This window comes from Rhizobium sp. USDA 3886, from assembly GCF_056279785.1.
On the sequence record NZ_JBWCDC010000001.1, the window covers coordinates 1,950,738 to 2,062,177 of the forward strand.

General features: G+C 62.3%; 103 protein-coding genes, 2 tRNA genes and 2 pseudogenes (2 of these 107 cut by a window edge). 44 read left to right on the forward strand and 63 right to left on the reverse strand.

From position 1 onward, the window contains the following. Nucleotides 1-183, reverse strand: partial view of a Ni(II)/Co(II)-sensing transcriptional repressor DmeR gene (dmeR, locus tag ACZ9BX_RS10165; RefSeq protein WP_039844305.1) — the 5' portion only. The gene continues 90 nt to the left of window position 1, outside the view; the window shows 183 of its 273 coding nt (coding positions 1-183); its start codon is at nt 181-183; its stop codon lies beyond the left edge, outside the window. A 204-nt stretch (nt 184-387) separates the two neighbouring features. Here dmeR and ACZ9BX_RS10170 point away from each other — a divergent pair, with 204 nt between their 5' ends. Next, nucleotides 388-963, forward strand: coding sequence for a GNAT family N-acetyltransferase (locus ACZ9BX_RS10170; RefSeq protein ID WP_198521640.1), 576 nt, complete (start codon nt 388-390; stop codon nt 961-963). A gap of 33 nt (nt 964-996) precedes the next feature. Next, nucleotides 997-1,575 (forward strand): type 1 glutamine amidotransferase family protein, encoded by a 579-nt coding sequence (locus ACZ9BX_RS10175; protein ID WP_476217589.1) that lies wholly within the window; start codon nt 997-999, stop codon nt 1,573-1,575. A gap of 3 nt (nt 1,576-1,578) precedes the next feature. On the opposite strand, the gene ACZ9BX_RS10180 is transcribed toward ACZ9BX_RS10175, so the two are convergent. The 5 genes from ACZ9BX_RS10180 to ACZ9BX_RS10200 all read right to left on the reverse strand — a co-directional run bounded on the left by ACZ9BX_RS10180 (nt 1,579) and on the right by ACZ9BX_RS10200 (nt 4,648). Continuing rightward, nucleotides 1,579-1,920 carry a type II toxin-antitoxin system HicB family antitoxin gene (locus ACZ9BX_RS10180; protein WP_476217591.1) on the reverse strand — a complete coding sequence of 114 codons (342 nt, stop codon included), beginning with the start codon at nt 1,918-1,920 and terminating at the stop codon, nt 1,579-1,581. After that, entirely contained in the window at nt 1,917-2,198 is a 282-nt protein-coding gene (locus ACZ9BX_RS10185; RefSeq protein ID WP_476217593.1) for a type II toxin-antitoxin system HicA family toxin, read from the reverse strand. Before ACZ9BX_RS10185 ends, ACZ9BX_RS10180 begins: the two co-directional genes overlap by 4 nt. A 12-nt stretch (nt 2,199-2,210) precedes the next feature. Beyond that, on the reverse strand, nt 2,211-3,125 hold the full coding sequence (locus ACZ9BX_RS10190; protein WP_476217595.1) for a c-type cytochrome: 915 nt from the start codon (nt 3,123-3,125) through the stop codon (nt 2,211-2,213). A gap of 103 nt (nt 3,126-3,228) precedes the next feature. Further along, on the reverse strand, nt 3,229-3,672 hold the full coding sequence (locus tag ACZ9BX_RS10195; protein ID WP_476217597.1) for a c-type cytochrome: 444 nt from the start codon (nt 3,670-3,672) through the stop codon (nt 3,229-3,231). Between the two features lie 337 nt (nt 3,673-4,009). Continuing rightward, a complete protein-coding gene (locus ACZ9BX_RS10200) occupies nt 4,010-4,648 on the reverse strand; it encodes a LysE family translocator (protein WP_476217599.1) in 639 nt (212 codons plus the stop codon). Between the two features lie 131 nt (nt 4,649-4,779). Between ACZ9BX_RS10200 and ACZ9BX_RS10205 the strand changes: the two genes are divergently transcribed. Next, a complete protein-coding gene (locus ACZ9BX_RS10205) occupies nt 4,780-5,481 on the forward strand; it encodes a helix-turn-helix transcriptional regulator (protein WP_476217601.1) in 702 nt (233 codons plus the stop codon). Nucleotides 5,482-5,509: 28 nt separating this feature from the next. Here ACZ9BX_RS10205 and ACZ9BX_RS10210 read toward each other — a convergent pair whose 3' ends face one another. From ACZ9BX_RS10210 to ACZ9BX_RS10220, 3 genes are all read right to left on the reverse strand, one after another. Next, complete coding sequence (locus tag ACZ9BX_RS10210) at nt 5,510-6,001, reverse strand: anthrone oxygenase family protein (RefSeq protein WP_476217603.1); 492 nt, start codon at nt 5,999-6,001, stop codon at nt 5,510-5,512. A 77-nt stretch (nt 6,002-6,078) separates the two neighbouring features. After that, complete coding sequence (locus ACZ9BX_RS10215) at nt 6,079-6,924, reverse strand: metallophosphoesterase (protein WP_476217605.1); 846 nt, start codon at nt 6,922-6,924, stop codon at nt 6,079-6,081. Between the two features lie 182 nt (nt 6,925-7,106). Continuing rightward, nucleotides 7,107-7,709: a superoxide dismutase gene (locus ACZ9BX_RS10220; RefSeq protein WP_476217607.1), complete on the reverse strand. Its 603-nt coding sequence runs from the start codon at nt 7,707-7,709 to the stop codon at nt 7,107-7,109. Nucleotides 7,710-7,922: 213 nt separating this feature from the next. On the opposite strand from ACZ9BX_RS10220, the gene ACZ9BX_RS10225 reads away from it, so the two are divergent. From ACZ9BX_RS10225 to ACZ9BX_RS10235, 3 genes are all read left to right on the forward strand, one after another. Further along, nucleotides 7,923-8,252 (forward strand): hypothetical protein, encoded by a 330-nt coding sequence (locus ACZ9BX_RS10225; RefSeq protein ID WP_087002655.1) that lies wholly within the window; start codon nt 7,923-7,925, stop codon nt 8,250-8,252. A 115-nt stretch (nt 8,253-8,367) separates the two neighbouring features. Then, nucleotides 8,368-9,669, forward strand: a complete 1,302-nt coding sequence (locus tag ACZ9BX_RS10230; protein ID WP_476217610.1) for a hypothetical protein — start codon at nt 8,368-8,370, stop codon at nt 9,667-9,669. Further along, the gene (locus ACZ9BX_RS10235; protein WP_476217612.1) at nt 9,666-10,469 is read left to right on the forward strand and encodes a COG3904 family protein; all 804 of its coding nucleotides are present in this window, start codon (nt 9,666-9,668) and stop codon (nt 10,467-10,469) included. The genes ACZ9BX_RS10230 and ACZ9BX_RS10235 overlap by 4 nt, the downstream gene beginning before the upstream one ends. Before the next feature lie 62 nt (nt 10,470-10,531). Here ACZ9BX_RS10235 and ACZ9BX_RS10240 read toward each other — a convergent pair whose 3' ends face one another. Continuing rightward, the gene (locus tag ACZ9BX_RS10240) at nt 10,532-10,858 is read right to left on the reverse strand and encodes a GCG_CRPN prefix-to-repeats domain-containing protein (RefSeq protein WP_087002610.1); all 327 of its coding nucleotides are present in this window, start codon (nt 10,856-10,858) and stop codon (nt 10,532-10,534) included. Between the two features lie 88 nt (nt 10,859-10,946). Beyond that, entirely contained in the window at nt 10,947-11,096 is a 150-nt protein-coding gene (locus tag ACZ9BX_RS10245; RefSeq protein WP_165928111.1) for a hypothetical protein, read from the reverse strand. Between the two features lie 543 nt (nt 11,097-11,639). Between ACZ9BX_RS10245 and ACZ9BX_RS10250 the strand changes: the two genes are divergently transcribed. Next, nucleotides 11,640-12,371, forward strand: a complete 732-nt coding sequence (locus tag ACZ9BX_RS10250) for a sulfite exporter TauE/SafE family protein (protein ID WP_476217615.1) — start codon at nt 11,640-11,642, stop codon at nt 12,369-12,371. A 165-nt stretch (nt 12,372-12,536) separates the two neighbouring features. On the opposite strand, the gene ACZ9BX_RS10255 is transcribed toward ACZ9BX_RS10250, so the two are convergent. Further along, nucleotides 12,537-12,869 (reverse strand): nuclear transport factor 2 family protein, encoded by a 333-nt coding sequence (locus tag ACZ9BX_RS10255; RefSeq protein WP_476217617.1) that lies wholly within the window; start codon nt 12,867-12,869, stop codon nt 12,537-12,539. 170 nt (nt 12,870-13,039) lie between these two features. Here ACZ9BX_RS10255 and ACZ9BX_RS10260 point away from each other — a divergent pair, with 170 nt between their 5' ends. Beyond that, a complete protein-coding gene (locus tag ACZ9BX_RS10260) occupies nt 13,040-14,269 on the forward strand; it encodes a multidrug efflux MFS transporter (RefSeq protein ID WP_476217619.1) in 1,230 nt (409 codons plus the stop codon). Nucleotides 14,270-14,366: 97 nt separating this feature from the next. Here ACZ9BX_RS10260 and ACZ9BX_RS10265 read toward each other — a convergent pair whose 3' ends face one another. Further along, nucleotides 14,367-16,463, reverse strand: a complete 2,097-nt coding sequence (locus tag ACZ9BX_RS10265; protein ID WP_476217621.1) for a catalase — start codon at nt 16,461-16,463, stop codon at nt 14,367-14,369. A gap of 154 nt (nt 16,464-16,617) precedes the next feature. On the opposite strand from ACZ9BX_RS10265, the gene ACZ9BX_RS10270 reads away from it, so the two are divergent. Then, entirely contained in the window at nt 16,618-17,196 is a 579-nt protein-coding gene (locus tag ACZ9BX_RS10270; protein ID WP_476219966.1) for a hypothetical protein, read from the forward strand. 33 nt (nt 17,197-17,229) lie between these two features. Here the strand turns inward: ACZ9BX_RS10270 and ACZ9BX_RS10275 are convergent, their stop codons facing one another. Continuing rightward, a complete protein-coding gene (locus ACZ9BX_RS10275) occupies nt 17,230-18,117 on the reverse strand; it encodes a branched-chain amino acid aminotransferase (protein ID WP_476217623.1) in 888 nt (295 codons plus the stop codon). Nucleotides 18,118-18,369: 252 nt separating this feature from the next. On the opposite strand from ACZ9BX_RS10275, the gene ACZ9BX_RS10280 reads away from it, so the two are divergent. The 3 genes from ACZ9BX_RS10280 to ACZ9BX_RS10290 are packed head-to-tail and all read left to right on the forward strand — an operon-like array spanning nt 18,370 to nt 20,543. After that, entirely contained in the window at nt 18,370-19,410 is a 1,041-nt protein-coding gene (locus tag ACZ9BX_RS10280) for a zinc-dependent alcohol dehydrogenase family protein (RefSeq protein ID WP_476217625.1), read from the forward strand. 12 nt (nt 19,411-19,422) lie between these two features. Further along, nucleotides 19,423-20,154 (forward strand): metallophosphoesterase, encoded by a 732-nt coding sequence (locus ACZ9BX_RS10285; RefSeq protein ID WP_476217627.1) that lies wholly within the window; start codon nt 19,423-19,425, stop codon nt 20,152-20,154. A gap of 5 nt (nt 20,155-20,159) precedes the next feature. Next, nucleotides 20,160-20,543: a type II toxin-antitoxin system VapC family toxin gene (locus ACZ9BX_RS10290; RefSeq protein WP_476217629.1), complete on the forward strand. Its 384-nt coding sequence runs from the start codon at nt 20,160-20,162 to the stop codon at nt 20,541-20,543. Here ACZ9BX_RS10290 and ACZ9BX_RS10295 read toward each other — a convergent pair. Continuing rightward, nucleotides 20,540-21,424, reverse strand: coding sequence for a LysR family transcriptional regulator (locus tag ACZ9BX_RS10295; protein ID WP_476217631.1), 885 nt, complete (start codon nt 21,422-21,424; stop codon nt 20,540-20,542). The genes ACZ9BX_RS10290 and ACZ9BX_RS10295 overlap by 4 nt on opposite strands. Nucleotides 21,425-21,501: 77 nt before the next feature. Here ACZ9BX_RS10295 and ACZ9BX_RS10300 point away from each other — a divergent pair, with 77 nt between their 5' ends. After that, nucleotides 21,502-22,125 (forward strand): cysteine hydrolase family protein, encoded by a 624-nt coding sequence (locus ACZ9BX_RS10300; RefSeq protein ID WP_476217633.1) that lies wholly within the window; start codon nt 21,502-21,504, stop codon nt 22,123-22,125. Nucleotides 22,126-22,142: 17 nt separating this feature from the next. Here ACZ9BX_RS10300 and ACZ9BX_RS10305 read toward each other — a convergent pair whose 3' ends face one another. Then, on the reverse strand, nt 22,143-22,808 hold the full coding sequence (locus ACZ9BX_RS10305; RefSeq protein ID WP_476217635.1) for a hypothetical protein: 666 nt from the start codon (nt 22,806-22,808) through the stop codon (nt 22,143-22,145). A gap of 144 nt (nt 22,809-22,952) precedes the next feature. Between ACZ9BX_RS10305 and tam the strand changes: the two genes are divergently transcribed. Beyond that, nucleotides 22,953-23,723, forward strand: a complete 771-nt coding sequence (tam, locus tag ACZ9BX_RS10310; RefSeq protein ID WP_476217637.1) for a trans-aconitate 2-methyltransferase — start codon at nt 22,953-22,955, stop codon at nt 23,721-23,723. Nucleotides 23,724-24,079: 356 nt separating this feature from the next. Further along, nucleotides 24,080-25,591: a glucose-6-phosphate dehydrogenase gene (gene zwf / locus ACZ9BX_RS10315; protein WP_476217639.1), complete on the forward strand. Its 1,512-nt coding sequence runs from the start codon at nt 24,080-24,082 to the stop codon at nt 25,589-25,591. Nucleotides 25,592-25,804: 213 nt separating this feature from the next. Here zwf and ACZ9BX_RS10320 read toward each other — a convergent pair whose 3' ends face one another. Further along, entirely contained in the window at nt 25,805-26,194 is a 390-nt protein-coding gene (locus ACZ9BX_RS10320) for a hypothetical protein (RefSeq protein ID WP_027507607.1), read from the reverse strand. A gap of 233 nt (nt 26,195-26,427) precedes the next feature. Here ACZ9BX_RS10320 and ACZ9BX_RS10325 point away from each other — a divergent pair, with 233 nt between their 5' ends. Continuing rightward, entirely contained in the window at nt 26,428-27,996 is a 1,569-nt protein-coding gene (locus ACZ9BX_RS10325; protein ID WP_476217642.1) for a helicase HerA-like C-terminal domain-containing protein, read from the forward strand. 207 nt (nt 27,997-28,203) lie between these two features. Here ACZ9BX_RS10325 and ACZ9BX_RS10330 read toward each other — a convergent pair whose 3' ends face one another. Then, nucleotides 28,204-28,506 carry an alkylphosphonate utilization protein gene (locus ACZ9BX_RS10330; RefSeq protein ID WP_476217643.1) on the reverse strand — a complete coding sequence of 101 codons (303 nt, stop codon included), beginning with the start codon at nt 28,504-28,506 and terminating at the stop codon, nt 28,204-28,206. 442 nt (nt 28,507-28,948) lie between these two features. Here ACZ9BX_RS10330 and ACZ9BX_RS10335 point away from each other — a divergent pair, with 442 nt between their 5' ends. Then, on the forward strand, nt 28,949-30,472 hold the full coding sequence (locus ACZ9BX_RS10335; RefSeq protein WP_476217645.1) for an ABC-F family ATP-binding cassette domain-containing protein: 1,524 nt from the start codon (nt 28,949-28,951) through the stop codon (nt 30,470-30,472). Nucleotides 30,473-30,697: 225 nt separating this feature from the next. Here ACZ9BX_RS10335 and ACZ9BX_RS10340 read toward each other — a convergent pair whose 3' ends face one another. Continuing rightward, nucleotides 30,698-31,858: an ABC transporter substrate-binding protein gene (locus tag ACZ9BX_RS10340; RefSeq protein ID WP_476217647.1), complete on the reverse strand. Its 1,161-nt coding sequence runs from the start codon at nt 31,856-31,858 to the stop codon at nt 30,698-30,700. A 398-nt stretch (nt 31,859-32,256) separates the two neighbouring features. Here ACZ9BX_RS10340 and ACZ9BX_RS10345 point away from each other — a divergent pair, with 398 nt between their 5' ends. Then, nucleotides 32,257-33,120, forward strand: a complete 864-nt coding sequence (locus ACZ9BX_RS10345) for a transglutaminase-like cysteine peptidase (RefSeq protein WP_476217649.1) — start codon at nt 32,257-32,259, stop codon at nt 33,118-33,120. A 68-nt stretch (nt 33,121-33,188) separates the two neighbouring features. Here ACZ9BX_RS10345 and ACZ9BX_RS10350 read toward each other — a convergent pair whose 3' ends face one another. Genes ACZ9BX_RS10350 through ACZ9BX_RS10365 form a run of 4 tightly spaced genes read right to left on the reverse strand, consistent with a single transcriptional unit; the run spans nt 33,189 to nt 38,675 of the window. Continuing rightward, entirely contained in the window at nt 33,189-33,848 is a 660-nt protein-coding gene (locus ACZ9BX_RS10350) for a ribbon-helix-helix domain-containing protein (protein WP_132559772.1), read from the reverse strand. A gap of 1 nt (nt 33,849) precedes the next feature. Beyond that, nucleotides 33,850-35,142, reverse strand: a complete 1,293-nt coding sequence (locus ACZ9BX_RS10355; RefSeq protein WP_476217652.1) for an HlyD family type I secretion periplasmic adaptor subunit — start codon at nt 35,140-35,142, stop codon at nt 33,850-33,852. Continuing rightward, nucleotides 35,139-37,295, reverse strand: coding sequence for a type I secretion system permease/ATPase (locus ACZ9BX_RS10360; RefSeq protein ID WP_476217654.1), 2,157 nt, complete (start codon nt 37,293-37,295; stop codon nt 35,139-35,141). The genes ACZ9BX_RS10355 and ACZ9BX_RS10360 overlap by 4 nt, the downstream gene beginning before the upstream one ends. Before the next feature lie 18 nt (nt 37,296-37,313). Further along, nucleotides 37,314-38,675: a TolC family outer membrane protein gene (locus ACZ9BX_RS10365; RefSeq protein ID WP_476219968.1), complete on the reverse strand. Its 1,362-nt coding sequence runs from the start codon at nt 38,673-38,675 to the stop codon at nt 37,314-37,316. Between the two features lie 304 nt (nt 38,676-38,979). On the opposite strand from ACZ9BX_RS10365, the gene ACZ9BX_RS10370 reads away from it, so the two are divergent. Beyond that, nucleotides 38,980-39,759: a GGDEF domain-containing protein gene (locus tag ACZ9BX_RS10370; RefSeq protein WP_476217656.1), complete on the forward strand. Its 780-nt coding sequence runs from the start codon at nt 38,980-38,982 to the stop codon at nt 39,757-39,759. A gap of 73 nt (nt 39,760-39,832) precedes the next feature. Here the strand turns inward: ACZ9BX_RS10370 and ACZ9BX_RS10375 are convergent, their stop codons facing one another. The 4 genes from ACZ9BX_RS10375 to ACZ9BX_RS10390 form a co-directional block, all read right to left on the reverse strand. Beyond that, entirely contained in the window at nt 39,833-52,651 is a 12,819-nt protein-coding gene (locus ACZ9BX_RS10375; RefSeq protein WP_476217658.1) for a T1SS-143 repeat domain-containing protein, read from the reverse strand. 279 nt (nt 52,652-52,930) lie between these two features. Continuing rightward, nucleotides 52,931-53,713, reverse strand: coding sequence for a VOC family protein (locus tag ACZ9BX_RS10380; protein WP_476217660.1), 783 nt, complete (start codon nt 53,711-53,713; stop codon nt 52,931-52,933). A gap of 45 nt (nt 53,714-53,758) precedes the next feature. Further along, entirely contained in the window at nt 53,759-54,229 is a 471-nt protein-coding gene (locus ACZ9BX_RS10385; RefSeq protein ID WP_037140636.1) for a DUF1579 domain-containing protein, read from the reverse strand. Between the two features lie 29 nt (nt 54,230-54,258). Next, nucleotides 54,259-54,984 (reverse strand): DUF899 domain-containing protein, encoded by a 726-nt coding sequence (locus ACZ9BX_RS10390; RefSeq protein WP_476217662.1) that lies wholly within the window; start codon nt 54,982-54,984, stop codon nt 54,259-54,261. A gap of 90 nt (nt 54,985-55,074) precedes the next feature. Here ACZ9BX_RS10390 and ACZ9BX_RS10395 point away from each other — a divergent pair, with 90 nt between their 5' ends. Continuing rightward, nucleotides 55,075-55,521, forward strand: a complete 447-nt coding sequence (locus ACZ9BX_RS10395) for a MarR family winged helix-turn-helix transcriptional regulator (RefSeq protein ID WP_027507622.1) — start codon at nt 55,075-55,077, stop codon at nt 55,519-55,521. Here the strand turns inward: ACZ9BX_RS10395 and ACZ9BX_RS10400 are convergent, their stop codons facing one another. The 3 genes from ACZ9BX_RS10400 to ACZ9BX_RS10410 form a co-directional block, all read right to left on the reverse strand. Then, nucleotides 55,522-56,274, reverse strand: a complete 753-nt coding sequence (locus ACZ9BX_RS10400; protein ID WP_476217664.1) for an RES family NAD+ phosphorylase — start codon at nt 56,272-56,274, stop codon at nt 55,522-55,524. Beyond that, on the reverse strand, nt 56,234-56,617 hold the full coding sequence (locus tag ACZ9BX_RS10405; protein ID WP_476217666.1) for an antitoxin Xre/MbcA/ParS toxin-binding domain-containing protein: 384 nt from the start codon (nt 56,615-56,617) through the stop codon (nt 56,234-56,236). The genes ACZ9BX_RS10400 and ACZ9BX_RS10405 overlap by 41 nt, the downstream gene beginning before the upstream one ends. A gap of 228 nt (nt 56,618-56,845) precedes the next feature. Beyond that, on the reverse strand, nt 56,846-57,268 hold the full coding sequence (locus ACZ9BX_RS10410; protein ID WP_027507625.1) for an organic hydroperoxide resistance protein: 423 nt from the start codon (nt 57,266-57,268) through the stop codon (nt 56,846-56,848). 123 nt (nt 57,269-57,391) lie between these two features. On the opposite strand from ACZ9BX_RS10410, the gene ACZ9BX_RS10415 reads away from it, so the two are divergent. After that, nucleotides 57,392-57,859 (forward strand): MarR family winged helix-turn-helix transcriptional regulator, encoded by a 468-nt coding sequence (locus ACZ9BX_RS10415; protein WP_476217668.1) that lies wholly within the window; start codon nt 57,392-57,394, stop codon nt 57,857-57,859. Nucleotides 57,860-57,902: 43 nt separating this feature from the next. On the opposite strand, the gene ACZ9BX_RS10420 is transcribed toward ACZ9BX_RS10415, so the two are convergent. After that, nucleotides 57,903-59,303 carry an MFS transporter gene (locus ACZ9BX_RS10420; protein WP_476217670.1) on the reverse strand — a complete coding sequence of 467 codons (1,401 nt, stop codon included), beginning with the start codon at nt 59,301-59,303 and terminating at the stop codon, nt 57,903-57,905. Nucleotides 59,304-59,420: 117 nt separating this feature from the next. Between ACZ9BX_RS10420 and ACZ9BX_RS10425 the strand changes: the two genes are divergently transcribed. Next, nucleotides 59,421-60,386, forward strand: a complete 966-nt coding sequence (locus tag ACZ9BX_RS10425) for a LysR family transcriptional regulator (protein WP_476217672.1) — start codon at nt 59,421-59,423, stop codon at nt 60,384-60,386. Nucleotides 60,387-60,537: 151 nt separating this feature from the next. Next, nucleotides 60,538-61,410 carry a cell wall hydrolase gene (locus ACZ9BX_RS10430; protein WP_086997790.1) on the forward strand — a complete coding sequence of 291 codons (873 nt, stop codon included), beginning with the start codon at nt 60,538-60,540 and terminating at the stop codon, nt 61,408-61,410. A gap of 43 nt (nt 61,411-61,453) precedes the next feature. Here the strand turns inward: ACZ9BX_RS10430 and ACZ9BX_RS10435 are convergent, their stop codons facing one another. The 7 genes from ACZ9BX_RS10435 to ACZ9BX_RS10465 form a co-directional block, all read right to left on the reverse strand. Continuing rightward, complete coding sequence (locus ACZ9BX_RS10435; RefSeq protein ID WP_476217674.1) at nt 61,454-62,167, reverse strand: L,D-transpeptidase; 714 nt, start codon at nt 62,165-62,167, stop codon at nt 61,454-61,456. A gap of 170 nt (nt 62,168-62,337) precedes the next feature. Then, nucleotides 62,338-63,144, reverse strand: a complete 807-nt coding sequence (locus tag ACZ9BX_RS10440) for a L,D-transpeptidase (protein ID WP_476217676.1) — start codon at nt 63,142-63,144, stop codon at nt 62,338-62,340. Nucleotides 63,145-63,252: 108 nt separating this feature from the next. Further along, the gene (locus ACZ9BX_RS10445; RefSeq protein ID WP_425376375.1) at nt 63,253-63,462 is read right to left on the reverse strand and encodes a hypothetical protein; all 210 of its coding nucleotides are present in this window, start codon (nt 63,460-63,462) and stop codon (nt 63,253-63,255) included. Between the two features lie 153 nt (nt 63,463-63,615). Next, nucleotides 63,616-64,305: a VOC family protein gene (locus ACZ9BX_RS10450; protein WP_476217679.1), complete on the reverse strand. Its 690-nt coding sequence runs from the start codon at nt 64,303-64,305 to the stop codon at nt 63,616-63,618. Nucleotides 64,306-64,413: 108 nt separating this feature from the next. Next, nucleotides 64,414-65,337, reverse strand: a complete 924-nt coding sequence (locus ACZ9BX_RS10455; RefSeq protein WP_027507633.1) for an alpha/beta hydrolase family protein — start codon at nt 65,335-65,337, stop codon at nt 64,414-64,416. Between the two features lie 113 nt (nt 65,338-65,450). After that, complete coding sequence (locus tag ACZ9BX_RS10460) at nt 65,451-67,079, reverse strand: cisplatin damage response ATP-dependent DNA ligase (RefSeq protein WP_476217681.1); 1,629 nt, start codon at nt 67,077-67,079, stop codon at nt 65,451-65,453. Between the two features lie 200 nt (nt 67,080-67,279). After that, nucleotides 67,280-68,290 (reverse strand): ligase-associated DNA damage response exonuclease, encoded by a 1,011-nt coding sequence (locus ACZ9BX_RS10465; protein WP_476219970.1) that lies wholly within the window; start codon nt 68,288-68,290, stop codon nt 67,280-67,282. A gap of 143 nt (nt 68,291-68,433) precedes the next feature. Here ACZ9BX_RS10465 and ACZ9BX_RS10470 point away from each other — a divergent pair, with 143 nt between their 5' ends. The 3 genes and pseudogenes from ACZ9BX_RS10470 to ACZ9BX_RS10480 all read left to right on the forward strand — a co-directional run bounded on the left by ACZ9BX_RS10470 (nt 68,434) and on the right by ACZ9BX_RS10480 (nt 71,580). Further along, nucleotides 68,434-69,408, forward strand: a complete 975-nt coding sequence (locus ACZ9BX_RS10470) for a glycerophosphodiester phosphodiesterase family protein (protein ID WP_476217683.1) — start codon at nt 68,434-68,436, stop codon at nt 69,406-69,408. A 91-nt stretch (nt 69,409-69,499) separates the two neighbouring features. After that, a pseudogene (locus ACZ9BX_RS10475) lies at nt 69,500-70,823 on the forward strand (TIGR03808 family TAT-translocated repetitive protein). Between the two features lie 97 nt (nt 70,824-70,920). Further along, complete coding sequence (locus ACZ9BX_RS10480; RefSeq protein ID WP_132559739.1) at nt 70,921-71,580, forward strand: glutathione S-transferase family protein; 660 nt, start codon at nt 70,921-70,923, stop codon at nt 71,578-71,580. Between the two features lie 25 nt (nt 71,581-71,605). On the opposite strand, the gene nadC is transcribed toward ACZ9BX_RS10480, so the two are convergent. The 5 genes from nadC to ACZ9BX_RS10505 form a co-directional block, all read right to left on the reverse strand. After that, a complete protein-coding gene (gene nadC, locus ACZ9BX_RS10485; RefSeq protein WP_476217685.1) occupies nt 71,606-72,469 on the reverse strand; it encodes a carboxylating nicotinate-nucleotide diphosphorylase in 864 nt (287 codons plus the stop codon). 1 nt (nt 72,470) lies between these two features. Further along, nucleotides 72,471-74,009 (reverse strand): L-aspartate oxidase, encoded by a 1,539-nt coding sequence (locus ACZ9BX_RS10490; protein ID WP_476217687.1) that lies wholly within the window; start codon nt 74,007-74,009, stop codon nt 72,471-72,473. Beyond that, on the reverse strand, nt 74,006-74,977 hold the full coding sequence (gene nadA, locus ACZ9BX_RS10495) for a quinolinate synthase NadA (protein WP_476217689.1): 972 nt from the start codon (nt 74,975-74,977) through the stop codon (nt 74,006-74,008). Before nadA ends, ACZ9BX_RS10490 begins: the two co-directional genes overlap by 4 nt. Nucleotides 74,978-75,046: 69 nt before the next feature. Next, nucleotides 75,047-75,949, reverse strand: a complete 903-nt coding sequence (locus ACZ9BX_RS10500; RefSeq protein ID WP_476217691.1) for an NUDIX hydrolase — start codon at nt 75,947-75,949, stop codon at nt 75,047-75,049. Between the two features lie 103 nt (nt 75,950-76,052). Beyond that, nucleotides 76,053-76,949, reverse strand: a complete 897-nt coding sequence (locus ACZ9BX_RS10505; protein WP_476217693.1) for a LysR substrate-binding domain-containing protein — start codon at nt 76,947-76,949, stop codon at nt 76,053-76,055. Between the two features lie 177 nt (nt 76,950-77,126). Between ACZ9BX_RS10505 and ACZ9BX_RS10510 the strand changes: the two genes are divergently transcribed. Continuing rightward, the gene (locus ACZ9BX_RS10510; protein ID WP_476217695.1) at nt 77,127-77,288 is read left to right on the forward strand and encodes a hypothetical protein; all 162 of its coding nucleotides are present in this window, start codon (nt 77,127-77,129) and stop codon (nt 77,286-77,288) included. A 165-nt stretch (nt 77,289-77,453) separates the two neighbouring features. Here the strand turns inward: ACZ9BX_RS10510 and ACZ9BX_RS10515 are convergent, their stop codons facing one another. Beyond that, nucleotides 77,454-78,074 carry a glutathione S-transferase family protein gene (locus ACZ9BX_RS10515; RefSeq protein ID WP_476217697.1) on the reverse strand — a complete coding sequence of 207 codons (621 nt, stop codon included), beginning with the start codon at nt 78,072-78,074 and terminating at the stop codon, nt 77,454-77,456. A gap of 91 nt (nt 78,075-78,165) precedes the next feature. Further along, entirely contained in the window at nt 78,166-78,531 is a 366-nt protein-coding gene (locus ACZ9BX_RS10520) for a DUF4406 domain-containing protein (protein WP_476217699.1), read from the reverse strand. 120 nt (nt 78,532-78,651) lie between these two features. On the opposite strand from ACZ9BX_RS10520, the gene ACZ9BX_RS10525 reads away from it, so the two are divergent. Then, entirely contained in the window at nt 78,652-79,407 is a 756-nt protein-coding gene (locus tag ACZ9BX_RS10525; RefSeq protein ID WP_476217701.1) for a DeoR/GlpR family DNA-binding transcription regulator, read from the forward strand. Here ACZ9BX_RS10525 and ACZ9BX_RS10530 read toward each other — a convergent pair. Both ACZ9BX_RS10530 and ACZ9BX_RS10535 read right to left on the reverse strand, forming a co-directional pair. Continuing rightward, nucleotides 79,382-80,119 (reverse strand): hypothetical protein, encoded by a 738-nt coding sequence (locus ACZ9BX_RS10530; RefSeq protein WP_476217703.1) that lies wholly within the window; start codon nt 80,117-80,119, stop codon nt 79,382-79,384. The genes ACZ9BX_RS10525 and ACZ9BX_RS10530 overlap by 26 nt on opposite strands. A gap of 140 nt (nt 80,120-80,259) precedes the next feature. After that, a complete protein-coding gene (locus ACZ9BX_RS10535) occupies nt 80,260-81,267 on the reverse strand; it encodes an asparaginase (RefSeq protein ID WP_086998092.1) in 1,008 nt (335 codons plus the stop codon). A gap of 185 nt (nt 81,268-81,452) precedes the next feature. Between ACZ9BX_RS10535 and ACZ9BX_RS10540 the strand changes: the two genes are divergently transcribed. Then, nucleotides 81,453-82,667, forward strand: a complete 1,215-nt coding sequence (locus tag ACZ9BX_RS10540; protein ID WP_476217706.1) for an MFS transporter — start codon at nt 81,453-81,455, stop codon at nt 82,665-82,667. On the opposite strand, the gene ACZ9BX_RS10545 is transcribed toward ACZ9BX_RS10540, so the two are convergent. After that, nucleotides 82,664-83,284, reverse strand: coding sequence for a helix-turn-helix transcriptional regulator (locus ACZ9BX_RS10545; RefSeq protein ID WP_476217707.1), 621 nt, complete (start codon nt 83,282-83,284; stop codon nt 82,664-82,666). The two genes, ACZ9BX_RS10540 and ACZ9BX_RS10545, sit on opposite strands and share 4 nt — an antisense overlap. Nucleotides 83,285-83,389: 105 nt before the next feature. Here ACZ9BX_RS10545 and ACZ9BX_RS10550 point away from each other — a divergent pair, with 105 nt between their 5' ends. Further along, a complete protein-coding gene (locus tag ACZ9BX_RS10550) occupies nt 83,390-84,811 on the forward strand; it encodes an MFS transporter (protein ID WP_476217709.1) in 1,422 nt (473 codons plus the stop codon). Between the two features lie 54 nt (nt 84,812-84,865). On the opposite strand, the gene ACZ9BX_RS10555 is transcribed toward ACZ9BX_RS10550, so the two are convergent. The 5 genes from ACZ9BX_RS10555 to ACZ9BX_RS10575 all read right to left on the reverse strand — a co-directional run bounded on the left by ACZ9BX_RS10555 (nt 84,866) and on the right by ACZ9BX_RS10575 (nt 89,805). Continuing rightward, entirely contained in the window at nt 84,866-85,639 is a 774-nt protein-coding gene (locus ACZ9BX_RS10555) for a methyltransferase domain-containing protein (protein ID WP_476217711.1), read from the reverse strand. A 161-nt stretch (nt 85,640-85,800) separates the two neighbouring features. Further along, nucleotides 85,801-86,799: an NAD(P)H-quinone oxidoreductase gene (locus tag ACZ9BX_RS10560; protein ID WP_476217713.1), complete on the reverse strand. Its 999-nt coding sequence runs from the start codon at nt 86,797-86,799 to the stop codon at nt 85,801-85,803. A 77-nt stretch (nt 86,800-86,876) separates the two neighbouring features. Continuing rightward, complete coding sequence (locus ACZ9BX_RS10565; RefSeq protein WP_476217715.1) at nt 86,877-88,682, reverse strand: GGDEF domain-containing protein; 1,806 nt, start codon at nt 88,680-88,682, stop codon at nt 86,877-86,879. A 145-nt stretch (nt 88,683-88,827) separates the two neighbouring features. Further along, nucleotides 88,828-89,070, reverse strand: coding sequence for a ribbon-helix-helix domain-containing protein (locus tag ACZ9BX_RS10570; RefSeq protein WP_027507654.1), 243 nt, complete (start codon nt 89,068-89,070; stop codon nt 88,828-88,830). Between the two features lie 180 nt (nt 89,071-89,250). Beyond that, entirely contained in the window at nt 89,251-89,805 is a 555-nt protein-coding gene (locus ACZ9BX_RS10575) for an HdeD family acid-resistance protein (protein WP_476217718.1), read from the reverse strand. 143 nt (nt 89,806-89,948) lie between these two features. Between ACZ9BX_RS10575 and betI the strand changes: the two genes are divergently transcribed. The 3 genes from betI to betA all read left to right on the forward strand — a co-directional run bounded on the left by betI (nt 89,949) and on the right by betA (nt 94,014). After that, the gene (gene betI, locus ACZ9BX_RS10580) at nt 89,949-90,536 is read left to right on the forward strand and encodes a transcriptional regulator BetI (protein ID WP_027507656.1); all 588 of its coding nucleotides are present in this window, start codon (nt 89,949-89,951) and stop codon (nt 90,534-90,536) included. Nucleotides 90,537-90,720: 184 nt separating this feature from the next. Beyond that, nucleotides 90,721-92,184, forward strand: a complete 1,464-nt coding sequence (gene betB, locus ACZ9BX_RS10585; protein ID WP_476217720.1) for a betaine-aldehyde dehydrogenase — start codon at nt 90,721-90,723, stop codon at nt 92,182-92,184. A 180-nt stretch (nt 92,185-92,364) separates the two neighbouring features. Further along, nucleotides 92,365-94,014 carry a choline dehydrogenase gene (gene betA / locus ACZ9BX_RS10590; protein ID WP_476217721.1) on the forward strand — a complete coding sequence of 550 codons (1,650 nt, stop codon included), beginning with the start codon at nt 92,365-92,367 and terminating at the stop codon, nt 94,012-94,014. Nucleotides 94,015-94,017: 3 nt separating this feature from the next. Here betA and ACZ9BX_RS10595 read toward each other — a convergent pair whose 3' ends face one another. The 3 genes from ACZ9BX_RS10595 to ACZ9BX_RS10605 form a co-directional block, all read right to left on the reverse strand. Further along, on the reverse strand, nt 94,018-94,383 hold the full coding sequence (locus ACZ9BX_RS10595; protein ID WP_476217723.1) for a PIN domain-containing protein: 366 nt from the start codon (nt 94,381-94,383) through the stop codon (nt 94,018-94,020). Next, on the reverse strand, nt 94,377-94,592 hold the full coding sequence (locus ACZ9BX_RS10600) for a ribbon-helix-helix domain-containing protein (RefSeq protein ID WP_027507660.1): 216 nt from the start codon (nt 94,590-94,592) through the stop codon (nt 94,377-94,379). The genes ACZ9BX_RS10595 and ACZ9BX_RS10600 overlap by 7 nt, the downstream gene beginning before the upstream one ends. A 117-nt stretch (nt 94,593-94,709) precedes the next feature. Then, a complete protein-coding gene (locus ACZ9BX_RS10605) occupies nt 94,710-95,618 on the reverse strand; it encodes a LysR substrate-binding domain-containing protein (protein ID WP_476217725.1) in 909 nt (302 codons plus the stop codon). Nucleotides 95,619-95,822: 204 nt separating this feature from the next. Here ACZ9BX_RS10605 and ampC point away from each other — a divergent pair, with 204 nt between their 5' ends. Beyond that, a complete protein-coding gene (ampC, locus tag ACZ9BX_RS10610) occupies nt 95,823-97,010 on the forward strand; it encodes a class C beta-lactamase (protein ID WP_476217727.1) in 1,188 nt (395 codons plus the stop codon). A 75-nt stretch (nt 97,011-97,085) separates the two neighbouring features. On the opposite strand, the gene ACZ9BX_RS10615 is transcribed toward ampC, so the two are convergent. The 3 genes from ACZ9BX_RS10615 to ACZ9BX_RS10625 all read right to left on the reverse strand — a co-directional run bounded on the left by ACZ9BX_RS10615 (nt 97,086) and on the right by ACZ9BX_RS10625 (nt 98,544). After that, nucleotides 97,086-97,562, reverse strand: coding sequence for a DUF6644 family protein (locus ACZ9BX_RS10615; protein ID WP_132559695.1), 477 nt, complete (start codon nt 97,560-97,562; stop codon nt 97,086-97,088). Nucleotides 97,563-97,566: 4 nt separating this feature from the next. Then, a complete protein-coding gene (locus tag ACZ9BX_RS10620) occupies nt 97,567-97,953 on the reverse strand; it encodes a DUF6152 family protein (protein WP_476217729.1) in 387 nt (128 codons plus the stop codon). A gap of 141 nt (nt 97,954-98,094) precedes the next feature. Beyond that, nucleotides 98,095-98,544: an RrF2 family transcriptional regulator gene (locus ACZ9BX_RS10625; RefSeq protein WP_132559691.1), complete on the reverse strand. Its 450-nt coding sequence runs from the start codon at nt 98,542-98,544 to the stop codon at nt 98,095-98,097. A gap of 424 nt (nt 98,545-98,968) precedes the next feature. On the opposite strand from ACZ9BX_RS10625, the gene ACZ9BX_RS10630 reads away from it, so the two are divergent. From ACZ9BX_RS10630 to cysN, 3 genes are read left to right on the forward strand one after another with little or no spacing between them, the layout of a single operon-like run. Then, nucleotides 98,969-99,709, forward strand: coding sequence for a phosphoadenylyl-sulfate reductase (locus ACZ9BX_RS10630; RefSeq protein WP_476217732.1), 741 nt, complete (start codon nt 98,969-98,971; stop codon nt 99,707-99,709). Nucleotides 99,710-99,768: 59 nt separating this feature from the next. Continuing rightward, on the forward strand, nt 99,769-100,722 hold the full coding sequence (cysD, locus tag ACZ9BX_RS10635; protein ID WP_476217734.1) for a sulfate adenylyltransferase subunit CysD: 954 nt from the start codon (nt 99,769-99,771) through the stop codon (nt 100,720-100,722). Between the two features lies 1 nt (nt 100,723). Next, a complete protein-coding gene (gene cysN, locus ACZ9BX_RS10640; RefSeq protein WP_476217736.1) occupies nt 100,724-102,208 on the forward strand; it encodes a sulfate adenylyltransferase subunit CysN in 1,485 nt (494 codons plus the stop codon). Between the two features lie 137 nt (nt 102,209-102,345). Here the strand turns inward: cysN and ACZ9BX_RS10645 are convergent. Next, nucleotides 102,346-102,422 (reverse strand) — tRNA-Pro (locus ACZ9BX_RS10645). 270 nt (nt 102,423-102,692) lie between these two features. Between ACZ9BX_RS10645 and ACZ9BX_RS10650 the strand changes: the two genes are divergently transcribed. Beyond that, nucleotides 102,693-103,094 carry a hypothetical protein gene (locus ACZ9BX_RS10650; protein ID WP_476217738.1) on the forward strand — a complete coding sequence of 134 codons (402 nt, stop codon included), beginning with the start codon at nt 102,693-102,695 and terminating at the stop codon, nt 103,092-103,094. Between the two features lie 298 nt (nt 103,095-103,392). Here the strand turns inward: ACZ9BX_RS10650 and ACZ9BX_RS10655 are convergent. Further along, nucleotides 103,393-103,467: transfer RNA gene (locus tag ACZ9BX_RS10655), tRNA-Gln, on the reverse strand. 159 nt (nt 103,468-103,626) lie between these two features. Between ACZ9BX_RS10655 and ACZ9BX_RS10660 the strand changes: the two genes are divergently transcribed. From ACZ9BX_RS10660 to ACZ9BX_RS10675, 4 genes and pseudogenes are all read left to right on the forward strand, one after another. Then, nucleotides 103,627-103,923, forward strand: a complete 297-nt coding sequence (locus ACZ9BX_RS10660) for a cupin domain-containing protein (RefSeq protein ID WP_476217740.1) — start codon at nt 103,627-103,629, stop codon at nt 103,921-103,923. A gap of 3 nt (nt 103,924-103,926) precedes the next feature. Next, on the forward strand, nt 103,927-104,859 hold the full coding sequence (locus ACZ9BX_RS10665) for an MBL fold metallo-hydrolase (RefSeq protein ID WP_476217741.1): 933 nt from the start codon (nt 103,927-103,929) through the stop codon (nt 104,857-104,859). After that, entirely contained in the window at nt 104,846-105,298 is a 453-nt protein-coding gene (locus ACZ9BX_RS10670; RefSeq protein WP_476219972.1) for a thiol-disulfide oxidoreductase DCC family protein, read from the forward strand. The genes ACZ9BX_RS10665 and ACZ9BX_RS10670 overlap by 14 nt, the downstream gene beginning before the upstream one ends. Next, a pseudogene (locus tag ACZ9BX_RS10675) lies at nt 105,295-106,992 on the forward strand (SDR family oxidoreductase). The gene ACZ9BX_RS10670 and the pseudogene ACZ9BX_RS10675 overlap by 4 nt, the downstream one beginning before the upstream one ends. Before the next feature lie 9 nt (nt 106,993-107,001). On the opposite strand, the gene ACZ9BX_RS10680 reads toward ACZ9BX_RS10675, so the two are convergent. Beyond that, nucleotides 107,002-107,907 carry a DUF1499 domain-containing protein gene (locus tag ACZ9BX_RS10680; RefSeq protein WP_476217742.1) on the reverse strand — a complete coding sequence of 302 codons (906 nt, stop codon included), beginning with the start codon at nt 107,905-107,907 and terminating at the stop codon, nt 107,002-107,004. Between the two features lie 222 nt (nt 107,908-108,129). On the opposite strand from ACZ9BX_RS10680, the gene ACZ9BX_RS10685 reads away from it, so the two are divergent. Together ACZ9BX_RS10685 and ACZ9BX_RS10690 are read left to right on the forward strand one after the other, a co-directional pair. Next, nucleotides 108,130-108,519 (forward strand): hypothetical protein, encoded by a 390-nt coding sequence (locus ACZ9BX_RS10685; protein ID WP_476217743.1) that lies wholly within the window; start codon nt 108,130-108,132, stop codon nt 108,517-108,519. Nucleotides 108,520-108,606: 87 nt separating this feature from the next. Beyond that, nucleotides 108,607-108,876, forward strand: coding sequence for a hypothetical protein (locus ACZ9BX_RS10690; protein WP_037140672.1), 270 nt, complete (start codon nt 108,607-108,609; stop codon nt 108,874-108,876). On the opposite strand, the gene ppdK is transcribed toward ACZ9BX_RS10690, so the two are convergent. Next, nucleotides 108,864-111,440, reverse strand: the 3' portion of a protein-coding gene (ppdK, locus tag ACZ9BX_RS10695; protein ID WP_476217745.1) for a pyruvate, phosphate dikinase. 96 nt of this gene lie beyond the right edge of the window; 2,577 of the gene's 2,673 nt are visible here — the last part of the coding sequence; the start codon falls outside the window, past its right edge; the stop codon is at nt 108,864-108,866. The two genes, ACZ9BX_RS10690 and ppdK, sit on opposite strands and share 13 nt — an antisense overlap.

Genomic DNA, 111,440 nt, shown 5'->3' on the forward strand with positions numbered 1-111,440 from the left:
CAGGTGATCTTCCAGCACCTCGCCGGTCAGCCCGTTCAGCGCGCCGCGGATCGAGGCCAGCAGTTGCAGGATATCGCCGCAGGGACGTTCCGCCTCCAGCGCGCGCTCGACGGCCTCAAGCTGGCCCTTGAGGCGGCTGACCCGGGCGATGAGCTTTTTCTTCTGTCGGATGGTGTGGGACATGAGGGGCCGTTTTGTTAATATAGGGGGGTATGGTATATTCAATGATTGAGAAAGGGAAGCGCGAAACTGGACCGTATTGATGGATGATGTCGGCCCATTGACAAACGGCGCATTCTGGAGAATCTATCGCGCATGATCAAGAACGCGCACATCACCAGCACGTATTTTTGGCTGTACCTGTAAAGGGCGGCCGGACAGATCATTTTGTCAACAAGCCGCCGTCAGGCGGCTTTGTTGTATCGGCAGCGTCCTGACGGCAGAACACCAAGCAAGGACGCTAAGGCCATGATTGCAACCGAAGACAGCGAAATTTCATTGCTCCGACCACCGGTGGTGACGATCCGCACGGCAAAACCACGGGACCTGCCGGCGCTCAACGAGATGATCGCCCTACTTGCCGCCCATCACGGCGACGCGGCCGCCGCCACGCCCGAGCAGTTGGAGCGCGATCTCTTCGGGCCGGTTCCGTGGATCACGGCGCTGGTGGCCGAAACCGATGAAGAGTTGATCGGTTACGCCATCCTCGTGCCGCTCTACAGGGCGCAGGAAGGCAAGCGCGGCATGGACCTGCACCACCTCTTCGTGCGCGACGGCCATCGTGGCCACGGCATCGGCCAGCACCTCGTCAACCGCGCCCGGGAAACCGCGAAGGCTGCCGGCTGCGATTACCTCTCGGTCAGTGCTGCGACCGGCAACATCCAGGCGCACCGTTTCTACCAGCATATGGACTTCACCCCTCGTCCGGTCACGGGCATGCGCTATATGCAGGCGCTGGCTTGAGCGCCCGCCGCTCCAACGGACGAGGAGAGACATATGACACGGCTTGCTGTGGTTCTGACGGAAGCTTTCGCGGATTGGGAAGTCGGACAGCTGACGGCTTCCGCCCGCACCGAATTCGGCTTCGACGTGGTGACGGCGGCGCCGGGCGGTGCGGAGGTGCGTTCCATGGGCGGCCTGCGCGTGACGCCCGATACGGCGGCCGAAGCGCTCGGGGCCGAGGCTTTTGACGGGCTCGTGCTGTGCGGCAGGATGATCTGGGAGACCGAAAAGGCGCCGGATCTGAAGCCCGTCATCGACGATTTCATGGCCCGCGGCAAACTGGTCGCGGGGATCTGCGGCGCGACGCTGGCGCTCGCCAAGGCGGGCGCGCTGAACAATGCCGCGCATACGAGCAACGCCCTGCGTTTTATTGCCGACCTCCCCGGCTATTCCGGACATCGACATTACAAGGACGTGCCGGCCGCGGTGCGCGACGGAATGCTGGTCACCGCTCCGGGTTCGGCGCCCACCACCTTCGCCGCCGAAATCTACCGGGCGCTCGACTTCCGCAACGAGGATCTCGACCAGTATCTCCTGATGTTCGGCGCGGAGCACCAGCCGAAGGCGGCGTGAGGCTCAGGCGGCCGGCTTTCCAGCCGCTCTCGACAGTATCTCTTCCGCCCATTGGTTGAGGCTCGTGCCGGCAAGCTCCGCCGCCTTGGCCGCACGTGCATGGACTTCTGGGTCGACACGGAACATCATCTTGCCGGAATAGGACCTATGCGGTTCCTTGCCCAGCTTGCGGCAGGTTTCGATATAGTCGTCGACGGCCTCGTGGAAAGCCTCCTTCAGGCCATCCACCGTATTGGCATCAAAGCCGACGACATCCGAAATTCCGGCGATGTTTCCAAAGAAAATCTCATCTTCGGCATCAAATTCGATGCGAGCGGCATAGCCTTTGTAATTCATCACGTTCACGGTTCTATTCCCAACGCCTGCAGGAAGCGGCGTGCGTCCTTGATCTGATAGCGCTTCGCCTCCGTCGCTGGATGCGGTCGATGGAAGAGTGCCAACTGACCATCTTTGTCGAAGCGGACGCGCGAACCGTTGCCTTCGATGACCGCACATCCCACTACGATAAGCTGACTCTCGACATCGGCCCGGACGATCGTGCCCGGTACCGGGTCACGAAAGATCGCTTCCAATGTCTTCCACTGCCGGCCGTTCAAACCGGCATGATATACGGATGCTATCACTTTTTGCAAGCATCACCGGCTCGGCACCGCCTTCAAATACGCGGCGATGGCTTCGAGGTCGCTTTTCGGCAGATGCGCGAGGTTCCGCTGGACCTCAGCCATCGAGCCGCCAACCGTGTCGAAGTCCGGAGTGAAGCCGGTTTCGAGGTAGTTGGCGATGTCGGACTCGCTCCAGGAGCCGACGTCCTTCCCTGCCGGGGTGATATTCGGGATGCGGCCCCGGCCCTCCGGGTTCGGGGCCCCTGCAAGCCACATGTCCGGCTCGAAGCCGCCAAGTCCGTTGCGTGGCGTATGGCATTCGCCGCAATGGCCCGGGCCTTCAACGAGATATTGGCCGCGCTTCAGCTTATCATCGGCGTTGGCGAGCACAATGCGGGGCGCGTCGTTGAAATAAAGGAACTTCCAGCCGCCGAGTGCAAGCCGGATATCATAAGGGAACGGCAATTGGTGCGGTGGCGCGACATTGCCGCTTTTGGGCAACGTCTTGATGTAACCGAAAAGGTCGTTGACGTCCTTGTCGCTCATGCGCGCATAGGAGCCGTAGGGGAAGGACGGATAGAGGTGCTGGCCGCCGGGGGCGATGCCGCGCTTCATGGCATTGCCGAATTCGGCGAGCGTCCAGGAACCGATGCCGGCCTTCTCGTCCGGCGAGATATTCGGAACGTGGAAAGTGCCAAAGGGGCTTTTCAGCGCAAGCCCGCCGGACAGCGTCAGCTTGGCGTCGCCTTGGGAACCCGGCGCGGCGTGACAACCGACGCAGCCGCCGGCCCAGAAGACCGTCTCGCCGTTCTTCACATCCGGCTGTCCGAGAGCGGCCCAATGACTTTCCGGCAAAGGGTTCGGCGCCGTGACGAAATAGAAGGCCGCACCGCCGAGGACGCCGACGCCGACGAGACAGAGCACAAACCGGATGAATCTGCGGACCATGCCGCTCCCCTTTTTAGCGACTGCAACGGCCTAAGATAAACCGGTCCGCACCTGCGGCAAGGCAGGCGCGGCCGGCGGATTCGGATTAGGGACGGCCTGTGGCTCAATCCGTCTTTATGCGGTAATTCTCATGACAGCCGCCGCAATTGGCGCCGAGCGTCTTCAGCGCGCCGCCGACGCCGGCGGCATCGGCCGGCAGCTGGGCGAGAATCTTCTCGGCATCGCTACCAAGCTTTGCGGCGCGTGCTTTGAAGTCATCCATTTTCTCCCAGATCTTCGGGCTCGCCGCCTTGTCGCCGGTTTCCGTGCCCGGCTTGAACTGGTCGGGGAAGACCTTGGCTGTCTCGGAGATCGTCGTCAGCGCTGCCTTCACCACCTCGGCATCATAGGGTTTTTCGCCCTTGGCGATTGCCGTCATGGCGCCGGCGGAGCCGCCGACCTTCTTCATCAACGCCGAGCGCGATTCGTGCGTGCCTTCCTGCGCAAGAACCGACGTCACCCCCATGCCGGCGACGAGCACAGCCGCCGCAATTGCTTTGAATTTCATAGATCAACTCCTCTTCGATACCGAGGTCTTTCGAAGACCGGCACCTGACATTCGCGGCCGCATGATGGCAAATTTATACGGGGCGCGAAGTAACAAGTGGGTGATATGACAAGGAATTCAAAATGGTAAAGCGGGCGCATGGTTTATCCCTCACCAACGAAATCCAAGCTTGGCCGGAGGCCAAGGACAAGATTTCATATCCTCTCCCACAGCGGGAGAGGAGGGGACGCCGAACGCGCCGCACGTTCCTCTTCCTTTATGGGAGAGAAAGCAATTTCAACATTTAGCCGCGAGCCAAGTGCTAGAAATTGCAGGTGAAGGGATCTGTCGGCAAGCTTCAGGCCGCCATCTTCCACCCATGCCAGGCCGTCAGCAGCGAGACGGCGATCAGCAGCGCCCCGGCGGCGCGGCCGACGACGATGGTGGCGCCGGGATTGGAGATCAGCAGCGTGCGGCTTCGCGAGGCGGTGAGTGCCACTGCGCCGTAGATCGCGAACTGGGTGGCGAGCGTCATGGCGCCCATGATCAGCCCCTGTAGCCAGATCGGTCCGTAGACGGGTTTGAGGAACTGCGGATAGACGGCGAGCATGAAGAGGTAGGCCTTCGGATTGATGAGGCAGGTGATGGCGCCCTGCCGGAAAGCGCGCCAGCCGGAGCGCACGCTCCCCTCCCCGACTGTATCCACCGTGATCGAGCTGCTGATCAGGGTGAAGCCGATCCAGATCATGTAGGCGGCGCCCAGGAAAAGCAGCGGGTTGAAGAGCGAGGGCAGCAGGCTCGCGAGGATGCCGACGCCGATCGCTCCGTAAAGCGAATGCACCGCGCCGCCGGCCATGATGCCGGCTGTTGCCGCCATGCCGCGGCTGCGGCCGCCGGTCAGGGAGTTCGCGAGCACGAAGAGCATGTCCATGCCCGGCACGATGATGATGCCGAAGAGAAGGGTGAAGTAGAGCCAGAGGTTTTCCGTGTAAGTCATGTCAGTTGTCTGCCTTCGAGCCGGCGGCCGTTTTTCGCGGACTGCCTTGGATTTCAATAGGATTGGCAGGTGCTATACCGAAACACAACTGACAGTGTATTGTCAGGAGCCTTGGAGGAGACCGGCAAAAAATGCGTAAGGCGTCACGCCTTTTCGAGATCATCCAGATCCTGCGGCTGGCGAAGAAGCCGGTGACGGCGCAGGCGATGGCTGACGCGCTGGAAGTGACCGTGCGCTCCATCTATCGCGATATCGCCGCACTGCAGGCGATGCGCGTGCCGATCGAGGGCGGCCGCGGCATTGGCTATATCATGCGCCCCGGCTTCGACCTGCCGCCGCTGATGTTTTCGATCGAGGAGATGGAGGCGATCGTGCTGTCGCTGGCGCTCCTGGAGCGCACCGGCGACGCGGAGCTGAAGCGGGCGGCCAAGCGCGTGAACCACAAGATCGCCAGCGCGGTGCCGGTGCCGCTCCGCCAGGCGATGGAAAACAAGGCGCTCTTTGCCTGGGGCACCGTCGCGCCGCCGCCAGCCGGCTTCGATCTCGGTATGGTGCGCCGAGCGATCCGCGACGAGCAGAAGCTGGCACTGGACTACCGCGACGAACTGGGACGCGCCACCGAGCGCACCATCCGCCCGATCGCGCTGATCTACTATTCGAACTATGCCAACATCGTCGGCTGGTGCGAACTGCGCCAGGCGATCCGCAATTTCCGCAGCGACCGCGTCGAGCATTGCGAAACGGCAAACGCCTTCTTCCGGGGGGAAGGCGACGCGCTGCGGGAAGAATGGATGAACGGCTGGGCGGAAAGGCCGCTTGCTGCCTCGTCCTGACATCAGGACAAGGCCTGCCGGCGATGCGTCAGACGGCGACGGCGGCGACGAGCAGGATCAGGCTGATCAGGCCGAAGACGGCGCGGAAGACATGGGAGCGCTCCCAGCGGTCGCGCAGGACGGTCCAATCCGGCGTGTCGCCGTCTCCATGGGACCTGAAGGCGAAAAAGCGTTTCCCGGCGCCTTCCAACTGATTTTCCTTAAGCCAGAAATTGTTGACCGGATGCGTCACCATCCAATAGATCGCATGCATGGCGAGCAACGCCACGAAGGCACCGGCGGTCAACCAGTAGGTGCCGCTGAAGGGCGGCGTCAGCACGATCAGCGCCAGGATCATGATCAGGCCGAGCGGCTCGGTGACGCCGCCAAAAGTGAAGCCGGGATAGTAGATGGGCTGCACGGCGAGGTATTGCTCCTTCGACAGCCGCATCTTGCCCGGCAGTTCCAGCGCATGGGCAAGGGCGAGCGCCATCGCGACGGCGACAACGAGGACGGTCAGTATTTCAAGAGCCTGGAACATGGTATGGCCTCCTGAAGTCTCGTGACTAACTTTTCAGGAGAGGCATCGGTTCCATCCGGCGGGTAACGATGACGTCTCTACAGCGCCAGCGTGCGGCATTCCTCGCGGCCGAAACCGCGGATTTCGAGGCGGTCTTCGAAGACCTCGACGAGAGCGAAAGTATTTTCCTTCTCGGTGTCGACCATGCCCTTGAAATTGACGAAGTGGCAGCCGCCGGTCTTGCCGTAGTTGCCGGCGTGGTTGTGGCCGCAGAGATAGGCAACGGCGTTGCCATGGCCGGAAAGCAACTCGATGATGCGCTCCCGGTCCCACATGTCGTGCTCATTCGGCGGATAGACGGGATAGTGGTTCATCACGATCACGCGCTCGCGGGCCTCGTCTGCCGCATCCAGTTGGGCCGCAAGCCATGCGAACTGTTCGTCGCTCAGCGATGCGTTCCAGCGATGGGCGTTTATCGCGCCCGTTGCCGCCAGCGCCGCCAGCCGCTCGGCTGCGAGCTCGCGGTATGGATGCCCTACAGGCGGCGCGGAGGTGCTGACTTCGTTGCCGTTCAAAACGACGAAGCGCCAGCTGTGGTGCGAGAAGGCATAATAGGGCGATGGCATGCCGACGCGGGCGGAAACAAAGGCAAGACGCTCAGCCGGCACCGCGAAATCGTGATTGCCGAGCAGGAACAGGTTCTCGTGCCGGAGCTTTTCGTAGACCGGCAGGATATCGTCGAAGCTCTCCCAAATGCCGTCGATGAGATCGCCGAGCGTCATCACGAAGCTCAGTTCCTCGCCGTTGAACACCTCGATCGCCTCGGCGAGCTTTGCGAGGCTGTTGGCATAATAGCGGTCCATCGCGACATTCGGCGCGATCGCTGCATATTGCGGGTCGGCGATGATGCCGAAGCGGAAAAGGGGAAAATCGGAAGAGGGCATGGCGGTTGCATTAGGAGCGTCGGGTGACAGGGCTGTGACAGGGTGGCGGCGATGTATTCATACCGGCAAAGCTTGCGCGGACGATCCTGCTACAAACAGGCACCCTACCCGACTTGATCGTAAAGACGAAAACACCCGGCGCTTTTGACGCCGGGTGCAAAATCCGTTTCGCGATGAGCCGCTTACTTCGTAGCTTCTTCGTAGCGCTCCAGGACGTAGTCCCAGTTGATCAGGCTGTCGATAAAGGCTTCGAGGTATTTCGGGCGGGCGTTGCGGTAGTCGATGTAGTAGGAATGCTCCCAGACATCGACGCCGAGGATCGGGGTGGCGCCGTGCACGAGCGGGTTTTCGCCGTTCGGCGTTTTGGAGATTTCGAGCTTGCCGTTCTTGACGGAAACCCAGGCCCAGCCGGAGCCGAACTGGGTGGCGCCGGCATTGGCGAAATCGGCCTTGAACTTGTCGTAGCCGCCGAGGTCGGAGGTGAAGGCCGCTTCCAGCTTGCCCGGCAGCTTGTTGCCGCCGCCGCCCTTCTTCATCCACTTCCAGAAATGGACGTGATTGTAGTGCTGGGCGGCATTGTTGAAGAGGCCGGCATTGGTGCCGAAGGACTTCTTCACGACCTCTTCGAGCGAAAGATCGGCGAGGCCTGCTTCAGCCGCGAGCTTGTTGCCGTTGTCGACGTAAGCCTTGTGGTGCTTGTCATGGTGGAACTCCAGCGTCTCCTTCGACATGAAAGGTGCGAGAGCTTCGTAGTCGTACGGGAGTGCGGGCAATTCGAAAGCCATTGTAGATCTCCTCTTGGCAATAGATTGCGGGATCGGCAGGTGAGGCGGAACATAGGAGCGGAAAACGGAGGGTGGCAACGGTGGAAACATCAAAAAAAGGCCGCCTCCGAGGAAAATTTGCCTCGCCCGCAAGTCTGGCTTCGGCGGCCAAAATCGCCCATCATCGGCATGCAGCCGCGCTTCCGGCAGACACCCTGGCCCAAGGGAACCAAGATGCAGAGGAATAATATCCGTCTTTCCGCAGCGATCCTCGTTTTTTTGACCGCAGGCGGCGCCCAGGCGTCCTCCGACGAGGCATGGAAGGAATTTGCCGCTGATGTGGAGGCCAAGTGCAGGCAAGCGGCGGCGGCTTCCATCGCGGATGCACGGGCGGTCGTCGATCCGTTCGGCAGCGAGCATTACGGGCTGGCGCTGGTGACGGGCAGGCCGAAAGGCGCCAACGGCTTCGTCACCCATATCTGCGTTTACGACAAGCAATCGAAAGCCGTGGAAATCGGCAGCGAACTGGACACGCCGACGCTCAACCTGCTTCCGGAAGAGTAGGCGCGCCGCCCGCCCGGCATACCTCCAGCGGCGTAAGCGATCCGCTGCTTTTGCGGGCCTTGTTTTCGCCGGGATTTTAATGGTTTCTTAAGAGGATACCACCGGGAGGAAACCCATGGCGCTCGGCGCATCCCATCGCCTGCAGGACGGCATCGACGCCGTCGAAACAATGACGCGTTTCGCGTTCGCCGTCCTAGCGCTCGCATCCGGCGTCTACACTTATCTCGGCGTGCGCAGCATCCTCGACGGTTCGGCGACGGCCGTCTTCTTCGCCGCCCTCATCTATTCCAGCGCGGTCTCGGTGGCGATCTATGCCTTCTGGACCTACATGGCGCGCTTCTATCCGCATGTGACGGGTGCCGCGGGACGCGGTGCGATGCTGGGCGTCATGGCGCTCGGCTGTGCGATGATCATCGCCATGTCGAGCTGGCTGAACGCGGCGGCACTCGCGGGCTCGGCCGCACTCGAACAGCATCTTGCCGAGACGCTGGAGGATTACACCGCCGACCTCGACAAGGCGCATCAGAACGCGCTGGCGGCCCAAAGCCTGCTGCCGGACATCCAGCGCACGCAGGAGCGCTTCGAGCGGCTGGCCGACCAGGAGCGGGAAACCGGCGCGCTGACCGGCACGACCGGCGCCGGCAGCGTCGTGCAGCTTCTGTCGCAGATGGCATCGCAGCTGACGGAGCTCGAAAACGGCATCACTGCCTCGCGCGAGCGCGTCACCTCGCTGTTCGACGAAGGCCGCAAGCACCTGGAAACGATGCGCACGCTGGTTTCGGCCCCGGGCGCCATCGATCCGCGCGCCGACCAGTTCGCCGCCGAAGTCGTCGGGCTTTCCGGCGTCATCACCTCGCTGGAGCAGACCTCCATCGCGCCGTCGGTGAAGCGGGCGGCGGAAGACCTTTCGCTCGGCTTCATCGCCCCCGTCGCCGATGGCCGCGAGGCGGATCTTGCCACAAGGCAGGATCAGGTCATGGAGACGATCCGATCCTCGGTCGCGGCGCAATCCAAGGTGCTGTCACAGGCCGCCGACCAGATCCTTTCGCGCCAACCGGTCGCCGAGCGGCGGTTCGTGCCGCTCTCCTCGGCCGAAGCGGTGCTGCGCTATGCGTCCGACTTCATCCCGAGCTGGGCCGGCGCAATCTCGATCGATATCCTGCCGGCGGTGCTGATCTTCATGCTGTCGATCGTCCACTCGACGTTGCGGCGCCAGGAACAGCGCCTGCCGTTTGCCGAGCGCATCACCGCGGCCGAGCTTCTGCAGGCGCTGGAGGTGCAGCGGGCCGTCCGGCAGAGCGGCGTCGATCTCGAAACCGCGCTCGCCGAGGCAGAGAAAAGCGAAACGCCGGACCAATCGAACATTGCGAGCTTCGATCTTTCCGGCAAGGGCCCGAGGAAGGGACCGCCCGCATGAGGCTGGAGACTGCAGGACGGCGGCTGAAAGATTACGTGCTTTCGGCAGATGACGGCGCGCTCATGCGGCATGTTTTCCACGCCCTGCTTTCTGCGGCGATCGTGCTTGCCGTCATCGACTGGCGCGAAATCAGCGCCGCCAATGCGGAACTGCCGGGCTTCGACCCGGCGCAGCCGGAGACGATGCCGGTGCTGCCGCCGGCGCTGACGGAGGGCGGGCCGCAGGCATCACCCTCCGAGATCACCACCAGCATCGAGCTCCTCAAGCAGCCGATCCGCTTCGAGCTCAAACCGGGTGGCGTGCTTCTGGCGCAAGGGGCGATCGAGTCGGGTGCGGCCGCCCGCTTCGAAAAGGAGATCGCGGCGCGCGGCGAATATGTAAAGACCATTTCGCTGGATTCGCCGGGCGGTGCCGTCGGCGATGCGCTGGCGATGTCGAAGCTCATCCGCGAACGGAAGATCGGCACAAGGGTGGCGGGCGGCGCGCTCTGCGCCTCCTCCTGCCCGATCATCATGGCCGGCGGCGTGACCCGCGAGGCCGAGAACGGCGCCGTCATCGGCGTGCATCAGGTCTTCAACGGTTCGAAGGAGAAGCTTTCGCCGGAGCGCGCCATGTCAGAGGCGCAGCGCACGACAGCCGACGTCACCCGCCATCTCGGCGAGATGGGCATCAAGCCCGGCCTGTGGCTGCATGCGATGGAGACGCCGCCCGACCGGCTCTATTATCTGACGCCGGAAGAAATCAGAAAATTCGCGCTGGCGACGGCGCCGGAAAAGGTGGCGGCCCGGAAGACAAAATAAAGCCGGGGCAGCATTTCCGTCCCGGCTTCGCCAATCTCAGCGTTTACCGATCGCTGCGCCGCTCAGAAGCTGCTGCGCTCGTAGCGGTCATAGCGGTCGTGGCGGCCCCAGTCGCGGTCGCGGTCGTGGCGATGGTGACGCGGGCGCTCCCAGCCCCAACCCCAGCGCTGGGGCGGCGGACCCCAGTAACGCGGCGGCGGGCGGTAGAAGCGCGGGCGGCATTCGCCCCAGCGGGTCAGACGCCACCCCGGGCCGCAGGCATAGTCGACCTTGGTGATGGCAGACGGGGCGGCGGGTTCGGCATGCGCCGGCGCCATCGGCATCGCTTCGGCGGAAACTGCCGAAAGGCCTCCGATAACGAGCGCTGCTGCCAGCGAGATAATCTTCATTGCGTGTCTCCATAAATCCAGCCGAAGCGAGATTTAGCCCCGCGGCCCTGAACCGATAATGAACTGCCCGTTCATCAACGCGCAGGCATCAACGCGCAGGCGCGGGCAGAACGCGCGAGGTCTTCACCGGATGGATTTCCGGCCACGCCGGATTGTCCGGCGCCGGCTTGGAGCCGATTGCCGATACCGATACGACGATCGCGGTTACAGCCGAGAAGAGCACGAGTACATGGGTCATAGCTTCCGATCCTCAATGGTTGGTTCCCAGCCACAGGGGCGCAAACTGATGCGGGAGGATGAACGAAAGCCTAAGCGATATGGTTAAGGTCAGAGTTATGTAGCAAAATTCCACAGTTCGAATCTGAACGCCAAGGCTATTCATCCCGCGGCGAGAGAGAGCCTCTTCCTTTTATTTCCGCGACGATTGCAGCTTTGACCTGGTTGAAGAATCCTCGGGAATGAACCCGTAATCAACGCGTTGGGATCATCAGGCCGTGGACGAAATTCATAGCCGGGCCAGATAAAGCGGTTCAATTGGGTTAGCCGCAGCCAATGCCGCGCACCGTCCAGACCAACGCATAATCCCCTCTACAAGAAATAAGTGGCGGACAGTCTCGATATCCATCAGATTCGTTAGCGGGCGGCACTAGAATGATGATCACGAATAAAAGGCCTTATCGCGCGAGACTTGGACCTGAAGCAAGGCTCGTCGAACACTGCGGAAGGAACTTTTCTCGCCCGCCATGTGTTGATTGGGGAAGCCGCCGGTTCGGGGACTTTTATGACGCTTGATTTCATCTTCTTCGTACTGGTCGGTTTCTGCGCGCAAATCGTCGACGGCGCGCTCGGCATGGCGTTCGGGGTGCTCTCGACGACGAGCCTCCTGGCGCTTGGCGTGCCGGTCGCCAATGCCAGCGCGATGACGCATGTGGCGGAGATCTTCACGACCGCGGCGTCGGGCGCATCGCATGTCTATCACCGCAATGTCGACTGGAAGCTCGTGGTGCGGCTGGCGCCTGCGGGCATGATCGGAGGGGCGGTCGGGGCCTATATTCTCGCCAATGTCGACGGGAAGGCGATCGAGCCCTTCGTTTCGGCCTATCTGATCACGGTCGGCCTCATCATTCTCTTCAAGGCGTTCCAGCCGCGCTGGCCGCGCGACGTCAAGGACTGGATCGTGCCGCCCGTCGGGCTTGGCGGCGGCGTGCTCGACGCGATCGGCGGCGGCGGCTGGGGTCCGATCGTTACCAGCACGCTCGTCGGCCGCGGGCACGATCCGAAAAAGGTGATCGGCTCCACCAGCCTCACCGAATTCGCGGTGACCGCGATCATCTCGCTCACCTTCATGCTGACGCTCGGCTGGTCAGAGCTGAGCTCGGCGATCGGCCTCATCGTCGGCGGCGTAATCGCCGCGCCGCTCGGCGCGATGCTCGTCAGGCGCCTGCCGGTCAAGCCCTTGATGATCACCGTCTCGCTCGTCATCATCTCGACGACGGCGATACGGTTTTTCTAGGGGGTGGGCGGCACAGCCTTCCAAGATGTCGTCTTCGCTTATTGCTTCGACGTTCGCGCCTTGCGTCGCTCACCCCTCATCCGACCCTCCGGGCCACCCTCTCCCCTCGGGGAGAGGGCAGGGTAAGGGGCGGCGGAATGCAGAGCTGTGATGCCACTCCCAGAACTAAGCTTCCCGCCCGAAATAAACCTCCACTGCAGCAAGCTTGCCGTCCTTGAAGCGCAGCGTCTCCATGTTGCGGAAGGCGCTGCCGTCGTGCTTTGCGGCGCGGTAGCGGACGACGGCTTCCTCGCCGTCGATCGCCAGGAATTCGATCTCCATGCTGCGAAACGGCGGCGGTTCCGGCCAGCATCGGTCGAAATATTCGTGGCGGCCGATATGGTCGTCGCGCGGGCTGGAGAAGGTGAAATCGTCGCTCAGCATGTCCCGAACGATGTCCTTGCGGCCTTGGACATAGGCGTCGTAGAGGCCACGGACGGTTTCTTCGCGGATTGTCATCGCAGTTCTCCTCCTCTTCAAATCCGATTGCAGATTGCAATCAGTTGATAGCAGAAAAGGACACTAGGCGCAAATCGCCGGACGGTTGCGGCTCGATCCGTCCTTGGCACCGGAGCCGGCGGGGCGTAGGCTCGTGCCTCTTCCAAAACAGTACCCATAGAGATCCCGACATGACAGAGACGCAGATGGACGCGGCGGACGCGGCGGCCGGGTCAGCCTACTGGAAACGCAACCTCGCCATTTCGCTGACCGGTTCCTTCACCACCATCGTGGCGATGACGCTGCTGCTTCCCTTCCTGCCGCTTTATGTCGAGGAACTCGGCGTCGGCGACCATGCGGCGATCGTGCAGTGGTCGGGCATTGCCTATGGCGCGACCTTCTTCGCCGCCGCGCTTGTGGCACCGCTCTGGGGGCGGCTCGGCGACATCTACGGGCGCAAGCTGATGCTGGTGCGCGCCAGTCTCGGCATGACGATCGCCATCTCGCTGATGGGCATGGCGGGGAACGTCTGGCAGCTGGTGGCGCTCAGGCTTTTCGTCGGGCTTGCGGGCGGCTATGCCTCGGGCTCCATGGTGCTGGTCGCGACGCAGACGCCGAAGGACCGCTCGGCCTGGGCGCTCGGGGTTCTGTCCTCGGGCATCATGGCGGGCAATCTCGTCGGGCCGCTGATCGGCGGGGCGCTGCCGCCCGTCATCGGCATCCGCGGCACGTTTCTCGCGGCAGGCAGCGTGATTTTCCTCGCGTTTCTCGCGACCGCCTTCCTGATCAAGGAGGAGAAGTCCCCTGCCCGCAAACAGGCGGCGAAAGCTAGCGGCGGCTGGCGCGCGATCCCGGACAAGGGCCCGGTGGTCGCCATGCTTGCGACCGGCCTGCTTTTGATGCTCGCCAACATGTCGATCGAGCCGATCATCACCGTCTATGTGGCGCAGCTGGTGGAGAACCAGGGGCAGGTGACGATGACCGCCGGCATCGTCATGTCGGCGGCGGCACTCGGCAGCATCCTTTCGGCGGCGCGCCTCGGCAAGCTCGCCGACCGGCTCGGGCACTGGCCGGTGATCGCTGGTGCGCTTGCCGTTGCGGGCCTCCTCCTGGTTCCGCAGGCCTTCGTCACCGAGCCCTGGCAGCTGATCGTGCTGCGCCTCCTGATGGGCATTGCGCTCGGCGGACTGCTGCCCTGCATCACCGCCGTCATCCGCCACAGCGTGCCGGACAGCGCCGCCGGTAGCATTCTCGGGCTTTCGATCTCGACGCAATATGCCGGCCAGGTCGCCGGCCCGGTGCTCGGCGGCTTCGTCGGCGGCCATATCGGCATGAGGGCGGTCTTTCTCGGCACCTGCGTGCTGCTCCTGGCGGGTGCGGCCTATGCGTGGATGGTGCGGCCGAGGGAGGACAACTTATGATAGTTCGTGGCGGAGGCCCTCACCCTACCCTCTCCCCCGAGGGGAGAGGGTGCCCGAAGGGCGGATGAGGGGGCGGCACGGCAGATCAGGCCACTACTCACGCCAGCATGCGCACATTCGGCTCGCGGTACCAGTAGCGCTTGGCGGCGGCATCGAGGAATGCGCCGCCGTCCAAGATGATCACGCCCTCATCCGGTTCGACGCCGGCCTTGTGAAGCAGGGGCAAGGCTTCCGGCGTGTGGCCGATCGCCTTCAGGTGCACGAAGGCATTCATCACCCATTGCACCGCGGCACCTTCCTTCAGCAATATCCCGGTTCCCTCCCCGGACAGGAGAACCGCCACAGCGTCGAATATCTGCGACGGAGAACCTGCGAGCTGGCCATCGGCTTTTATGACGCTGCCGTCCGACAGCCTTGCCTTCCCGACCTTCGGGGCAACGACAAAGGCCGTCGCATTCGCATCCTCGATCGAGTTCACCAGAGATTGCAGGGCGTGGGCGTCGCTGCCGTCGGCGATCAGGATGCCGATCTTACGGCCCTCGACCGTCTGCTTCATGTTCTTCTGGATCGAAAGCGCCGGCGACGGGGCCATGTCGACCGGCTCGCGGGCGGCGGGATTCTTCTCTGGCAAGTCAATGCCGAGACCTTCGGCGACACGCTTGGCAAGCTCGGGATCGACGTTCAAGAGGTTACCGACCATGCGCGGCGGCACTTGCTTCAGGCCGACCTTGGAAAGCTCGAAGACGAAGGACGAGGCGATGTGGGCCTGTTCCGAATGCGTCTGCGATTTCCAGAACAACCGCGCCTGGCTGTAGTGGTCGGCGAAAAGTTCGGCGCGGATGCGCAGCTTGTCGCCCTGTTCCTCGGTTCCGGTTGCAGCTTTGAACGTCGGGAAGCCGGTGACGGGACATTCGCGTGGTCCGCCACCCTCGCCATGCGTCACAAGGCTGTTCGGCTCGTAATTGGCGCGGCCCGCCGGGACATTCATCTGCATCTGTCCGTCACGCTGGAAGTTCATGACCGGACATTTCGGCGCGTTGATCGGCAGCTGATGGAAATTCGCGGTGCCGAGGCGCGATTTCTGCGTGTCGAGATAGCTAAAGAGGCGCCCCTGCAGCAGCGGGTCATTGGTGAAATCGACGCCGGGCACGATATTGGCAGGGCAAAAGGCAACCTGTTCGGTCTCGGCAAAGAAATTGTCCGGGTTGCGATCCAGCACGAGGCGGCCCACGATTTTCAGCGGCAGCACTTCCTCCGGGATGATCTTGGTGGCATCGAGCACGTCATAGGGCTGCTTGCCGGCGAAATCCTCATCGAAAAGCTGCAGGCCGAGTTCCCATTCCGGGAAGTTTCCGGCTTCGATCGCCTCATAGAGATCGCGGCGATGGAAATCGTTATCGGCCGCCTGCAGCTTCAACGCCTCGTCCCAGACGGTCGATTGGAGACCGAGCTTCGGCTTCCAGTGGAACTTCACGAAGGTCGACTTTCCAGTCTTATCGATGAAACGGAACGTGTGGACGCCGAAGCCCTGCATCATCCGGAAGGAGCGCGGGATGGCGCGGTCGGACATCGCCCACATCAGCATGTGGGTGCTTTCGGGCATCAGCGACGCCCAGTCCCAGAAGGTGTCATGAGCGCTGCCGGCCTGCGGATAGGCACGGTCGGCCTCCATCTTCACCGCGTGGACGAGATCGGGAAACTTGATGGCATCCTGAATGAAGAAGACCGGGATATTGTTGCCGACCAGATCCCAATTGCCTTCCTTCGTATAGAACTTGACCGCAAAGCCGCGCACGTCGCGCGGGGTGTCGACCGAACCGGCACCGCCGGCAACCGTCGAGAAGCGCACGAAGACCGGCGTCTTCTCGCCCTTGCGCTGGAAAAGGTCGGCCTTGGTGATGCCGGAAAGTGATTCCGTCAGTTCGAAATACCCGTGTGCCGCGGAACCGCGGGCATGGACGATCCGCTCCGGGATCCGCTCATGGTCGAAATGGAAGATCTTCTCGCGCAGCACGAAATCCTCGAGCAGCGTCGGGCCGCGCGTGCCCGAGCGCAGGCTGTTCTGATTGTCAGAAATCCGGATGCCCTGATTTGTGGTCAGGTGATCGAGGCCCTCGTGCGGACCTTTCTCGGGGATACGCTGATGCGTCTCGCCGCCATTGCCGCGGCTGGTATCGAACGGGTTGTCGGACATGATACGTCCCTCATTTTGCGTGATAGACGCCAAACGAGGACGGTGGGCAAATGTTCCTCCCGGGGTGCCGGCAATCGAGTTCCGCCACCTTACGCCTGCTGAGCGCTTGAAATTCGCCGCGTGGCTGCGATACTCCTCTGAAGGAACTCGATCGATGACGCGTCACTTGCGAATCTTGGGTGCGTTGCTGACACTGTCGCTCATCAGTGCCGGGCCGGCTGACGACGGACGCTGGTATGCTGGGGATTATTCCTTCTCCGATGAGCTTGGCGGCTTCCGCATCCTGTCAGTGACAGGCTCAGGTACAAAAGCCGATCCGATCGAAATCAACGAGGAACTCGACTCAGCCAGCCCCGTCACTTTGGTGATCAGGGCCGCAAGGCCAATTCAATATCACGGGTTTCCCGAGGGTGCCTTCCACTTGCGCGTTGTCGCCCTGAACAAGAGCGGATTGGCCTGGATCGAGTTCGAATTCGAACTTCAAGAGATTCTCGGCAAACCAAGCGAGTTCTATGACGGTCTGTCGTTCGATCAGACCAACCCCAATCCGGACTTCATTTCGTCCAGCCGATTTGCCCGTTTCGAGAACCGCTTCGAGAGCTTTGACCGGCTGCGCTTCACCAGCGGCCACGCTGATCCCCTGGACCGGCCGGCGTTTGGCTTTTTTGTCACTGACGTCACGCCGGTTCCCGAGTTTTACCTGGTGCAGGACCCACGCGTACCTTTTTCGTGAGGACCACCAAAACGCGGTCCCTGCACATGATCGCTACTCGCCGCTATGAGTGCGGCCGTGGGCCCAGTCCATGTAGAGATCGAGCGCCTTGCGGGCGACCGGGCCGTCTTCGAAATCGCGGCCGTCGAGGCGGTTGACGCCGACGATCTTGGAGTAGTTGCCGCTGGTGAAGATTTCGTCGGCATTCATGAAATCTTCGACGGAAAGCGCCACTTCGCGCACGTCGAAGCCTGCCTGGCGCAGCAGACCCATGACGCGGGCGCGGGTGATGCCGGCGAGGAAAGTGCGGTTGGCGGCCGGCGTGGAAACGACGCCGTCCTTGACCATGAAGATGTTGGAGGATGCCGTTTCGGCGACGTTGCCGTTCAGGTCGCGCATGAGGGCATTGTCGAAGCCGCGGCTTTGCGCTTCGGCGATGGCGCGGCCGCTATTCGGATAAAGCCCGCCTGCCTTGGCGTCCGTCGTCGCCGTTTCCGGCGACGGGCGGCGGAAGGGCGAGACGGTCAGCGACGAGCCGCTGTGGCCGCCCATCGGCGCTTCGAAAAGGCAGAGCGCGAAACGGGTCGATTCCGCATCGACGGAGACGACGCTGCCCGGCGAGCCGTGCTCGCCCCAGTACATCGGCTTGATGTAGATCGGCGTTTTGCCGTCGAATTTCCCGATCCCCTCCCAGGCAAGCGCCTCGATCTCCTCGGCCGTCTTCAGAGGCTTCAGGCCCATGTTGACGGCGGAACGGTTGACGCGCTGGCAGTGCAGGTCGAGATCCGGCGCAATACCGTCGAACCAGCGGGCGCCGTCGAAGACCGTGGACGCAAGCCACATGGCATGCGAGGTCGGGCCGATCAGCGGCGGATTTCCGGGAAGCCACTCGCCCTCGACATGTGTCCAGGTGGCCGTGCGGGGCGATGTATCGACGGGCATGATCTTCTCCTCCCAAAAGTTGGAGAAGCAAAATCCTTCCCGGCAGGCAGGGTCAAGCGGAAATTCGGCCGCTCCAAGCGGACGCAACAAAAATGCCGCAGCCGGCCATTCCGCCGCAACAATCATGCGCGTCCGCCTGCATGAAAACGATGAGTGCATCAGCGAAAATGATCGAACGGTGTGTTGGTGCGAGATGCTTCCACGTGGCATCATGAAGGCGGAATCTCAAACAACAGAGCAGGAGGCCGTCCGATGAAAGCCATGTATTACGAAGCCTTCGAGCAGGCCCCAGACATCCGCACCGTGCCTGACCCCACGCCGAGCGAGGACGGCGTGGTCATCGCCATCGCCGCGACCGGCCTTTGCCGCAGCGACTGGCACGGCTGGATGGGGCACGATCCGGATATCCGCCTGCCGCATGTGCCGGGACACGAGCTCGCCGGAAAGATCGTCGCCACCGGCAGGGGCGTGATGCGCTTCAAGGCGGGCGACCGGGTGACCGTGCCCTTCGTTTCCGGCTGCGGCCATTGCAGCGAATGCCATTCCGGCAACCAGCAGGTCTGCCCGAACCAGTTTCAGCCCGGTTTCACGCGTTGGGGCTCGTTTGCCGAATATGTCGCGATCGACTATGCCGACACCAATCTCGTGCATCTGCCCGACAGCATCGACGATGCGACGGCGGCAAGCCTCGGCTGCCGTTTCGCCACCTCGTTCCGCGCCGTTGCCGACCAGGCGCGCACCGGACCCGGCGAGTGGATCGCCATCCATGGCGCGGGCGGCGTCGGCCTTTCGGCGATCATGATCGCCAGCGCGCTCGGCGCCAATCCGATCGCGATCGACATTTCCGAGGAGAAGCTTGCCTTTGCGCGCGAATGCGGGGCAGTGGCGACAATCAACGCGGCGGCTGTCGCCGATGTCGCAGAAGCCGTGCGCGAGATCACCAAGGGTGGCGCGCATGTCTCGATCGACGCGCTCGGCCATCCCGTCACCTGCTTCAACTCGATCAAGAATCTCCGCCGCCGCGGCCGCCATGTGCAGATCGGGCTGATGCTCGGAGAGCATTCGACGCCGCAAATCCCGATGGCGCAGGTGATCAGCCATGAGCTGGAAATCTACGGCAGCCACGGCATGCAGGCCTGGCGCTACGACGCCATGCTCTCCATGCTTGCCGCCGGCAAGATCGCTCCGCAGAAGCTGATCGGCCGGACGATCAGCCTGGAAGAGGCGGTGCCGGCGCTGATGGCGATGGACAGCGCGGAAGGAACCGGGATCAGCGTGATTACGCGGTTCTGAAGAGGTGGTGCCATGCTGATCGCCCAGATAAGCGATATCCACGCCAGCCCAAGTAATGACAACCTTGCCCGGCTTGACAGGGCGATTTCCTGGCTGGCCACGGTGCAGCCGGATGTCGTCGTGGTGTCCGGGGATCTCGTCAACGGCGGCTGGCGGGAAGGCTACGTGCAGATAACTGCCGCGTTGCAAAGTCTCGCGTGCCGCACTTCATTCCTCCCCGGCAACGCGGACGACCGCACCGTCATGCGCGCGGCGATGCCCGAGGCCGCCTATCGGGCCGATGGCGAAAGAATGCATTTTGCCGAACGCCATGGCGCCGCGCTGATCATCGGCCTCGACACATGCGTCGACGGACACGCCCATGGCGATGTCACGGAACATCTCCCGTGGTTGCGGCAGACTCTGGCGAGCGATCCGTCAGCCATACCGTTGCTCTTCATGCATCACCATGTCTTCCCTACCGGCATATCGCCTCTAGATAATATCATATGCGTAGGTGCGGATGCGCTGAGCGACCTGCTATCGAGCGGCATAAGACGCCCCATCGCAATCTGCAGCGGTCATGTCCATCGGCCAATGGCGAGCCTGATCGCAGGTATTCCGGCGTACATATCCGGCTCGATCTGTCCTGCCAATCCTTTGCTGCTCGATCCGTTACGCGAACCGCCTGTCACCGACCCTCCCGCCCTCATGATCCATGATCTTCGGAACGGCCGGCTGGTCAGCAGTCACGTTTCCGTCTGATAGATATGGTCGTCGCCATTCTCTCGCGGGAGGAGGACGCGACGGAACTGGCAGGGACGATCGAGGCAGCCCCAAAAAGTTACACCTCGGCGCTGGTCCTCCTTGAAGCCGCGATGCGGCTTTCGACGAAGCTTGCCGTCGATCCGATGATTGTCGAAGAGCGTGTACGCATCTTCCTTTCCGAGGCCCGGATCGAACTTGTGCCCATGGACGAGCGCACGGCAAGCCTCGCTATCAAAGCCTTCGCCGATTACGGAAGGGGCCGAGGCCACCCGGCGCAGCTCAATCCCGCCGATTGCTTCTCCTATGCCTGCGCCAAGGCACTCGGCATTTCTCTCCTTTACAAAGGGCGCGATTTCGCAAAGACGGACCTAGCTGGACCGGCCTAGAGTCTATCCTTCGACGCAGTGAACACCTGGGCCAAGCCATCCCATACCGCGCGGATGCGCGGGATATCGACCAGATTGGCGGGGGCAAGCATCCAGAGTTCGCGATCGGGCATGGCCTCGCCGTAGTCGATCTCGACCAGAGACGGGTTATGCTTGGCGACGAAGCGCGGAAGCATGGCGATGCCGAGCCCGGCGGCTGCGGCACTTGCCTGCACGATATTGCTGCTCGAGCGGAAGATGAAGGCATCCCGGCCGAACCTCGTTTCCAACCAGCGGGCTTCGGCCACGCCATCGCTGTCCAGATCAAATCCGATGAGCCGGGCTGGTCCGCTTTCATCAACAGTCTCGGCAGCCGCTTTCGATGCGTAGAAGGCGTATCCGATCGTCGCCACGCGCTTCCCGGTCAGATCGCTATCCTTCGGGTGTCCGAGCCGCAGTGCGATATCGGCTTCGCGCTGGGCAAGGCTGTGCACGCGGATATCGGTGACGATTTCGAGTTCGACGTTCGCGAGCCCGCCCAGCACGTCGCCTAGCCGCGGCGCGATGACGAGATCGGCGATCGAACGGGTCGTCGTCAGCCGCACACGGCCGCTCGGGCCATTCGTATAAGCCAGCCGGTCGCGGATCGCCGATGCAGCACTCTCCATGGCAGCCGCCTCGGACAGGATCGCGGTTCCGTGGCGGCTGAGCTGATAGCCGTCGGCACGCCGCTCGAAGAGCGCGAAGCCGAGGAGGCTTTCCAGCGCAGCGATGCGGCGTGCGACGGTCGCATGGTTGACCTTCAGCGCCCGCGCCGTCGCCGAGAGGCTGCGGTGCCTTGCCAGCGCCGTGAAAAAGCGCAAATCCTCCCAATCGACGTCTGTGCGTTTTTGCTCAGCCATTGTGATACGATAGCGAATATTCGCGCAGCGGGAAAGCGGTTAGCGTCCTTGGCGATCCAATCCAAGGAGATATGCCAATGGTTCCCCTCACCCTTCTTCAGCATGCGGGCGTCACGCCGAAAGCCGCCGATTGGGCGAAATCGGCCGTTGTCGTGATCGACGCGCAGAATGAATATGTGGACGGCGGACTGCCGCTTCACGGCGTCGCGGCAGCCGTCGACGAAATCCACGCACTGCTCGATGCCGCCCGGCGCGATGGCGTTCCGATCATTCATATTGTTCACCACGCGCCGGGCAGCGGCCTCTTCGCGACCGGCTCGCATGGTGCGGAGATCATTCCCGCGCTGACGCCTTCTGGCGGTGAGGCCGTTATCCCGAAGACGCTTCCCAATGCCTTTGCCGGAACCACGCTTGCCGCGGCTCTCGCAGCAATTGCCGAGCAGACCGGCCGCTTCGATCTGATCCTCGTTGGCTTCATGACGCATATGTGCATCAGCGCCACGGCGCGCGCGGCACTCGATCTCGGCATCAAGGCGACTGTCATCGCATCCGCTGCTGCGAGCCGCGATCTGCCGGACCCGCTCGGCGGCATGATCCCGGCCGAGACCGTACACCGAACGGCTCTGGCGGAGATTGCCGACCGTTTTGCGACGGTCGTCCCCGGCATTGAAACGATAGTCAACCGGCACGCAATGGTCTGAGTCAGGCAGATGCTGGCTTACGGCTTCTCCCGTTTCTCCTGCTCTTCCCTGTATTGCCTGACCGTTGCGGCGCGCTCCGCCTTTTCGGCTTTCGAAAGGGCACCGTCGCCGTCCTTGTCGTAGAAGTCGAAGGCGGAGAGGAGGAGCGCCCTGAACTCATCCTCCGTCAGCTTGCCGTCCTTGTTGGGGTCGAGCGCTATCAGGGCGGCGACGCGATCCGCGCCGCTCAATCCATAAGCCAACGGCGCTTGCGGCAGCGGCGGCGATGTCAGCGCTTCGTCGAGTGTCACGATACCGTCGCCGTTACGATCAAAATTCGCGAAGCGGGCCTCCATGCCAAGTTCGACCTGTTCGCGGCTTTCGTAGAGGTTGGCGAGCTTGTATTCGTCGAGCGTCATGCGCCCGTCGGCATCGAGATCGCCGGCGAAGAATGGCATCGCGTCGGCGGCCGCCCTTTGGCGTGCGGCGTCGACCTGCCGGAGCCTGGCGATATCGCCTTGATCCAAAGTACGGTCGGCGCCGGTGTAGACCGCAAAAGGCTCGAGATGCTCGGACACATACCGGTCGCGCGTATTGCCCATGTCCTCCACAAGAAAAATCGGCGGAGCAGCCGGCGTCCCGGCCCGTGCTGGCATTGCGGCGGCCGACAGGCAGATTGCGGCAAAGACGAAACCGGCTCTCATGAATCCCTCCAAGCCATGAGCGGACATCAATAATGCAACCCATTCGTGCAGCAATTCGAAGACAGCTGCAACACGCCGCATACAAGTCGCCAAGAATTGCTGCTAAGCATGACGCGCTTGAAGGACAATAACAGGAGGTGCCTCATGGCCTGGTCCGCCAGCCAATATGTGAAGTTCGAGGATGAGCGGACACGCCCGGCGCGCGATCTCCTGGCGCAGGTGCCGCTGGAGCGGGTCGAACGCGCGATCGATCTCGGCTGCGGGCCGGGAAATTCGACCGAACTCATCATCGACCGCTACGGCAAGGAAGGCGTGTCCGGCCTCGACAGCGACCTCGACATGCTGGAGGCCGCGCAGAAGCGGCTTCCAGGCACTGCCTTCACCGAGGCCGACCTTGCGACCTGGCAGCCGGAGGAGCCCGCCGATCTGCTCTTCGCCAATGCCGTCTTCCAATGGCTGCCCAACCATCTCGACATCTTCGACCGGCTGATGGACGGGCTTTCCGAGGGCGGCGTACTGGCCGTGCAGATGCCCGACAATCTCGGCGAGCCGACACATCTGCTGATGGAGGAAAGCGCCCATGCCGGACCGTGGACGACGGCCTTCGAAAAGAAGAGCGTGCGCCGCAACCCCCTTCCGCCGCCGCCGGCCTATTACAGCCGCCTGATCGGCAAATCCGCGCGCGTCGATATCTGGCACACGATCTACAACCACCCGATGGCGAACGCTGGGGCGATCGTCGAATGGGTGAAGGGAACGGGTCTGATGCCCTACCTCGCCCATGCCGGCGAGGAGCACCGCGAGGCATTTCTTGCGGATTATCTTGCGCGTGTCGAGAGAGCCTATCCGAAGACGGCGGACGGGCGGGTGCTGCTGCGCTTCCCGCGGCTGTTTCTGGTGGCGGTGAAGGGTTAGCTAGTGCGCCGGTACCGCAAAGTCGCCGCGCTGTGCCGCCAGCATCTCGCGCAGTGGTATATGCTTCCTATCGACGTTAGTCGGTCTCCCCGCGGGATAGCTTGGTAGGGCAGCAACTACAGATTCCCTCATTCCTGTGCTGGCACAGGAATGAGGGAAGAAATATATGACAGTGCCAGTCGGCAACCTCGTGTTTGCCGCAGCCTCGCCTAAGATCGAAGCGCTTGGAATGTTTCCCCTCAACTGACGTGATGAGGGAGGGCTAGTAAGCGGCCTGCACAAAGCCACCGGCCACGCTTGCGGTAGCGCCCGGCGGCCTTATATTCCGGCGCTGACAATCACGGAGCGCGATCCCCATGCCAGACGCCAAGCCCACGCCGCCCACCACTCTGGTCATCTTCGGGGCGACCGGCGACCTTACCCGACGGCTTCTCGTTCCGGCGATCATCAATCTCACCCGCGGCGCTATGGTCGGCGACGATCTCGACATTCTCGGCATCGGCATCGAGCCCGGCGACGACGAGACGCTGCGGGGGCGACTGGACGATTTCCTGGCCGGCCTCGGGGATGGCGAACCGCTCGTCAAGGATCCAGCCTGGGCACGGCTGCGGCAGCGGATCAGCTATATTTCCGGTGATTTCACCGGCGAGGGAATCTATCTGGAGATCGCCAAGCGCCTGTCTTCAGCGCCGAGCGGCAATGCGGCCTTCTATCTCGCCGTGCCGCCGCGGTTCTTCGGCGGAATCGTGGAGAAGCTCGCGGCTCACGGACTCGCCGCCGAGAACGAAAACACCTTCCGCCGCATCGCCATCGAAAAGCCCTTCGGAACGGACCTCGCCTCGGCGCGGGCGCTCAACGCGCAGATCCTGAGCGACGTCGACGAAAGCCAGATCTACCGGCTCGACCATTTCCTCGGCAAGGAGACCGTCCAAAACCTGCTCACGGCGCGTTTTGCGAACATGATGATCGAATCGCTGTGGAACAGCCGCTATATCGATCATGTGCAGATCACGGCGGCCGAAACCGTCGATGTCGGCAGCCGCGGCGCCTTCTACGACGCGACGGGGGCGCTGCGCGACATGGTGCCGAACCACCTGTTCCAGCTCCTCGCCATGATCGCCATGGAGCCGCCGAACAGCTTCGACGCCGAAGCGATCCGCAACGAGAAGAGCAAGGTGCTGAAGGCGCTGCGCGTCTATACGCCAGAAGAAGCGGCAGCACACGGCGTTCGCGGCGTCTATTCCGGCGGGCGGCTGAACGGCGCGGAAATCCCCGCCTATCACGAGACGCCGCAGGTGGCGCCGGACAGCAAGACCGAGACCTTCGTGGCGCTGAAGCTCTATGCCGACACCTGGCGCTGGGCGGGAGTGCCCTTCTACCTGCGCACCGGCAAGGCGATGACGGCGCGCGACACGGAGATCGTCGTGACATTCCAACCCGTGCCCTTCGCACAGTTCCGCGAGACCGACGTCACGCGGCGGCTGCCGCCGAACAAACTGGTCATCCAGGTGCAGCCGGACGAAGGTATGAGCCTGGAGATATCGATCAAATCGCCCGGGCTTTCGGTCGACACCGTGCCGGTTTCGCTGGACTTCCGCTATGCCGACCAGTTCGACATCGGCAAGATGACCGGCTACGAATCCCTCATCTACGACCTGCTGATCGGCGACCAGACGCTGTTCCAGCGCGCCGACGGCATCGAAGCCGGCTGGGCGGCGGTGCAGCCTTTCCTCGACCTATGGGCGAAGGGCGGTGACCCGGAAGCCTACGCCCCCGGCAGCATGGGCCCTGCCTGCGCCGACGGCCTCATCGAACGCGACGGACGGCACTGGCATGGGCTTGGCGTGCTGCAGGCGAAGAAAAAATGAGCCGCAAGTGAAGATTCAAGCAGAAACAAACGGGTTTCCACCCTGCAGCCGGCGACGCGCCGCCCAAGCGAGTCAAAAGTTCTGAAATTCTGGATCTGATTGAAATGCCTTTGGTAGCAGCCGCTCGCAACGTTCTGGTGCGAGCGGCTTCAGTACACGAAAGCGATTCGCTTCACGCTTTTTTAGAGCCCGGAAGCGGCGTAAATTCCGCGATCAAACGAACTGGCTCAAGCCCGGGACCGAGGCGACGACCTCGTCGACGACTTCTTCGCCGGCATATTGCTTGGCGATGGCGATGGTTTCCTTGGCGAGTGAGGTGATTTCGCCCATGCCGAGGCCTTGGCTCATTAGTTGCTGGCCGAGGCCCATGATGCCGCCGCCGCCGAGAGCGCCCATCAAACCGCCAAGCAGGCCGCCGCCGGCGCCTTCGCCGTTGTACTGGGCGACGAGATCGGCGCCGCTCGGGATGGCTTCGATCATCTTGGCGACTGCGGCGTCATCCCCTTCGCGCTGCAGGAAGCCGAGCATCATGCCCAGCGCCTTCTCGGCCAGATCGGGCGCAATGCCCACGCGATCGGCAATCTGGGTCACAACTTCATTCATTGTCAGCCTCCTGTTATTTTGACGTTGACGTCAACGTTATTCGAGTTTCTTCCGCAACTCAAGCCGCGCCGCCGGGAGAGGGCATTTTCCCCGGATTTGCTTTCAATGCAAACAGTTGTCGGCATCCCGGTCCCTGCTTATAACAGGTGGACGATAGTAAGATGAATGCGGCTTATTGCGATCTCCGCATTTCAAACGCAAGCGGCGGCATCGGCCCAAGGGAGAACTGCTTCATGCTCGAGGATGGCAAGATTTTCATCGGCGCCAGCCGCAATCCGGACGACAGCATCAACAAGCCGGAATATCTCGACCTGAAATTCGGCAACCGCCACGGCCTGGTGACAGGCGCCACCGGCACCGGCAAGACGGTGACGCTGCAGGTGCTGGCGGAAGGTTTTTCCAGAGCCGGCGTTCCGGTCTTTGCCGCCGACATCAAGGGCGACCTTTCCGGCATCGCCGCCAAGGGCGAGCCGAAGGACTTCCTCATCAAGCGGGCCGAGCAGATCGGTTTTGCCGATTACGAGTTCGACCAGTTCCCGGTGATCTTCTGGGACCTCTTCGGCGAGAAGGGCCACCGGGTCCGCACCACGATCGCCGAAATGGGACCGCTGCTTCTGGCACGCCTGATGGATGCCTCCGAGCCGCAGGAGGGCGTCATCAACATCGCCTTCAAGATCGCCGATCAGGCAGGCCTGCCGCTGCTCGACCTCAAGGATTTTTCCTCGCTGCTCAACTATCTGGGCGAGAATGCGAGCGAGCTTTCCAGCCAGTTCGGCCTGATTTCCAAGGCTTCCGTCGGCTCTATCCAGCGCGCGCTGCTCGTTCTCGAGCAGCAGGGTGCCGAACATTTCTTCGGCGAACCGGCGCTGAAGATTTCCGACATCATGCGCACCGGCAATAACGGCTACGGCCAGATTTCCGTGCTTGCCGCCGACAAGCTGATGATGAACCCCAGACTTTACGCCACCTTCCTGCTCTGGCTACTCTCCGAGCTTTTCGAAGAGCTGCCGGAAATCGGCGATCCGGACAAGCCGAAGCTCGTCTTCTTCTTCGACGAGGCGCATCTGCTCTTCAATGATGCGCCGCGGGTCTTGACCGAGCGCGTCGAGCAGGTCGTGCGCCTGATCCGCTCGAAGGGCGTCGGCGTCTATTTCGTCACGCAGAACCCGCTCGACGTGCCGGAAACGGTGCTCGCCCAGCTCGGCAACCGCGTGCAGCACGCGCTGCGCGCCTATTCGCCGCGCGAACAGAAGGCGGTGAGGACAGCCGCCGATACCTTCCGCCCCAACCCGGCCTTCGACTGCGCCACCGTGATCACCAATCTCGGCACGGGCGAGGCGCTGGTTTCGACGCTGGAGACCAAGGGCGCGCCGTCGATCGTCGAGCGCACGCTAATCCGCCCGCCATCCGGCCGCGTCGGCCCGGTGACGGATGCAGAGCGCCAGCAGGTCATGGACCGGAGCCCGGTGCTCGGCGTCTATGATGAGGATGTCGACCGCGAATCCGCCTTCGAAATGCTGGCCGCCCGCGCCAGGAAGGCTGCCGAAGCAGAAGCCGCCAAGCGGGCGCAGGAGGAGGCTCAAGCGCAGCAAACGAGTGCCGGAACGACCTCCGGCTGGAGCCTGCCCGGCTTCGGTGGCAGCGATGATGAACAGCCAAGCCGCGGCCAATCGCGCGGACGTTCGTCCGGTTATCAGCGCGAAACCGTCGTGGAAGCCGCGATGAAGAGCGTGGCACGGACGGTTGCGACGCAGGTCGGCCGGGCGCTGGTACGCGGCATTCTGGGGAGTTTGAAGCGGTAAGTCTTGGCAGCGCGGTTCGCGGCCTCTTGCCATGGGACTGCCCCTCACCTTAACCCTCTGCCCGTTCTGACGGGGAAAGGGAACGCGCTCCACCCTGCCTCGGTGATTTGAGAAGACAGCGCGGCATATTTCCTTCTCCCCGTGGGCGGGGAGAAGGTGCCGGCAGGCGGATGAGGGGCAAGCCGGCGACCATAAGAGGAAATCCACCTACCGCTTGCGGACGAATTCCGTGCGCAGGACGAGGCCTTTGATGGTGTCGTGGCGGCAGTCGATTTCTTCCGGGTTTTCCGTCAGGCGGATCGACCTTATCACCGTGCCCTGCTTCAGGGTCTGATTGGCGCCCTTGACCTTCAGATCCTTGATGAGGGTGACGGAATCGCCGTCCTTGAGGACGTTTCCGGCAGCGTCCCGGACCTCGGCGGCCGTCTGCGCGGCAGCAGCCAATTCCGAAGCCGGACGCCATTCGCCCGTCACTTCGTCATAGACGTATTCGTCGTCATTGCCTGCCATGGTCGTCTCTCCTAAATCAAGAATGTGCCGGTCTGGCCGCTTATAACAGCCAGGCTGCCTCACGCAAGTTCAGCCGGGAAGACAAGGGCTCGTGCCGCGTACCATGTTTTTGAAGAGGCCTGATGCGACCGCCATGGTTGCATTCCTGCATATGCGATGGTATTTCGTGTGTGCACTCAAAGAGAAAGGAGGGTCGCGTGCATAATGACTATTTCCGGTTCAACCGGCAGCGTGGCCCCGTCAACGCCCTGCACATGCGTTTGCAGGGCTGACCAGAGACCGTTTCTCGCCAAACTCTCTTCCTGGTCCGCCCTTTGTGGCCAGCAGCGCCAAGCTTTATCACTTGAGCGGCTGCGATTTCAGATCCACCGCTGACGTATCGCATCGATGATGGCCAAGAGCCCTCGATGGACGATCGCGCGGTCAAGACCAGAGAACGAGCATGACCCTTCTCAATATCCGCAACCTCGGCATCACGCTGTCGAGCCCGCTGTTTTCCAGGCTCAACCTCGTCGTCAATGCCGGCGACCGGATCGGCATCGTGGCCGCCAACGGCCGCGGGAAATCGACGCTTTTCCGCTGCATCGCCGACACGCTCGAGCCGACGGAAGGCGACATCACCAGGGCGCGCGGGCTGACCGTCGGCTATGTCGAGCAGAACGTGCCGCCTGCCCTGTTCGCCAGGACCTTTTATGACGCCATTCTCGATGCACTCTCTCCGGAGCAGGTGGAAACCGAGAGCTGGCGCGTCGATGTGGTGCTGGAATCGTTCGAGGTGCCGGAGGAGTTGCGCCAGCGTTCGCTCGCCGCCCTCAGCGGTGGGTGGCAGCGGCTGGCGATGCTTGCCCGGGTGTGGGTCACCGAGCCGGACCTCTTGATGCTCGACGAGCCGACCAACCATCTCGATCTCGGCAAGATTGCGCGGCTGGAGGAATGGCTGAACGCGCTGCCTCGCGACGTGCCGGTGATTCTTGCCAGCCACGACCGCGCCTTCCTCGACGCCGTGACGAACCGCACGCTCTTTCTGCGTCCGGAGCAATCGCAGCTCTTCGCCCTGCCCTATTCCCGGGCGCGGGTTGCGATCGATGAGTTCGACGCGGCGGACGCGCGCCGCTACGAGCGCGATATGAAGACGGCCGAGCAGCTGCGCAAGCAGGCGGCGAAGCTCAACAATATCGGCATCAATTCCGGCAGCGACCTTCTGGTGGTGAAGACCAAGCAGCTGAAGCAGCGGGCGGAAAAGCTTGAAGACGCGGCGAAACCGGCGCATCTGGAGCGCTCGGCCGGCGCCATCAAGCTCGCCAATCGCGGCACGCATGCCAAGGTGCTGTTGACGCTGGACGATGCGGCTGTTGGGACGCCGGACGGCACGCTGCTCTTCAAGACGGGCAAGCAGTTCATCTGCCAGGGAGACCGGATCGTGCTGCTCGGCGAAAACGGCGCCGGCAAGACGCGGCTGATCGCGATGCTGCGCAAGTCGATCACCCACCCGGAAACCGCCGAGAATGGCATCAAGGCCACGCCGTCGCTCGCGCTCGGCTACGGCGACCAGGCGCTTGCCGATCTCAGCGATGCCGATACGCCGTTGGAAACGATCATCCGCCGCTTCGACGTCGGCGATCAGCGGGCACGCGCGCTTTTGGCCGGCGCCGGCATGTCGATCGAGATGCAGGGCCGCCCCATCGGCCAGCTTTCTGGTGGGCAGAAGGCGCGGCTCGGCATGCTGGTGCTCCGGCTCTCCAACCCGAACTTCTACCTGCTCGACGAGCCCACCAACCATCTCGACATCGACGGGCAGGAAGCGCTGGAAAGCGAGCTGATGGCGCATCAGGCAAGCTGCCTGCTCGTTTCTCACGACCGCAGCTTCGTGCGCGCTGTCGGCAACCGCTTCTGGCTGATCGAGAAGCGGAAGCTGGTGGAGGTGGAGAGCCCGGAGGGGTTCTTCGCCTCGGCGGGCGAGCGGTGATTGGCGGGTGGATTGCGGGACGTGGCTGTCCGCTTACCCCTCCGTGGCCAAGTGAGGAGAGGTCGTGCCGTGCAGGCCCCTCATCCGATCCTTTGGGCTACCTTCTCCCCAGCGGGGAGAAGGTAGCGGAAACGCCCCGGCAGGCGGATGAGGGGCCGCAAGCCGCTACTTCCGCCTCCATTCCTGTGCTCGTCACAGGAATGTGAGTGGAACAAAAGGGCCCCTTTAAAACGCCTTCGGCGCAGCGCCCAACAGGTTCAGCTTGCCGCCGGTGATCGTGAAGAGGCTGAGTTTGCGTTCGACATTGCCGCCCGGGGTCAGGCGGAAAAGCCCGGTCACGCCGCGGAAGCCGGTCTTCATCGTCAGGTTCTCGGCCGTCAGGCCCGCCGGACCCTTGACGCGGATGATGCCTGCGGCGATGGCGATGGCGTCGTAGCCGTAGGCGGCGTCCGTGGACAGCGTGCGGCCATGGTGGCGCTTGTAGCGGTCGGCGATCAGACTGGCATCGTCCGGCTCGACCATGGCGATCGTGGCGCCCGCGACAGCGGGGTCCGCATAGGCCTGAGACGGCCAGGCGCTGGTGCCGATGAGAACGAGATTGCCCTGGCCGCTCGCCTTGATCGCACCGGCAACCGTCGGCACGATGACGCTCTTGCCGAGGATGACGACTGCATCGGCCTGCTGAAGCTGGGCCTTCGACTTCTGCACGGTCTCGGCAGCGGCCGCATCGCTGAGATCGTAGCGCGCGGTCCCGACATAGGTGCCGCCGCCAGCGCGGATAGCGTCGGCAAGCCGCATCTCATGAGTTGGCGGAAAATCCCTCGGGGCGAAAACCATCACCTTCTTGTGCCCGCCCATAGCCGCCGCAAGGATGCCTTCAAGCGCGCTGTCGAGCTCGTCCGAGGCGAAGTTGTAGACATTGCCGGCGGTTGCCGGAACGTCGTCGCCAAGGTTGACCAGCGGCGGACGCTGATCGGAGGGCATGGCGGCAACCGCTGAGGTGACGGCGGGCGGAACATAGCTGATGAGCAGCGCCGAATTGCGTGCCTTGGCGGCGCTGACGGCGGCAGGCACCGCACCCGCACCGCCCGAAACATCGATGACCTTGACAAAGACCTGACCGTTGCCGAGTTCGCCGACACTGAGAGCTGCGCCGTCGCGCACATCGCGGGCGGCACCCTCGTAAACGCCGCTCGCGCCTCGAGGCAGCAGCAGCGTGACCTCCGTACCGGTCTCGCCGAAGGTCTCTTCGACCTTGCTCGACGGCGCCTTGATGTCGGTATTCTTCACCGTGCCCAGCCCATCCGCACCCGACTGGCAGCCTGTGGCGGCGGTAAGGAAAAACAGCAGCGGCAGCGTGCGGGACAGGCGCCGAGGTGCAGACAAGGAGACCGAAAGCGCGTCAGCGAGCCTGCCGCATAAACCATATGATGGTTCGGTCCGTAGCTTTGAATGCGATATCACTGTTTCCCCCGAAATGCGGCATCCCGGCCTTTTGCGGCCTTTTAGACGGCGCTTATTTCTGCACCGGGCGCAGGCGAAAATCAAACCCTTCCCCCAAACTTGGTTGACGGCAAAGCTAAAGTTTTACGCTCCTTTGAGCGGAAGCTTTATACTTGGATTACCCACGCTTCCAAACGGCATATTTATAGAACTTCGGTACATTTTCTCTCATACAGGGAGAACCAAACCCGATGAAGCGCAGCACAAAAGCAAAAATACTTGCAGCTTTTACTTTTTCATCTTTCGCGCCACTGCTATTCAGCTCGCAGGTTGCGGCAAAAATGCCAGAGATGCAGATCAGCACGACGCCATATACATCAGCACTGACGAACAATACTGTTTACGCGCTGGCACAAGCGGGTAGCATGGCAGGCGTCTTCAATCTCCTCAGAACGGCCGCCAGCGGCGTTTCTAGCGCCGTTCAGACGATTAACCTTGCCGCCGTGACGCAATTGCCGCAGGCGGAGACGACCGCCTCGATCAAGCCGGGTGAGCCGCGCAAGGCGGCCCCTTCGAATGATGCCGTCTTCGGCTCCGTCACCATTCCGTTCAAGCGGCTTGCCGCGGTCAAGCGCCTCGCGCCTTCGCTCGCCGAGATGGTAGACGGAGCGGCGATCAAATGCGGCGCGAAGGGCTGTTCGGATGCGGCTGAGGTCGTCAAGGCGACGCTCGACAAGACCGGGCAGGCTTCGATCCGCGACAAGCTGAATGCGGTGAATGTCGCGGTCAACCGCGCGATCCGCTACCGCCGGGACGCCGACACCTATCAGACGGCGGACTACTGGGCGACGCCTTCCGAGACGCTTGCCCGCCAAGCGGGCGACTGCGAGGATTTCGCGATCCTGAAGATGGCGGCACTTCGCGCCGAAGGCGTCGACATGACGGACATGTCGATCGTCGTGCTGTTTGACCAGAAGCGCCAGTTCTATCACGCGGTGCTTTCCGTCGCGGTCAACGGCAACTACTTCATTCTCGACAACATGCGCGATCAGGTGCTGCCCGACAACCGCCTGCCCGACTACCAGCCGCTTTTCTCCATCGCCAGTGGCAAGGGATATCTGCATGGGCTGCGCGCCGGCAACAAGCAGGTCGCTTCCCGCATGCCGCTGGAGAAGGTCGCACCTGGCGAAGGCGCGGCATACTGAGACAAGCCAAAACACCTGATGTTCAAGGCGGTCGCGCGACGCGGCCGCTTTTTCGTTTCATGCGTCAGTCAGTAGCGGGAGATATAGCCGATCAGCATCGACTTTTCGTGCGTCGGCGCCAGGGCGAGATTGATCTGGCCCCGCATCGACTGCGTGCCGACACCGATGCTGAAGCCGGTGTTCAGCGTCTTGCCGCGGTTCAGGTTCAGCGTCGTGATCGCCTGCTCGATCTGCGTATCGACCGAAAAGCGCAGGCTCTTGGTCAATTGCGCCGTATCACCCATGGGCAGGCGCTGGCGCAGCATCGAGAGAAACGGATCGTTGAAATACTGGATCTTCTTGTCGTGGGTCAGCAGGATCGCCGGCGATGGCGACGCTTGGATGACGGCATTGAGGTTTGTCATCGAGGCTATGTCCTCGACGGCGTCCAGGCGGCGCAGAGCCCATTTCAGACTGAGAACGCGCAGCAGCGAGGCGAGATTTCCGGATTCCGGCATCTGCGACGCCGTATATTGCACCAGATCGGCGGTCGTCATCTTGCCAGCGGAGGACATGCGGCCCAGGCCGTCCCAATAGATGCGCTCCAGGCGGATGCCGCGGCGCTCACCTCCCCGGCCGACGACGGCGCGGAAGCGCGGCTCGATTTCCTCCGCGCCGATAACCGGCAACGGCTCGTCGGCGGGTTCAGCCTTCGTCAGATCGGTCGCGCGGGGCTTGGAAATCAGCATCTCACCGCTCCGTCAGCGCTTCGGAGCGCGCCTTGTTGATCGGCTTCAGCAGGTAGCTGAGGACCGTCTTGTTGCCCGTCATGATTTCGACGGCGGCGACCATGCCCGGAATGATCGGATAGAGCTTGCCGTCGCGCTCCAGCTCCGATGTGTCGGTCTTCACCTGCACCAGGTAGTAGGTCTCGCCTTTTTCCTTTTCGACCAGGCTGTCGGCCGAGATGTTTTCCACCACACCTTCAAGCCCGCCGAAGATCGAGAAATCATAGGCCGTGATCTTGACGATCGCCGGCTGACCGCGACGGACGAAAGCGACGTCGCGCGGGGAAATCTTCGCTTCGATTAGCAAGGTATCGGCAGTCGGCACGATGCCGGCGATGACGCGGCCCGGATCGACATAGGCACCGATCGTATTGACTTCCAGCGTGTTGACGATGCCATCGACCGGCGAGCGGATATCGGTGCGTTTGACACGGTCGGAAGCGCCGCGGATCGTTTCGTCGACGACGGAGAGTTCTGCAAGCGTCGTCGCCTTCTCGGTCAACGCCTGCTGGCGGAGTTCAAGCGCCAAGTCGCCGAGCTGGAGCGTCGCCTCCTGCACCGCGGCTTCCAGGCGATCAATGCTTTCCTGATAGACCTTGAGCTGGCCCTGCTGGTCCGTCAGGTCGCGCTCGACCTTCAGCATTTCGGTTTGGGCCACAAGCTTCTTTTCGCTGAGCGGCTTGATCAGGTCGTATTGGCGCTGCGCGCCCTGGATATTGTCCTGCAGGCGCGCGATATTGGCATGCGCCTCGTTGAGCTCGTTTTCGCGCTGCTTGACGCGCTCCTTGAGAACGCCGAGCTTGTTTTCGTAGCTCGCGCGGTCGGCGGCAAAGAGGCTCGCTTCGTTGCTGCAGACATCCTTGGCGACGGCAAGAATCTCCTCCGGGCAGATATAAGGCATCTCGTACTGACCCGCCTCCTCCAGCTTCAGCCTGGCGACCTTGGCACCGAGCGCGCGTGCCTTGGCGACCGATTCTCCGAGCGTCGAGGTGGTCGTGGTATTGTCGAGCTGGACCAGAAGCTGGCCCTTGCGGACCACCTGGCCAAGCGTGACGGCAATCTGCTGGACGACGCCGGGTTCGGACGACTGGATGATCTGGGTTTTCGAAACGGGAATGACCTTTCCTTCGCCGCGGGCGATCTCATCGACGCTGGCGATCGCCGCCCAGCCGATGAAGCTTGCAATCAGCAGCGCGCAGAGCGCCAGGATGGCGCGGGCGAAAAACGGTGGATGGTCGAGACGGTTCGCGCTCATTGCTGCCCCGCCGGTTTGCGCATGGCCTCGATCACGGCCTGCTTCGGACCGTCGGCGACGATGCGGCCCTTGTCGATAACGATCAGGCGGTCGACAAGCTCCAACATGCTGTGGCGGTGCGTCGCGATCAGAAGCGTCGTCTCGCGGCCGAAGGCGCCGGACAGCCTGGAGATCAGATGACGCTCGGTCGCAAGGTCCATCGCGCCCGAGGGTTCGTCGAGGAAGACGATCTTCGGCTTGGTCAAAAGCAAGCGGGCTATCGTCAGCGCCTGCTTCTGGCCGCTCGACAGATTGGTTCCCCGCTCACCGACCGGCATGTCGAAGCCGCGCGGATGGTTGGAGACGAATTCATCGACGCCGGTCATGCGGGCGACCTCAAGGATTTCCTCGTCGGTTGCGTCGGCGCGGCCGATCAGCAGGTTTTCCTTCACAGTGCCGGAAAACAGATCGGAGGACTGGCCCGCAACCGCGACGGCGGCGCGCACCTCCGCCATGTGATACTGCCGGATATCGACTCCATCGATCAAAATGCGGCCGGCGGACGGGCAGAAAAGGCCGTCGAGCAGGCGGCCGAGCGTCGTCTTGCCCGAACCGATGCGGCCGATGATGCCGATCCTCTCGCCGGGCCTGACAGTGAAGGACAGGCCATTGATGACCGGATAATCCGAACCCGGATACTGGAAGGAGACGTTCTGGAAGCTGAAGCCGCCCTGTTTGATCTGACGGTTGACGAAGCCGACCGTAGAGGGCCGGTCGTCCGGCTGCTCCATGATCTTGTCGAGGATGCGCAGCGACATGGTTGCCTGGCGGAAGCGCGCCAGCGTCATGGCGATCTGGCCAAGCGGCGCGCCGGCGCGGCCGGCGAGCATCACAGTCGCGACGATCGCACCCATGGCCATATGGCCCTCGGAGAACTCATAGGTGCCGGCAATCACGATCAGCACGCTCACCATCTGCTGAATGAAGGTCGTCAGGTTGATGGCGTTGGTGGAGATATGCTTGATGTCTTCGCTGGTGCGGCTCGAATATTTGGTGAGTTCCTGCCAGCGGCGCAGCATCGTCGCTTCGGCGCGAAGGCTCTTCAGCGTCTCGATGGTGGAGATAGTCTCGACGAGCAGCGACTGGCGGCGGGACGCTTCGTTTGCGGCGGTTGCCATGCGCTTGCCGATCTGCGCCTGCGCCCAAAGGCCGATCGCCACCGACAGCACGAAGGCGGCGGCCGGGATGACGACCAGCCAACCGGCAATCAGGTAGATAACTGCCAGAAAGATGAAGACGAAGAGACTGTCGATCAGCACGCCGATGGTGTTGGATGTGAAGAATTCGCGGACGAACTCATATTGCGTGACGCGGTTCGCATATTCGCCGGTCGACAGCGGGCGCGATTCCAGCGTCGAGTTCAGCACCTTGTCAAAGATCAGCTGGGAAAGCCTGAGGTCGGCCTTGCGGCCGGCGTAATCGATCAGCGACGAGCGTGCCGTTTTCAGCAAAAAATCAAAGATATAGGCAAGCGAGATGCCTGCCGCGAGGACCCACAGCGTCGCCACCGCCTTGTTGGGCAGCACGCGGTCATAGACGTTCATGGTGAAGAGCGGCGAGCCGAGCGCAATCAGGTTGATGAACAGCGCTGCCACCATGACGCGGACATAGGTGCGCCAGTAGGGTATCAGCGTCGTTGCCAGCCAGTGACGCTTTTCGATCTCCACCGCATTGCCGACCAGCGCCTCTTCCGAAGCGTTCTGGTAATAGAGCGTGAAAGCGAAGGCCATCGCGGGCTTCAGCGCCACGAGTTCCTCGCGCGTCAACCTGATCGGCGCGCCGGCGATCGGAACGATATCAATGAGATAGGAGCCATCCTCCGCCACTTCCAATAGAGGAAGAACGCCGCCATCGGCAAAGCAGACGATGGCCGGGCAATCGAAATTTCCCAGGCGGCAATCGCGTTCCCGATGCCTGATGACCTGAAGGCCGATGCGCTCGGCCATCTGTTCCACGTCGTCGAGCTGCAGCGATTCGGTGATCTCGTCCGGCAGGCCGGAGAAGAGAACCGTATCGGAGCTCGGCCGGCCATAGAACGCAGCCACGGACTTGAAGGCAGCCTTGAAAGTCTGGAGCGGGGTGCCGCTTGAAGTCTCGAGCGCTACGTTCAGCATTGTTCCATGCCGTTTCGACTACTGCTGTCGAATCGGCGCCAGAAGGTCCAACGGCATGCCGGCTTTTTGATGCGACTCAAGCTCGACATATCCGGGATCTGCGACGCCCGCGGGGACAACAAACTCTTCCCGCGCATATTCTTTTGCCTGCTCGACCGGCCTCAGCTTCATCGTTTGGAGCAGATTGCCGGACGCGGCCAGGATCTTGTACTCGGCAAAGACCGACGCGAGACGCGCCGTATCGGCAAGAACTCTGGTATTGAAATTGGTGTTCTGCGCATCAAGCACATCGAGCAGCGAGCGCTGGCCGACGCTGAACTGCTGCCGGTAGGACGACACGAGCTGGGCATTGGTCGAGGCCTGCTGGCCGAGGATGCCGGCAAGCTTGCCGCGGCTGACGCGCTCGTTCCAGGCGGAGCGAACCGACTGCTCGACCTCCCGCTGCACCTGCGCCAGCGCATAACGCTGCTCACCGGCACGGCGGATCTGCTCCTGCTCGCGGGCAACATCGATACCGCCGCGATAGAGGTTCCAACGGGCGACTACGCGCACCTGGTAATCATTCGTGTTGCCATCGTCACCGTTGATGTCGTCGCCGACACGGGCGGTGCCTTCAAGGTCGACCTTCGGCAGGTAGTTGGCGCGCGCGCCGCGCACACCTGCATCGGCCGCATCGACATCCGCATTGGCGGAATAAATGCGCGGGCTGTTCTTGGCGGCGACGAAGACCGCATCGTTCAGCGTCTTCGGCACATATTTGGCAACCGGAGGCGGGGTCTGCGCACCCGTGATCGGCTCGCCCACGTCCTCAAGGAAACGGATCTTCGTCGCTTCCAGCTCTTCCTTGGCCTCTTGCAGGCGGGCAGCGGCAGCCTGCTGGCGCTCCACGCCCTGCAGGCGGTCGGCATCGGTCAGCGTGCCGCCCTTGATGCTCTGCTCGATGTTGCCGAGGATCTGGTTGTGGAAGGCCATGTTATCCTGGGCGGCCTTCACGATCTGATTCTGCAGGATGTATTCGAGGTAATCCTGCGTCACTTCGAGTGCCAGCGATTCGGAGCGCTCCAGCACGCGGAACGAGGCGCCATCGACGCGCGATGCCTGCTGCTCCACCTGCGCGCGGCGGCCGCCGCCATCGAAAAGCCGCTGCGAGATGGTGAGGCCGACATCGCCCGGCGACAAGTAATCAGTATCGGAAGTTAAAGTGCCGGTTGTAGAATTCGACAGCCGACGGCGACCGACCCCGGCGTCGAGATCAATGGAGGGCAAATAAAGCCCGCGCGCCTGGCGAAGTTCAAATTCGATTGCTTCACGATCCTTCGCAGCCTGCAAGATCTGCGGGTTCGTCTTCATTGTCTTTTCGATCGCCTGCTGAAGAGAAATAGCATTGGCGTCAACGCAAAATGCAAAATTCAAAGCAACAGTCGCAGACAAAGCTGCAACAATTCTTTTGCCGTTAAACAAGTTTGATGCCCCTCACCACTCGTAATTAGCCCCGGCTACCCCATATACCGAAATCTCTTCTCGGTTAAGTCAGTAGCATTATGTTATCAACACTCCAACTGGCCTGAGCCAGCTTCCTGAGAAGACAGTTAACTCATGAGGTTTCCACAGCTAAAGCAACAATTTTACAGGATTTTTTAACCTGCGCTTGTTGTGCTCGCGGGTAACTTCACACTCACCCCTAGTGAGTATCCCGACCACCATGATTTTTATTAACCGTTACTCCCCCGCCACAGTAAAACCCGCTTTGCTGCGCGCTGCAATCGGCGCAACATGCTGCCTAGCAGGATCCGTTGGTCTTTTACTTATCCTAAACCTTCTAATCCCGGATAAACCATTTTTGGTAGGATTTGTGAGTATTCCTCCAATTTCGTTTGTTGTTGCATTTCCGCTTCTTTTCGCGCTGCAACTGCAAAAAGCGGAACTTGAAACGCTGCGTTCCAGAATGAGCCATGCCACCCGCCATGACCCCGTGACGAACGCGCTCACCGGCACCGCTTTTGCGGCTGCGATGCAGAATTACTCCGACCGCCGCCGGAAGATCGCAACGGATACCGGCGGCATCATGATCGCCGTCGTTATCGAGACGCTCGACGCGATCAGCCGCCGCTATGGCCCGCAATGGGCCGATACCGTGATGCAGTCGCTGGCCGACATCATCAAGAGCTCGGTCAGAAGCGGCGACCTCGTCGCCCGCCTCGCCTCCAACGAACTCGGCATCTTCCTGCCCGGCGCCACGCCCGAAAATGCCCAGGACATCGGCGCCCGCATCCGCAGGCGCGTCTCGCAGGCGGCCTTCGAGACCGAGGAAGCCCCCCTCGACCTCAAGATCAAGCTCGGCGGCGCCCTTTTCGAAGGGCCGGAGGATTTCAACCGGATCCGGCAGCTTGCGGACGAGATGGCGTTCGACAGCGCGACCGAGGACGGCGAGTCGATCACCATCGCCAGATTGCCGGCGGCGTGAGCGGAGTAAAAAGCAGAAAAGGCGCCGGGGCGCCTTTTCCAGATTCACACCTGAAGAGTGACTCACGAACCGGTCAAGCGGTCGGCGTCGTCGTTGAGTGGTGATCGTCGTCATAGAGGATCTTCACCGTCGACGTGTAATTCTGAAGCACCGCGACATCGTGCCAGGTCCCGTTGTCGTTGACACTGATTGTCGTACTGCCTGCGGCAACCGTGCCCTTCACGTTCGCAAGCGCCTCCGCCTGGCTCGCTTCGTGACCCAAGAGCGAGTTGAGGAGGTTGGAGACGTCCAGCGTATCGCCCTGACTGTTCTTGAAGTCCATGATGACATCGGTAAGGTTCACCTCCTTGAAGGCGGCAGCATCAATGACAAAGGTGTCGTTGCCGCCGCCGCCGGTCATCGTGTTGAGGCCGGAACCGCCGACAAGAATGTCGTCGCCGACGCCGCCAAAGAGAATGTCGTTGCCACTGCCGCCGCGCAGCTGGTCGTCACCGGCGCCGCCAAGAAGAAGATCACTTCCGTCGCCGCCCCAGAGCGTATCGTTACCGCCCCCGCCGGCCAGTATATCGTTGCCGTTGCCGGCGATATCGCTGTCGCTCGAACCACCGGAAAGCGTGTCGTCGCCGGTCGTGCCAATGATCAGATTGTTGGAGTCATTTCCGGCGGAACCCGCCAGGTAATCCGGCAGATTTTCGCCAATTGCTGAGTAGGTCACAGTGGACGTCGTATGTCCATTGTCGTCAACGACCGCCAGCGAAAGCGAGGCGTCGCCAAACATCGCAACCTTCGCGTGCCAGCTCGAGCCTGACAAATCGAGGGTGCGATTTGCAGCGTCGCCGTTCCCGATATCACCGTCAAGGAAATCCTGCAATTCGGCTCGATATGTCGAGCTGAGGAGGACTTCCTGAAGTTGTTCTGCAGAGAAAACAATATTGACGTGGTCTTGGTTGTGGCCCGCATCGCTCACGGCGTCGCCGCCATAATAGGCTGTGACACCACCATCATGGTCCCAACTCGTGGTGAGTTTGTCCTTGCCGTTACCCATCAAGATCGTCCAATCGCCGTTGAAGGCGGTTGTCGAAAAGTCCCCGGTATCCTGTGCGTTACCGAAGTTGATTATCTGGCTGGCTACCGATCCCCCGGAAACGATAATCGAGACCGTCACCGGATTGCTCTGCAATGCGCCGTCGGTCGCATAATATGTGAACGTATCCACACCTACGAAGCCAGCCGTCGGCGTATAGGTGAAGGTTCCCGTGGCAGCGTTGAAGCTGCTTATCGCTCCATGCTGCGGGCCAGTGTCTATGACCGCCGTCAGCGTCTGGCCGTCTGGATCGCTATCGTTGGCAAGCAACCCGCTCGTAACGATCAGGGCCGTATTGGCCAATGTTGCAAATGGGCCATCCTCATTGGCAACCGGGGCTTCGTTGACCGCCGTCACCGTGAAGCTGGCGTGGCCGATGCTGGTCTTGGAGTCGTCACTGCCGTTCGTCTTGCCGTTGTCGCTGATCGTGTAGTCGAACGACGCAGTGCCATTGAAGTTCGCGGCAGGCGTGAACACCACCTGACCGTTGACGATCGCCACTGTGCCGCCGATCGCATTGCTGACAGCCGTCACAGTCAGCGACTGGCCGGCTTCGTTCGCCGGGCCGGTGCTGTCGTTATCCGTCAGCGATGCGAACGAAATCGTCCGGGCGCCGCTGTCTTCGGCAACGCTCGTCAGGACATCGGACACCGCCACCGGCGCGTCGTTGACCGGCGTCAGGTCGAGCGTCGCGCTGCCAGCAACGCTCGCCGTGCCGTCCGACACCGTGTAGCTGAAGCTGACTGCAGTTTCGTCGTCGGCATCGGGCGTGAAGGTCCAGGTGCCGTTGCCATTGTCGACCAGCATGCCGGAGGAGGCCGAAAGGCCGCTCACCGTCAACGTGTCGTGCTCGACATCCGTCGCGCCAGCCAGAAGATCGGCCGCCGTGATCAGATGCGCGCCGCTGTCTTCGGCGATCGCCGCCAGCGTCACGGCCGGGACAACCGGCGCGTCGTTGACCGGCGTCAGGTCGAGCGTCGCGCTGCCAGCAACGCCCGCCGTGCCGTCCGACACCGTGTAGCTGAAGCTGACGGCGGTATCGTCGTCGGCATCAGGCGTGAAGGTCCAGGTGCCGTTGCCATTGTCGACCAGCGTGCCGGAGGATGCCGAAAGGCCGCTCACCGTCAACGTGTCGTGCTCGACATCCGTCGCGCCAGCCAGAAGATCGGCCGCCGTGATCAGATGCGCGCCGCTGTCTTCGGCGATCGCCGCCAGCGTCACGGCCGGGATAACCGGCGCGTCGTTGACCGGCGTCAGGTCGAGCGTCGCGCTGCCAGCAACGCCCGCCGTGCCGTCCGACACCGTGTAGCTGAAGCTGACGGCGGTATCGTCGTCGGCATCAGGCGTGAAGGTCCAGGTGCCGTTGCCATTGTCGACCAGCGTGCCGGAGGATGCCGAAAGGCCGCTCACCGTCAACGTGTCGTGCTCGACATCCGTCGCGCCAGCCAGAAGATCGGCCGCCGTGATCAGATGCGCGCCGCTGTCTTCGGCGATCGCCGCCAGCGTCACGGCCTGAGCTTCGGGCGCATCGTTGGTGCCGGTTACCTTCCAGGAGACGGAGGCCGGTGTCGTCGTGATCCCGTCGGAGACGCTGTAGTTCACCGTCACCGTCGTCGTCGTGCCGGCCGCCAGAGACTGGTAGGCCGGATGGTTCGGATCGAGCGTGAAGGAATGCGTCGCCGCATCGTAGCTCACGCCGGCCGGCAGGGCACCCGGCGAGCCGCTGACCGCCAGGCCGTCGACCGACAGGGTGGTGCCGAGATCGACGTCGCTCGCATTGGCAAGCGCGTCGAGCGTGACGCTTGCGCCATTCTCGGTGGCAGTGCCTGTGACTGCCCCGCTGACAACCGGCGCATCGTTGGTGCCGGTCAGCTTGATCTGGACTACATGGGTATCGGTGCCGCCGTGGCCGTCGCTCACCTCGACGGTGTAGCCGATGAGCGACTGCCAGCCGTTGGGCAGGAAATTAAAGGCTTCGGAATTGGAATTGAACGTCCAGTGAATATCGCCGGCCGTATGCGCGCCATCGATGACCGCGCCACTGCCGATGCTGAAGAAGCTCAGCAACTGAGCCGGAGTAAAGCGGGCTTCAATACCCGCGCCGCCGGCCGTGACACCGGTGACACTCGCTGTGACGTTGTCGGTCACGTCGACATCGGCGACGCTCAGAGTACCGGTCGTGCTGAGGCCGGCGTTCGTTTCCGTGAGGGCGGCAAAAGCGCTGTCGCCGGCATCAACCGTGATGATCGGCGCATCGTTGGTACCGGTGATCGTCGCCGTTACCAGCTTTGAGCTGAGTGCACCACTGGCGTCCGTGACTATCACCTTATAGACCTGCGTCACCGTCTGGCCCTCGGCAAGAAAGTCCAACGAGCTGTCGGCCGCCTGCAGCTTCCAGTCGATCCGGCCCGAGTTGGACGCGTCCGTCGGCGAATGGTTCAGCCACGCCGAGAACGCGCCGAGATAACTACCGCCCAGGTTGTTGGTGCTGACCTGCTCGATCGAGACCATATGATTATCGCTGGCATCCGGATCGACGAAAGTCAGATGACCGGTCTTGACTCGAATCTCGCTCGAACCAACCTGGCCGGCATGCTCCGTCAAGGGAGCGGCAGTCTCGCCCCAACCGAAAGCCGGTGCGTCGTTGGTGCCGCTGATGGTGACCGCGATGTCCTTTGTGACCGAGTCGTGATCGCCATCTGTCACGGTGTACGGAATGTGCAGGACTACGGTCTGTCCTGCCGGCAGACGGTCGAAGGCCGTGCCGGGATTGATCGTGATCGTGTGACCGTCGGCGCCGAGCGTGATCGACGGCGTGCCCAGGATCAGCCCGGCCGGAACCCCTGTGTAGCTCGGCGTTCCGAAGGACAGAGCGGCACCAATCTCATCCGCACCAAATGTGAAGTGGGTGCCTTCGATGAGCGTGACGCTCTTGCTGTCGTTCTCCGACATAGCCGCAGTCAGGTTTGCAGCCGTCGGCAGGCTGTCGGCGACGTTGATGATGAACTGGCCAGCGCCGAGCGTTACCGCATCGTGGTCGCTGTCGAGCGCCTTGACATAGGCACCGAGATCGAGCGGCAGGTTATCGCTACCGGCGGCGTGATCGAATTCGCCGTGCAATACAAAGGTCGCCGTTCCGTTTGCCGACACAGTCAGCGTGAAGAGCGGCGTTCCGGGCGCACCTTCGGCATAGCCGGTAAGCGTGGTTCCGTCGGAAACCACCTTCACCTGCTGGCCGCCGGCCGTAACCGTGCCGAGACTTTCCGCTGTTGCGATGGTTTTCAGCGCGAATACCGCAGCACCATTGCCATCGTCGGCACCGACCGAGACCAGCGAGGAAAGATCGACATTCGCAGACGAGACGTCGTGGCCAGCCTCGACCTGCAGGCTCCAGTCGCGCAGGGTGCCCACATCAGCTCCAAGATCGTCCCTGATTTCCAGCGTCCAGGTTCCCGCCATGCTCTTACCGTCGAGCAGGGAAAGCTGGTCGATCGCTGGACGCCATGTGCCGACGAATGGAGGGGGAGCGGAGGTAAAGCTGCTTGCCGCTTCGTCGTCGAACATGATGGTGCCGTTCGGATCGCCAGCTCCGCCATTATCGTCGACAAGCCGAATCCGAGTGCCATCCGGAGCGATCAAAGTGACCTCGAGGTCCGCCATGAAGGTATGCGCGAGGTTGATCGACACGTTGACGTCGTGGATGGTTCCGCCGGCCGGCACCGTGATGGTCGAAGTGATCGTGCTAACGTCCAGGATGGGAAGATTGACCGTTCCCGACACGAAGCTGTGCGTTTCGATGGTCGAGCCACCTTCCACAACATTGCCGGAAACCGTCGTGTTGGCGACCAGCGTCGGCACGCTATCTGCCATATTGATGGTGAAGGGCTGATCGACATAGTCGCCGTCGCCGTCGAAGACGCGTGCCACGAGGTTCAGCGGGATGTTGTCACTGCCGTCCGGGTGATCGAGGTTCTGGAAGAGCGTCGCCGCAAAGCTGCCCGGATGCAGGACGCTGACGATGAAGACCGGATTGTCGGCGGTATCGCCGGCCTTGAACGCAACGATTTCCTGATCGACGCCGTTCGCCGTGCGAACGAGGTATTCCAGGGCCACGCCGTCGGAGGTGAGGCCGCTGTTGATGATCGGGTTTCCGTTGCCGTCCGTGCCGATCGCGACATGCGTCGCCTTGCTGTCGGCGCCGATATTCACGTGGAGCGCGCCGAAGACGGAGCTGACCGAAGGCAGGCCAGTCTCCGAAAGCGTGCCGGTGGCAGCCGGTACCGCAATCGAAGGACCTCCGTCGTTGATGTCGATCTGCAGGCTGTTCGTTGCCGTGTCGCCGTCGCCGTCGGTGACGGTGAAGACGATCTTCATGCGGCCGCCGTCGGCAGCACCGGTCTCGTTGGCGTCGGCTTGGTCGATCGGGCCGTACTGCGTGAACTTGTAGGCGCCGGTTGCCGGATCAGTCACTTCGACCTTGAAGATCACCGTGCCGTTGGCAAGCTTGCCGAGCAGCGTCAGGCCGTCCGGCTGATCGATGCGGATGTCCTTGCCACCCGACTGCAGGGCATGGGCGGTAAACAGAGCCGCATCGGCATCCGCAATCAGCGGGTGGTCGGTGCTGCCGAGGCCATAGGCGATCGAGGTCACCTTGGCGCCGTCCGCGCCGTCGTCGAACACCATGGTGCCGGTCGCGAAGGTTTCAACGAACGAGCCGTTGGCATTGGCGGTTTCCTGGACCGTGATGCGGCCAGAGTAGCTTGCTTTCGGACCATCGTCGTTGATGTCGATCTGCAGGCTGTTCGTCGCCGTGTCGCCATCGCCGTCGGTGACGGTGAAGACGATTTTCATGCGGCCGCCGTCGGCAGCGCCCATCTCATTGGCGTCGGCCTGGTCGATCGGGCCATACTGCGTGAACTTGTAGGCACCGGTCGCCGGATCGGTGACTTCGACCTTGAAGATCACCGTGCCGTTGGCAAGCTTTCCGAGCAGCGTCAGGCCGTCCGGCTGTTCGATCTCGATGTCTTTTCCACCCGACTGCAGGGCATGCGCGGTAAACTGGGCCGCATCGGCATCGGCGATCAGCGGATGGTCAGTGCTGCCGAGGCCGTAAGCGATCGAGGTGACCTTGGCGCCGTCCGCGCCGCCGTCAAACACCATGGTGCCGGTCGCGGAGGTCTCAACGAACGAGCCGTTGACATTGGCCGTTTCCTGGATCGTGATGCGGCCGGAATAGCTCGCGGTCGGCATGTCGTCGTTGACTTCGACACGGATGATGCTGGTGGTCGTATCGCCGTCGCCGTCATGGAAGGCGACGGCCGCATCGACGCGCAGCATGTCGATCGGCGAGCCGTCGGCTTTTGCGAAATGGTCGACCGCCTGCAGGAATTTGGCGGTGACAGTCGTACCATTTGCGGTGAGCTCGATCACCGCGTTACCGATGGTGCCGACGTAGCCGATGATCTTCGTGCCGTCAGTGGAGAGCTGGAAGGTAACCGGCTGGCCATCGGCCTTCAGCTGCGAGAGATAGGTCGCGCCGGGGCCTGCCAGCGTGAAATCGACGTTGCCGGCCATACCCGGGCCGAGGTCAAGATGAACCGCGCCGGTGAAGGTCGTCGCGCCTGCGCCGTCGGCACCGTAATTCACCGTGAAGCTCTTCGATTCCGTATCCGGCGTCGAGCCGTTGATGTCGGCTTCACTGAGCGTGATGTAGCGGTCGACATTTCCGACGACTGGAACGTCGTCCTTGATGCCGACCCCGAAGGTGCCGGTGATCTTGTCGCCGTCGCCGTCCGTCGCCGTGTAGGTGACGCTGATCGCCAGATTATTGGCGCCGTTGCTGGCCGGGCCATGCGCCAGCGTGTTGTTGACCAGCGAGAAGGTGTAGGTGCCGTTGCTGTTCAGCACGATCTTCCACGAGCCATCATTGGCCGTCAGCGAATGGGTAGCATCCGACCAGGTCGCCTGGCTGGCGGCGAGAACGACCTTGCCGCCGTCCGCACCGAGCGAGATGTCGAGATAGCCGGTCGCCGAAAGACCGGGCGTATGCGGCGAGGTGCCGTCCGGCAGGTCGTTTTCGGACAACGAGAGGCCTGAGGTAACTGGCCTGTCCAGAACCGGGCCGTCGTCATCGAATCGGATGGCGTTGCCGATCGAGACCGACTGGCTGGCAATATCGCCGTCGCTATCGATGGCGGTGATCACGGCGGAAACCTTGCCGGCGAGGTCGATCCTGTCGTCGTCCGCCTTGTTCACGTTCGGGTTGGACAGCGACAGATACTGGGCCACGCTGACGCGTCCGTCGGAGTCGACGTGGATTGCGAATGCCGCCTCGCCCGTCGGAATGCGGCCGACGACGATGCCGTTTTCCAGTGTCAGCGTGATCGGCGCGCCGGCGGTCGTGGTGAGGCCCGAAGCAGCATTGTCGATCCGAAGCGTCAGGCTGGCAGCTGCCGGCTCATCCGCGCCGACGGAAACAGTCGTATCCACAACATCGTCACGCGCATAGACCACCCGCATGTCCGGATCACTGCCCGCATGCGTGACGCCGGCGAAGAGGTTTCTAACGCTCCGCTCTCTCGTGTTGTCGTTATCGTCGCCTCCACTCTCGTCGATGGTGACCGAGCCGTCCCGGAAGATGCTGACGACCGGCGCATCGTCGGTGATCGTCACGATGAGCTTGCCGCCGAGCGTGATGCTGTCGCCGTCGCGGTCGATCGCCTGGATGACAGAACCGAAGTCAATGCCGGAAACCGTCGTCGAACCGGACTGCAGGTCATTGCCGGCGCCCGATGCATGGTCGAGCTGGTCATACTGCTGGAACTGGAAGCTGCCGTCGCTTTCCAGCGTCAGAGACAGGACCGGGCGGTCGGCGAACGGATAGGCTGGGCTGCCGGTATTGACATAGCCGATGATCATGTTGCCGATCACGGTGTAGGACAGTTCGCCGCCCTGCGACGACAAGTGCAGTGCAGCGAGCGTCTGGGTGGCATTGGCCGTGACCGAGAAGCCGCCGCCTTGAGCCGCGCCGTCGGCGCCAAAGGCGACCGTCGAGGCGACGGAGCCGGTAACCGTTGCAGAAAAGCCGGTGGGCAACAGATTGAACTCGGAAGAGGAGCCATCCTGCTCACCGTCGAACGGGCTGTTGCCCTGCGACAGGAAGTTGAAGATGTCGCCTTCATCGGATGTGACCGCAACCGCCGGGCCGGACAGGACCGGAGCGTCGTCGCGGAATTGGATTTTGCCGCCGATGTCGATCGACTTGGTCGCGACATCGCCGTCGAAGTCGGTCGCGGTGACAACAGCGGAAACCTTACCGGCAAGGTTCACCAGGTCATTGGCATCGCCGCCGTTCGGATGCTGAATCGCCTGGTACTGAGCGATACTGACGCGGCCGGAGCTATCCATGCTGATCGCAAAGACGGCATCGCCATGGGCATCGCGGCCAATGACAAGGCCGTTTTCTTCCGTCAGCGTAATCGCTTCACCGGAAATCGTCTTCAGGCCGGAATTGGCATCCGTGACGTCAAGCGTCAGCGAAACGTTCTTCGGTTCGTCCGCACCCGCACTCGAGCCGTAATTGACGATCGCATTGCCACCGCGGGCATAGCCCAAGACCTGCAGGCTTTCGCCGCTTTCCAAGCCTGCGAAGACCGAAAGCGCGCCGGTGTCGTTGCTGCCAGCATTCTGGCCGGCGGTTTCGTCATGCGTAACTGTTCGGCCCGTCAGCGAAATCGAAACGGTCGGCAGATCATCGGTGATCGTCACGACGAGTTTGCCGCCGAGCGTGACGCTGTCGCCATCGGCATCGGTTGCCTTGATGACCGAGCCGAAGTCGATGCCGGAAATTATGTGGCCTTCCCCTGCCTGCAGGTCATTACCTGCACCGGGCGCATGGTCGAGCTGATCATATTGCTGGAAGGTGAAGGTGCCGTCGCCCTTCAGCATCAGCGACAGGACCGGACGGTCGAAGAGAGGGTTGTAGCCTGAGTTGCCCGTGTTGACATAGCCGATGATGACGTTGCCGATCACTGTATAGGACAGTTCGCCGCCCTTCGACGATAGCTGCAATACGGAGAGCGTCTGGGTGGCGTCGGCAGCAAACGAGAAGCTGCCGACTCGAGCTGCACCGTCAGCGCCGAAAGAAACGGTCGAGGCAACCGAACCCGAGACAGTCGCCGCATCGCCGAGACCAAACACCGAGGGCTCCGAAGACGAACCATCCGCCGTGCCGTCATTGGGGCTGTTGCCCTGCGACAGGAGGAGATTGGAAATATCGCCTTCGTCGGCAGTAACTGCAATAACCGTTTGGGAAACAACCGGCACATCGTCGTTGACGTTGATCGTCAGCGAGCCAGTCGCCGTGTCACCGTCGCCGTCCGTCGTCGTAAAGTCGATGGTGACCGGCAGGTTTTCTTCCGAAGCACCTACGGTCGTGTGTACCAGCGGAGCGGAGAGATCGAACTTGTAGCTGCCGTCGGCGCCAACTGTGAGGGTGAAGACGGTATTGTGGCTGTTTACGCCGGTTGCGGTCAGAACGGTTTCGCCGCTCTCGTTTGTCGTCGTGGCATAGCTCAACGCTTCCTGCACGCTGCGGCCATTGACATTGTGAATGGCTTTCAAACCTTCCGGCGCATCGAAGGAAACGGATGCAACGCCGTCGGCGCCGGCCGTGAACAATGCGCCGGCAGCGCCGGTCACTGACTTCGAATCGGCCACGTCACCGGTTCCGCCGTTGTTCCCAGGGAAGGCCGTCTGCGCTTCATCGTCCAGCACCGTTTCGGCCGTGACTACGTTGGCGACAGGGACGTCGTCGTTGACGCCGATCGTCAGCGAACCGGTTGCCGTGTCGCCATCGCCGTCCGTCGCCGTGAAGCCGATCGTGAGCGGCAGGTTTTCTTCGGAGGTGCCGGCCGTCGGGTGAACCAGCGGGGCGGAGAGATCGAACTGATAGCTGCCATCGGCGCCGACCGTCAGGGTGAAGACGACGGCATGAGTGTCGACGCCGGTGGCTGTCAGGACGGTTTCGCCGTTCTCGCCGGTGGTCGTCGTATAGCTCAGAGCTTCCTGAACGCCGTGGCCGTCGACATTGTAGATGGCCTTGATTCCCTCGGGCGTCGTGAACGAAACGGATGCGACGCCGTCGGCGCCGGCCGTGAACAATGCGCCCGCTGCGCCGGTCACGGACTTAGCATCGGCAACGTCACCAGTTCCGCCGTTGTTGCCCAAGAACGCCGTCTGCGCTTCATCGTCCAACACGGTTTGAGGGGTGACGATGCTTGCTGTCGGCGTGTCGTCGTTGATGGTGACGGTGAGCGAACCGCTTGCCGTGTCGCCATCGCCGTCCGTCGCCGTGAAGCCGATCGTGAGCGGCAGGTTTTCTTCGGAGGTGCCGGCCGTCGGGTGAACCAGCGGGGCGGAGAGATCGAACTGATAGCTGCCATCAGCGCCGACCGTCAGGGTGAAGACGACGGCATGAGTGTCGACGCCGGTGGCTGTCAGGATGCTTTCGCCGTTCTCGCCGGTGGTCGTGGTGTAGCTCAAAGCTTCCTGAACGCCGTGGCCATTGACATTGTAAATGGCTTTCAAAGCTTCCGGCGCATCAAAGGAAACGGATGCGACGCCGTCGGCGCCGGCCGTGAACAATGCGCCCGCAGCACCGGTCACGGACTTCGTATCGGCCCCGTCACCGGTTCCGCCGTTGTTGCCAGGGAAGGCCGTCTGCGCTTCATCGTCCAGCACCGTTTCCGCCGTGACGATGCTTGCCGTCGGCGTGTCGTCGTTGATGGTGACAGTGAGCGAACCCTTCGCGGTGTCGTTGTCGCCGTCGGTGACTATGTAGTTGATCGCCAGGGAGAGATCGTCCTCGGCCGTGTTGCTGTCGGAATGAACGAGCGGCGCGCTGACGGTGAATTCGTAGGAGCCGTCGGCATGGACGACGAGGGTTGCGACAGTCTGGCCGCTGGCGCCGCCGATCGCCGTGAACGTCGTATCCGTGCCACTGATCGAAGGCTTGCCCCACTGGACGGATTCCGTGTGCGCGAAACCATCCTCACCCTGGTAGATGGCGCTGAAGCTCATCTGTTCGCCGAGCACGATGCTCTTGAAACCGTCGGCGCCGGGCGTGAAGAGCGAGCCTGCGCCGCCGCTGACAGTGGTAACGGTTCCTGCATCGCCTTCGCCGCCAGCATTGCCGGGGAAGACCTCCTGCAGGTCGTCGTTGATGACGGCTTCGTTTGCGGCCTCATTGCCGTTCGGTACGTCGTCGTTGACGGTGACCGTGAAGCTCGTACCAACGGTATCGCCGTCGGCGTCGCTGGCAATGACGCCGAACGAGAGGTCGATCTGCGTGTCCTGCGATTGCGTTTCACCCTGCGGATGGTCGATGCTGGTCAGCAGCTGGAAGCTGTATGTGCCGTGCGCGGCCTTCGGATCGAGCGTGACCACGAAGACGTTGATGCGGCCTTCGCCCGATTCAGGGCCTGTATAGGCCGTCAGCGTGTGGCCGTTGCCGGAGATTTCGTAGTGGATTGCCGCACCGTGCGAGGTCAGGCCTCTGGGGGCGTTCTGGGCGTCGAACGTCAGGTCGCGGTTGACGCCGTAGTCGGCGCCCCAGTCGACGCCGAGCGAAATGCCGCCAGTGATTGCAGGGCTCTCGCCGCCGAGGAGACCCGCTTCGCTAACCGTGCTGTTGTCCGTGGCGTCGCCGAGGTCGATGCTTGGACCATCGTCATTGATATCGATCGAGGCGATGCCGGTTGCGGAATCGCCGTCCTTGTCGGTGACGGTGTAGCTGAACTGCAGGCGAAGCGTGTCGGCAGCACCGGTCTGGCCCAGATCTGGATGATCGAGCGGGCCGGACTGGGTGAAGGTGAAAGCGCCGGTTTCGATGTTGGTGACCTTGAGGACGAAGACGGGCGTGTCGCTGCCTTCGACCGTACCGGTGATCGTCAGGCCATCGGCCGAAACGGTGACGGTGATGGGCTGGCCGCCGGAGGTCAGGCCGTTCGGCACGCCGGTCGTGCTGCCTTCTTCGTCGATATTCGTCGTGCCGACGAAGGCAATGCCGGTGATGACGCCGACATCCTCACCGCCGTCGAAGCCGAACTGGCCGTTGACAGTCTGCTCTTCGAAGCCGCCCTCGCCGTTTGCCGTTTCTGTGAGCGTCAGAAGCTGCGTCCCAGAGATCACCACTGGGACGTCGTCGAACAATTCCGGGCCATTGTCTGGGGTCGCATCCGGCTGCTGCGTATCCGCCAGAAGCTGAGCCAGTTCGGTCGGGGCGTCGCCGTCGTCTTGGATCGTGTCCTGGAATTCGGCGCCGGAGCTCGGCGCTGCCGGGGTTGCGGTATCCCCGCCATCCGGGCCAGCGGCGACGTTGATGTTGCTGTCGTTCAGCGCCGCGATAACGGTGTCGCGCGGAAGCTCGACGTCGCCGAGCATGAAGGCCGGGACGTGCAGCGCGCCGTTGACGATGACGATTTCCGTGCCATCGGCTTGGACGAGCACTAGGTTGCTGCCTTCGATGCGGATGTCGTCGAGCGAGACGTCGGCTGGAAGGTGGGCAATGTTGTTCTGATCCGGAACGACCTCGTTCGGGCTGCCACTGGGAGGTGCGGGTGGAACGTTCTCGACGCGGTCAGTCTTCGGGGTCTGTTCGCCGCTCTGCGCCTGGGCGAGCTCGACGCGCTCAATTTCGGCCGGCTTTGCTTCGTCGTATCCTGCGGCTTCGCGAATGTCCGAAAGAAATTCGTGCGGCGCGTTTTCGCCATCGACGTTCGAAATGCGCAGATCTTCTTCGATAGACATGACAGTACCCCAAATGAACAACTGGGGTGCAATCAATTACGCGGACGTCCCGATTGCAATACTTCCTTAACCACGCAGATATAGCCGATTATGCATCCCCCCAAAAATGTTCAGGAAGGGTTAACCCTGCGGGGCAGTTTTCGGGCGGGAAGGATAAAATTTGAATAAAATTAAGAGATTAGCAGGACAGGCTTTACCCTCAAAAGTAAGTGGCGGCCCGTTTCAACGAGCCGCCACCGGTCATTCTCAATATTTCGATTCGCCGTTTCAGTGAGTGGATCAGCGGCCCGACGCCACGAGGCAGAAGAAGGCGCCCTGCGGGTCCGTCGCATTGATGATCCAGCTGCCGCCGGGCACTTCCATGGGACCGACGACTATCTTACCGCCGCCCGCATTGACGCGTTCGATGGCGCTGTCGATCGCAGGCACATTGAAGTAATAGCCCCAATAGCACATCGGCACATTGGCAGGTTTGGTCATCATGCCGCCGATCTGCTTTCCGTGTTCGGCGAAGATGCGATAGGCGCCCATCTCGCCCATGTCGAAATCGTGGTCCTTGGTCCAGCCAAATATCTTCGAATAGAACGCGAAGGCTTCCTCCATGTTGCCGCCCATCAGTTCGTGCCAGCCGATATGGCCGGGCGTATTCATGGGCAGTTCCGGCTGCGGGTTTTCCATCGGCAGCGGCGTCATGATGCCGAGGACGGCGCCATGCGGGTCGGCAACGATGGCGAAGCGGCCGATCGTCGGGATATCTTCGGGCGGGCGGCGCACCTGGCCGCCGTTTGCCTCGTAATCCTTCGCCGTCTGGTCGACGTCGTCAACGCAGACATAGCCCGTCCAATTTGGCGGAATGCCCTGCCCTTCGAGTTCGGCCGGGAACGTCATCATGCCGGCAACGCCGCGGCCGTCCGCCTCGAAGATGGTGTAGGGAGGCATCTCCCCTATCGTCATCTCCTTCGTCGTCCAGCCGACGACCGAGCCGTAGAATTTTTCAGCCGCCGCGGTGTCGGGCGTCATCAGTTCGCACCAGATGAATTTTCCATGTGTATCGGAAGCCATGATCTTTTTCCTTTTCGTGCGTGTGAGGTCGGGCTTGGTTCGGAATCACGGCTTGCGCGTGTAATGCGCCTCCATGAACTGCTTCCAACTGCCGTCCGGCTGCTTGGCCGCCGAGTTGAACGTGCGGTGATCGTCGTCGATGAAGATGATCTGCTCGCGGTAATCCTGTTCGGCACCTTTGTTCTCGAAATCGGGGCCGCGGGTGTAGAGGCTGAGCACCTTGCCGTCCGGCGAGGCGTCGCCCTCATAGACCCACAGATGGTCCATCATCGAGCCGATCCAAGTGCCGACATATTTACCCTTGGTGGCATTGTAGCCGAGGGTGAGCATGGTGGTGGCGGCACCTCCGCCCGGCATTTCGCCGTTGCCTTCGGCCACGAACCAGATGCCGTGCAGCGACCGCACGATCTCCGTCCATTGCTGATCACCGCTCATTTCGGGCGCGGTGACATCCCATACGCCCACCAGCTTTTCGAGGAAGCGATGCTCCTCCAGCACTTGTGCTTTTTCCATCATCCTTCTCCCTTGGGTGATGTTCGCAGGTTTCAGTGACGGGATTGCGTCTTCGGAACATCCTCGTATTCGTCGTGGCGCTTGACGAAATCCATCGTGCCGTTTTCGTTTCGGCCTTTCGGCGCGCGGTCGAGGATCATCAACGTGCCGATCAACTCCTCCGGCCCACGAGCGTAGCTAGAGTAGGTGTGGAAGATTTCACCCTTCTCGTTCTTGTAAAAGGAGCTGATACCCGGCAGTTCGTCATGGGCCTCGGCGGGATCGATCGCCGTGAAATTATAGAAGACCTTGTCCTTGGCGAGATCTTCGTTGGTGAAGGAGACGTGGTAGTCGAAATTGAAATCGCTGCCGAAGGACGAGACCCACGGGAATTTCCAGCCCATGCGCTTCTTGTAGGCCTCGATCTTGGCAAGCGGCGCGCGCGAAACCGCGACCCAGGTGACGTCGTGATGGTTGAGATGCGGCAGCGCGCCATCCACGTGGTCTGAGAGGAACGAGCAGCCGGGGCAGCCGGCCTCCCAATCGGGACCGAGCATGAAGTGGTAGATCATCAGCTGACTGCGGCCATCGAAGAGATCGGAAAGGCTTTTCTTTCCATGCGGCGTGTCGAAGACATAGTCCTTGTCGACCGTGACCCAGGGCATGGCCAGGCGCTCGGCATTGATCCTGTCTCTGAGATGCGTTTCTTCTTTCTCCTTCAGAAGAAGCGCACGGCGGGCTTCGAGCCATTGTTCACGGGAAACGACTTGATTCTGCATCGCTTGCGCCCTCCTCCGGCGCCGCCGGCTCGGACCGGCATTCGTTTTCATTCACTTGACTAAATACATTGATATCAATAGAAATAGAGCATGTCAAACGTGATAGAAATTCCCCTTTCGACGACACTGCTGGTGCGGGACACCTGCCTGTGCCTGCATGTTCAGCGCGCCGCTCGGGCGCTTGCGCGGCTCTTCGACGATGCACTTCGTCCGGTCGGCCTCACCAACGGGCAGTTCTCGCTGATGATGTCGCTCAACCGGCCGGAGCCGCCGCCGATGGGTCCCGTCGCCAATCTTCTCGCCATGGATCAGACGACGCTGACGGCGGCGCTGAAGCCGCTGCAGCGCCGTGGCTGGGTAAATGTGACGCAAAATCCGAAAGACAAGCGGGGGCGGCTGCTCAGCCTGACGCCGGAAGGCAAAGCGGTGCTCACCGCGGCACTGCCGATCTGGAAACGGACGCATGCGGCGCTGGACGAGATGCTGCCGGACGGCAGCGGCGACCGGCTGAGAAGCGATCTGCGGGCGCTGGCGTAATTAGCGCGTAATGCGCTGATCGTTGCCGAAATCGCCCCTGGCAAAGCCGATCCGCATCTTCGGAAACTCGCACAGCGCCTGAACGCCTGTTGCTGAAAGCCGGATGCGCCACGTCTGACGCTCGACCGGCTCGCGGGCGCTGAAGGCTCTCGCCGTCAGGAGCGCGATATTTTTGCCGTGGTGCGGATCGCGGACGGATTCGTAAAGGATCGCCTCAGTGCCGATCGCGCGGGCAGAATCGGCAAGCGCCTGGCAGGGTTCGTAGTTCAGCGGATCGGTCCATGCCGGGCGGTCGCGGTTCAGCGGCGGCACGGTCAGATCGAGCGCGGCCTTCGTCGCGACGAGAGCCGCAAAGGCGGTGTATTCGGCCGCATTCGCAGGCAACGGCGTTTCAGGCGAATCCGCGAAAAAGAGCAGGCGATAGAAGGCCATCTCGGCGAGCGCCGTCTCCACCTTTTCAGAAGCGTAGAAGACACCGAGCGTGCGCCCGGCCCTGCGGAAGCGCGAGCCGTGCGGATAGAGGGCACCGTAGCGGAACGGCGTGGCGAGCAGATAATCGAGACCGGCGCATTCCGGCGGCAGCGCCGGCTTGCTTTCCTCAAGGAGTGTCTCGAGCAGCGCCTGCTCCTCCAGCGTATCGACGAGCTTCAGCGTGGAGATATGATGCTGCGCCTCCACCAACCGCCAGAAACCGCCGGAGGCCGCGCAGGTTTCAGACGAGAGCGCGGCGGGCGTCCAGATAGGCAAGGACATCGGTTAATCCGGAAATGCTGACGATCTTTTCGAGCGGTGCGGCGCCGAGCACCCCGTTGGCATTGCGCAGCCATTGCCTTGCAACCGCCTCGTCGCCACCAACGATCGCGTCCAGCGAGCGAAAGAGGCGGACAAGCAGGACCGCCAGCTCAAAGGACTTGCTGCCGCGCTCCAGCAAGTGATCCTGCCGCTTCATGCGCGAGACGGTGGCTTCCGACACGCCGAGAACGGCAGCGAGCATGCGGGCACTGATGCCAAGCCGATCCGCGGCACTGACCGCCGCCTTGGTGATCACCGCGGCTTCGGAGGTCCTGCGGCTGTCCTGAAGGTGCAACGAGGTCATCGGCATATCCTTTCCTTGGAAAGAATATAGCGAATTTATTTCAGATGAAAAGAGGGCGGCTTGTTTCTTCGCCCCGGCGGGGAGAAGTGCAGAGCGCAGCGAGGCGATGAGGGGCTAGCGGCGCAGAGTGAACGTCTGAGCGAAACAAGGGCCGCGTTTGCCGCGCCGCCCCCCCTCATCTGTCCTGACGGACATCTTCTCCCCATTGGGGAGAAGGGGAAGTTCGATTTAAGCCACCGTGACCGGAACTTCGGTCGAGGTGCGCATGGCGTGGCTGTAGGGGCAGACGATGTGGGCGGCGGCGGCGAGCTTTTCAGCCTCGGCCTTGTCCAGGCCAGGAATATTGACGGTGAGCGCCACTTCGATGCCGAAGCCCGTACCGTCTTCGCGCGGGCCGATGCCGACCTTGGCGGAAACCGTGGTGTCCTCCGGAATCTTGACCTTCTGCTGGCCCGCGACAAATTTCAGGGCACCGAGGAAGCATGCGGAATAGCCGGCGGCAAAAAGCTGTTCGGGATTGGTGCCCGTTGCGCCGTCGCCGCCGAGTTCTTTCGGAACCGTCAACGTCACGTCGAGGACGCCGTTTTCCGAAACGGCGCGGCCTGCGCGGCCACCGGTGGCGGAAGCTTTGGTCGTATAGAGAATGGGCATGTCTGTCTCCTTTGCGTTGGGGTTGGATTTCGTATATTGCACAATTAAATTGTACGCAAGTGAATTTTGCAAATTGCATTCGGAATTGAAAAGAGGAGAATTGCACCTCAAAGGAACAGGATCATGAAAGCGCAGATGGCAAAGACGATGGAAATCCCGGAAGAGGAAAGGCGCCTGGAGAAGCAGCTCTGTTTCGCGGTCTATGCGACGGCGCATGCCTTCACGCGCGCCTACAAGCCGATCCTCGACAAGGTGGGCCTCACCTATCCGCAATATCTGGTGATGCTCGTGCTCTGGGAAAAAGCCGAACTGCCGGTGAAGACGATCGGCGAGCAGCTCGACCTCGATTCGGGCACGCTCTCACCGCTGCTCAAGCGGCTGGAGCAGACCGGGCTGATCAAACGCACCCGGGACGTACGCGACGAGCGGCAGGTGATCGTTTCGCTGACGCCGAAGGGCCGGTCGATGAAGAGCGAGGCGGGAACGATCATGGCCGCCATCGGCCAGGCGGCCGGTTGTACGCTCGAAGAGATGGCGGAAATCCGCGGAGCCTTGCAGAAGCTGCGCGGGAACCTGAACGCAGCGGTGTGAGAAATCGCCCGCGCCTTTAAGCGCGGGCGTTGGCAGAAAAGGCCTATTCGGCAGCCTGATAGGCAGGGGCGCGCAGCGGCGATGTCCGCGGGCCGAGGGCGGCGAGAAGCACGACCGCGACCGCAAGCAGAGCCGTGAAGGCTACGCCTGCCACATACGGATCCCAGCCGAAGGACGGTGCCGCACCGAAGACCGCCGAAGCGGCTGCGAGCACGATGCCGCCGCCGATCTGGAAGGCGGCAAAGAGCATGCCAGAGGCCAGGCCCGATTTGTCTTCCTCGACATCAGCGAGTGCTGCGACCTGCACGGAGGGATAGGTCAGCGCATAACCAAGGCCGAGCGGGATCTGCGACAGGACGACGAGCAGGATCGGATTGATGTGGCCGACGGCCGCGACCCAGAGGACGTAGCTTGCTGCCTGCAGCGCCACGCCGAGCGCCATGAGACCCGTGGTGCCGCGGCTCTGCGCAATCGCGGCAAAACGCGGAGCCAGGAACATGACGAAGACGCCGCCTAGAGCGAAGCAGAAGCCGGTGGCGAAGGCCGACCAGCCGAGTTCGTTCTGATAATAGAGCGTCGCGATGAACTGGAAGCCGACATAGACGCCCTGAAAGAGTGCGGCGACGGCATTGGCATGGCTGAGTTTTGCCCGGCGGAACATCGCAAGCGGCACCATCGGATAGGCATGCCGCGCCTCGACGGCAAGGAAGAGCAGGATCAGGACGGCCGCTGCAGCCAGCGCGCCCCAGGTGGGAAAGGCACTCCAGCCCTCGGCTGCGGCGTTGGTGATCCCGAAGACGAAGAGCAGCAGGCCGGGGGTGATGGTCAAGGCGCCTGCCCAGTCGAAGCGCGGGCGGGCTTCACCACGGCGTTCGTCGGCAGGCAAGACGAAGGGCGCGATCGCCAGCGTGAGGATAGCCACCGGAGCGCCCATGACGAGCGTCGCCCGCCAGGTGAAGATGGTGGCCGCACCGCCGAGCACCATGCCGAGCACGAAGCCGGCGGCGCCGGTGGAGGAGAAGACGCCGAGCGCCTTGGCGCGGGCGCTGCCCTCCCCGAAGACGGATAGCAGAAGCGCCAAAGCGGCCGGTGCGGTGAAGGCGGCGGCGATGCCCTTGACCAGACGGGCGGCAATCAACGTCGGCCCGCTGTCGACGAAGCCGCCCGCGATACTCGCAGCCGCGAAGACGGCAAGCGACCAGAGAAAGACGCGGCGATGGCCGAAGACGTCGGCAACGCGGCCGCCAAGCAACAGGAAGCCGCCATAGCCGAGAACATAGGCGCTGACGGCCCATTGCAGCGAGGTCGCCGGCATGCCGAGTTCGGCTTGGATGGCGGGAAGTGCGACGCCGATGGTCGAAACGTCCATGGCGTCAAGGAAATTGGCGGCGCAGAGCAACAGCAATGCCAGCCCCGCCCCGTTTCGAGATTTTGTGAGAGTCATCGAGATCGTTCCTTTTGCTGCCGCGAGGTTGGGAGGAGGCGCGGCAGAGGAACGAGAAAATGTACAGCTCCAGACACTATTGCAAATTGATAGTAACCATGTCAGGTATTACTGATAATGATGAATGACGCGATCCTTCGAAAAATCGACCTGAACCTCCTGCTCGCCTTTTCGGTGCTGATGCAGGAGCGCAATGTCAGCCGCGCGGCCGAGCGGTTGCTGCTGGGCCAGCCGGGACTTTCGGCGGCGCTGCGGCGGCTGCGCGAAGCGCTCGACGACGAATTGTTCGTCCGCGTCGGGCGCGGCCTGCAGCCGACGCCGAGGGCGCTCGCCATTGCGCCGGCAATCGAGGATGCGCTTTCCGGCATCGAGCGGGCCATCCGTCCGCCCGCTGCCTTCGACCCCGCCGGCTGGAAGGGCGAGTTCCGCATCGGCCTGTGCGACAATCTCGAATCGGCCTTCTTCGGCCCGCTTGCCGCGCGACTGCGCGAACTGGCGCCCGGCGCCCGGCTGGTGGGCGTTGCCTTCCACAAGCGCGAAGCTGCACGCCTGCTCGACGAGGGGGCTTATGATTTCAGCGTCTCGATCCACGATGAGCCCGCCTCCTGGCATATCCGCGAGCCGCTCTTCGACCAGCGCTCGATCTCGATCTACGATCCGAACCAGCTCAGGCTGAAGACGCCGATGAGTATCGAGGACTTCACGCAGGTAGATCACGTCGGCGTGTCGTTCGAAGGCAGCAACAGCTCGACCAATGTCGACGTCGCCCTTGCCCGCCTCGGCCACAGCCGGCAGGTCGTGGCAACGGTGCCGCGCTTTTCCGCCCTGCCGACGGCGCTGCAAGCCATGCCGGCGATCGCGACGATCCCGGAATCGATTGCGCGCTGCATGGCCAAATTGCACGGGCTAACGGTCTCGGTCCCGCCGATCCCGCTGCCGGCCGAACCGGTGACGATGCTCTACCGCCGCGTCGACCGGGCAGATGGACGTTCCGTCTGGTTCCGGCGCCTTTTCCTCGAGGTTGCCAGCGCCGCCCTCGAAGCATCCGGCTGCAGCGTGGGTATTTCCAGGGCCGCCGCCTAGCTGCGCAGCCACCAGAAGCCTCTTCTTCTCCTTGAAATATAAAGCCTTTTGCCTCATTCACGAAATGTGTTTGGAATATTGAGGAACGTGAGTTAAAACGTTTGCGCGACGTGATTTGGGGCTGGACGATCACAAGAGGAGGCACCGGCCGTTGAGGGCGCGATACGCATTGGGCAAATCCATCTCCGGGATTCTCTTCGCCGGACTGGCTGCGACAGGGTGCACGACGGCCGCCAAGGCGCCGACACCGTCAACACGCACTTCTTCAATCGTAAAACCTACCGCAGCCAAAGTGACCTACAATTACACTGCGCGTGACCGCGACTGCCTGAAGCGCGCGATGTATTTCGAATCCGAGCACGCGGATCGCGATGGCTATATGGCCGTCGGAACCGTCGTGATGAACCGGCTCACCTCACCCGCATATCCCGACACGATTTGCGAGGTCGTAGCGCAGGAAAGGCAGTTCGCCCCCGGCGTCATGACCAGGACCGTTGACGCGACGGCCGGACCGGAACTCGATTCCGCCGTGGACGGCATTTTGCGCGGGCAACGGCATCCCGGCGTGCAGAACGCGATGTTCTTCCACACCGAGGGCCTGAAATTCCCCTATCGCAACATGCATTATGTCGTGGAAGCGGGCGGCAATGTCTTCTACGAAAAGCGCGGCAGGGATGGAGCATTGCAAACGCCGGCACCGCTGCCTGCCTATGAAGTGGCGATGAACTACGTTTCCGACCCGCGGCTATCTGGCTCGGTCCAGTTCGCAGGCGTGCAGCCGTTTACGACGTCCGCACAAATCGACGTGCTGCTGCCGGAGAAGGGGCCAATCCCGAAGGCCATGCCCGATGTGGCGGCCACGCTGGCACCGGACTCCACCACGACCTCCGCAATTCCGGCCGCCGCTCCGGCGGCCCCAGATATCGTCATGCCGCCTGAAGGCGCGCCGATCGCGCTGCCGACGCCCCGCCCCGCCTACAACAGCGCAGGGCTGGCTTCCGGCCATCTGCCAACGGGCGGCTGAGGAAGAGCCTCCTCCCGAGACCGGAGGAGGCCGAGGTTATTCATCACTGCCAGACGACGACCGGCGTCTTGGGGGGGACGCGATCATAAAGGTCGATGATGTCCTGGTTCAGCAGGCGGACGCAGCCAGACGAGACAGCCTTGCCGATCGAGCGCCATTCCGGATTGCCGTGCAAGCGGTAAAGCGTATCCTCGCCATTCGAGAAGATATAGAGCGCGCGGGCGCCGAGCGGGTTCAGGAGGCCGGGCTCCATGCCGCCGCGTTCGATCGAATATTTGGCGAGTTCCGGCTGGCGGGCGACCATCTCGTTCGGCGGCTTCCAGCGCGGCCACTTCTGCTTCCACTGGATGACGCCGCTGCCGGACCAGGCAAAGCCTTCGCGGCCAATGCCGACGCCGTAGCGCATCGCCGTGCCGCCCGGCTGGACCAGATAGAGGAACCGCGACGGCGTATCGACGACGATCGTGCCGGGGCGCTCGCCCGTCGGGTCGATGACCTGCTGGCGATAATAGCGCGGGTCGATCTCCTGATAAGGAACGGCGGGAATCAGGAAGCCGCCGTCCTCGATGGGACCGTATATCACGTCAAGCTCGGCATCCGTGGGAGCGGGCGTCGTTTGGAAAGGGCGTGGAAAACGGAAACCGGCGGGCTGGACACTCGGTGCCGACGTTGAAGCGCAGCCGGCGAGCGCGGAGGCCGCCGTCAAAGCCGAAAAAGAGAGAAAGCTGCGGCGGGAGAGAGATTTTTCGAGACTCATGCGGGGGACGGATTTCCTTCTGTCGCGGGGATGGCCGTCATACAGCACCCCGGTTGGTTCATTCAACGCCGGTGACGGGCAGAAATCTATCTGCCGCCGCCAAATAAACCATCCCTTCACGCAGTCGTGTCCCCGTGCGGGCAGACGATATCGCCTGCCCTGTTGCGCGGCTACATCACAACGATCTCGGCCTTTGCCGGAACGCGGTCGTAGAGATCGACGACGTCCTGATTCAGCATGCGCACGCAGCCCGACGAAGTCGCCTTGCCGATCGACTGCCAATCCGGTGTGCCGTGCACGCGGTAGAGCGTATCCTGGCCATCCTTGAAGATGTACATGGCGCGAGCGCCGAGCGGATTTCCAAGGCCCGGGTTCATGCCGCCGTTCTCGGCCGAGAAGGGGCGGATATCCGGCTGGCGCGAGACCATTTCGTCAGGCGGCGTCCAGCGTGGCCATTTCTGCTTCCATTGGATGATGCCGCGGCCCGACCAGGCGAAGCCCTCGCGGCCGATGCCGACGCCGTAGCGGATCGCCTTGCCGTTCGGCTCGACGAGATAAAGATGGCGGGCGCGCGTATCGACGATGACCGTGCCCGGCCTTTCCTGCGTCGGGTAATCGACCACCTGACGGAGATATTCGGGACTGACGCGACTAACCGGAATGGCCGGCAAACGAAAATCGCCATCGCGAAGCTCACCATACAAGGCCGCGTTTACCGGATTGGTGACCGGCAGGCCGTAGGTCTGGTTGAATTGCGTCGAGTAGAGATCGCGGACCTGCGGCACCGGCGGATCGGGGATCGCCCTTACCTTGCGCGGATCAACGCCCGGTGGCTCATAAAAGACCGGCGACGTCTCCTGCACGAAGCGGGCCGGATCGGTCGCGCCCGTATCCGGGATCAGGATGTTGCAGCCACTTAGGCCGAGGGCCGCCACGGCAAGGCCGGCAAAGGGGAACACCCGGCGCGAAAATTCCATAAACCCACCCTTTATCCATGGTCAGCGGAGCGATATCTGGCGGGAGGATGGCATTTGCGGCTGGCGTGAAGCTGGCGTCGGCGGCGGCCAGTTTCATGAAACGGAACATCACACGAGAACAACACCGTGGCCGTAGACGGCCGCCAGTTCGCGCACGAGCTGTGCTTCATGTTCGGTGAGCTTGCGGACATCGACAAAGCGCCAGTTGCGCTCATAGAGCGCAAAGGCTTCCTTTGCGGAAATGGCACATTGAGGATCGCGATCCATCAGGAGCGATTTCAGCTCCGGAAAGTCGTTCGGAATGATCTCGTCTGTCATCCGCTCAGTCATGCAGCCAATATAGTCCATCGCGTCCAAAATTGCAGTACCGTGTCAGAACATCCTGCACTCGGGCGGACTCGTCTGAGTGCAGATAAGACACTCTAATTTCGACAGCCGCCGTGGGTCCGGTTCCGATAGCGTCGCAGCTGCTTATACCGGCAACGGCTTGCCGGCCTGCTCGCTGACGATGTACTCGGCGTACCAGTTCGGCCAGCCCTCATCGTGCTCGCCCGTCAGCTTCTCGTGCTCGCCATGCGCGGCTGCCGCACGCCGGAGCGCGGCTGAAAGCTCCGTCGGCGAGGTGAATGTCGTGGCGTCCGCATCCACGCGCCCGGGCAATCGGGCGGTGATCTCCTGGAGCAGCCAGCCGTTGCCGTCCGGATCGCTGAACGAGGCGAACGAGCGGTAGCTACGATGCTCGGGATCCCGGCCGCTAAGCCGGAGCCGCCCGAACAGGTAGGGTTCGTCCGTGCCGGCATACAGGCCGCCAGCATCGTGGAACACCTCGCTGATCTCGACGCCGCGATCAAGGAGCTCGTTGCGGACTGCCTCGATGTCGGAGACGATCAGGTAGAGGCCCTGAGCGGAGCCTGGCGCTGCTGCGGTGACGTTTTTGCCGAAGATGACCGAGCCATTGGAGCCCGGCGGCGTGAACTGAATCACTCGGTAATCATCGCCGGAGGCGTAGTCGGCGTCGAGCCGCCACCCGAGGTTCGCGTAGAACTCCTTCGCACGATCCACGTCCAAAACGGGGATGACGACAATCTCGAGCTTCATGTCGATGGTCGGAACTCTCGGGGTCTCGATTACAGTTTCGCTATGCACCTGGGTATTGCTCATGTCGAGCTCCTTCGGTTTGGGTGCTTCTGAGAGTGGCGAAAAATGCAAAGCGAGTGGAACACAGCGCAGGCGCGCAGTCGAATCAATTATCCTCCGGTATTGACGGGCTCAGGCCGCCACACTGCGGAAAAAGCGGATGCTTTGCTCAATCTCGGCAGGCAGCGCCGAGGTGTGGTTGCCGGCGGCCGTATCCGCCTCGATGTGGATGCCGACGGCACGGGCGCGGCGGGCAAGCAGGCCGGCACGATCGTTGAAATGATCCTCTTCCGTGCCGTGAACGACGCGCACCGGGCATTTGAAGCTCTGCGCGTAGCAGAGCGCCGAGCGAACCTCGAATTCATGCCTGTTGCCCTCATCGAAGCGGATGTCCTGCGGATAGCGATTGAAGAAGCGGAAGGCGTCCGGATTGCCGGAAATCGGCGCGGCAGCGCGGAAACGGTGCGTACTCATGGCGGCGAGCATGGTCAGCGTGCCGCCGATGCTGTGGCCCGCGACAAACAGCCGGTTCGGATCGACGCCGGGCAGATGCGCCAGCCGGTCGGCGGCGGCAAGAACGTCGTCCACCTCGTCATAGAAGCCGGAAAAATTGCCCATCTGGCCATTTTCGCCACGGACGGATGGCATCAACACCACGAAACCCCCATCGGCATAGGGCTTCAAGAGTTGCCACTGGCCGACCCCCATGGCATTGCCGCCATGGAGGAAAAGCACGCCAGGCTTTGCGTGGCGCCCGCGTTTGTACTTGCTGATCCAAGCGGCCAGTTCGAGCTCGCCGCCGGCGTGGGAGCGGTAGAATATCTGCTCGCCGTCCGGCGGTGCGGCCAACGCCTCGTATTTGTCCGGCGCAGGACCTTTTTGAAGCAGCCTGGTGCGGAAACGGTGGCGGACCTTGGCATAGTCGCGGGCGATCAGGCGCGGCTGATCCGGAACATTAAAGGCGGAGGCTGCGTGCGGCAGCACGAGAGCGCCTGCGATACCGGCGAGTACAGCGCGGCGTTGGTGAAAAAAGGCATTTCGATCGTCAAAGGACATGACACAGCACCCAGTAACCCCCGGGGCATTCAAATATCTGCACCGGAACGCGGTTGCGGCCAATACACATTGCGTTGAACATCCGACCCTGCGTCATTGTCGCGCAGGCAGCCCTATTCAATGGCTTTCGCGTCGATCATCGCGACCAGCGTTTCAAGGCGGTCGGCCTCGTAGGACGGTTTGTCGGGTCGCAGCCGGGAGATGCGCGGAAAGCGCATTGCGACGCCGGACTTGTGCCGCGTCGAGCGATTGATGCCTTCGAAGGCGACCTCGATGACGAAGCCGAAATCCCGGTCGGCCCGCACGGCACGCACCGGGCCGAAGCGCTCGGTCGTGTTGTTGCGGACGAACTTGTCGAGCAGTTCCAACTCCTGGTCGGTGAAGCCGAAATAGGCCTTGCCGACGGGCACCAGCTGTTCGCCGTCCGGCGTCTCTGTCCAGACGCCGAAGGTGAAATCGGAATAGTAGCTCGAGCGCTTCCCGTGGCCGCGCTGGGCATACATCAGGACCGCGTCGACGTTGTAAGGATTGCGCTTCCACTTGAACCACGGCCCCTTCATGCGGCCCGCTTGATAAATGCTGTCGCGGCGCTTGATCATCACGCCCTCGATGACCGGATCAGGCGGAGAAGCCCGCAGGTCGTCCAGTTCCTCCCATGTAGAAAAGGCAACGAGTGGCGAAAGGTCGAAACGATCGTGCGGCGCCTGCTCGATGATTTCCGAAAGCCGGTCGCGGCGGTCGATGAAGCTGTTGCCGCGAATATCCTCCTCGCCGTCGAACAACAGGTCGTAGGCTCGGATGAAGGCCGGATATTCATCCAGCATCTTCACTGTCACCGTCTTGCGGTTCAGGCGCTGCTGGAGGTCGGAAAAAGTTCTCGTCGGGCTGTTCGAGCGCGCCGTGCCGCCGACGAGCAGTTCGCCGTCGATTACGCCGTTGAAGCTGATCGATTCCCGAATGTCCGGGAAGGCATTGGAGATATCGTCGCCGGAGCGCGAATAGATCTTGCGCGTTTCGCCGGAGCGGGAAAGCTGCACGCGGATGCCGTCCCATTTCCATTCCGCCGCGTAATCCGCCGGATCGAGCTTGGCAAGATCGTTCTGCTCCACGGGATGGGCGAGCATGACGGAGTGGAAGATCGCCGGCGTCGCCAGCACCGGCTTGCCGCCCCTGCCCTCCAGCCATTCAAAGAGCGATTCATAGGGCGGCTCCAGACCGTGCCACAGGGTCTCGATCTCGGTCACGTCCTTGCCGCCGAGATCGGCCAGCGCCTGCTTGGCAAGCCGCGCCGAGACGCCGATGCGCATGGCGCCGGTGGCAAGCTTGATGAAAGCGAAGCGGCCGGACGGATCCAGCCGGTCCAGCGTATCGCGGACGAAGCTGCGGACTTCGGTGCGCCCGAGCGAATTCATGCGCGTGACAACCTCGCCGAGGCGCGGCTGGACGAAAGCAGAGCGCTCCACGTCCCTTTCATTGTCCCACACGAGCGAGATTGTTTCGGCGAGGTCGCCGACATAGTCGTAGGAGTAGCGGAACAGCACGTCGTCCATGCGCTCGAGCACGAGATCGCGAAGCATGGCAGGCTTGACGTTGCGCACCTCGAGCGTGCCGGCGATCGCGGCAAGGCCATAGCCGCGGTCCGGGTCGGGTGTGCCGCGGAAGTAGTCGGTCAAGAGCTTCAGCTTGCCGTTGCGGCTGGGCGTCAGGACGAGACGGTCTAGGAGGTCGGCGAAGGGTTTCATGGAGCCGCTCCAGCGGGTTCTGAAAACCCCTCCCCAACCCCTCCCCACAATGGGAAGGGGCTCAGCTGCCGCGCCCACCGCACACCATTCGCAGCGATGCAGCGCGAGGCAGCGCGGTATTGGAGCAGGAGGGAGCCGCATCCTTGCCCCTCCCCCTTGTGGGTTGGGGAAGGGCCTTCAGAAATAATCCAGCACATTCCTCAATCCCCCTCATCCTCATAGCCCACCAAATGCAACGGCCTCGCCTTGATGCCCCGCAGCTCGCACCAGCGGACCAGGGCCTCTTCGCGGCCGTGGGTGACCCAGACTTCGGCGGGGGAAAGTTCCGTGATCGTCTCAGTGAGTTCCGGCCAGTCGCAATGGTCGGAGATCACCAGGGGAAGCTCGACGCCCTGCTGCTTGGCGCGCTGGCGCACCATCATCCAGCCGGAGGCGAAGGCCGGGAGCGGTTCGTTAAAACGGCGCACCCAGCGGTCGGCAAAGGCTGACGATGGCCCGACGACGACTGCGCCCTTGAAGACGGATTTGTCGCGGCTTTCAATGGTTGCAGGCCGCAAATCGCCGAGATCGATACCCTGCCCGGCGTAGTAGTCGCAGAGCTGCTCCATGGCGCCGTGGATATAGATCGGCTCGCCGTAACCGGCATCCCGCAGCAGGCGGATGACGCGTTGCGCCTTGCCGAGCGCATAGGCGCCGATCAGATGCGTGCGCTCCGGAAACTGCCGGAGCGAGGCAAGCACCTTGCCGATCTCCCCCATCGGATCAGGATGGTGAAACACCGGCAGCCCGAAGGTCGCTTCGGTGATGAAGACGTCGCAGGGCACCGGTTCATAGGCGGCGCAGGTCGGATCCGGGCGGCGCTTGTAATCGCCGGAAACGACGATGCGCGTGCCGTTCTTCTCGACGGCGATCTGGGCGGAGCCGAGGACATGGCCTGCCGGATGGAAGCTTACCTTGACGCCGTTCAAATCCAGCTCTTCGCCGAAACTGACAGCTTGCTGGCTGCCGGAGAACCCGTCGCCACAGCGCAGACGCATGATGTCGAGCGTCTGGCGGGTGGCGAGAACATGCCGGTGGCCCGGGCGGGCATGGTCGGAATGGCCGTGGGTGACGAGCGCCCGCTCCACCGGCCGCACCGGATCGACATAGAATCCCCCCTCCGGGCAATAAAGCCCTTCGGGAGCCGGAAAAAGCAGAGCATCGGGTCGCATCATGAGACGGAAGATAGCGGGAAACCGGCCAAGAGCCAGTAGCTTACTGCAATTCCATCTGCCTGCCGCCGTGCTGCTCCGTGCCGCAGATCGACCCGAATCTCGCTCTAGCGATTCGCCACATTCGTTTGGAGGAAACCGATTTGAAAAAGAAATTGCGTTTTGGCATAGCGGCAATCGCTGTCTTCGTCGCAGCCGTTTATCTGAACAATACCGATTTTTTGGCATCGCACCGGGACGGTAAGCCGGTGCTGCTGGCGCATCGCGGAATCGCGCAACGTTTCGACGAACGGGATTTGACGAACGACACCTGCACGGCGGCGCGTATGCTGCCGCCGAAGCACGACTATCTGGAAAATACCATCCGCTCGATGCGGGCGGGATTCGATGCGGGCGCGGACATCGTCGAGGTCGATGTTCATCCGACGACGGACGGGCAATTCGCGATCTTCCACGACTGGACGCTCGATTGCCGCACGAACGGGCACGGCGTCACCCGCGAGCACTCAATGGCGGAGATGAAGACGCTCGATATCGGCTATGGCTATACGGCCGACGGCGGAAAGACCTTTCCTTTCCGCGGCACCGGCGTTGGCCAGATGCCAACGCTTGCCGAAATGCTTCAGACGTTTCCGGACAGGCGGCTGCTGATCAACGTCAAAAGCCGGGATCCATCCGAGGGCGAGAAACTGGCCGCCGTCCTCAATGCCCTGCCAGCCGAGCGCCGGGAACTGATCATGGTTTATGGCGGCGACGAGCCGATCGATGCGGTGAGGCGGCTGACGCCGGACATCCGGACGGCATCGCGAACGAGCCTCAAATCCTGCCTGCTCGGCTACATCGGCTACGGCTGGACGGGCATCCTGCCGGAAGCCTGCAGGAACACGATGATGCTGGTGCCGGTCAATATCGCGCCGTGGCTCTGGGGCTGGCCGGACCGTTTCCTCAACCGCATGGAGGGTGGAAACAGCTTGGTCTTCGCACTCGGCCGCTATCGCGGTGGCGATTTTTCGACGGGAATCGACACGCCGGAGCTGCTGGCAAAGCTGCCTGACGGTTATTCCGGCGGCATCTGGACAAACGAGATCGAGGCGATCGGTAAGCTGAGGGGAAATTAGGCTGCGCAAGATACTTCGCGGCAAGGATTTTGTGCCAGAACAGGTATTCGGTTGGCAGGTATGATGCCTCCGGTTGGCGAAAGGATCCTCTATGTATCTGCGGCGCACTTTGCTTAGCTTTCTCGGTATGGCACCTGCCATGCCAATGGCTGGCCGTGCGTTTGCGGAATCAAAACCGGCGTTGCGCGGGGCGCTGGATGCCTCCGGCGCCGCAGGAAACAGGTTGCAGGCCCTGATCAACGAGGCGGCGCGGAGCGACACGCCGCTTTATCTTCCGGCCGGGACCTATGAGGCCGCAAACCTCGTGCTGCCGGATAATACCCGTATCATCGGCGTTCCGGGCGCTTCGCGGATTTTGCATCGAGGCAGCGTCAATTCGGCGGAAGGCACGCGGCGGATCGAGTTGTCCGGCGTCGTCATCGAGGGCAACGGCGGGATGACAGAGGAGAACAATGGCGGCCTCGTGCAGTTGACCGGCGTTGCCAAAGTGCAGATCGACAACTGCGAAATCCGCGGCGGTGACAAGCACGGCCTGCGCTTGGAGCGCTGCGGCGGCCAGATCGAACGCAGCCGCCTTTCGGGGGCGGCGCAGGCAGCCATCTTCGCGGTCGATTCCACCGGGCTTGCGATCACCGGAAACGCGGTTGCCGATTGCGGCAATGGCGGCATTCTCGTTCACCGCTGGGAGAAGGGCGAGGACGGCACCGTCGTTACCGGCAACCGCGTTATCCGCATCCGGGCGGGTGACGGCGGCACGGGACAGAACGGCAACGGCATCAACATCTTCCGCGCCGGCGGCGTGGTGGTCGCCAACAATCATATTGCCGATTGCGCCTTTACGGCCGTGCGCGCCAATTCCGGCGACAACGTGCAGATCACCGGCAACCAATGCCTGCGCTCCGGCGAGACGGCGATCTATGCCGAATTCGATTTTCAGGGCGCCGTCATCTCCGGCAATATCGTCGACGGGGCGGCGAACGGCATCTCGATCGCCAATTTCAACGAAGGCGGAAGGCTTGCGGCGATCACCGGCAATATCGTGCGGAACCTGAGGCGCGACGGCCCTTATAAAGCCGAGGTCGGCTTCGGCATCGGAATTGGCGCCGAAGCCGATACGGTCATATCCGGCAATGTCATCGAAGGCGCGCCGCTCTGGGCGATGCAGCTCGGCTGGGGGCCGTATCTGCGCAATCTCGTTGTCACCGGAAATGTCGTGCGCAAGGCGCCTGTCGGCTGCGCGGTTTCCGTAGCGGAGGGAGCGGGCGCGGCGCTGATTGCCGACAACATCTTCCAGGACATGACCGAGGGTGCGGTCTTCGGCTTCGAATGGGAGAAGAAGGTCTCCGGGGACCTCACGAAGACCGGGGAGCGCGCGATACCCGCATCTCACCATCGAGCGGAACCGCAACAGCTAAGACGCATCAAAAGCTTTCATTGATCCATCAGGATCAACCGCTTTCGCTTCGCCCGGCAGCGCTCTAATTTGCGCATCACGTTCAAGGAGCAACAGACATGCTGACAATCTACGGCGTTTACCGCTCGCGCGCCGCGCGCGTCTACTGGATGGCAGGGGAGCTCGGTATTCCGTTCAAATCCGTGCCGGTGATCCAGGCGAGACGGCTTGCCAATCCGCTGGCGCCCGACGCGCCGCTCAACACGCTCTCGCCGGAATTTGTGACCGTCAACCCGATGGGGATGATCCCTTCGATCAAGGACGGTGACCTCGTGATGCACGAGTCATTGGCGATCAATCTCTACCTCGCCCGCAAACATGGTGGGCTGCTTTCCGGCCAAACCGTCGAGGAGGACGGTTTTTTGACGATGTGGACCATCTGGGCGCTGGCGGAACTGGAGCCGCATACGGTGAAGATCGTCTATATCTACGACGACGGGCACGAGAACACCGACACCGGAAAGGCCACGATCGACGTCGCCTGCCGCTCCATGAAGCGCCCGCTCGCCGTCCTGGAAAAGCACCTCACCGACAAGGACTGGATCGTCGGCGACCGCTTTACGGCAGCCGATCTCAATGTTGCGGAAGTGCTGCGGTACGGCCAGACGGAACAGGCGCTGTTCGAGGCGCATCCAAAGGTCAATGCCTGGCTGAAGCGCTGCCAGTCCCGCCCAGCTTATCTCGCCATGCAGGCGACGCGCTCGAAAGAGCCGGTCTGAACCAGATCGAGCCGGCTTAATCGCTCTATCCCGAGTGGTTGGATTTCCAATCGAGCCCAATGTCTAGCGTCGGCGCGCTGTGCGTCAGCCAGCCGACCGAGATCAGATCGACGCCGGACGCGGCGATTGCACCGGCGGTTTCCGGCGTCACCCGTCCGGAGGCTTCGGTGATCGCCCGCCCGGCGACGATTTCGACCGCCTCGCACAGCTCACCCGGCGCCATGTTGTCGAGCAGTACGGCGTCGACGCCGGCCTCCATCGCTTCACGCAACTGATCGAGCGTGTCGACCTCGACTTCGATCTTCACCATGTGGCCGGCGCCGGCCTTGGCCCGGCGGATGGCCTCGGCGACGCCGCCTGCAATCGCGACATGATTATCCTTGATCAGTACGGCATCGGCGAGTGCAAAGCGGTGGTTCACGCCGCCACCTGCGCGCACGGCGTATTTCTCCAGCGCGCGCAGCCCCGGTGTTGTCTTGCGGGTGCAGGCGACAGAGGCTTTCGTGTCCTCGATCGCGGCGACGATCCCGGCCGTCACCGTGGCGATGCCCGAAAGATGGCCGAGAAAGTTCAGCGCCGTCCGCTCGCCCGTCAAAATGGCGCGCGAGGGACCTTCGATCGTAGCGATGACCCCGCCGGGTTTCACCGCCGCGCCGTCCTCGACATGACGAGCCATGACGACCGCGGAATCGACAAGCTGGAAGGCAAGATCGGCTGCATCAAGCCCGGCGATCACGCCCTGCTGGCGAGCCATCATGACGACGGTGGAGCGATGATCGGCCGGAATGACCGCCGCCGAGGTGATATCACCGGCAAGACCGAGATCTTCCAACAGCGCGTTACGGACAAGCGGCTCGATCAGCAGCCGCGGCAAGGGAACAAGCGTCATGTCAAGCGCTCCTGGCAAGGTGATCGGATGCGACGGCCCGCGCAAAATTCAAAACATGAGAGAAATTCATCTTTCGGCGTTTGGCATGCGCATGCTTGAGCGGGAAGTCGGTTCGTGCATGGGCGCCGCGCGATTCCGTCCGCAGCGCCGCGAAGGCGGCAATCAGCAGCGCGACGGTGGCGGGATCCGTCGCCGGCCCCTCCTCCTCGATGAAGGGCAAAAGAGCGCCGATCGCGCTGTGGATCGTGCCGCCGTGCCGCAGCACGCCGAGATGGGCGGAGACAATCCGCCGGATCGGCGATGCGTCGGGCCGCGGCGGCAGCGGTTCGATCACCGTTGGCCGCAGGGATGTCGCCGTACCGGCGATATCCCCGGCCGAGCGCATGCCCATGACCGCGGCTTCGAGCAACGAATTGCTGGCAAGCCGATTGGCGCCGTGGAGGCCGGTCGAGGCCGCCTCGCCCGCGACCCAGAGGCCGGGAACGGAGGTGCGGCCGTTCTCATCCGTGGCCACGCCGCCCATGTGGTAGTGCACAGCCGGGGCGACCGGGATCAACTGACGCGCCGGATCGATCCCCGCTTCGCGGCAGAGAGTATCGATCACCGGAAAGCGGCTTGCGAAGCGAGCACCGAGCGCCTCTCGGGCATCGAGATAGACCTTGCCGCCGCGCGCAATCTCGGCACTGATCGCGCGCGCCACCACGTCGCGCGGCGCAAGTTCGGCAGCAGGCTCACCCGCCATGAAGCGCTCGCCGAGCTCGTTGATGAGCACAGCCCCCTCGCCGCGCACCGCCTCGCTGACGAGCGCCAGCGGCCGGCGCTTCGAGCGGAGCGCTGTCGGGTGAAATTGCACGAATTCCATATCCGCAAGCTCGGCCCCTGCCCTTGCCGCAAGCGCTATGCCCTGCCCGAAATTGCCGACGGGATTGGTGGTCGCCTCGTAAAGTCCGCCTACACCGCCGGTGGCGAGCAAGACATGGGGCGTCGACACGATGAAGGCCTGTCCGCCGGACGCGCATAGGACGCCGCCAATCGCACTGTCTGCGAGAAGCAGGCGCCGGACCTCGAAATTGGCGAGTACGGTGATCGACGGCGTGGCCGAGACGGCCTGTACCAGCGCGCGGACGATGGCAGCACCCGAGCCGTCGCCTTCGGCATGTACGATGCGCGGGCGGGAATGGGCGGCCTCCAGCCCGAGCGCAAGCCGACCTGCGGCATTCCTGTCAAAGCAGACGCCGTATTTCTCCAGCGCGGCGATCATCGCTGGCGCTTCGCTTACGATGCCGGCGGCAACCTCCGGATCACACAGGCCGTCACCGGCGGAAAGCGTATCGGCCAGATGCAGGACGGCGCTGTCACCCGCACCGATGCTTGCCGCGATGCCTCCCTGCGCCCAGGCACTCGAAGTTTGAGCGCCGAGGGCGGCTTGCGTGATCAGCACGACCGGCTGCGGCGAAAGCGTGAGCGCCGCCATCAGCCCGGCAATGCCGCTGCCGACGATGACAGGGCGGCCGGCAAGATGCGTCAGGATTTCGGTCATATCGCCAGCATCCTTTCCACTGCCCGCCGCGCAGCGACGGCGATGGCCGGGTCGACGGTGACTTCGTGGCGGTTTTCTTCCAGCGCCGTGCGGATATTCGAAAGCGTGATCCGCTTCATGTGCGGGCAGAGATTGCAGGGGCGGATGAACTCGACGTCGGGGTGATGGACGGCGACATTGTCGCTCATCGAACATTCGGTGAGCAGCACGACGCGCGCTGGGCGCTTTTTCCCAACATAATCGGACATGACGGCCGTGGAGCCGGCGAAATCCGCTTCGGCGACGACATCCGGCGGGCATTCGGGATGGGCGAGCACTGTGACGCCGGGATAGTTTTCGCGAAGCTGGCGGACGTCGTCGGCATTGAAGAGCTCGTGCACCTCGCAGTGGCCGTGCCAGGCGATGATCTCGACATCGGTTTCCTTCGCAACGTTTCGGGCGAGATATTCGTCGGGGATCATCAGCACGCGCGGCACACCGAGCGATTCGACCACCTGCTTGGCATTGCCCGAGGTGCAGCAGATATCCGAAGCGGCTTTCACCGCCGCCGAGGTGTTCACATAGGTGATGACCGGGACACCGGGATGGGCCTGCCGCAACAGCGCGACATCCTCCGGCGTGATCGAATCGGCCAGCGAGCAGCCGGCGCCCATATCGGGAATGAGCACCGTCTTTCCGGGATTGAGGAGTTTTGCCGTCTCGGCCATGAAGTGGACGCCGGCAAGGACGATGACCTTGGCATCCACCTCGATCGCCTTGCGGGCCAGCGCCAGACTGTCGCCGACGATGTCGGCCACGCCGTGGAATATTTCCGGCGTCTGGTAGTTATGGGCGAGGATGACCGCGTTGCGGCGGCGCTTCAGATCGAGGATCGCTTCGACATCATCCTGGAAGCTCAGCCATTCCGCCTTGGGAATGACGCGGCTGACGCGGTCATAGAGAGAGGACGCGGACACGGGAGAATTCATGGCGAGCTCCTTTATACTCCAAATGAGTATATCTAGGACAAAGCTAATTATTCTCGATTTGAGTTTATGTCAAGCGCGGGAGAGTGGGAGTTTCGAGCCGGACAGCGCGCGCTCTTCGAGAACGGCATGCCGATAACGGAAGAGCTTTGCCGGGCGGCCGCCAGTTTCGCTCGCCATCTCGCCGGTTTCCTCAATCAGTTGCTGCTGGTCGATCAGCCGGCGGAAATTCGGCTTGTGGAGCGTCAGTCCCGCCAGTGCCTCGACGCTGCGCTGAAGCTGTAGCAGCGTGAAGCTCTCCGGCATGAGCTCGAAGACGACCGGGCGATATTTGATCTTCGCCCGAAGCCGGGCGATGCCGGTCGCGAGAATCCGCCTGTGATCGGCAAACATCCGGCGGCCCGGGTTTTCCGCTCCAGTTGCGCCTGCCTCCGCGACCAGGCCCGCCTCATACAAGAGCTCGTAGCGCTGCAGGGCAAGATCTTCGTTCCAAATCGCGCCATCCAGGCCGAAGGTGAAGGCGACCCGGCGCTTGCGGTGCTCCTGCCAGGCGGCATCCGCCATTTCCCAGCGCCGCAGCCGGTCGACAAGCGCGTCGAAGACCGGGGGCTTGCCCTTGCGGTGGTCTTCCCACGGAAAATACTCGTACCAGCTATGCCAGCCCGCACGCCCCGCACCCGGCGCCGGGTGCTCCCGCACCAGCCCCAGATAGCTGATCGAGATCGTTCGTCCACCGAGGATCTCGTTCTGCCGGTCGCGATCGGCGAACGTATAAAGCTGCTCGAGATAGCCTACCGGATGCGCCGTCTGCTCCTGGATCCATTCCCGCAGGCCGCTCTGCAGCGTGCGGTGCCCCATCTCGAAGGAGCCGGAAGGCAGCGCCTCACCGGTGCTGACCGTCATGACGCGCGGGTCGTCGCCGGTGACGGCGGCAAGGACTGCGATCAGTTCTGCGTGGGCGACGCCAATGGGCACGGGCGAAGATCATCCTCTGTCAGTGCAGTTGTCCGGACAGCTTTGCCACACATGTCAGGCAAAGCCAATGCAGGCGCGAGCACGCAATCCGGCCAGTCCAGCTTCAAGAAAAGAGCTTCACCGTTCCGGCCATCTCCTCGCGAATCCAGGCCTTGAAGTCCCTCACCTTCTTCGGCTCCCGCGCACCTTCGGCGGTCACGAAATAATGGCCGAAGCCCGTCTTCGCGCGGATGCCGAAGGGGACGGCGAGCTGGCCGGCCTGCAGCGAATAATCCGCAAGCGTCTGCCAGGCGAGCATGACGCCCTGTCCGGCGATGGCCGCGTCAAGACAGAGCGAAGCATCGTTGAAAACATGGCGCGTCGCCGGCGCCGAGCCGAAGAGGCCTGCCTCGCGCATCCAGACCTCCCAGCCGAACATGGCACGGCCATCGATGACAGCCGGCAGCTTCAGGATATCGGCCGGCGCCGTCAGATCGCGCGCCATCTGGGGCGCGCAGACCGGAAACACTTCCTGCTCCAGAAGCAGTTCAGCCTTGACGCCCGGCCACTCTCCCGCACCGACACGGATGCCGATATCGACATCAGAGGCCGAGAGGTTGATGAGGTTCGTGGTCGCATCGAGACGCAGCTTGATATCCGGGAAACGTGCCGCGAAGCGATCGAGCCGCCAGACGAGCCAGCGGGCAGCAAAAACCGGGGCGACGGAGATCGTCAGCACCGTATCGTCGCGGCGCTGTGCGATCAAGACGGCCTGCGACATGCGGACAAGGCCTTCCGTCAGGGCGGCAAGCACGGGCGCGCCCGCTTCCGTTATCACCATGCCCTTCGGCGTCCGCTCGAAGATCAGCTGATCGAGCTGTCCTTCCGCTTTGATGACCTGCTGGCTGACTGCGCCGACCGAGACGCCGAGCTCCTCGGCGGCAAGCTGCAGCGAGCCGAGACGCCCGACGGCTTCCAGCGCGCGCAGCCCGTTTAAATGCACCGAGTTGAGATTCCGCATATAGCTTTTCTATAATGCATCACTGGTAATCTCAATTGAAAAGGTTCCTCATGACTCCGATATTGGGATCATCAACGATGATCGGAGCGCTTGTATCGGTGAGGCAGTTTCGCCGCGGCACTGCGCATTTCCGAACCAGAGAAAGCGAGGCATACCATGTCATTGCTGAAGTTTTTCTTGAGCAACTCATGCGACGCGAAGGCTTCCGAGGGCGAGGACCCGCTGTCGCATCCGGAGATCGCCACGATGTCGCTGCGGCAACTGGCCGACCTGCCTTTCAACTTTCCGGCGCCGAAGCCGACGCGCTACGAGGTGCGGCCGCTTTCGAAATGCGTGTGATTTTCGTGGGAGCCTTTCCGCGACGACGGTAATGGCTTGGCTCTACCAGAGGGTAGCGCAAAAATGCTACGCCGTGTTTGCCGCTCCCTTGCCCTTGCCTGCTATTGACGTGCCGAGGGTGCCTCCGCCTCGCCTGACTTGATGAAGAGGGAGCAAAACCCTCCCTCACCCCTTTTCAATCGTCAGCGCCCGCTGCACCGCCGGGCGGTCCATCATGCGGGCGTAGTGGGCGGTGGCTTTGGCGAAGCGCATTGGGTCGACGCCGTCGCCGCGCAGCCAGCCGGTCATGGTGAAGAGATAGGGATCGGCGACGGAATACTGCTCGCCCATAACCCAGGGACCCTTGAGCATCGTCTCCTCGATCAGCTCAAAGCTTTCCGCCATGGTCTGCGGCACCTTGGCCTGCATGGCCTCGTGCGCGGCGGGATCGTCGGCCCAGCGGGAGCCGCGGCGTTTGTGTGCATGGTTCACATGCACGGTCGAGCAGAGATAGTTGTTGAAGGCCTGCAGGCGGGCGAACTCGAAGGGGTCGTCGAGCGGCGCAAGCCTAGCCGCCGGGGCAGTCTGCGCGATGTAGGAGAGGATCGCCGGCGTTTCGGTGACGATGCCGCGATCCGTGACGAGCGCGGGCACCCGGCCCTTCGGGTTGATCTTCAGGTATTCCGGTGAGCGCTGCTCATTGTCCTGGAAGCTGATCTTCCTTGCTTCATAGATAAGGCCGGATTCCTCCAGCGCGATAAGGCTTGCCAGCGCACAGGTGCTTGGCGCGAAATACAATGTCAGCATGATCGAGACTCCATTTTCGGGAGGATTATATAGCGCAGCCGTCACGCCGTGCCCATGGCGGAAATCGGGGCCGCTGCCAGCCCCGGCCCGATCATGCGGCTCGCCCGCAGCCCGGCACGTCTTCCAGCTTGTACCAGACCGGAATGCCGCGCTCGCGGGCGATACGGACGTCGTTGTCGGCACCCTTGGAGTCCCCCGGCAGCCGCAGCACGCCCTCGCAAAGCTGCAAAAGCCGGTGGGCGACCGGGTGGAAGATTCCCTCGTAGAGATCGTCACCGATCGACTTGCCGCCGGCTGCATTCCAGACCGGCAGGGCCACCCATTCGCCGATCATCGGCACATGGCCCGCCTTGAAGAGCGCGTAGGACGGCTCCTCCAGCCGCTTCAGGTTGGCCGCCATTTTTACCGGATCATCGCCGGTTCCGGACCTGTATGGCCCTGCAATCAAAATCAACATCGTCAGACTCCATAATCCCCGGCTTCATGCACGGGATTTCGCGATAATGCGCGAAATCGCTTGCATGTCGAGTCATTTCAGGCATTATCGTGATAATTCGTTTATTTTCGTGCAGAACAGATGCTGACAACGCAACGCAAATCCCTGATCCTCGACATTCTGCGCCGTGACGGCCAGGTGATCGCTAAGCGCGTCGCCGAAGATCTCGCGCTGTCCGAAGACACGATCCGGCGCGACCTTCGGGAGATGGCGGCGGAAGGGCTGCTGAAGCGGGTGCATGGTGGCGCGATGCCGATTGCGCCCGACCTGGCGGATTTCTCGGCGCGGCGGAGCGTTTCGTCCGATGCCAAGCAGCGGCTCGGCGCCAAGGCGGCGCAAATGGTGAAGGCGGGGCAGATGATCTTTCTCGACGGCGGGACGACGACGGCGGAGATCGCCCGGCATCTGCCGCGCGACATCTCCTTTACCGTCGCAACACACAGCCCGACGATCGCGGCAGAGCTGGAGCACCACCCGACCGCCGACATCATCCTCGTAGGCGGGCGGCTCTACAAGCACTCGATGGTGACAACCGGCGCTGCGGCCATGGCGGCGATCTCGCAGCTCAGGCCTGATATCTTCTTCCTCGGCGTGACCGCTGCCCATCCCGTGCACGGGCTGTCGACCGGCGATTTCGAGGAGGCGGCGATCAAGCGGCATATCGCGCATTGTGCAGCCGAAACCCATGTGCTGCTGACCGAGGAGAAATTCGATCTCGTTTCGCCCTGCCCCGTGCTCGGTATTGCGCATGTTGCGGGACTGATCGTTTCGGCGGGAATGCCGGAAGAGCGCCTTGCGCCCTACCGGGCGCTCAATGCCGCGTTCCTCGAAGCATAAAGGGTGCGGTTAGCCGCGCGACCTCTCGCGGCGGCAGGCTTGCCAAAAGCGCCGCCACCAAGACCGCGAGCACGGCATAGGCCGGCAGCATGCTGCCGGTGCCGAGATTGAGGATTGCGGCGAGACGAGGCTGGAGCTCGGCAATCGCGGAAACGATCCACGGCATGCCGAGCATGCGCGCCGGAAGGGCGCCGAAGCCTGCCGTTTCAGCGATTGCCGCAAGTACGCCGTAGCCCGCGGCAATCCAGATGACGGCCCGCAGCCAGGCCCATTGGCCAAAGGGAACCGTCTTCCCCTCTTCGAAGGCGATGACGAGATAGCTGCAGAACACCGTAACGAAGAGGAAGGCCACCGGCAGGCTTTCGAGAACCATTTCCGGCCGCAGCTGGCCGGTCCAGCCGCCCGCGAGAATTCCCGGGAAGGCCGCCGACGCCGAAAACCAGACGAGCACGACGGCTGCCCAGAGCCAGTTAACCGACAGGTAGCGCAGACGGGCGAATGTGCAGAGGACCATGATGGCGCCCGCAAGCCCGATGCCCGCAGGTTTTATAGCGCCGGACATGGTGATCACGATCGGGCCGCAGGAACCGGCGATCTCGGCGCAGCCGGATATCGCGACGATCGCCCAGGTCACGTAATCGAAGCACATAGAAAAGAACAGGAAGATCGCGACGGCGATCAGCATCCACCAGAGATAGCGGCCTGCAAACATATTCTGCCCTCATGGCGCGGGTCGAACGCCGCACTATGGTAGGACAAATGCGCAGGCGCGCATCCATTCTCGCGGGATTTGGTTTAATGCATATTAGGAATTACTGATATCAACAGCGCCCTGTATCGTAACGGCACGTCCTAAGCGAGAAGCGCAGCCGTGACGCGAATGTCGCCGACATGGATGCCGTTCCAATTGTGCATCGGCTTGACGGCCATCGCCATCAGCTTCGCGTGAACCTCGCTGTGCTTTTCGAAGAACCGGGCAAGCGCTGCCGCCACCATGGCCTCGGCGGCGCGGGTCGTCCCGTCCTCGCACTTCACGGCAATCGAGATGCCCTCGTCGGGAATTGCGGCGCAGAAGACGCCCTCGGCGCCGGTTTTGGCGAAAATCCGGCCTGGCGCGATCTGCATCAGCTCCGTGCAGGCGCGGCCCGTGCCGGCGACATAGAAGGGCTCTGCCATGCAGGCGTCGAAAAGACGGCGCGAGGCCTTGGCGCGCAATGGCTCGAGGCCTACACCGGTCGCCATCTTGGCAAAGCCATGCGCAAGGCCGCGCAGCGGCACGGCATAGGTCGGGATCGAGCAGCCGTCTGTGCCACAATTGTCGCGGCCGAGCACGGCGCCGGTGAGGCTCTCCATCGTCCCGCGTATCTCCTGCTGCAGCGGGTGCTCGTAACCGGCATAGCCCTTCGGATCGATATCGCGATGGCAGCAGGCACAGACGAAGCCGGCATGCTTGCCGGAGCAATTGTTGTGCAGCGCCGTCGGTGCCGTGATCGCACGCGCCTGGTGGATCAGCGTCTTCTGACTCGACGACCAGTGGGCGCCGCATTCCAGCGTTTCGACGCCGCGGCCGGTGCGCGCCAGCATGGCGGCGGCAAGGGCCACATGCTCGTCCTCGCCGTTATGCGAAGAGCAAGCGAGCGCGAGCTCCTTGTTGCCGAAACCATAGGCATCCGCAGCGCCGCTTTCGACCAGTGGCAGCGCCTGCATGGCCTTGCAGGAGGAACGCGGGAAAAAACCGGCGTCGACATCGCCGAGCCCGAACACCACCTTGCCATCGCCGTCGACGGCGACCACTGTGCCGCGATGGCGGCTTTCGACGAGCGAGCCGCGAGTGACTTCGACAGTGACGGGATTGGACATGAGCAGGAATCCGGATGATGGAGCGGGTGAGCCTTGATACTGGCTGCCGAGGCTTTTGCCAACCGCAAGCATTACGCCGATCGACACTGCGAACACCCATCAAATGAATTGACTGCTCTCATCGTAAACTGTCGTTTTTCGGGCAGGGACGTTGGCCTTAAAGGTGTGGCGCAGGGAGCCATGCCATGCCATCCGCCTTTTCGTCCATTCTCCACGATCATCGAATCCGCATTCCGGTACTGACGCTGATTGCGTTGGCCTTTACCTATGCCTCAACGCTGCCTTATCAGTCGATTATCGGCATTTCCGAACTGGGAATGAGCGACGGCAACTATTCCCTGCTAATCTTCGGTTCTGCAATCATCAACGTGACAACAAGCCTGACGCTCGGCATCTGGTCCGACAGGCTCGGTGACCGGCGGCCGCTTGTCCTGTGCCTGTCGGTCGCTGGCATGCTCGGCTTCGGAATGATCTATGCGTTTCACACCCCAGCCGTCTTCATACTCTGCGTGCTGTTTCTCATTCCAATGAGCAATTCGACCTATTCGATTCTATTTGCCAGCGTCCGGGTGGCGACGAATGCCATGGACCGCGGCGGGGCGGCATCGATCGTATCAGCTGTGCGGGCGCTTTATTCGGGTTCATGGGCTCTGGCACCAGGGCTGATCGGCCTTTATCTCGTTGATTCGCAATCGATGACACCTGCCTTTGGCATTGCAGGCCTTGCGAGCTTCACTTGCTTCTGCCTCTATTTCCTCTTTGCCGAGAAGACACCGAAACATGAGGGACTGCCATCAAGCCAAAGCGGTTTCTTCTCTTCGCTCTGCCGGATACTGTCTCCTTACGTACTCATCAGGATCGGCAGCATATCGCTGTTGCTCGGTCTGCATCGGCTGAGCGGAGTCCTTTATCCCCTGATCATCACCCATGCGGCGGGCGGCTCGGCTGTCGATGTCGGTTTCGTTGCGGGTCTGGTCGCCTTCCTGGAAATGCCATTCATGATGATGTGGGGCATGTTGCAGCGCCGCTTTCGCAGTGTGCATATCCTTGCCGCCGGCACGCTCACCTATTGTATCTACCTGGCGCTCCTCGGCGTTGCCTCCGCACCCTGGCATATCTATGCCCTCGTGCTGGTCAATGCCTGCGGCGCGTCTGCGCTGCTGAGCGTTCCGATCACCTACCTGCAGGATCTGATCGCCGACCGGCCCGGGCTCGGCAGCTCGCTTATTTCGGTCACCTCCTTCGTCAGCAGCGGCGTAAGCGCGCTCATCTTCGCGGTGGGAACGGCGATCACAAACTACTCGGGAACGGCCGTGCTTGGAGCGGTGACCGGGCTATGCGCGATCGGCATGCTGCTCTTCATTGAAAGTAGCAAGCGACAGGTTCGCCAACTGGCTTAAAGCGGACTGATCCGGTAGGCGCAGCGGCGAGCGCCGAGGAGAATATGCTCGGACCGCTCGACATTGGCACCGAGCACATTGCGGAAGGTCTCGATCTCGGAACGGCAGAAGCCGGCGCAGGCGCTCGCCGCAGCGCAAATGGGGCAGTGATTTTCGACCAGCATGAAGGAGCCGTCCTCTTCCATCCAGCTGTCGGCCATGTAACCTTCGCGGGTGCGGACCGCCGCAAGTTGACTGATGCGCAGAGCGAGATCGGAAGCCGAGACTTCCTCCCGGTAGCGCTTCATGGTTTCGGCTTCGCGGGCCGCGATGATGGTATGCAGCGCATCGCTGCCCAGCGTCTTGACCACGGTGCTCAGAAGGGTCGCGGTCAATTCCGCGTGGCCATCCGGAAAGGTCTGATTCCCGGCGGGGGTCAGATACCAGAGCTGGCCGGGCCGGCCCCTGCCCGCACCCGGCTCGGCCAGCGGCGCGACAAGTCCATCCCCGGCAAGCTTAGTCAGCTGCTGGCGCGCCGCTTCCGACGAAATACCGAGCGCATCTCCGATCGACGCGGCGCGTTGCGGCCCATCGGTCTTCAGCAGAAGCAGGATACGGTTGGCAGGCGATTGACGCATTTATTTTTCCAAGTCGTCGCTTGCTTTAATAAGGCAGGCATGTATTTTTCCAACTTATAACTTGGAAAATAATGATCCGCTAGGGAAAATATCAAGGTAATTGTCATGACCAGTGTCGATCAGGCCGCCGCGCCGCAATCATCCGTCTTCCAGCTTTTCACGCCGTCCCTGCTGCCCGCCACGCTGATGCTCGGCGGCGGCGTGACGCTCTATGCGGTCGAGAGCTATATCACCGCCACCGTTGCGCCCTCGATTGTCCGCGACATCGGCGGACTGGCGCTGCTTGCCTGGGTGACGACGCTTTTCGTTGCCGCCGCCGTGCTCGGTTCGATCTTCGTCGCCATGCGACCGCGCGGCATGGGCTTGCGTGGCGCCTATGTCTGTGGCGCCCTGATTTTCGCAACTGGCAGCCTGCTCTGCGCTACAGCACCTGTCATGGAAGCGGTGCTCGCCGGGCGCGCCATTCAGGGTTTCGGTGCTGGCATCCTCGCAGCGCTTGCCTACGCCTTCGTCCGCTTCGCCTATCCGGAGCCGCTGTGGTCGAAAGCCTCGACGCTCTATGCAGCGATCTGGGGTGTTGCGACCCTGCTGGGCCCCACCGCAGGCGGCCTGTTTTCGCAAGGAAGCGCGTGGCGATACGCCTTCATCATCATCGTGCCGCTCAGCCTGCTGATGGCCGCTCTTGCGCCATGGCTGCTGCCGAAGGCGACGGACGACCGTGTGCACGGCAGGACGCCAATCCTGCAGATCTGCCTGCTGCTTGCCGCCGTGCTCCTCGTCAGCATCGCGGGAACCGTAGAGCATACGGGAACGAAGGCTGCTCTGATTACCCTCTCCGTCATCTCGATTTCGCTGATGCTGGTGATGGAACGGCGGGGCGGCAACCGGCTTTTGCCGACAGGCTCGGTCACGCTCGCCAAGCCGGTCGCGCGCGTCTATCTCACTATGTTCGTGCTGCTGTTCATCCTCGTCAGCGACATCTATATTCCCTATTTCCTGCAGGTGCTGCATGGGGTGACGCCGCTGATCTCTGGCTATCTCACGGCGCTTGTCGCTCTCGGCTGGACGATTGCCGCCTTCTTCAGCGGCTCCTTGACCGGCCGGCGTGCCAGCAATGCGATCGTCGCCGGCTGTATCGTCGAAGCGCTTGCGACCGTCTCTCTCGCCATCTTCCTGGCACGGAACAACCAGATGGCAAGCCTCGCCATTCTCGGACCGGCGGCCGTCGCAATGCTGATGATGGGCTTCGGCGTCGGCCTCGGATGGGCGCATCTTGTCACAAAGGTGCTGCGCCTCGTCAGCAGCGCCGAACAGGACAAGGCATCCGCGGCGATCTCGACCGTGCAGTCGCTGGGCGGCGCCTTCGGGGCGGCGGTCGCGGGCGTCATTGCGAACGGCACGGGACTCGTCACACCGGGCGGCATCGCCGGCAGCATCTCGGCAGCCCAGTGGCTCTACACCGCCATGGCGCTGCCGGGCATCGTGACGATCGCGGCGGCACTGACACTGAGAGAAGGCCGAAATTGAAGAGAGGCGCCTCGGGGCGCCTCTTCCACCACTGAGAGAGAGGTTGGCGCGATCTCAGGCGACGTTGCGCTCCGGCTCTTGCTGGACAGCCTGCTGCTTCACGCCGAGATAAAGAACGGAGCGGAGACCGATGCCGTAGGTATCGCAAACCTCGGGCGTCAGGAATTCGGTGACCGGAACTTCCTGCACCGCAAGGCCTGCCCGCCGGATCACGTCTATGAATCCCGGTTTCGAGAAGATGCGCACATGGTCGTCCTGGCCGAAATGCTGCCAGCGGCCTTCCGGCGTCGTCACTTCGGGATTTTCATAATTGTCCTCGATCGACAGGCAGATCGGCGCCATCAGGATAGCGATGCTGTCCTGCTTCAGAACACGCCGGATTTCAGCGGTGGCGCGCACCGGATCGTCGACGTGTTCGAGCACGTGCGAGCAGAGAACGAAATCGAAGGTCTCGTCCGCATAAGGCAGATTGTGGATGTCCGCCTTGTCGTCCGCTTCCGGCATATACATGTCGCAACTGCGGTAGAAGATATGCGGGTGGGTTTTCAACCAAAAGCTTAAAGAGCGGCCGGGGGCGATATCCAGGAACCGGAACGGCTGCGCCTGATTGAGGCGCTGAAACACCGGCGTCAGGAACAGAGCGTAGAGCCTGTCACGGTCGCTCGAGTGACAATTGGGGCAGCTATAGGCTTGATGATTGATCGTTTCGAATTCATCGACCCGGTAAGGAAAGCGATGTTCAGTCGCCTTGTCGATATAATACCGCGGAAGCGGCTCGAAATGCGGAATCCTGCTGCGGCAAATGGGGCAAGAGTGGAATAGAGCCATTGTATTCCTCGTAGGGACCGTACAACGCGCAATCAACGCCACATCAGGATGCGCAGTCTCGGGGCCGGGTTTCGGTCAGACGACAGTTCTGCGATCCCAGAGACTCATACTCGGCCAGGATCGGCTCTACCTTGTGCACCGATGCTGGTCCGAAGCTGACGTTAAACAGTCAGCATGATCTTGCCGATATGGCTGCTCGTTTCCATCAGCCTGTGCGCTTCAACGACATCCTCGAAGGCGAAGGTCTTGTGGATGACGGGGGCGACCTTGCCGGTTTCGAGGAGCGGCCAGACCTGGGAGAGTAGATCGTCGCGGATGGCGCGTTTTTCCTCCGCCGTACGCGGACGCATTAACGAGCCTGTGACGGTCAGGTGCTTGACCATGACCGGCGCGAGGTTGACCCTTTCGGCCACGGCCCCGCCGAGCAAGGCGATGATCGACAGGCAGCCGTCCCTGGCAAGCGAAGCGATGTTCTTTTCGAAATAGGCAGCACCGATCATGTCAAGCACGACATCGACGCCATGGCCGCCGGTTTCGGCCTTAATAACGTCTGCGAAATCCTCGCTCTTGTAATTGATCGCCCGCTTCGCGCCGAGCTTTTCGCAGGCATCGCATTTCTCCGCCGCGCCTGCGGTCGCATAGACCTCGGCGCCGAAGGCACGGGCGAGCTGGATCGCCGTGGTGCCAATGCCGCTGGAGCCCCCGTGGATGAGGACGCTTTCGCCCTCCGTCAGCCCGGCCATCTGGAAAAGGTTCGCCCAGACAGTGAAGAAGGTTTCCGGCAGGGCTGCGGCTTTCACCGCATCATAGCCCTTCGGAAAGGGCAAAACCTGGCCTGCGGGCAGCAAGCAATATTCGGCATAGGCGCCGCCATTGGCGAGGCCGCAGACCTTGTCGCCGACCGCGTATCCGGCAACGCCCGGACCGATGGCCGCCACTTCGCCGGAAAGCTCCAGTCCGAGAATCGGGCTTGCATCCTTCGGTGGCGGGTATGTTCCCTGGCGCTGCGCCACATCCGGACGGTTGATGCCGATCGCCTGCGCGCGGACCAGGATCTGCCCCGCGTCGGGCACCGGAACAGGTCCGGTCGCAATCCTCATGGCTTCTGGCGCGCCGAAGCTCGGCAGATCGACGAAACGCATGTTCGCTGGCAGGGGCATGACCGGTCTCCTCATTCCGAAAGCACAGGAGATAATTCAGGCTCCGGTGCTTGGGAAGGCGAGAAGTGCGAGAGGCGTCAATTCGCCTCGCCCAGCGGATGGAAGATCAGCCCGTCGGCGCTATCCTTCGCTTCGGCCTTGATATGGGCGATTTCGGCGCTGACCCGATTGATATCGTCGATCACCAGACCTTCCGGCAGTTCAAGCACGCCGATCGAGCAACGCATCAACGGGAAAAGCGCTTCCGTGCCGGCGCGGTCGTGACCGCGGATGCGGCCGGCAGCGCGGTCTTCGTCGGAGTAGAGATGGAGCACATCGTCGTGGAAATCGCTGATGAGCCGGTTGAGGATTTCTGTCAGCTCTTCCTTCGTCCAGCCGACGACGCCGATAAAGAAATCGTCGCCGCCGACATGGCCGAGGAAATGACGCTCAGCGAAGAAGTAACGGCGCATCAGCGCGGCAAAGAGCGAGATCGCATGATCGCCGAGATGGAAACCGTAGGCATCGTTGAAGGGCTTGAAGTTGTCGAAGTCGCAATAGCAGAAATGCCGCACCTCGTCGCCGTCGCGCCCGCACTGGCGCATGAAATCGCGGATGGCGCGGTTGCCCGGCAGGCTGGTCAGCGGGTTCTGGTCCTGCGCGGTCTTCAGCTGCTTCTCGTTGATGACCTTGATGAGCGAGGCGGCGGAGACGACGCCGGCATAGCGCATGTTGTCCGTGAGGATCAGGCAGTTGCTCCCTTCCATATTGGCGAAGATCGTCATCAGCCGCTCGGCGTCGGAATCGAGGCCGACGATTGGCGCCATTTCGACGAAGTGCGAGATCGTGCGCCCATAGACCTTGTTCTTCAGGAGATCGCGGCCGAAGGGCTGGTAGATATATTCCTTGAGATGATGCTCGTGGATGATGCCGCGCGGTTCGCCGTTGGCATTCAGCACCGGGAAGTAGGCCTGGCGCGGATTGCGGTGGAAGAGTTCGAAGACCGTGTCGATGCTGTCGTTTTCATAGACGGTCGGCAGCACCTCGATCTGCTTGCGGATGAGGATTTCATCGAGCGATTGCGTGTTGTGCTTGCTCTTGCCGAGATCCTGCAGATGCGGGAACGAGGACACGAGTTCGGACGTATGCGGCGTCGGCCGGGCAATGAACCAGCCCTGGACGAGATCGACGCCATATTCGCGGCAGGCGAGGAATTCCGCTTCGGATTCGATGCCCTCCGCGATCACCCGGGTGCCGAGCACATGGGCGATATTGACGATATTCTTCAACAGGTGGCGCTTGCGCGGCTTGCGGTCGATGTCGGCGACGAAGTGGCGGTCGATCTTGAGGTAATCGACGGCATAGTCGCAAAGCAGCTTCATTTCGCCGTGACCGACGCCGAAGTCGTCGATCGCAAGCTTGAAGCCGGTCTTGCGGAGCTTGGAGACCAGGGCCTCGAATTCCGGCACGCTGGTATTGTCGAAACGCTCGGAGAATTCGAAGCAGACCGACGATGGCGGGATGTTGGCGGCCTTCAGGTGGTGGAGCAGGGTTTCAATCAGGCGATCGCCGTGCGGGATCAGGCGAACGTCGAGATTAAGGAAAAGCGTCGAGCCCGAATAATTGCCGAGTGTCGCGAACTTGGCGAGCGCACGGCTGGCGACCATCTGTTCCAGCTGCAGCAACTGGCCTGCTCGATGCGCCTCATCAAGGATTTCAACAGGGGAATCGAAGCCGATGCGCTCCTGCCCACGCATCAGGGACTCGTACCCGAAGACCGTGCCCGTACCCGCTTCGACGATCGGCTGGAAAGCATTTTCGATGACGAGCTTCGCAAGCGTCACGATCTGATCGCTGGCATAACGGCGCAATACGTCCGGTTCGACGGCGGCAGCCAAAGACATGCCAAATTCTCCACTGTGAAGTCTTCTTTTTCGCAGCGAAGATGATGACAAAGGGTCAATGAACCCTTTCGCGAATATGAAACTTTTGTGAAAGCTTCGGACCGGAGCGCGTCAGCGTCCCGATCCAGTCCGATCAAAGGCTTAGTCAGGCTGAACGGCGACGTTCCGCTTCGTGATCGGCAAACATGTCTGCAACGCAGCGGCTTCCACTCGCGCGGTCCTCGTCATTCAGAACGTCGTCGCGATATTCTGCGAGCTTGCGGGCAGCATCCCAGAGGCGCAGCGCCTCACGGACGACTTCGCTGCTCGATGCATAGCCGCCATGATCGACGGCTTCGCGGATGCCTGCTGCCTGAACCGGTGATATGGAAACTGTGACCATCGGCATGAACTTCCTCCCTTCGTTTTTCTTTTGGGGCAGAACCTGCCCTACGCGGGATGCATGACCACTCATGACATCTGTTCCGGCAATGTCATCTGCCGGCGCCTTGGTATCTTTTGAATTTTAGTCCCGCCTCACATGCTTGTCAAAAAAGAAACATTCCGTGAGCACAGCCTGTGGACAGCCTCATTGCACGCTTCGAAGGCCGATGCCGAAAGCAATCATCGTCCAGCCCTGGAGAATGAGATCGACCGCCAGGAAAAGACCGAGGACCCAGAGGCTGTTCACCGGCCAGCCGAGCGCGATCACGAAGCCTGCAAGCGCGGTAACGACACCGCTTACGACGATCCAGCCCCATCCCTTGAGCGGCTTCATGCGGCGGCCGATAAAGACGCGGAAAACACCGGCGACCAGCAGAGCGACGGCGAGAAAGAGCGTCAGCGCGGCCGAGGTGAGGATCGGATTGATGAAGGCGAATATGCCTGCGAGCACGTAAAGCACGCCGCTCAGCGCCCAGAAGAGGATGTGCTCCCAGCCGCGCACCTGAAAGGCGTGGATGAGATAGATGATCCCGCCGAAAAGCATCAGCATTCCCACGTAATAGACCGACACCACCGTGGCGAGAAGCAGATTCCCGATCGCAATCAGGCCGCAGATCAACAGCAGTACGCCGAGGCCTACGAACCAGATCCACTTCGACTGCAGGGACGAGGATGGTACTTCATCGAAGACGCCAGCCATGACACACCTCCTGATCGCCGTTGATATGCTGCAGAATCGCGCACCGGAAAGGGTTGAGGCCTCTCAAACTCTGCTAAAAGATTTTTATTGATTGATCAGTCAATCAAAAATAAGATGCATCGAACTGCCGGGAGCTGGCCGTCATGCCGAAAGTCGGAATGGAACCTCTGCGCCGCAAGGCGCTCGTCGACGCTGCGTTGCGCGTGATCGGGGATCATGGCTCGCTGAGCGTCACCATGTCCGAGATCGCGCGCCAGGCCGGCGTTTCCCCTGCCCTTGCGCATCACTATTTCGGCAGCAAGGAACAGCTGCTGATCGAGACGATCCGTTCGCTGCTCAGGCAGTTGCACGACGACACGGTAACGGCGCTGAAAGCGGCCAGAACACCACGCGAGAAGCTCTCGACCGTCATCCGCGTCAGCTTCCAAGCCGATCAGTTCGCGCCGGAAACGATCGCCGCATGGCTCGCCTTCTATGCCGAGGCGCAGCGCTCGGAAGAGACGCGCCGCTTCCTCGTCATCTATGCCCGCCGGCTGCGTTCGAACCTGCTCGCCAACCTCAAGGCGCTGTGCCCGCGAGATGCCGCGGAACGCATCGCCGAAGGCGCGGCTGCGATGATCGACGGGCTCTATATCCGTCAAAGTCTGAAATCGGCACCCATCAGCATCGAGGCTTCGATCGGACTGACGGAGGATTATGTGACGATGCAGTTGGACAGGGTGAGGGAATGACGTTGCGTCCTTCAAAGCCCCTCATCCGGCCTGCCGGCCACCTTCTCCCCGTTTTGACGGGGAGAAGGTGAGTCGCCCGCAGCGTCCAGTCCCCTCTCCCCGCTCGCGGGGGGAGGGTTAGGGTGAGGGGCAGATGCATGTCGCAGCCTCGCCTTACAAAAACGCCAAACCGAGGACCGAACCCATGAAAGCCCAGCCGAAAGCGTCGCACTTTATCGACGGCGAATATGTCGAGGACGAAGCAGGCAGCGTCATCGAGAGCATCTATCCGGCCACCGGCGAAGTGATCGCGCGGCTGCATGCGGCAACGCCTGCAATTGTCGAGAAGGCGATCGCGGCCGCCAAGCGCGCGCAGCCGGAATGGGCGGCGATGAGCCCGACGGCACGCGGCCGCATCCTGAAGCGCGCTGCCGAGATCATGCGCGAGAAAAACCGCGAGCTTTCCGAACTCGAAACACTCGACACCGGCAAGCCGATCCAGGAAACCATCGTCGCCGACCCAACCTCCGGCGCCGACAGCTTCGAGTTCTTCGGCGGCATTGCGGCGGCCGGCCTCAACGGCTCCTATATCCCGCTCGGCGGCGATTTTGCCTATACGAAGCGCGTGCCGCTCGGTGTCTGCGTCGGCATCGGCGCCTGGAACTATCCGCAGCAGATCGCCTGCTGGAAAGGGGCGCCTGCGCTGATCGCCGGCAATGCGATGGTCTTCAAGCCGTCGGAAAATACACCGCTCGGCGCGCTGAAGATCGCCGAAATCCTCCACGAGGCAGGCCTGCCGAGTGGCCTTTTCAACGTGATCCAGGGCGACCGCGACACCGGACCGCTCCTTGTCAATCATCCGGACGTGGCGAAGGTGTCGCTCACCGGCTCGGTGCCGACTGGCCGCAAGGTCGCCGCCTCTGCCGCCAGCCATCTCAAGCATGTAACGATGGAACTCGGCGGCAAGTCGCCGCTGATCGTCTTCGACGATGCCGATCTCGACAGCGCCGTCGGCGGCGCGATGCTCGGCAATTTTTACTCCACCGGCCAGGTCTGCTCGAACGGCACGCGCGTCTTCGTACAGAGGAAGATCAAGGGCGAATTCCTGAAGCGGCTGAAGGCCCGCACCGAGGCGATCCTGATCGGCGATCCGATGGACGAGGCAACGCAGCTTGGCCCGATGGTTTCCTTCGACCAGCGGCAGAAGGTGTTGAGCTACATCGACAAGGGCAAGTCCGAGGGGGCGACGCTCGTCACCGGCGGCGGCATTCCGAACAACGTTTCGGGCGAAGGCTATTACGTCCAGCCGACCGTCTTTGCCGACGTGACCGACGGGATGACGATCGCCCGCGAGGAGATCTTCGGGCCGGTGATGTGCGTGTTGGACTTTGACGACGAGGCGGAGGTGATCGGCCGTGCGAACGCCACCGAATTCGGCCTTTCCGGCGGCGTCTTCGCCGCCGACTTGACGCGCGCCCACCGCGTCGTCGACCAGCTCGAAGCCGGTACTCTGTGGATCAACACCTACAACCTCTGCCCGGTCGAGATCCCATTCGGCGGTTCGAAACAATCGGGCTTCGGACGGGAGAATTCGATTGCGGCGCTGGAGCATTATTCGGAGCTGAAGACGGTTTACGTGGGCATGGGGCCGGTTGTGGCGCCTTATTGATCGCCGGTTAAGAAGACCCCTCCCCACAAGGGGGAGGGGCTACTGTGTGGCACCGCTTTCAACCTCAAGCGCCTTCAGAGTATTCGGCGCTGCTTTCAGGTAGGACGATGCAGCAGGTTGACCCCTCCGCCTTGTGGGGAGGGGTTGGGGAGGGGAAGAGACAAATACCGAGGGTACATCATGCAAGCAGACTTCGTCATCATCGGCTCCGGCTCGGCAGGCTCGGCGCTTGCCTACCGTCTCTCGGAAGACGGCAAGCATACTGTGATCGTCATCGAGGCGGGCGGCAGCGATTTCGGGCCGTTCATCCAGATGCCGGCGGCACTCGCCTGGCCGATGAGCATGAAGCGCTACAACTGGGGCTACCTCTCCGAACCGGAGCCTGCCCTCAACGACCGGCGCATCACCGCGCCGCGCGGCAAGGTGATCGGCGGCTCCTCCTCAATCAACGGCATGGTCTATGTGCGCGGCCATGCCGAGGACTATAACCGCTGGGAAGAGTTCGGCGCCCACGGCTGGGCCTATGCCGACGTGCTGCCCTACTTCAAGCGCATGGAGCATTCGCACGGCGGCGAGGAAGGCTGGCGCGGCACCGACGGCCCGCTGCACGTGCAGCGCGGCGGTTTCCGCAATCCGCTGTTCCACGCATTCATCGAGGCAGGCAAGCAGGCGGGCTTCGAGGCGACGGACGACTACAACGGCTCGAAGCAGGAAGGCTTCGGTCTAATGGAGCAAACCATCTTCCGCGGCCGCCGCTGGTCCGCGGCGAGCGCCTATCTGAAGCCGGCGCTGCGGCGGCCGAATGTCGACATCACCTACGGCCTGGCGCGCAGGATCGTCATCGAAAACGGCCGCGCCACCGGCGTCGAGATCGAGCGCGGCGGCAAGACCGAGATCATCAAGGCGAACCGCGAGGTGATCGTCTCCGCCTCCTCCTTCAACTCGCCGAAGCTTCTGATGCTTTCCGGCATCGGCCCAGGCGCGCATTTGCAGGAGCACGGCATCGAGGTGAAGGCCGAGCGGCCGGGCGTCGGTGCCAACCTGCAGGACCATATGGAATTCTATTTCCAGCAAATCAGCACCAAGCCAGTCTCGCTCTATTCCTGGCTTCCCTGGTTCTGGCAGGGGGTCGCGGGCGCGCAATGGATGTTCACGCGCTCGGGTCTCGGCACCTCCAACCAGTTCGAGGCCTGCGCCTTCCTGCGTTCCGCGCCCGGCATCAGGCAGCCGGACATCCAGTATCACTTCCTGCCGGTGGCGATCAGCTATGACGGCAAGGCGGCGGCGAAGAGCCACGGCTTCCAGGTGCATGTCGGCTACAATCTGTCGAAGTCGCGCGGCGCCGTCACCTTGCGCTCGCCCGATCCGAAGGCCGATCCCGTCATCCGCTTCAACTATATGAGCCATCCGGAAGACTGGGAGAAATTCCGCCACTGCGTGCGCCTCACGCGAGAGATCTTCGGCCAGCAGGCCTTCGATCCGTATCGCGGGGCGGAGATCCAGCCGGGCGAGAAAGTGCAGACGGACGACGAGATCGATGCGTTCCTGCGCGAGCATCTTGAAAGCGCCTACCACCCCTGCGGCACCTGCAAGATGGGCGCCAAGGACGATCCGTTTGCCGTCGTCGATCCGGAAACCCGCGTCATCGGCGTCGATGGCCTGCGCGTGGTCGACTCGTCGATCTTCCCGCATATTACCTACGGCAACCTCAACGGCCCCTCGATCATGACCGGCGAAAAGGCGGCGGACCATATCCTCGGCAAGCAGCCGCTGCCGCGCTCGAACCAGGAGCCCTGGGTCAATCCGCGCTGGGCATTGAGCGAGCGGTGAGGATCAACGCAGATATGGGACGCGGATGCCAGGATTATCCGCCGGAAAGTCCTTGGTGTTGCGCGTCACCAGGAGCAGGGATTGGGTATCGGCGGTGGACCAGATGATCGCGGCCGGCAATTTGATCCGATGACGCTGCCTTAAGCGAACAGCGCCCTCCGCTATCGCACTGTCAACCGCAATGACCTGGAAGCTATTCAAGAAGCTTCGGGTCGCCGCCTCGACCTCGGGAGCAGCGCCAATCAAAACTTCCATCCACGTGATGATGCTGATGGCGCGGCGTTCATAGCGATCAAGTTCGTCGCGGGCTTCGGGTATGGCGTTGAGATAGTCGATCAGGATGTTCGTATCGAAGAGCGCTTTCACCATTCGTTTCGAACTTTATCCTGGTATTCTAGTCCGTCAATTTTTCTGTCGCCCCAAAGCCCGAAAGCCTCGTCTTGCCTGATACGTTCATGACGCGCCAGAAAATCGTTCACGGCTTTGCGGACGAGCGAGGCGCGCGACACGTTCTCGCTTTTCGCCATCTCATCCAGCGCCTTTAATTCTGCTTCGCCGATATCGATCAGGGTCCGCACGATATACTCTCCTGCTGATATATGATATGTATATCGAATAACTTCAGCGAGCAAGATTCTTATGAACCTGGAAACCGTGGCTGCGAGCGCAAATCCCGCGGCACGCTCGAACCAGCGTCAGCTTTCGCGGTCAGCCACGGTTAGCCCGGTCTCCGCCGTCGCGACTTCAACAAGCCAGTCCCGGAAGGCAACCATTGCCGCCGACTCGGGGCGCGATTGCAGGCGCGTCAGCCAATAGCTTCCCATCGTCACAACGATGTCGAAAGGCTGCCGGATGACTTCTGCGTGCAGATGACGAGAAAACAACAATGGCGGCGCCAGGGCAACGCCTGCGCCCTGCAGCGCAGCTTCCATCATGGCAAGCGAGGAGTCGAAAACGATGCTGCTCGGTAGGGGCACGTCTGCCGGCAGGCCTGCCGCAAAAAACCATTGCGGCCATTCGTCGGCCCTGTAGGAACGCAAGAGCGTATGCTTGAACACATCGGCCGGTACTTTCAGTTGCTCGGCGATTTCGGGAATGCAGAGAACCGAAAGCGGTGCATCCAAAAGCCGCAACGCGTCAACGCCATGCCATGCGCCCGTTCCGAAACGGATCGCATAATCGAGCCCTTCGGCGGCGATATCCACGCGGTTGTTGTTTGTTGAGAGGCGCAGGTCGACGAACGGATTTTGCGCTTTGAAGGCAGGCAGGCGCGGCAGCAGCCAGCCGACGGCAAAGGTTCCGACAGCACCCACCCTGAGAACTTCGCGGTAGCGGCCGCCTTCGAAACGCTCCAACGCCCCGGCGATACGGTCGAAGGCCTCCCGCAATGTTGGCAGCAGCGTCTCGCCTTCGCTCGTCAGCATGAGACCGCGCGGAAGCCGCGTGAACAAGGTGACGTTCAACTGGCTTTCCAGTGCCTTGACCTGGTGACTGACGGCAGCCTGCGTAACGCACAATTCGATTGCCGCTCTGGTGAAACTCAAATGTCGCGCCGATGCCTCAAAGGCTCGAAGCGCATTCAACGGCAGATGAGGACGGACCATTCAAACCCAAATTTTTCTAATAGCGCGGGCAAAATATCGTCGTTTGTTGAGCGCGTATAGACTTCGTATATCCGCCTTACCTGTTCCGGTCCCTCGATATGCGTCCAACGCAGCAAACCGGGTTTGCAGGCATCGAAAGACATACTGATTACCTGTTGTCGCTCGCAAAACGCGATTGCGCAAATACGAAGGCTTGTATCCGCCATGAAAAAGATTTGCATTCCAAAGTCTGGGATTATTCTTGCCGCCTCCTTTTTTGCCGGTGCCTGCGCCCATGCTGCTGACGAAGACCAAAGCCGGATCGAGCGCGTCGTGAACGCGGCGATCCGGCCCATCTTGGAAGAGCATAATGTTCCGGGTATCGCTGTGGCGATCACGACCCCAGGAGAGCGATATTTCTTTGGTTACGGTGTCGCCTCCAGGAAGAGCAATGCAAAGGTCACCGGGGACACGATTTTCGAGATCGGCTCCATCAGCAAGACCTTCACCGCGACGCTTGCCTCCTACGCGCAGGCAAAGGGAGCTCTTTCCCTTTCCGACAACGCGAGCAAGTATCTGCCGGCGCTTTCCGGCAGCAGCTTCGACAAGATCAGCCTTCTTGATCTCGGCACTTACACGGCCGGTGGCCTGCCGCTGCAGTTTCCGGATGATGTGAATGGTCAGGAGGGTATGGTCGCCTACTTTAGAGGCTGGCGCCCGGGTTACGCCACCGGTACGCATCGGGTCTACTCTAACCCGAGCATCGGCCTCTTTGGCTATCTCGCGGCCAGAAGCATGGGCAAGCCATTTGACGACCTGATGGAAAAGAAGCTCTTTCCGTTGCTTGGCCTGACCCGGACCTACATCACGATTCCGCAGGACCGCATGAACGAATATGCTTACGGCTATTCGAAAGATGGCAAGCCTGTTCGCGTGACGGCGGGCGTTCTGGATTCGGAAGCCTATGGCGTGAAGACGACGGCGCCTGACCTGCTCAGGTTCGTCGAGGCGAATATGGATAACGCCAAGCTGGACGAAACGCTCCAGCGCGCGATCGCCGCAACGCATACCGGATACTACAAAGTCAGCGATATGGTGCAGGGCCTGGGATGGGAGATGTATGCCTATCCGGTGGAACTCGACCGGCTGCTTGCGGGAAATTCCGCGGAGATGGCCCGCAAGCCAAATGAGGCGACCAGGCTAACCCCGCCGCTTGTGCCACGGGGCGACATGCTCGTCAATAAAACCGGCTCCACGAACGGCTTCGGCGCTTATGTCGCCTTCGTTCCCGCCAAGGGTATCGGCATCGTGATGCTGGCGAACAGGAACTATCCCAACCCGGCGCGTGTGAAGGCCGCATACCGGATACTGACGGCGCTGGATGGCCGGCCCGGTTCGACGAGTTCTCGCTGAGAACCCTCTCCGATTTGAAAGATAGCCCACCACGCGCATTCGGCATGGCGGGCCAATGCGCTTTCAGAGATCAAGCTATATGAAGCCGATCCATCGCCCCGCGACGACGGCAGCAAGCCATATCATTGCTGAAAACAGGGCTCCCATACGCAAGCGCGCTGCAGTGACCGCTCCGGCAATCGACTTTCGCCACGCATATCCGGCATGCGCAATGCCCGCATTCAAGACACCGAGGGCGAGCAACCCGATCTTTGCCAGAAACGCCGGGTTTCCCGCATATTCCATCGGCCGGACGCTGAAGAGGCAGAAGCCGGTAACGATGGCCGCGGCCAGGCCGATTGCCGCCGCGCGCGACAGGAAGGGTCCAACCACCGAGAGCGGGACCGACGGAAAGAAGCCCATCAGCTTCAGATCGAGCGGTAGGATCGCGCCGATCAGCAGGCCGATAGACAGAATGTGCGAGGCGTTGACGAACATGTAGAGGAGTGCCGAGCGCCGCAACGCGACGGCGAGCGGCGTTGCTGCAAGCCATTCCAGAAGCGCGATCGTCATGCGGTCAATTCGTCCGGATTCGTTCGGGGTAGAGATCGTAGCGCTTCTCGCCGACCGTGATCCGCACGGCTTTCATGCGCTTTTCATTCCGATCCAGCGAGCGGTTTCCGATCGCGACGATCTGGTCGCCCTTCTTTGCCGAGCCCTCGACGAAGCCTGAGCGTTCCGTCTGGCGCGGATTGGCGAGTTCGACGCGCCAGACGCCGTCATCGGCGGTCGCGACGTCGAGCGCGGGATGCGGACCGCCCATGGAGATATTCTGGATCGTCCCTCTCAACTCCATCTGCTCGGCCTCTGCCCAGGACCAGCCGTGATGGGCCGCCGCGCCGGTGGCAAAAGCGCCTGCCAGGAACGCCCCTAAGACGATCTGCTTCGTGGATAAGACACGCATTTCAGTTCTCCCTGCCCTTTGCGAACAGGTCCGAATTGGCGCAGACCGGCGGCTTTGAAAGGTTTTTCACCAAATGTTGAAACAAGCGCGATTTTCGGGGCGCGCGGCCGGCAGTCAGGAACGAAGAAGCGCAGGCTAGGGTCAGGCAAGGAGCCGGGTGACTTCTGCGCCACGTTTTGCCGGAGCAACCGCATCAGCGATCGTCGTCGAAAACAACACCTTGCGCGTTGCGTCCGCCACCTTGGCGAAGACGTGACGGATTTCGCAGGTCTGCTCGCCATCGCAATCGTCGCATTTGCGGTAAGCGGTGATCGAAAGGCACGGAAGCGGCGCGATCGGGCCGTCGATAATGCGCAGGATTTCGCCGAAGGTGATCATGTCGGCCGGTTTCAGAAGCAGATAGCCGCCCGCCTTGCCACGGCGACTTGCCACGATGCCCTGATGCTTGAGATCAAGCAGGATCTGCTCGAGGAATTTCTTCGGGATTTTCTGCTGCGCTGCGATATCCGAAATCATGACGGGCTCGCCGGCATCGGCTTCCGCCAGGACCGTCAGCGCCCGGAGCGCGTATTTTGCTTTCTGCGTAATCATTTTGGACCGTCACACACACGAGCGATGCGACTCGCCGCACCACCTCTGAAGCTTACCTGTCCCCTATCGCACAACCAGCATGAACGGAAGTTGAACGCGCAGGCGAAAGCCTTGGAAGACAAGCATTTTGGCCTTGTTTTTCTCGCTCGGCCAAGAGGCGGAATTCTACGCCGAAATTGCGCCTCCTGCATCTTTTTTCGGCATCACTTCAGATTTCGAATTGACAGGCGGCGTGTAACTCTACTAATTTTATAGAGATTGAAACTGCCTGAGCCAGATTGTTGGTGTGGGCGGCTGCTTTTCTGCGTTGCAGCGGCTTCGGAGAGATATTTGCTCCCGCATGCGCTGCTTTCGAAATCCGTTTTTCTGTGCGATCCGTCCTCAAGCTGCGATACTCCGGCCAACATCGAGGACAGGATTCCCCATGACTGTTGTCAATATCATCGAAGAAGCGGAAACGCTGAACGCGAAACTTGCGACCCTGAGCCTGGCCGAACGTTTGTCGTTTGTCGCCGGTCTTGGCGTAAGAGTCGTCTTCACGACGTCGCTTGGCATCGAAGACCAGGTGATCACCGCCGAGATCGGCAATCATCGCCTGCCGATCGACGTGGTGACGCTGCAGACCGGCCGCCTCTTCCCGGAGACGCTGGCGCTGATCGCCGAAACCGAAAGCCAATACGACATTCACATTACCCGCTACGAGCCCGAGCAGGCCGACATCGATGCCTATGCGGCGAAATACGGCATGAACGGCTTTTATGAGAGCATCGAAGCCAGGCATGCCTGTTGTGGCGTGCGCAAGCTCAAGCCGCTTGCGCGGGCCTTAGCAGGCGCAACGATCTGGATCACCGGGCTGCGCCGCGGCCAGTCCGCCAACCGCGCTGAAACGCCTTTTGCGGAGTATGACGCCGAGCGGCATCTCCTGAAGATCAATCCGCTTGCCGACTGGGATATCGACACAATCAAGTCCTACGTCGCCGACAACAGCGTGCCAGTCAATCCGCTGCATGCCCGCGGCTACCCTTCCATCGGCTGCGAGCCGTGCACGCGCGCCATCAAGCCCGGCGAGCCGGAACGTGCCGGGCGCTGGTGGTGGGAACAGGACGAAAAGCGCGAATGCGGCCTGCATGTTGCCGAAGAGGCGACGGCGGTTGCAGCGCAATAGTCAGGAAAGAGTGAGAGGCAAATGCCTCCCCACCAATGATCGAAAGTCTGGAGTAGGAAATGCCCAATAGCCGTCCGGATACGGAACTCAACAATCCGCAGAGCGCCAAGCCGCCGCTCGATCCGCACCTGAAGGCTCTGGAAAACGAGTCCATCCACATCTTCCGCGAGGTTGCGGCCGAGTTCGAGCGCCCGGTGATGCTCTATTCGATCGGCAAGGACTCGTCGGTTCTGCTGCATCTTGCCCGCAAGGCCTTCTATCCGGGCCGTGTCCCCTTCCCGCTGCTGCATGTGAACACCGGCTGGAAATTCCAGGAGATGATCGCGTTTCGCGACGAGACCGCGAAGAAGTACGAGCTGGACCTGATCGAACACATCAATCCGCGCGGCGCCGCCGAAGGCATCACCCCCTTCAGCCATGGCTCTGCGACCTTTACCGACATCATGAAGACCGAAGGCCTGCGCCAGGCACTCGACGCCGGGCAGTTCGACGCCGCCTTCGGCGGTGCACGGCGCGACGAGGAGGCGAGCCGCGCCAAGGAGCGCATCTACTCCTTCCGCACGCCGGACCATCGCTGGGATCCGCGCAACCAGCGCCCCGAGCTCTGGAACATCTACAACGGCCAGATCCGCAAGGGCGAAAGCGTGCGCGCCTTCCCGCTCTCCAACTGGACCGAAGTCGATATCTGGCGCTACATCCAGGCCGAAGACATTCCGCTGGTACCGCTCTACTACGCGAAGAGGCGCCCTTACGTCGAGCGCGACGGCATGATGATCCTCGCGGAAGACGCGCGGCTGGAACTGCTTCCCGGCGAAACCCGCCAGGAAGGCATGATCCGCTTCCGCACCCTCGGCGATTTCCCGCTGACGGGTGCTATCCGCTCCACCGCCACCACCCTTGAAGACGTCATAGCGGAGTTGGAAATCGCAACCGTTTCCGAACGCCAGGGCCGCGCCATCGACCGCGATCAGTCCGGCTCCATGGAAAAGAAGAAGCGTGAAGGATATTTCTGAGATGACTGCAGCAGCACCTGCAACCGCCGTCGCCCTGCCCGCCGCCGAGCCACTAATGGCCACGCGCGACACGCGGCCGTTGCGCCTCATCACCTGCGGCAGCGTCGACGACGGCAAATCCACGCTGATCGGCCGGCTGCTCTGGGACACCAAGGCCGTCAAGGAAGACCAGGCGGCGACACTCCAACGCGATTCCACCGGCAAGCAGAATGATCTCGGCCTGCCCGACTTCGCACTGCTGCTGGATGGCCTGCAGGCCGAGCGCGAACAGGGCATCACCATCGACGTCGCCTATCGCTATTTCCAGACCGACAAGCGCGCCTTCATCGTCGCCGACACACCCGGCCATGAACAATACACCCGCAACATGGCAACCGGCGCCTCGACCGCCGATCTCGCCATCCTGCTCGTTGATGCCCGCATGGGAATTCTCGAGCAGACGCGTCGCCACGCCACCATCGCTTCCCTGCTCGGCATCAAGCAGTTCGTGCTCGCCGTCAACAAGATCGACCTGACCGGCTACGACCGCGCAGGCTTCGAGAAGATCACGCATGACTTCAAGGAATTTGCGCTCTCGCTCGGCGTCAAGCAGATCACCGCGATCCCGATGTCGGCGCTGAAGGGCGAAAACGTCGTCTATTCCGGCCAGGCCGCCATGCCCTGGTACACGGGGCCGACGCTGGTCGAGACGCTAGAGCTTGCCACGGTGCGTTCTTCGCAGACCGTCGGCTTCCGCCTCTCGGTGCAGCGTGTTTCGCGCCCCGGCGAAAGCTTCCGCGGCTATCAGGGCACGGTTGCCGGCGGCGCGGTGAAGCCGGGCGACAGCGTCATGATCCTGCCGTCCGGCATGGTCGCCAATGTCTCCAGGATCGTCACCTTCGACCTCGTGCGCAACGCGGCCGTCGCGGGCGACGCAATCACCCTCGTGCTCGACCGCCAGGTGGACGTCGCGCGCGGCGACATGATCGTCTCGATCGACAGCCAGCCGCAGGTCGGACTTGCCTTCGACGCGCAAATCGTGGCGCTGCAGCCCGAAGGCATCGAGGCCGGCAAGCGCTACTGGCTGAAGAGCGGCAGCCGCCGCCAGCGCGTTCAGGTTCAGCCGGTCAGCCAGTTGGAGCTGACGACCGGCGCCTGGAACTCGGCCGAGCGGCTTTACATGAATGCGATCGGCAAGGTGCGCCTCGCCTTCGATGAAGCGGCGATCTTCGATCCCTACGAGCAGAATCGCTCCTCCGGCGCCTTCATTCTCATCGACCCGGATTCCAACAACACGGTGGCCGGCGGCATGATAACCGGCAAGCGCTCGGAACTCGGCGGCCTCCACGCCGGCGACGCGCGCGTCGTCCTCTCGCTGCCCGCCGACCTCGCCGAGCAGATCATGGCGAGTGAAGTCTTCGCCAACCGCCGCGACGAGGCGCACGTACACCGGATGACCGCTGCGGAAGCGGCGGAACTCTGGAAGAACGCCGCAAGCGATATCTGAGACTGAAGATGGGGCCGGAAGGCCCCTTTTTCTTGCCGTGTCGAGGCGCATTACGCATCCTGGCGCAAACAGATCGCTGCGCGCAGTGTGCGGCGCAAATACTCGTGCGGGATCAGGGAAAGTCGGGAAAAATCGGCTGGTCGGAGTGGAGTGATTCGAACACTCGACCCCCACGTCCCGAACGTGGTGCGCTACCAGACTGCGCTACACTCCGTGACCAGCGGCGCCTCTATAGACCGGCCCATCTTATTGCGCAAGCACCAAATTCCAAAACCGGGCCGCATTTTTTGACAGAGGCGTGACAGGGCCGCGCGCGGCCCAAAACGTCAACAAAAAGCCACAGTCGCGGCAAATTTCGCAATCGCGAAGGCGGGGTAATTTTCTTTTGCAGGGTTCCGCGCTAAGGGGCTTTCGGGACAAGCGGAAACCGTTGGCTGACAGCGATTCCCGCCGTCGAATGCGCGACAAATTCAGGGACGATTAGATGAAACTCCGCACCATTGCCGCGGCCGGGCTTGCCATTGCGCTTGCCGGCTGCACGACCATTCCTTCTGCAGGCGATCCGATTTCCGCACGCTGGGTCGGCCAGTCGGCCGGCAAGTTCTTCGCCGCCTACGGTCCGCCAATCGCCGACACCGAAAACGGCTCGGCCACCGTCTACACCTGGAAGGGCGGCTACAAGAGGGTCCGCGTCCCGGCGAAATATGCCGAAGGCGAAAACGGCAAGCGCGGCAAGCAGATCGCGGCGACCCGCACGCTCTATCTACGCTGCCAGGCCGAAGTCATCACCGATTCCAGCTATACCATCCGCAGCATCCGCACCGTTGGCGACATCCCCGGCGAAAATAGCAAGTCATATTGCGCGGAGTTTCTGGCACCGGCATAGTAAGGGGCAGTGATGTGACAGGCATTGGTGTCTAGCGACAGGCGGCCTCTTGGCCGCCTGTCCTTTTAGCCCACCGGGATCAAAAGCAGCCTCCTATGTCTCGCGGCGGATATTTCGAAGCCGCCAGAGCAGATAAAAAGGGTCTTCTTTTTACCGCGTCTCGTTTTTCTCTAACATCAGCTTGCTGCGTCGCTATCAAACCGAGGCCGCCTTGGGCCGGTTCCGTCAGCCGGAAAAGTGTTCCGGAAGCGATTTTTTCAATCTGCCTAAGTGAGTGATTACAAACGAAAATAAGCAGTGGCTGGGGCGCCAGGATTCGAACCTGGGAATGCCGGTACCAAAAACCGGTGCCTTACCGCTTGGCGACGCCCCACCAGCTTGAGAGCGGAAACCCGCTTGCCGAAGCGAGGCCTGATTAGCAAAGGTCCGGCTGCCTCACAATCACTAACTTGCGCTTACGGCATATTTCTGTGCGCTTCTTCCGGCGCCGTGCTAGGTCTTGTCCCGCCCCGCCAAAGTCTCAGGAGAGATGATGAGCCAGTACCGTGCCCGCCCGCCTGCAGTTGCCACGCTCCTTCTCGACGATGCCGTGGTGCGCATCACGCGCTGGGATTTCGAGCCGGGTGCGGATACCGGCGTGCATACCCACGGCTTCGGCTATGTCGTCGTGCCGATGACCGATTGCGAATTTCTGCTCGAGGATGCGGACGGCAGCCGGCGCGTCGACATCGCCAACGGTGCCGCCTACCGGCGCGAGGCGGGCGTAGAGCACAATGTCGTCAATGCCGGAAGCGAGCCGATGTCCTTCATCGAGATAGAATACAAGTAAGCCATGCCGAGCCCGACATTCGATCTTGCCTTCGAGCCTCACTATGGCCGCGCGGTGGATGTGGCGCCGGGGGTCCAGCGCGTCACGGCCAACAATCCGAGCCCCTTCACCTTCCACGGCACGAACAGCTATATCCTCGGAACCTCGTCCGTCGCGGTCATCGATCCGGGGCCGGAGAACGAGGCGCATTTTGAGGCGCTGATTAAGGCGCTCAGGGGCCGGGCGGTCACGCATATTGTCATCACCCATACGCATCGCGACCACTCGCCGCTTGCCGCACGGCTAAAGCGGGAGACCGGCGCCGTTACCGTCGGCGAAGGACCGCACAGGGCGGCGCGGCCGCTCCATGACGGCGAGGTGAATCCCTTTGCCGAAAGCTCCGATACGCATTTCGTGCCGGATATCGCAATCGGCGACGGCGAGACCATCGAGGAGGACGGCTGGGCGCTGACGGCGGTGCTGACACCCGGGCACGCCGCAAACCACGCGGCCTTTTCGCTCGACGGCACCGGCATCCTCTTTTCCGGCGACCACGTCATGGCCTGGGCGACCTCCATCGTGGCGCCGCCGGACGGTTCGATGGCCGACTACATGGCCTCGCTCGACAAACTGATTTCGCGCCGCGACCACCTGCTTTTCCCGGGCCATGGCGGGTCGGTAAAACGCCCCGTCTCCTTCATGCGGGCGCTGAAGACGCACCGCCGCATGCGCGAGCGCGCGGTGATGGAGCGCATCAAAGCCGGCGACCGGCTGATTCCCGACATGGTGAAGGTGATCTACCGCGACACCGACCCGAGGCTGCACGGCGCGGCAGCACTCTCCGTCTTCGCGCATCTCGAGGACCTGGTTGAACGCGGGATCGTGCAGACGGACGGACCGCCTTCGCTCTTCGGGGGGTATCAACTGGTGGCTGGGGCGGATGATGAACCGAAATGACTACAGCTATCGGCGCGATGCGGCTGTTCCGGCCTTTCCGGACGACAAGCCGCTCATCATCTTCGACGGCGAATGCGTCTTCTGCTCCGGCTGGGTGAAATTTGCGCTGAAGCATGACAGGGCGCAACGCTACTGCTTCCTCGCTGCGCAATCAGCGCTCGGCGCAGCACTTTACCGCCACTACGGCCTGGACGAGCGGGACTACGAGACGAATATCCTGATCGAAGACGGCCGCCCGCATTTCAAATCCGAGGGTTCGATCCGCATGATTGCCGGACTCGGCTTTCCATGGTCGCTCGCCCGCATCCTCTACATCCTGCCGCGTCCGTTTGCCGACCGGCTCTATGAACTCATCGCCAGGAACCGCCTGAAGATCGCGGGGCGCCGGACAACCTGCTATGTCCCTTCGCCCGAGGAACGGAGCCGCTTCCTGGCATGAGCGGCCCGGCCCTTCGCATTCTCATCATCGGCGGCTATGGCACGTTCGGCGGCAGGCTGGCGCAGCTTCTTTGCGGCGACGAGCGCTTCTGCCTGCTGATCGGAGGGCGTTCGCTCGCCAAGGCGGCTGCCTTGCGTCCAGCCTAGGCGGAAAAGCCGGCAAGGAGCCGGCGGAGTTCGACCGCAACGGCGACGTTTACAAGCAGCTGTCAGCGTTAGCACCCAATTTAACTATCGATGCTTCTGGGCCGTTTCAGACGATGGGCCGCGATGCCTCTTGCATACCGAGGGCCTGCATATCTCTCGGCATCGACTACGCCGATCTGGCGGACAGCCGCGAATTCGTCCGCGGGATCGCAGCGCTGGACGCGGAAGCTCGAGCGGCAGGCGTATTCGTTCTGTCGGGGCTGAGCAGCTTTCCCGCTCTCTCCCGTGCCGCGCTCGACCGGCTGGCACAGGATTTTTCGCGGATCGACCATGTTTCATCGGGTATCGCGCCCTCGCCGCACGCCGGCATCGGTCTCAACGTCATCCGGGCGATATCGAGCTATGCCGGAAAGCCCGTGCGGATCCTTCGCGACGGCATTTCCGCGACTGGCCTTGGGCTGATCGCGTGGCATCGCGTGACGGTCGCGCCACCGGGATGCATCCCGCTCAAAAGCAAACGTTTCAGACTGGTTGAAGCGCCCGACCTCGATCTTCTGTCTCACCGGTTCGACGGCCTTTCTTCAACATTCACCGGAGCGGCGACGGAGCCGCAGAGCTTGCAACGACTGCTGGCCGCAACGGCGCAACTGGTGCGCCTCAAGCTTCTTCCTTCGTTGCTGCCGTTTGCCCCATTGATGCATCAGGCAAGCAAACTCCTCGCCTTCGGCGAACACAGAGGCGGCATGTTCGTCCGCGCCTCGGGATTGGATCGGGCCGGCCAGCCGCTCGAAGCAAGCTGGCATCTGGTCGCGGAAGGCGACGATGGGCCGTTTATTCCTGTCACCGGGCTGGAAGCCCTGCTCCGCAAACTGGCGAATGGAAATCGACCGGCCGAATGGCGCTCGTTCGGCAGCCGGCGAATTGCCTCTTGAGGCCTTCGAAGCGTGCTTCGAGCGCTTTGCCATCTGTACCGGCACGCGCCACGTTCGGCCGGGAGCGGTGGGCGGGGGCCTCTATCGGCGCCTGCTCGGCTCGGCCTGGGAACGGCTGCCGCCTGCAATTGCCGCGGCGCATGACGCGAAAGAGGGCGGGCACAGGCTCTCCGGCCACGCGCGCGTGGAGCGCGGGACTGGCTTTCTAGCCTCGATAGTAGCTTCGGCCGTGGGCTTTCCGAAAGTACAGGATGATGTTGCTGTTCGGGTGTGCTTCGCCGCCAAAGGCGAAAGAGAGTCCTGGATACGCAATTTCGGCGGTGCAGAGTTTCGCAGCGTGCAACTGGAGGGCCGTGGGCGCGATGCGCATCTGCTCGCTGAAGATTTCGGGCCTTTCCGGATTCTCATGGCACTGGCGCCGGATGGCGCCAGGCTGCGGTTTGTCGTGCGCGGCTGGCGATTTTTCGGCATTCCCCTGCCTCTGGTGCTGGCGCCCGGCGGCGATATCTACGAGGAGGAGCGCGAAGGCCGGTTCCATTTTCATGTGGAAGTCGGCGGACCCCTTACCGGGCTGATCGTGCGCTATGCCGGATGGCTGGAGAAAGAAGGCGGCTGAGGCCTGTTCTTACCCCGCGATGCCCAGCAGTTCCATATCGAGGGCTTCGAGATAGCGGTCGGCGATTTCGGCGCTGAGGCCGAGGTCGTGCTGGCCGTAGCGGGAGGCGACGCGGATGTCGACGAAGGTGGTTTCGGCTTCTTCGCGCAGCCGGATGACAACGTCGAAGTGCAGGCCGAGGATAAGCGTGCGGGCTTCACCCTGGAGCGTCACGCCGTTTGCGCTGCGGATGAGCTCTGCGACATCGTCCTCATAAGGCCGCGGCGTGGGAACGGGGACCTGATCGGGCGCTTCGGCGACAGCATCGCCATCAGGCGCTGGCCTTGCCGGCGCATCCTCGAGATCGCGGACCGGTTCGCCTTCGCCGGCGTTTCTGGTGATCGTGATGCCATCCAGCTTCGCCACTTTCCTGACGGCTTCGAGCACCCGGTCGATCGCGCCTTCATAACGCCGGCCGGTTAGTTCCGGATAGGCGGCAAGCTGCTGTTCGCGCTCTTGCGGCGTGACGTCGGGATTGCGCTTCATCCAGATCTGATCGGCATGTGGCGGCGAAAGCCAGTCGGGCGCGGAAACGACATCCGTCGACACGTCGTAGATCGCCGGCAGCGTGAAATAGCGCTCAGCGGCAAATCCGCCGAAGCCCAAGGGAAGGATCGCAAAGATCAGCGCTTTCAGCGCATCGAGGCCGGCTTCGGCTCCTCGCACCCAGAGGCTTCTGAGGCCGACGGCCGCAAGCAGGGCGGCCAGCATGGCAAAGCCGATGGAAACGAGAAGCAGTAGCACGAGATAGGGCGTGGCGAGCCCGCCGAAGCGATGGGCGACGAGCACTGCGACCCAAAGGACGAACGCAAACGCCCCGAAGCGCCGCGCGAAGCGGGCCGAATTGGAAACGGGGCGGTCAAAGCGGATGGCCATCAAACTTACCAGTTATGCGCAGGCGTTTACCGCCTGCGAGGGCGCAAGAAGCGCCCACACTTGTTTATGGCAAGATTCGCCTAAATTGAAACTGTTGTCTCCGCCGCTAGGGCCGCAATCCACCAAAAGGCTGTTATGGCTTTCATAAGAGACATCTGATATGTCACTAGAAAGACAGCTCCAGCGGATTTGTGGACAACAGGACGGATCAGGAGTAACGCGATGCTTTCATCGGAAGCAACCGAAAGACCGCAAGTATCATCGCTTGGCGCAAGCGATCCATCCGAGGCCTTCCTGCCGATGGAGCTTCTCGAGCTCGAGCTTTCGCTCGAAGGCTATGACGGCGGGGAAGAAGGCTTCTGCGAGGCGGTGCGCGCAGCTGCCGCCAATGCAAATGGCGAATTCCTGTTCGATCTTCCGGCAGCCGGGCTGATCGAGGATTGCCGGCGCATCGCCGTTTTGCGCATCCCTTCGGTAAGTTCCGAAACGCGTGTCGTGCTTGCCGTTCTCGATCGCGATGGCTCCCAAATCCGCGTGCAGGCGCCGGATGAGGAGACCGAACATCTCGTGCAGTTCGCCGATGCCTTCATCGAAGTGCTGGAACGAATCTGATCTCAACCGCGTTCTTCGATGTTTGTTGACGTGAGCCGGCAAATCGCCTCTTGTCTGGCGACCGGCTCATGCATCGGAGAATGTGCTATGCGTCTTTCCGCTCTTTCCCTGCCCCTCGCCGCAATCGCGATCGGCCTTTCGGCCTGCCAGAGCCTCACGCCGGAAGAACGGCGGGCTGCCGACGAGCGGCAGTGCCTCGGCTACGGCTTCAAGCGCGGCACCAATGCCTTTGCCACCTGCCTGCAGCGCATCGATCTCGACAGGCGCGCCGACGCGCGAGCATTTCGCCTGCAGGCGGACGAGAACTTCGACGATTTCACCCGGCCGATCTACTATCCGCGCTATTACCGCCGCTGAGCAGCACTTATGACCGCCTGCGCCGCCGCCAGCCGCGCAATCGGTACGCGGAACGGCGAACAGGATACATAATCGAGGCCGATCTCCTCACAGAAATGGATCGAGGCCGGATCGCCGCCATGTTCGCCGCAGATGCCGAGCTTCATGTCGTTGCGCGTGCGCCTGCCGCGCTCGGCAGCGATGCTGATCAGCTCGCCGACGCCATCGAAATCCAGCGAGATGAAGGGATCGTGCTCGATGATGCCCTTGCGCTGGTAGGTCGGGATGAAGGCAGAGGCGTCGTCGCGCGAGATGCCGAAGGTCGTCTGCGTCAGGTCGTTGGTGCCGAAGGAGAAGAATTCGGCCGCCTCAGCGATCTTGTGCGCACGAAGGGCCGCACGCGGCAGCTCGATCATGGTACCGACGAGATAATCGATCGTCATGGCCGCTTCGGCCATCACATCCCTGGCGATCGCGTCGATCCGTTCCTTGACGTAATCCAATTCCGAACGCAGGCCGACGAGCGGCACCATGATTTCCGGCACGACAGGCGCACCTGTTTCCTGGGCGGCTGCAACGGCCGCTTCGAAGATGGCGCGCGCTTGCATCTCGACGATTTCGGGATGGGAAATGGCAAGCCGGCAGCCGCGGTGGCCGAGCATCGGGTTGAACTCGTGCAGCGCGTCGACGCGCTGGCGAAGTGAGGCAGCCTCTATGCCCATGGCGGCGGCGACATCCGCGATCTCTTCCTCGGTTTTCGGCAGGAATTCGTGGAGCGGCGGGTCGAGCAAGCGGATCGTCACCGGGAGACCGTGCATGACGCTGAAGAGGCCTGTGAAATCCAGCCGCTGCATCGGCAGCAGCTTGTCGAGCGCCGCACGTCTTCCCTCCTCGTTTTCGGCGAGGATCATCTCGCGCATGGCATGGATGCGCTCGCCTTCGAAGAACATGTGCTCGGTGCGGCAGAGACCGATCCCTTCGGCGCCGAAGGCACGCGCAGCGCGTGCGTCGGCGGGGGTATCGGCATTGGTACGCACGGCCATGCGACGGGCCCTGTCGGCCCAGCCCATGATGCGGCCGAAATCGCCTGAAAGCTCCGGCTGGATCATCGGCACCTCGCCCTTCAGCACCTGCCCGGCCGAGCCGTCGATGGTGATGATGTCGCCCTTCTTCAGCGTCACGCCGACGCCGATGAGGCGCTCGTTGCGCAGATCAATTCGCATGGTTCCGGCACCGACCACGCAGGGGATGCCCATGCCGCGGGCGACCACCGCCGCGTGGCTGGTCATGCCGCCGCGCGTGGTGAGGATGCCTTCTGCGGCATGCATGCCGTGGATATCCTCCGGGCTGGTTTCGACGCGGAGCAGAATGACCTTGCGGCCCTCCTCCTCCGCCACGACGGCCTCTTCGGCGGTAAAGACGATCGCGCCGGTCGCCGCCCCCGGCGAAGCCGGCAATCCGGTGCCGATCACTTGGCGTTCGACGCGCGGGTCGATCGTCGGGTGCAGAAGCTGGTCGAGCGTCGACGGCTCGATGCGCATCACCGCCTGCTCTTCGGTGATCAGCTTTTCGTCCACCATATCGACGGCGATCTTCATCGCCGCCTTTGTCGAGCGTTTGCCGGAGCGCGTCTGCAGCATCCAGAGCGTGCCGCGCTCGATGGTGAATTCGATGTCCTGCATGTCGCGATAATGCGCTTCGAGCTTGGTGCAAATGCGGATGAGTTCCTCGAAAGCCTCGGGCATTAGCTTTTCCAGCGACGGGCGGTCGGAGCCGGAGTTGATTCGGCCCTCCTCGGTGATGCTTTGGGGCGTGCGGATACCGGCAACCACATCTTCGCCCTGCGCATTCACGAGGAATTCGCCGTAGAGGGACTTCTCGCCGGTCGACGGGTTGCGCGTGAAAGCAACGCCGGTTGCCGAGGCATTGCCGAGATTGCCGAAGACCATGGCCTGGACGTTGACGGCCGTACCCCAGGCTCCCGGAATGTTGTGGAGCTGGCGATAGGTGACGGCGCGCGCGCTCATCCAGCTTGCGAAGACGCCGCCGATGGCACCCCAGAGCTGCTCCTCGGGATCCTGCGGGAACTCCTCGCCGAGCTCCTCCTCGATCAATTCCTTATATAGCGAAACGACATGCTGCCAGTCAGTGGCAGCCAGCTCTGTCTCGAATTCATGGCCGAGACGGGCCTTTTCGTCCTCCAGAATTTCCTCGAAAATCTCGTGATCGAGGCCCATGACGACATCCGCATACATCTGGATGAAGCGGCGGTAGCTGTCCCAGGCGAACCGCGCGTCGCCCGCGTCATGTCCAAGCGCCTGCACGGTTTCGTCGTTGAGGCCGAGATTGAGAACCGTATCCATCATGCCCGGCATGGAAACGCGGGCACCGGAGCGGACGGACAAGAGCAGCGGCCGGTCTTTTGCGCCGAACTGCCGGCCGGTCGCTTTCTCGATCGTCTCCAGTCCGCGGCGGATCTCGTCCTTCAGGACGGCATTGATCCGCTTGCCAAGCTCGTAATAAGCGCTGCAGGCATCGGCGACGATGGTGAAGCCCGGCGGCACCGGCAGGCCAAGGCTGCACAT

What these genes read in the sequence shown, in the direction of transcription:
- nadC (WP_476217685.1), bottom strand. Translation starts at nt 72,469, where the DNA reads ATGACGCTTGTTCCCTTGCCGCGGCTGCTGATCGAGCCGCTTGTCCGT.
- ACZ9BX_RS10350 (WP_132559772.1), bottom strand. Translation starts at nt 33,848, where the DNA reads ATGCTGATTTCCAAGCCCCGCGCGACCGATCTGACGAAGGCTGAACCC.
- ACZ9BX_RS10215 (WP_476217605.1), bottom strand. Translation starts at nt 6,924, where the DNA reads ATGCCCTCTTCCGATTTTCCCCTTTTCCGCTTCGGCATCATCGCCGAC.
- ACZ9BX_RS10220 (WP_476217607.1), bottom strand. Translation starts at nt 7,709, where the DNA reads ATGGCTTTCGAATTGCCCGCACTCCCGTACGACTACGAAGCTCTCGCA.
- ACZ9BX_RS10405 (WP_476217666.1), bottom strand. Translation starts at nt 56,617, where the DNA reads ATGACCTCGTTGCACCTTCAGGACAGCCGCAGGACCTCCGAAGCCGCG.
- ACZ9BX_RS10435 (WP_476217674.1), bottom strand. Translation starts at nt 62,167, where the DNA reads ATGAGTCTCGAAAAATCTCTCTCCCGCCGCAGCTTTCTCTCTTTTTCG.
- ACZ9BX_RS10275 (WP_476217623.1), bottom strand. Translation starts at nt 18,117, where the DNA reads ATGCCCGTCGATACATCGCCCCGCACGGCCACCTGGACACATGTCGAG.
- ACZ9BX_RS10240 (WP_087002610.1), bottom strand. Translation starts at nt 10,858, where the DNA reads ATGAAGATTATCTCGCTGGCAGCAGCGCTCGTTATCGGAGGCCTTTCG.
- ACZ9BX_RS10385 (WP_037140636.1), bottom strand. Translation starts at nt 54,229, where the DNA reads ATGATGGAAAAAGCACAAGTGCTGGAGGAGCATCGCTTCCTCGAAAAG.
- ACZ9BX_RS10620 (WP_476217729.1), bottom strand. Translation starts at nt 97,953, where the DNA reads ATGCGTGTCTTATCCACGAAGCAGATCGTCTTAGGGGCGTTCCTGGCA.
- ACZ9BX_RS10420 (WP_476217670.1), bottom strand. Translation starts at nt 59,303, where the DNA reads ATGACTCTCACAAAATCTCGAAACGGGGCGGGGCTGGCATTGCTGTTG.
- ACZ9BX_RS10250 (WP_476217615.1), top strand. Translation starts at nt 11,640, where the DNA reads ATGACGCTTGATTTCATCTTCTTCGTACTGGTCGGTTTCTGCGCGCAA.
- ACZ9BX_RS10595 (WP_476217723.1), bottom strand. Translation starts at nt 94,383, where the DNA reads ATGGTGAAAGCGCTCTTCGATACGAACATCCTGATCGACTATCTCAAC.
- ACZ9BX_RS10190 (WP_476217595.1), bottom strand. Translation starts at nt 3,125, where the DNA reads ATGGTCCGCAGATTCATCCGGTTTGTGCTCTGTCTCGTCGGCGTCGGC.
- zwf (WP_476217639.1), top strand. Translation starts at nt 24,080, where the DNA reads ATGCCAGACGCCAAGCCCACGCCGCCCACCACTCTGGTCATCTTCGGG.
- ACZ9BX_RS10525 (WP_476217701.1), top strand. Translation starts at nt 78,652, where the DNA reads ATGCTGACAACGCAACGCAAATCCCTGATCCTCGACATTCTGCGCCGT.
- ACZ9BX_RS10300 (WP_476217633.1), top strand. Translation starts at nt 21,502, where the DNA reads ATGGTTCCCCTCACCCTTCTTCAGCATGCGGGCGTCACGCCGAAAGCC.
- ACZ9BX_RS10325 (WP_476217642.1), top strand. Translation starts at nt 26,428, where the DNA reads ATGCTCGAGGATGGCAAGATTTTCATCGGCGCCAGCCGCAATCCGGAC.
- ACZ9BX_RS10345 (WP_476217649.1), top strand. Translation starts at nt 32,257, where the DNA reads ATGCCAGAGATGCAGATCAGCACGACGCCATATACATCAGCACTGACG.
- ACZ9BX_RS10225 (WP_087002655.1), top strand. Translation starts at nt 7,923, where the DNA reads ATGCAGAGGAATAATATCCGTCTTTCCGCAGCGATCCTCGTTTTTTTG.
- ACZ9BX_RS10210 (WP_476217603.1), bottom strand. Translation starts at nt 6,001, where the DNA reads ATGTTCCAGGCTCTTGAAATACTGACCGTCCTCGTTGTCGCCGTCGCG.
- ACZ9BX_RS10575 (WP_476217718.1), bottom strand. Translation starts at nt 89,805, where the DNA reads ATGGCTGGCGTCTTCGATGAAGTACCATCCTCGTCCCTGCAGTCGAAG.
- ACZ9BX_RS10305 (WP_476217635.1), bottom strand. Translation starts at nt 22,808, where the DNA reads ATGAGAGCCGGTTTCGTCTTTGCCGCAATCTGCCTGTCGGCCGCCGCA.
- ACZ9BX_RS10270 (WP_476219966.1), top strand. Translation starts at nt 16,618, where the DNA reads ATGACGCGTCACTTGCGAATCTTGGGTGCGTTGCTGACACTGTCGCTC.
- ACZ9BX_RS10535 (WP_086998092.1), bottom strand. Translation starts at nt 81,267, where the DNA reads ATGTCCAATCCCGTCACTGTCGAAGTCACTCGCGGCTCGCTCGTCGAA.
- ACZ9BX_RS10445 (WP_425376375.1), bottom strand. Translation starts at nt 63,462, where the DNA reads ATGACAGACGAGATCATTCCGAACGACTTTCCGGAGCTGAAATCGCTC.
- ACZ9BX_RS10295 (WP_476217631.1), bottom strand. Translation starts at nt 21,424, where the DNA reads ATGGCTGAGCAAAAACGCACAGACGTCGATTGGGAGGATTTGCGCTTT.
- tam (WP_476217637.1), top strand. Translation starts at nt 22,953, where the DNA reads ATGGCCTGGTCCGCCAGCCAATATGTGAAGTTCGAGGATGAGCGGACA.
- ACZ9BX_RS10685 (WP_476217743.1), top strand. Translation starts at nt 108,130, where the DNA reads ATGCTTTCATCGGAAGCAACCGAAAGACCGCAAGTATCATCGCTTGGC.
- ACZ9BX_RS10335 (WP_476217645.1), top strand. Translation starts at nt 28,949, where the DNA reads ATGACCCTTCTCAATATCCGCAACCTCGGCATCACGCTGTCGAGCCCG.
- betA (WP_476217721.1), top strand. Translation starts at nt 92,365, where the DNA reads ATGCAAGCAGACTTCGTCATCATCGGCTCCGGCTCGGCAGGCTCGGCG.
- ACZ9BX_RS10690 (WP_037140672.1), top strand. Translation starts at nt 108,607, where the DNA reads ATGCGTCTTTCCGCTCTTTCCCTGCCCCTCGCCGCAATCGCGATCGGC.
- ACZ9BX_RS10660 (WP_476217740.1), top strand. Translation starts at nt 103,627, where the DNA reads ATGAGCCAGTACCGTGCCCGCCCGCCTGCAGTTGCCACGCTCCTTCTC.
- ACZ9BX_RS10205 (WP_476217601.1), top strand. Translation starts at nt 4,780, where the DNA reads ATGCGTAAGGCGTCACGCCTTTTCGAGATCATCCAGATCCTGCGGCTG.
- ACZ9BX_RS10555 (WP_476217711.1), bottom strand. Translation starts at nt 85,639, where the DNA reads ATGGCTCTATTCCACTCTTGCCCCATTTGCCGCAGCAGGATTCCGCAT.
- ACZ9BX_RS10330 (WP_476217643.1), bottom strand. Translation starts at nt 28,506, where the DNA reads ATGGCAGGCAATGACGACGAATACGTCTATGACGAAGTGACGGGCGAA.
- ACZ9BX_RS10465 (WP_476219970.1), bottom strand. Translation starts at nt 68,290, where the DNA reads ATGCGACCCGATGCTCTGCTTTTTCCGGCTCCCGAAGGGCTTTATTGC.
- ACZ9BX_RS10280 (WP_476217625.1), top strand. Translation starts at nt 18,370, where the DNA reads ATGAAAGCCATGTATTACGAAGCCTTCGAGCAGGCCCCAGACATCCGC.
- ACZ9BX_RS10545 (WP_476217707.1), bottom strand. Translation starts at nt 83,284, where the DNA reads ATGCGTCAATCGCCTGCCAACCGTATCCTGCTTCTGCTGAAGACCGAT.
- ACZ9BX_RS10195 (WP_476217597.1), bottom strand. Translation starts at nt 3,672, where the DNA reads ATGAAATTCAAAGCAATTGCGGCGGCTGTGCTCGTCGCCGGCATGGGG.
- ACZ9BX_RS10550 (WP_476217709.1), top strand. Translation starts at nt 83,390, where the DNA reads ATGACCAGTGTCGATCAGGCCGCCGCGCCGCAATCATCCGTCTTCCAG.
- cysN (WP_476217736.1), top strand. Translation starts at nt 100,724, where the DNA reads ATGACTGCAGCAGCACCTGCAACCGCCGTCGCCCTGCCCGCCGCCGAG.
- cysD (WP_476217734.1), top strand. Translation starts at nt 99,769, where the DNA reads ATGCCCAATAGCCGTCCGGATACGGAACTCAACAATCCGCAGAGCGCC.
- ACZ9BX_RS10410 (WP_027507625.1), bottom strand. Translation starts at nt 57,268, where the DNA reads ATGCCCATTCTCTATACGACCAAAGCTTCCGCCACCGGTGGCCGCGCA.
- ampC (WP_476217727.1), top strand. Translation starts at nt 95,823, where the DNA reads ATGAAAAAGATTTGCATTCCAAAGTCTGGGATTATTCTTGCCGCCTCC.
- ACZ9BX_RS10425 (WP_476217672.1), top strand. Translation starts at nt 59,421, where the DNA reads ATGATGAATGACGCGATCCTTCGAAAAATCGACCTGAACCTCCTGCTC.
- ACZ9BX_RS10415 (WP_476217668.1), top strand. Translation starts at nt 57,392, where the DNA reads ATGAAAGCGCAGATGGCAAAGACGATGGAAATCCCGGAAGAGGAAAGG.
- ACZ9BX_RS10540 (WP_476217706.1), top strand. Translation starts at nt 81,453, where the DNA reads ATGCCATCCGCCTTTTCGTCCATTCTCCACGATCATCGAATCCGCATT.
- ACZ9BX_RS10285 (WP_476217627.1), top strand. Translation starts at nt 19,423, where the DNA reads ATGCTGATCGCCCAGATAAGCGATATCCACGCCAGCCCAAGTAATGAC.
- ACZ9BX_RS10400 (WP_476217664.1), bottom strand. Translation starts at nt 56,274, where the DNA reads ATGTCCTTGCCTATCTGGACGCCCGCCGCGCTCTCGTCTGAAACCTGC.
- ACZ9BX_RS10450 (WP_476217679.1), bottom strand. Translation starts at nt 64,305, where the DNA reads ATGAGCAATACCCAGGTGCATAGCGAAACTGTAATCGAGACCCCGAGA.
- ACZ9BX_RS10375 (WP_476217658.1), bottom strand. Translation starts at nt 52,651, where the DNA reads ATGTCTATCGAAGAAGATCTGCGCATTTCGAACGTCGATGGCGAAAAC.
- ACZ9BX_RS10290 (WP_476217629.1), top strand. Translation starts at nt 20,160, where the DNA reads ATGGTCGTCGCCATTCTCTCGCGGGAGGAGGACGCGACGGAACTGGCA.
- ACZ9BX_RS10480 (WP_132559739.1), top strand. Translation starts at nt 70,921, where the DNA reads ATGCTGACAATCTACGGCGTTTACCGCTCGCGCGCCGCGCGCGTCTAC.
- betB (WP_476217720.1), top strand. Translation starts at nt 90,721, where the DNA reads ATGAAAGCCCAGCCGAAAGCGTCGCACTTTATCGACGGCGAATATGTC.
- ACZ9BX_RS10625 (WP_132559691.1), bottom strand. Translation starts at nt 98,544, where the DNA reads ATGATTACGCAGAAAGCAAAATACGCGCTCCGGGCGCTGACGGTCCTG.
- ACZ9BX_RS10265 (WP_476217621.1), bottom strand. Translation starts at nt 16,463, where the DNA reads ATGTCCGACAACCCGTTCGATACCAGCCGCGGCAATGGCGGCGAGACG.
- ACZ9BX_RS10670 (WP_476219972.1), top strand. Translation starts at nt 104,846, where the DNA reads ATGAACCGAAATGACTACAGCTATCGGCGCGATGCGGCTGTTCCGGCC.
- ACZ9BX_RS10230 (WP_476217610.1), top strand. Translation starts at nt 8,368, where the DNA reads ATGGCGCTCGGCGCATCCCATCGCCTGCAGGACGGCATCGACGCCGTC.
- ACZ9BX_RS10505 (WP_476217693.1), bottom strand. Translation starts at nt 76,949, where the DNA reads ATGCGGAATCTCAACTCGGTGCATTTAAACGGGCTGCGCGCGCTGGAA.
- ACZ9BX_RS10515 (WP_476217697.1), bottom strand. Translation starts at nt 78,074, where the DNA reads ATGCTGACATTGTATTTCGCGCCAAGCACCTGTGCGCTGGCAAGCCTT.
- ACZ9BX_RS10630 (WP_476217732.1), top strand. Translation starts at nt 98,969, where the DNA reads ATGACTGTTGTCAATATCATCGAAGAAGCGGAAACGCTGAACGCGAAA.
- betI (WP_027507656.1), top strand. Translation starts at nt 89,949, where the DNA reads ATGCCGAAAGTCGGAATGGAACCTCTGCGCCGCAAGGCGCTCGTCGAC.
- ACZ9BX_RS10615 (WP_132559695.1), bottom strand. Translation starts at nt 97,562, where the DNA reads ATGACGATCGCGCTTCTGGAATGGCTTGCAGCAACGCCGCTCGCCGTC.
- ACZ9BX_RS10360 (WP_476217654.1), bottom strand. Translation starts at nt 37,295, where the DNA reads ATGCTGAACGTAGCGCTCGAGACTTCAAGCGGCACCCCGCTCCAGACT.
- ACZ9BX_RS10175 (WP_476217589.1), top strand. Translation starts at nt 997, where the DNA reads ATGACACGGCTTGCTGTGGTTCTGACGGAAGCTTTCGCGGATTGGGAA.
- ACZ9BX_RS10200 (WP_476217599.1), bottom strand. Translation starts at nt 4,648, where the DNA reads ATGACTTACACGGAAAACCTCTGGCTCTACTTCACCCTTCTCTTCGGC.
- ACZ9BX_RS10260 (WP_476217619.1), top strand. Translation starts at nt 13,040, where the DNA reads ATGACAGAGACGCAGATGGACGCGGCGGACGCGGCGGCCGGGTCAGCC.
- ACZ9BX_RS10440 (WP_476217676.1), bottom strand. Translation starts at nt 63,144, where the DNA reads ATGGAATTTTCGCGCCGGGTGTTCCCCTTTGCCGGCCTTGCCGTGGCG.
- ACZ9BX_RS10255 (WP_476217617.1), bottom strand. Translation starts at nt 12,869, where the DNA reads ATGACAATCCGCGAAGAAACCGTCCGTGGCCTCTACGACGCCTATGTC.
- ACZ9BX_RS10565 (WP_476217715.1), bottom strand. Translation starts at nt 88,682, where the DNA reads ATGTCTTTGGCTGCCGCCGTCGAACCGGACGTATTGCGCCGTTATGCC.
- ACZ9BX_RS10560 (WP_476217713.1), bottom strand. Translation starts at nt 86,799, where the DNA reads ATGCCCCTGCCAGCGAACATGCGTTTCGTCGATCTGCCGAGCTTCGGC.
- ACZ9BX_RS10380 (WP_476217660.1), bottom strand. Translation starts at nt 53,713, where the DNA reads ATGGCTTCCGATACACATGGAAAATTCATCTGGTGCGAACTGATGACG.
- ACZ9BX_RS10245 (WP_165928111.1), bottom strand. Translation starts at nt 11,096, where the DNA reads ATGACCCATGTACTCGTGCTCTTCTCGGCTGTAACCGCGATCGTCGTA.
- ACZ9BX_RS10680 (WP_476217742.1), bottom strand. Translation starts at nt 107,907, where the DNA reads ATGGCCATCCGCTTTGACCGCCCCGTTTCCAATTCGGCCCGCTTCGCG.
- ACZ9BX_RS10490 (WP_476217687.1), bottom strand. Translation starts at nt 74,009, where the DNA reads ATGACCGAAATCCTGACGCATCTTGCCGGCCGCCCTGTCATCGTCGGC.
- ACZ9BX_RS10650 (WP_476217738.1), top strand. Translation starts at nt 102,693, where the DNA reads ATGAAACTCCGCACCATTGCCGCGGCCGGGCTTGCCATTGCGCTTGCC.
- ACZ9BX_RS10235 (WP_476217612.1), top strand. Translation starts at nt 9,666, where the DNA reads ATGAGGCTGGAGACTGCAGGACGGCGGCTGAAAGATTACGTGCTTTCG.
- ACZ9BX_RS10460 (WP_476217681.1), bottom strand. Translation starts at nt 67,079, where the DNA reads ATGAAACCCTTCGCCGACCTCCTAGACCGTCTCGTCCTGACGCCCAGC.
- nadA (WP_476217689.1), bottom strand. Translation starts at nt 74,977, where the DNA reads ATGAATTCTCCCGTGTCCGCGTCCTCTCTCTATGACCGCGTCAGCCGC.
- ACZ9BX_RS10395 (WP_027507622.1), top strand. Translation starts at nt 55,075, where the DNA reads ATGTCAAACGTGATAGAAATTCCCCTTTCGACGACACTGCTGGTGCGG.
- ACZ9BX_RS10455 (WP_027507633.1), bottom strand. Translation starts at nt 65,337, where the DNA reads ATGTCCTTTGACGATCGAAATGCCTTTTTTCACCAACGCCGCGCTGTA.
- ACZ9BX_RS10665 (WP_476217741.1), top strand. Translation starts at nt 103,927, where the DNA reads ATGCCGAGCCCGACATTCGATCTTGCCTTCGAGCCTCACTATGGCCGC.
- ACZ9BX_RS10390 (WP_476217662.1), bottom strand. Translation starts at nt 54,984, where the DNA reads ATGCAGAATCAAGTCGTTTCCCGTGAACAATGGCTCGAAGCCCGCCGT.
- ACZ9BX_RS10520 (WP_476217699.1), bottom strand. Translation starts at nt 78,531, where the DNA reads ATGTTGATTTTGATTGCAGGGCCATACAGGTCCGGAACCGGCGATGAT.
- ACZ9BX_RS10355 (WP_476217652.1), bottom strand. Translation starts at nt 35,142, where the DNA reads ATGAGCGCGAACCGTCTCGACCATCCACCGTTTTTCGCCCGCGCCATC.
- ACZ9BX_RS10570 (WP_027507654.1), bottom strand. Translation starts at nt 89,070, where the DNA reads ATGCCGATGGTCACAGTTTCCATATCACCGGTTCAGGCAGCAGGCATC.
- ACZ9BX_RS10605 (WP_476217725.1), bottom strand. Translation starts at nt 95,618, where the DNA reads ATGGTCCGTCCTCATCTGCCGTTGAATGCGCTTCGAGCCTTTGAGGCA.
- ACZ9BX_RS10530 (WP_476217703.1), bottom strand. Translation starts at nt 80,119, where the DNA reads ATGTTTGCAGGCCGCTATCTCTGGTGGATGCTGATCGCCGTCGCGATC.
- ACZ9BX_RS10320 (WP_027507607.1), bottom strand. Translation starts at nt 26,194, where the DNA reads ATGAATGAAGTTGTGACCCAGATTGCCGATCGCGTGGGCATTGCGCCC.